Source organism: Streptomyces scabiei 87.22, from assembly GCF_000091305.1.
In the GTDB taxonomy this organism is placed as follows: domain Bacteria; phylum Actinomycetota; class Actinomycetes; order Streptomycetales; family Streptomycetaceae; genus Streptomyces; species Streptomyces scabiei.
In genome coordinates this window covers 3,913,888-4,029,230 of the sequence record NC_013929.1, presented here as the reverse complement: position 1 = coordinate 4,029,230, position 115,343 = coordinate 3,913,888, and the positions used below count along the sequence as shown (strand labels likewise).

The following is a 115,343-nucleotide window of genomic DNA, read 5'->3' as shown; positions in this document are numbered from 1 at the left end:
CGCCCGCCCCGGTGCGTACGACGGCGGTCCGTCCCCTCCCCCGAGCAAGGACGGACCGCCGTCGCGCTCCACATTCCCGCGTGGCGAACGCTTCGTTCAACACCTGTCAGCCCGCTGTGGCACGGAAGTGACCATTCCGCCAAGGTGTCCGCGCCCGGCGACGGTGACGGACCCGGAAGGAAGCGGAGACGCGGGGCGCGTTCACTGACGCACACGTTTAAGAATTCGGTACCAGAGCGTTCAGGAACAGGGGCGATGTGAGCATTTGAGGTGATCCGGGATGTCTCGTGTGCAGTCCTGTGATTCCGCCCGGAAATACGGGTGGCCGGTGGGACACTGGATCGCTGACGGTGCGGGGGCGCGCGCGGCGCGCGCTCCTGCCCGAAATGCTCCCGCGCGCCCCTTTCCTGGGAACTGACATCTCGACCGGGCGCATCCCAGTGGGTAGGCCAGAACGGGGCTCGTGGAGGGCCCCGGCCAGGTCCCGGACCAGGATTCAGCGAGGGCATCATGCGCGGCACGCGGGCAGCGGGCACGGGGGGAAAGTTCAGAGTCGTACGGAGATCCGTGCGGAGATCCGTACGGGGGGAAGAGGGGGGAAGAAATGCCTCGTTGGAGGGCCTTGCCCGATGAACTCGATCCACAGGTCAGGGAGTTCGCGGGTCAGCTGCGCCGGCTCGTCGACCGCGGTGGACTGAGCATCGCAGCGGTGGCCGACCGCACGGGCTACAGCAAGACGTCCTGGGAGCGCTATCTCAACGGAAGACTGCTCGCGCCGAAGGGCGCGATCGTCGCGCTGGCCGAGGTGACCGGAACGGATCCCGTCCACCTGGCCACCATGTGGGAGCTGGCCGAGCGGGCCTGGAGCCGCTCGGAGATGCGCCACGACATGACCATGGAGGCGATCCGCATCTCCCAGGCGCGTGCCGCCCTGGGCGAGACGGGTGGCCAGGCCATCGTCAAGGGCGGGGGCGGCGGCAGGGGAGGCCGGAGCGCGACCGCGACTCCGGGCGTGGCGGGCCCGGCGGGCGTCACGCCGTCGGTGCCGGTGCAGCCGCGTTCCTCGGCCGGCGACCGTGCCTCGCGCCCGCCCTACGGTGGGGGAGCGGCCTCCGCGGGCGCGTCGCGCATCAGTTGGGGTGCCACGCCCTCGACGTCGCCCTCGTCCCCGTCCTCGACGGCGTCCTCGCCTTCGCCCGCGAGCGCGTCGCGGGCCGGCGTGGCCGGGGGGCGGTCCTCGACGGCCTCCCCCGTCTCGGGGCCGGGTTCGGCCTCGGTGCCGTCGGCGTCACCGCTCCGCGGTGCGGGCGGTGCCGCGGTCGCCGGTGGGGCCTCGGCGCCGTCCGGTGTCTTCGGCCCACCGCCGGGCGGCGGCAGGCCCGACGCCGGCGATGCCCGGCCGAAGCGGCGCGTGCCCATGTTTATCGCGGGCGCCGTCGGAGGTCTCGTCCTGATCGCGGGGGCCTTCTACCTCATCAACGGTGGCGGGAAGGACCGGGCGGACGACAAGCCGCCCAGCTCCGCCTCGACCTCGGCCGGCACGAACCCCGACCTGCCGGCCGGCGTGAAGTGCAGCGGCAAGGACTGCGAGGGCAAGGACCCGGAGACCATGGGCTGCATCGGCGACCTCGTGCGGACCGCCGACGAGGCCACCGTGGGTACCGCGCGGGTCGAGGTCCGCTACAGCAAGACCTGCCAGGCCGCCTGGGCCCGCATCACCGGCGCGGCCCAGGGCGACGAGGTCCAGGTCGCGGCGGGCATGACCAGGCAGACCGCCGCCATCGAGGAGGCCGGCGACAACATCGCCTACACCCTGATGATCAACGTGGAGGACGCGGGCGACGCCACGGCCTGCGCGACGCTGGCGTCGGGCCAGAAGGGCTGCACGGGGTAGCGGGCAGCTGGACGGAGGAGCCGCGGCGAACCGGGCGGAGGGCCCGGTCGCCGCGGCCGACGGGGCGTGGTGGCCGAACGCAACACCCGGTCGCGAGTCGGCGGGGGCGCGGCGATCGGGCGAGGGATCGGTCGCGTGGTCTACGGGGTGTGGTGGCCGAACGCAGCACCCGGTCGCGAGTCGGCGGGGGCGCGGCGATCGGGCGAGGGCTCGGTCGCGTGGTCCACGGGGTGTGGTGGCCGAACGCAGCACCCGGTCGCGAGGCCGGCGGGGCGTGATCGCCGACCGGAGGGGTGCGTTGGTGAGGCGGGGGAACCTGTCCGCGCCCCCCGGCACCGGGCGGCTGAGCCGGGGTGGAGGGCGGCAGGATCTACCAGCCGCCGGGGGCATGACGCACCGTAGTCGTCTCTGCCCTGAAAGTAGTTTCGAGGTAAAGGGAATGCTCGCCGGACTCCGGGGCATGCGGACAGTACCCCCACGGGAGTCCGGTCCGTCCGGGAGAGGATCCCCCCATCCCTCCTGGCCCGGCGCCCCCACAAAGGCGGCCGTCTGGTCCCTCCCCCCGGACCGACGGCCGCCTTTTCATGCCACCCTCTCCGTGGTGCGGCAGCGCGGAAGGACTTGTGGGCTGGGCCACACGAACCCCGGCCGTCCGGGATCCCGGATGCGCGATAGCCTGACCACCGATCTCTCTTGACGCCAAGAGATCGATCATCTGTACGTCCCACCAGGGGCAGGGACGCCCCACCGCCAGCTGTCATACGGAGAACGCCATGACCCGCACTCCCGTGAACGTCACCGTCACCGGCGCGGCCGGCCAGATCGGTTACGCCCTGCTCTTCCGCATCGCCTCCGGCCAGCTGCTCGGCGCGGACGTGCCGGTCAAGCTCCGCCTGCTGGAGATCACCCCGGCGCTCAAGGCCGCCGAGGGCACCGCCATGGAGCTCGACGACTGCGCCTTCCCGCTCCTCCAGGGCATCGACATCACGGACGACCCGAACGTCGCCTTCGACGGCGCCAACGTGGGCCTGCTCGTGGGCGCCCGTCCCCGCACCAAGGGCATGGAGCGCGGCGACCTGCTGGAGGCCAACGGCGGCATCTTCAAGCCGCAGGGCAAGGCCATCAACGACAACGCCGCGGACGACATCAAGGTCCTCGTCGTCGGCAACCCGGCCAACACCAACGCCCTCATCGCCCAGGCCGCCGCGCCGGACGTCCCGGCGGAGCGCTTCACCGCGATGACCCGCCTGGACCACAACCGCGCGCTGACCCAGCTGTCGAAGAAGACCGGCGTCCCGGTCTCCGAGATCCAGCGGCTCACGATCTGGGGCAACCACTCGGCGACCCAGTACCCGGACATCTTCCACGCCACGGTCGCCGGCAAGAACGCCGCCGAGGTCGTGGGCGACGAGAAGTGGCTCGCCGAGGACTTCATCCCGACCGTCGCCAAGCGCGGCGCCGCGATCATCGAGGCCCGTGGCGCCTCGTCGGCCGCGTCCGCCGCCAACGCCGCCATCGACCACGTCCACACCTGGGTCAACGGCACCGCCGAGGGCGACTGGGCCTCCATGGGCATCCCGTCCGACGGTTCCTACGGTGTGGCCGAGGGCCTCATCTCCTCTTTCCCCGTCACCGTCAAGGACGGCACGTACGAGATCGTCCAGGGCCTGGAGATCAACGAGTTCTCCCGCACCCGTATCGACGCCTCGGTCCAGGAGCTGGCGGAGGAGCGCGAGGCGGTTCGCGCGCTCGGCCTCATCTGAGCCGACGCCTAATTCTGAGCCAACGCCTTATAGCGTGCCCTCGCAGGCCCTGTCCCGGTTTCGACCAGGACGGGGCCTGTTCGTCGTGTACGCCGCTATCGTCGGTGCACGCATGTCGTGAGAGCGTCGGCGGCCAGGGCCTCTCCTCACACTCCCGTCTGCCGCGCGAAGGTGACGACAGGACCGAGGGGGACAGCATGACGAGGTGGGATCCGCACCAGGGGCGCTGGGTGGACGACGGCCCCGGGCGCAGCGGTCCAGGGCCGCGGGTGGCCGTCGCCGTCGCCCTCGCGGCACTGCTCGGCGGCGGTATCGGTTTCGGGGTGTGGACCCTGTCCCGGGACGACGACGGCCCGAGCCGGTCCGCCTCCGCGAGCAGTTCGCCGTCCACGCCGCCGCCCTCCGCCTCGGCGGCCGGTCCGGAGGACGGCGAGAACGCCGGACCGGCCACACCGAAACAGTCGGACACGGACTCCGACACGGCCGGCACCCCGGACACCCCCGGCTATGTCCGTTCCGACGACCCGGCAGGCTTCACCGTCGAGGTCCCCTCCGGCTGGAAACGCACCGCGAAGACGCCGACGGACAAGCCCACCGTCGTGACCTACGACTCCCCGGACGGCACCCGGATCCTCCAGCTCTTCCTGGTCAGTGAGGGCGGCCCCGCCGAGTCCATGGACCTGGCGGAGAACGCGAACTACGGTTTCGCCCGCCTCCCCGGCTATCGCGCCCTCGACCGCTCGGCGGCCGACGACGACAGCTACTCCGAGGTCGTCTACCGCTTCGACGGCGAGGACGATCTGGGCCCCCGTCAGGTCATCGACCACCGCTTCCGCACAGCCGACGACAAGATCTACGGAGTCCGTCTCAGCGCCCCCGAGTCGACGCCCCTCGACGAACTCCGGGAACCGGTCGCCATGGTGACCACGTCCCTCTGCCCGACGGGCGCGACCTGCGTACGCGGCTGAGCCCGCACCGGGCCGCCGCCGGGCCCGGTTGGCCCCTTCGGCGATCCGATCACTAGTGTGAGCGCCGATAAAGCGCACATAAGAATGTGACCGGCCGTCGCGTACCGCATCGCGTACCGAAGGGCGAGCCGGTCGCGGCACAGCAGGGGCCACGGGCCCGACGGGGGAGCACACATGGGAGAGCAGCGCAGGCGACTGCGGTCCAGCACGGTCGTACTCGGCGGGATGGGGGTCGTCGCAGCGGCCCTGACCTCTTGCGGATCCGATCCGGACCGCCGTTGCGTGGACCGCGACAGCTACGACTACGCCAACGGCTACAAGATCGTCGCGGACCGGAACTGCAACTCGGGTTCCGGCTCGTCGTCCTACGGCAAGAACAGCAGGAGCAACAGCAGCGGCAACCGGAAGCAGGCCGGTTCGGCCGACGCCGCCTGGTACTACGACGCGGACGTCAGCCGCGGCCGGGCCGAGGACGGCACCTTCAGCCGCAGCGAGGCCGTCGACCGCGACGGCTTCGGCTGCTCGGGGGACGGCGACGGCTCCGGCTCCAGCGGCGGCTGACCCGGCGGACGAGACCGAACCATGGAACGCCGCACCATCGAACCCCGCCCGAACTGGCAGGAGACCGTCGAGGAACAGGGGCTCATCTACCCGCTGACCCGCCACCCCGACGGCTCCCTGCGCCCGTACTGGGACGAGAGCGCCTACTACGTCTTCTCGCTCCCCGAGGTCGAGGCCCTGGAGGAGGTCGTCGAGGAACTGCACGCCATGTGCCTGGCGGCGGCCGCGCACATCGTCGAGCACGACCGCTTCGCCGACCTCGGCATCACCGACCCGCGCGTCGTCGGCCTCGTCGCCGAGGCATGGCGCCGCCGGGCCGAACTGCCCTCCGTGTACGGCCGCTTCGACCTCCGCCACGACGGGACCGGTCCCGCCAAGCTGCTGGAGTACAACGCCGACACGCCGACCTCGCTCGTCGAGGCGGCCAGTCCCCAGTGGTTCTGGATGGAGGAACGCTTCCCGGGCGCCGACCAGTGGAACTCCCTCCACGAACGCCTCGTCGACGCCTGGAAGAAGCAGTCCCGCCTCCTTCCGCCGGGCAGCCCCCTGTACTTCGCGCACTCCGCCGGCGACGAACTGGGCGAGGACCTGATGACGGTCGCCTATCTGAAGGAGACCGCCGAACAGGCCGGCCTGGACACCGACTGGATCTCCATGGAGGACATCGGCTGGGACCACCTCGCGGACCGCTTCGTCGACAAGAAGCTCCGCTTCATCCGCAGCATCTTCAAGCTCTATCCCTGGGAGTGGCTCACCACCGACCGGTTCGCCCCCCACGTCCTCGCCACCCTCGACAACGGCGGCGGCACCGGGACCACGATGTGGATCGAGCCCGCCTGGAAGATGCTCCTCAGCAACAAGGCCCTCCTCGCCGTCCTGTGGGAGCTGTACCCCGGCCATCCGAATCTCCTCCCCGCCTATCTCGACGGCCCCCGTGAACTGGCCGCCACCACCGGCTACGTCGCGAAACCCCTCCTGGGCCGCGAGGGCGCCGGCGTCACCGTCCACGCGGCGGGCAGCGCCCCCGCCCTCCGCGAAGAGCCCTGCTGCTACCAGGAGCTGGCGCCGCTGCCGGACTTCGACGGCAACCATGTCGTCCTCGGCGCCTGGGTCGTCGAGGACGAGTCGGCGGGCCTCGGCATCCGCGAGTCCTCGGGGCTGGTCACCGACGAGTACGCCCGTTTTCTGCCCCATGTGATCCTCTGACGTCCGCGTTCCCCTTCGCCCTCCGCCGTCGTTCGTATGGTGGACGCCCGGACCCGGGCGTCCACCCTGCCCGATAGGGTGACCGGCGGGCCGTGACTGGCGCGCTGGGATGGGACGGACCATCGGGGAGCGGCCCGGGCAGGATGAGTGCCGTGCGCCTGGGCCGTACCGTGAACGCTGAACGCAACGTCCGGAGGTCCCCATGTCGTCCGAGCCCCTCTCCCACGAATCCACCGCCTTCCGTGCCGCCCTCGACGTGATCCGCGCCGTCGAGCCGCGCGTGGCCGACGCCATCGGCCAGGAGGTCGGCGACCAGCGCGAGATGCTCAAGCTGATCGCCTCCGAGAACTACGCCTCCCCGGCCACCCTCCTGGCCATGGGCAACTGGTTCAGCGACAAGTACGCCGAGGGCACCGTCGGCCGCCGCTTCTACGCCGGCTGCCGCAACGTCGACACCGTCGAGTCCCTCGCCGCCGAGCACGCCAGGGAACTCTTCGGCGCCCGCCACGCCTACGTCCAGCCGCACTCCGGCATCGACGCCAACCTCGTGGCCTTCTGGGCCGTCCTCGCCGACCGTGTCGAGGCCCCCTTCCTGGAGAAGACCGGCGCCCGCCAGGTCAACGACCTCTCCGAGGCCGACTGGGCCGAACTCCGCCAGGCCTTCGGCAACCAGCGCATGCTCGGTATGTCCCTGGACGCCGGCGGCCACCTCACCCACGGCTTCCGCCCCAACATCTCCGGCAAGATGTTCGACCAGCGCTCCTACGGCACCGACCCCGCCACGGGCCTCATCGACTACGAGGCCCTGCGCGCCTCCGCCCGTGACTTCAAGCCGATGATCATCGTCGCCGGCTACTCCGCCTACCCCCGTCTCGTGAACTTCCGGATCATGCGCGAGATCGCCGACGAGGTCGGCGCCACGCTGATGGTGGACATGGCGCACTTCGCGGGCCTCGTCGCCGGCAAGGTCCTCACCGGCGACTTCGATCCGGTCCCGCACGCCCAGATCGTCACCACGACCACCCACAAGTCGCTGCGCGGCCCGCGCGGCGGCATGGTCCTGTGCGACGACTCCCTCAAGGACCAGGTCGACCGCGGCTGCCCGATGGTCCTCGGCGGCCCCCTCCCGCACGTCATGGCCGCCAAGGCCGTCGCCCTCGCCGAGGCCCGCCGGCCCGCCTTCCAGGACTACGCCCAGCGCATCGTCGACAACGCCCGCGCCCTCGCCGAGGGCCTGACGCGCCGAGGCGCCACCCTGGTCACCGGCGGCACCGACAACCACCTCAACCTGATCGACGTCACCACCTCCTACGGTCTCACCGGCCGCCAGGCCGAGGCCGCGCTGCTCGACTCCGGCATCGTCACCAACCGCAACGCCATCCCGGCCGACCCGAACGGCGCCTGGTACACCTCCGGCATCCGCATCGGCACGCCCGCGCTGACCACGCGTGGTCTGGGCACCGCCGAGATGGACGAGGTCGCCGGCCTCATCGACCGTGTCCTGACCACCACGGAGCCGGGCACCACCAAGTCGGGCGCCCCCTCCAAGGCCCAGCACGTCCTCGACGCGAAGGTCGCCGACGAGATCTCCCGCCGCGCCACCGACCTCGTCGCCGGCTTCCCGCTGTACCCGGAGATCGACCTCGGCTGACCCCCTGCCGCGTGAACGGTCAGGCGTCCAGCAGCTCCTGACGCCGCGGTGGTCCGGACCCGTGCCGGGCCGCCGCGCGGCGCAGCAGGAGCGTGGCGCCCCCGGAGCCGAGGACCAGTCCCAGGACGAGGGCGGATATCGCCCAGCGGGCCTGCGCGGCCGGCTCGGGTGCGTCCGCCGCGGCCCGTGCACCGGTGACCTTCTCGTCGGGGTCGGACCCGACCCCGATCAGCTCCTCGGCCGAGTTCGTGCCCCGGCCCGCGCCGCCCGGGGTCTCGCGCAGGACCCCGAAACCTCGCAGCAGCGCCCGCAGCTCCTCCGACTTCTTCGCCTTGTGCCAGACACCGTCGCCCGACGCGGCGGTGTCCTGTGTCGTCTCCACGTCCGTGTGGATCCAGACGTCCTTGGTGTCGGGAGTCGACAGATACAGCCGGTCCACCCGCCAGGGCCTTTCATGGCTCAGCCACATCACGGTGACCATGTCGCCGACCTGATCTCCCCAGGTGTCCTCCGGCCCCCAGTCCGGAGCCTTCTCCCGGCTTCCGTCGAGTGCCGAGCCGACCGGGGCGAGAAGCCGCTCCAGAAGGTCGTACCGCTTCTCCGTCTCGTACAGCGAAGCCGTCCGCTGACTGGCCGGTGAGACCAGCAGCACGCTGGACGGTCCGCCCGCCTCCGCGGGCGGCGCCCCCAGCAGGAGCAGGGCCAGAGCGGTCAGTAACGCGCCCGCCGCCGTCAGCCGTCGCAGTCCATGCATCCGACACCCCCGATCGATCCCGGTGCGGTCCGTCCGCACACGCGGTGTCACTCCTGGTACACCGCTCGAACCGCCGGGGTTCCCATGCCGACGTGACGGATCGGTCCGGCTCCGACGGGATCGCGGGGCCGGCCCCGACGGGATCGCGGGGTCCAGCCTCGACGTATCGCGGTTTCATCCCCGTCGAAGCCGATCAGTCCAGCGACTCCGCTATCTCCCGCGCCCGGTCCTTGGACGCCACGCCCTCCAGCCGCAGCGTGTACGCGTCGCCGTGCACCCACAGCAGGGTGGGACCCGCCGTGCGCTCGGAACGGGTGAAGCGGGAGCCGTCCTCGGAGGTCATCCAGAAGCGCAGGAGGTGGGGGTCCGGGAACCACAGGGCGTCGTAGGAGCCCTGGCCCAGCCGGACCCACTCGACGGCCCGCTCGCCCGCCACGGTCTTGCCGTACTCCGGTGCCAGCCGGGCCGCGTACTCGTCGAGCCGGACGGTGCTGCCCCGCTCCTCCCAGCAGAGGCTGATCACGAAGCGGCCCTTCGGCGCACGCGTCACGGACACCGCGTCCGGGTCGCCCAGCGCACCCGGCACCAGCGGGGCGAACCCCGCCCGCCGCCCTGCCTCGGCGAGCGTGACCGGATCGGGGCAGCCCGGCGGCCCCGCCCCCGGTGCGGGCGTCGACGACGGGTCGTACCGCACCTCGACCCCGCCGAAGCCGAACCAGTCACCCACCGCCGCCCGCACCGGAGGGGTGAGGACGAGCACGGTGAGCAGCCCGCACAGCGCGGCCGTCAGCGCGCGTCGGCGTGCCCCGGCCCACCGCCGCACCGCCCGCAGCCGCTCACCGGCGCCCGGCGGCTCGACCACCGGTGCCGGCACCTGCTCGGCGAGTATCTGCCGCAGCACCCGCTCGACCATGGTCTCGTCCCCGTCGGCCCCCGGCCGGTCCAGCGCCCTGCCGAGCGCCCGCAACTCCTCGGGCAGCCGGACGTCACGCCCCTCACCGTCCGCGCCACCGCCACGCCGCACGCCACCGCCGCTCTCCGCGCCACCGCCCCCACGCTCCCGGTCCTCGCTCCGGGACGGCCGGTCCGGCTCACCCATGTCCCCCACCCCCTCCCGCCTTGCCCAGGGCCTCGCCCGGCTCGAACTCCGGCAGCAGACGGCCCAGCCTGCGCAGCGCCCGGCTCAGACGGGACTTCACCGTGCCCCGGGGCCAGCCGAGGGCCGCCGCCGTCTCCGGCTCGTCCATCTCCAGCAGATAGCGGTAGGTGACGACCAGCCGGTGTTCCTCGCTCAGCTGCTCCAGGGCGCCCAGCAGTGCCATGCGGCGCTCTATCGCCAGCGCGGCCACCGCCGGATCGGCCGAGGCCGGTATCAGCGGCTCGGCCTCGGCGTACGTCGCCTCGCGGTCGGCCAGGGACCGCTGGCGCCCCGCTGTCCGCACTGTGTTCCTCGTCTCATTGGCCACGATCGACAGCAGCCACGGCCGGAACGCGGAGCCGTCCCGGAAGCGGCCCAGTGAGCAGTACGCCTTGAAGAACGCCTGCTGCACCACGTCCTCCGCGTCCGCACCGGCACCGAGCGCCCGGGCCGCCCGCAGCGCGATGCCCGTATGGGCGCGCACCAGCTCCGCATACGCCTCCGGCTCCCCGGCGCGTACGCGTGCGATCACCGCGGCCTCATCGACGATGCGGCCCCCCTCCCGCGTTCTCACATCATGGGTACACCGCCCGGACCGGATCGGTTCCCACCCGTGTCACATCTGTTTCCGGTCGGTTCCGGAACGCCCCCCGACACCTGAGAGAATGGGCACATGGCCTCTGACCGACTCCGCGTGCTCTCCGGGATCCAGCCCACCGCCGGCTCGTTCCACCTCGGCAACTACCTCGGCGCCGTGCGCCAGTGGGTGGCCCTGCAGGAGTCCCACGACGCGTTCTACATGGTCGTCGACCTGCACGCGATCACCATCGCCCAGGACCCCGCGGACCTGCGCGCCAACACCCGGCTCGCCGTCGCGCAGCTGCTCGCCGCCGGCCTCGACCCGGAGCGCTGCACCCTCTTCGTCCAGAGCCACGTGCCCGAGCACGCCCAGCTCGCCTGGGTCATGAACTGCCTGACCGGCTTCGGTGAGGCCTCCCGCATGACCCAGTTCAAGGACAAGTCCGCCAAGCAGGGCGCCGACCGCGCGAGCGTCGGCCTCTTCACGTACCCGATCCTCCAGGTCGCGGACATCCTGCTGTACCAGGCGAACGAGGTGCCGGTCGGCGAGGACCAGCGCCAGCACATCGAGCTCACCCGCGACCTCGCCGAGCGCTTCAACGGCCGCTTCGGCGAGACCTTCACGATCCCGAAGCCGTACATCCTGAAGGAGACGGCGAAGATCTACGACCTTCAGGACCCGGCGATCAAGATGAGCAAGTCGGCGTCGACCCCCAAGGGGCTGATCAACCTGCTCGACGACCCGAAGGCCACCGCCAAGAAGGTCAAGAGCGCGGTCACCGACACCGACACCGTGATCCGCTACGACGCCGCCGAGAAGCCGGGCGTCAGCAACCTGCTCAGCATCTACTCGACCCTCACCGGGGCGGGTATCGCGGAACTGGAGCAGAAGTACGCCGGGAAGGGCTACGGTGCGCTCAAGACGGACCTCGCCGAGGTCATGGTCGAGTTCGTGACACCCTTCCGGGAGCGCACCCAGCAGTATCTGGACGACCCGGAGACGCTCGACTCGATCCTGGCCAAGGGGGCCGAGAAGGCGCGCGCGGTCGCCGCGGAGACGCTCGCCCAGGCGTACGACAGGGTCGGCTTCCTGCCCGCCAAGCACTGAGCCTCAGCACTGAGGCTCAGCATGAGCCGCACCACCTCGGCCCCGAGCGCCGACCGCACCACCCGTCGCACCACCGACAGCGCCGCACATCACTCCCGCTGCGCCTGCCCGGAACACCGCCGTGGCCGTACAGTCGATAGCCGGTGCGACGGAGTGCGCCCCGCAGGAACCCGACCACCCGCATGACACGACGACAGGAGACGACGTGGGGACCGTAACGATCGGTGTGTCGATCGCGGTCCCGGAGCCCCACGGCAGCCAGCTCCAGCAGCTGCGCGCGGGCTTCGGCGACGCCGCGGCTCACGGCATCCCCACGCATGTCACGCTGCTGCCGCCGACCGAGGTCGAGGCCGGCAGGCTGCCGGCGATCGAGACGCATCTCACCGAGGTCGCGGCGGCCGGCCGGCCCTTCCCGATGCGACTGTCGGGCACGGGGACGTTCCGGCCGCTGTCGCCCGTCGTCTTCGTGCGGATCGCCGAGGGAGCCGAAGCCTGCACCTGGCTGCAGAAGCAGGTCCGGGACGCCTCGGGGCCGGTGGCGCGCGAGCTGAACTTCCCGTACCACCCGCACGTCACCGTGGCGCACGGCATCGCCGAGGAGGCGATGGACCGGGCGTTCGAGGAGCTCGCCGGATACGAGGCGCAGTGGCCCTGCACCGGCTTCGCGCTCTACGAGCAGGGCTCCGACGGGGTCTGGCGCAAGCTGCGGGAGTTCACGTTCGGCGGGTCCGTCGTGCCCTCGCAGGCGGGGGCGCCGGTGGGGGACTCGGTGACGCTGCCGCTCGGAGGGCAGGGCTGCTCCTAGCCCGCGAGTCCGGGGCCGAGGAGGCTCGGCTCGGGCAGGGTCTACAGCGGCAGCCGGCGGAACACCGCCCTCGGCAGGTGCCGCAGGGCCGCCATCACCACCCGTAGCGAACCCGGGACCCACACCGTTTCCGAGCGTCGGCGCAGACCGAGTTCGATGGCGGTGGCGACCGCCTCCGGTGTCGTCGCGAGGGGGGACTCCGGACGGCCCGCCGTCATCCTCGTACGGACGAAACCGGGGCGCACGAGCATGACGTGGGCGCCGGTGCCGTGCAGGGCGTCGCCGAGGCCCTGGGTGAAGGTGTCCAGGCCGGCCTTGCTGGAGCCGTAGATGAAGTTGGAGCGGCGGGGGCGCTCGGCGGCGACGGACGACAGGACGACCAGGGAGCCGTGGCCCTGCGCCTGGAGCGCCCGCCCGCACACCAGCGCGGACGAGACGGCGCCCGTGTAGTTGGTCTGGGCGACCCGCGCGGCGGCCACCGGGTCGCGTTCGTCGTCGGCCTGGTCGCCGAGCACGCCGAAGGCGAGGAGGACCATGTCGATGTCGCCCTCGGCGAAGACCTTACCGAGGACCGCCTCGTGGGACTCGGGGTCGAGGGCGTCGAAGGTGACGGTGTGCGTCCGCGCGCCGAGTCCCCGCAGGTGGGCGGCCGCGTTCTCCAGGTCCGGGGAGGGGCGTCCCGCCAGCCACACCGTGCGGGTGCGGCGGGCGATCAGCCGGCGTGCCGTGGCGAGCGCGATGTCCGACGTGCCGCCGAGGATCAGCAGGGACTGGGGGGTGCCGAAGGCGTCCTTCATGACAGCTCCTGGGTGTGTGGGGGGACAGGGGGTTCCACGGCGTCCTCGGCGCTCACAGACCCAGGCGGCGGGCCAGATCCGAGACGAAGACCCCGTCCGGGTCCAACTCCCGGCGCAGTGCGCGGAATTCGGGGAGCCGGGGGTACATGGCGGCCAGCAGTTCGGGGCGCAGCCGGGCGTCCTTGGCCAGGTAGACGCGGCCGCCGGCGGCCGCGACCTCCTCGTCGAGGGTGTCCAGGAAGGTGCCGAGGCCGGGCAGGCCCGCCGGGATGTCCAGGGCCAGGGTCCAGCCGGGCATCGGGAAGGACAGCCAGCCGGGGTCGCCCTCGCCGAACCGCTTCAGCACGGCGAGGAAGGAGGAGCAGCGGCGCGCCGAGATCCGGCGCACGATCCGGCGCAGGGCCTCCTCCTGGCCGTGTCCGACGACGAACTGGTACTGCACGAAGCCGGACCTGCCGTAGAGCCGGTTCCAGTGCGGGACCCCGTCGAGGGGGTGGAAGAAGGTGGAGACGCGCTGGAGTTCACCGGTGCGGGAGCGCGGGGCCCGGCGGTACCAGAGGTCGTTGAACAGGCTCACCGCCGTACGCCCGAGGAGTCCGTCCGGAACATGGGCGGGGGCCGCCGGGAGCCGGCGGGGCCGGAACTCCAGCGGACCGGTGGACGCGTCCGGCCGGAAGGCACCCCCGCCGGGGAGGAATCCGGTACGCGCGCGCGGGGCCGACAGCCGTCCGGCACGCGCGCGCGGGGACCACGGCCCCGGCTGTTCCAGCGCCGCCAGGGGCGCGTGGTCGCCGCGGGTGAGGACCGCGCGCCCCGTGGAGGCGCCCCGGGCGAGCAGGTCGATCCAGGCCACGGAGTAGCGGTGGCGGTGGTCGCCGGCGGTCAGGCGGGAGAGGAGGTCGTCGAGGTCGCGGGCGCGTTCGGTGTCGACGGACATCCAGGACGTCTCGACGGGCAGGAGCCGTACGGTCGCGGTCAGGATGACGCCGGTCAGGCCCATGCCGCCGGCCGTGGCGTCGAAGAGAGGGGTGCCGGGGACGGCCGTGCGGATCCCCCCGTCCGCCGTCAGCAGTTCCAGGGACAGGACGTGCCGGGCGAACGACCCCGAGACGTGGTGGTTCTTGCCGTGGATGTCGGCCGCGATGGCGCCGCCGACGGTCACCTGGCGGGTCCCGGGGGTCACCGGCACGAACCAGCCCAGCGGGAGCAACACCTCCATCAGCCGGTGCAGCGAGACGCCCGCGTCGCACAGGACCGTGCCGCCGTCCGCGTCGACGGCGTGGACCCGGTCGAGTCCGGTCATGTCGAGGACGGTCCCGCCCGCGTTCTGCGCCGCGTCCCCGTACGCCCGCCCCAGCCCCCGGGCGATCCCCCCGCGCGCCCCGCACGCCCGTACGGCGGCTGCGGCCTCCTCGTACGTACGCGGGCGGACCAGGCGGGCGACGGTCGGGGCGGTGCGGCCCCAGCCGGTGACGGGGACGGTGCGGCCGGGGCTGGGGGGCGGGGGAGCCGGAGGGGCCCCGGTGGCGTCGGCTGGCATGCCCGCGACCGTATCGCCGTGTACGCGGAGGAACCGGGCGCGTCGGCGGGGCCGCTCTGCCGCCTCACCGAAATGGGTGATTAATGGGATGTCGTTCTAGATTGCCGCAGCTCCGGGACGGCCACCTAGAAGAGTGGTCTCGCATGGATGAAGTTGACGTCGTCGACGGCGTGCGCGGCCTGGACCGGCGGTTGCTCTCCGGGCTGCACGCCCGGGGCGCGGACCCGCGCGTCGCGGCCGCCACGCGCGGACTGTCCCGGGCCGGGGAACACGGCCTGCTCTGGCTCGCGGGCGGGCTGGCGGGCGCCGCCGTCGACCGGGAGCGGCGCGGGGTGTGGCTGCGCGGCACGGCGCTGACCGCCGGGGCGCACCTGGCCAGCATGGGGGTCAAGAGAGTCGTGCGACGGCCCCGCCCCGCGCGGGTGCGGCCCCTGGTCCGCACGGCGGGACGGCACTCCTTCCCCAGCTCGCATGCCAGTTCGGCGGCAGCGGCGGTCGCCGTCGTCGTCCACGGGGCCCCGGGAGCCCGGCTCGTGCTGGCCGCCGCGGCCCCGCTCGCCGCCGCGATGTGCCTCTCCCGGCTGGTGGCCGGTGTGCACTACCCGTCGGACGTGGCGGCGGGCGTGGCCCTCGGGGCGCTCACCGCGCGACTGGGCGCACGCTGGGTGGTGCACGGCCGTGGCTGAGCGCACCGTGCTGCTCGAACAGCGGACGGCACCCGGGCGGCTGCCTCCCAGGACGGGTCTCGCCCTCGGTCTCCTGCGCACGGCCCGCCCCCGCCAATGGATCAAGAACCTCCTGGTCGTCGCCGCGCCCGCGGCCGCCGGGGAACTGTTCACCCCGCGCGCGCTCACCAGGCTCCCGCTCGTCTTCGTCCTCTTCACGGCCTGTGCCGCCGCCGTGTACCTGATCAACGACGCGCGGGACGCCGAGGCCGACCGCGCGCACCCGGTCAAGCGCCACCGCCCGGTTGCCGCCGGACAGGTGCCCGTACCGGTCGCGTACGCCGTCGGCGGCGCCCTGGCCGTCCTCGCGCCCCCGGCCGCCGCGTGGCTCTGCTCTCCGTACACCTGTGCGCTGCTGAGCGCGTACCTCGTCCTCCAACTCGCCTACTGCCTCAGCCTCAAGCACGTCCTGGTCGTCGATCTGGCGGTCGTCACGACCGGGTTCCTGATGCGGGCGATGGCCGGCGGGCCGGCGCTGGGCATCCCGCTGTCGCGCTGGTTCCTGATCACCACCGGGTTCGGCGCGCTGTTCATGGTCGCGGCCAAGCGCTACTCGGAGGCCGTGCAGATGGCCGACCGGCCCGGCGCCACCCGGGCGCTGCTCACCGAGTACACGGCCGGATACCTGCGCTTCGTCTGGCAGTTGGCCGCCGGGGTCGCCGTGCTCGGCTACTGCCTGTGGGCCATGGAGGAGGGCGGCGTCCCGAACGCCGGCGTCCTGCCCTGGCGTCAGCTGTCCATGGTCGCCTTCGTCCTGGCCGTCCTGCGCTACGCCGTCTTCGCCGACCGGGGCACCGCCGGTGAGCCCGAGGACGTCGTCCTGCACGACCGCGCCCTCACCCTCATCGCGGCGGCGTGGCTCACCATGTACGGCCTGGCGGTGGCGGACTGGTGACGCGACCGCCTCTGCCCCGCGATCGCGTCGACGGCGCAGGGGGCAGGGGCGGCCGGAGCGGCTGAGCGGGCCGGTACGGGGGTACCCGGCATCGGTCGGCGGCGAGTGGGGCAGAGTTCGGATCATGGACTGGCTGAAAAAGCTTCCCGGGGTGGGCCCTCTGGCGGAGCGTCTGATGACCACGCACGCGTGGCGGTCGTACGAGCGGCTGGACCGGGTGAAGTGGACCCGGCTGGCCGCCGCGATGACCTTCATCAGTTTCCTGGCGCTCTTCCCGCTGCTGACCGTGGTCGCCGCCATCGCCGCGGCGACCCTCGGCAAGGACCGGCAGCAGGACCTGGAGGACCGGCTCGCCGAGCAGGTGCCCGGCATCTCCGACCAGCTCGACATCGCCGGCCTTGTCGAGAACGCCGGCACGGTCGGGATCATCGCCGGCGCGCTGCTGCTGTTCACCGGCATCGGCTGGGTCGGCGAGATGCGCGGCTGTCTGCGCGCGGTCTGGGAGAAGCCGGACGCCGACGAGAACCCCGTCCTCGCCAAGGCCAAGGACACGGGGGTCCTGGTCGGGCTCGGCGGCGCGGTCCTCGTCTCCCTGGCCGCCTCCACCGCCGCCTCCTGGGCCGTCGGGCGGTTCGCCGACGAGCTCGGCATCGACCGCGACGGCTGGGGCGGCATCCTCCTGCGGGTCGCCGCGTTCGCCGTCGCCGTCCTCGCCGACTTCCTGCTCCTCCTCTACGTCCTCACCCTGCTCCCCGGCGTCCACCCGCCCCGGCGCCGCCTCGTCGTGGCCGCCCTCATAGGAGCCGTGGGCTTCGAACTCCTGAAGCTGCTGCTCAGCGGCTATATGCAGGGCATCGCCTCGAAGAGCATGTACGGCGCCTTCGGCGTCCCCATCGCCCTGCTGCTCTGGATCAACTTCACCACCAAGCTCCTGCTGTACTGCGCGGCCTGGACGGCGGAGAGCGGCGAGGAGGCGGTGGAGCCGGCCGACTGAGGGGCGCGGAGGGCGTGGGGCGCGGGTTCGCTGGCGCCGGATGCGCCGGATGCGCCGGATGCGCCGGATGCGCCGGAGCGGGGGGCGCGTGCCTTCCCCGAGCCCGTCCTCAGCGCACTCGTCCTCAGCGCACCCGCGCCCGCGTACCGCGTCCCGCCCGCTCTACTTCCGCCCCCGCAGAGGCCACTTCCGGTTCACCAGGAACACCGCACCGGCCACCAGCACCAGCACACCGCCCGTGATCCCGAGAGCGACCCCGATGCCGCCGCCCCCGCCGGAGGCGCTCGCCGCCACGGACTTGCCGCCCGCACCGCCGGAGGCGGACGTCGGGGCCGTGGTCCCGGGCCCGGCGGTCGGCTCGGCACTCCCACCCGAGGTCTCCGCGCTCTTGGGCGGCACCAGTTCCCCCACCGGTGTCACCTTGCCCGAGGCCTTGAACCCCCAGTCGAGGAGGCTCGCGGTCTCCTTGTAGACCTGGTTGTGCTCGTTCTTCTCCGGGTGCATGACGGTGACCAGGAGAACCCGGCCGTCCCGCTCGGCGACCCCGGTGAACGTGGCACCCGCGTTGGTGGTGTTGCCGTTCTTCACACCCGCGATGCCCTGGTAGGAATCGAGCCCGCTGTCCCCGGTGAGCAGCCGGTTGGTGTTCTGGATCTCGAAGGACGACCGGCTCTTCTTGCCGTTCTTGCCCTTCTTCGTCTCGCCCGGGAATTTCGCCCGCACGGTCGAGCAGTACTCCCGGAAGTCCTTCTTCTGCAGCCCCGACCTGGCGAACAGGGTCAGGTCGTACGCCGAGGAGACCTGCCCCTTGGCGTCGTAGCCGTCGGGACTGACGGCGTGCGTGTCGAGGGCCTGGAGCTCCTCGGCATGCTCGTTCATGTCGGCGACGGTCTGCTTCACACCGCCGTTCATCGCCGACAGGACATGGACCGCGTCATTGCCGGAGCGAAGGAAGACACCGAGCCACAGATCGTGGACGGTGTACTTCTCGTCCTCCTTTATCCCGACCATGCTGGAGCCCGCGCCGATGCCCGCGAGGTCGGCGGGGAGCACCTTGTGCTCGTCGTCCTTGTTGAACTTCGGCAGCAGCGTGTCCGCGAACAGCATCTTCAGCGTGCTCGCGGGGGCCAGCCGCCAGTGCGCGTTGTGCGCGGCCAGCACGTCGCCCGACTCGGCGTCCGCGACGATCCAGGAGCGGGCGCTGATGCCCTTGGGCAGCACCGGCGCGTCACTGCCGAGGGCCGCCCGGGTGCCCGGCCTGCCCAACTGCTCGCCACCGACGGTCGACATGGTCGCCGGGGGAGTCGCGGACGGCGAGGCGCTCGAACTCGGGGACGGCTTCGCCGCGAAGGCCGGGGCAGCCGTCAGTGTCAGCGAGGAGAGGGAGAGGGACAGCAGGGTGGCTGAGGTGACCAGCAGGGGGCGCCTGGCGGTCTTCTGGGAGGCGGGCACGATCGAGAAAGTACATGGCTCCGACCGGTAAATCCCACCGCAGCGCGCCGTGGCTCGTTCTCGCCGACTCGCGCCCCGGCTCGCACCCCGGCGCGAAGACCCCGCGGTCGGCGGCGATACTGAACGCATGAAGCTCAGCCGCCCCCTCTCCTGGTTCCTGCTCGCCTTCGGGGTGTGGAGCTGGGTCATCTGGATCACTTTCATCAAGAACCTGTGGAAGGACGGCAGCGGGCTCGCGTTCGACGACGCGGGCGATCCGACGGCGTACTTCTGGGTGCATCTGACGCTCGCCGTCGTCTCCTTTGCTCTTGGGACGGCCATCGGGGTCATCGGGTTGCGTGGCGTGCGCGCCCTTCGCCGGACCGCGTGACCGGGAGTACGACGTGATGATCATTGTCTTCGTCCTTGTCGCCCTGCTGGTGCTGAGCGCCTTCGGGGCCCTGCACTGGTACGCCTGGCGCCGCCTGGTGCGCGACACGACCCGGGGGCCGGGCCTCGCCAGACGGGTGGGCACGGTGGTGTTCGTCGTCGGACCGGTGCTGATGTTCGCGGGGTTCGCGGCCGAGCGGGCGCACGCCCCCTTCTGGCTGCAGCGGACACTGACCTGGCCGGGCTTCATGTGGCTCGCCCTCTCCCTGTACCTGCTGCTGGCCCTGCTGGCGGGGGAGCTGCTCCGGCCCCTGGTGAGCCGTCTGGTGGCGCGGCGCGCTCCGGCGCCCGCGCCGCGGCCCGAGCCGGCGGAACGTGAGCCCGAGTTCCAGCCGGTGCCGGCGGGGGCGCAGCCCACGGCGGCACCGGAGACCGCGACCGCGCACGCCACGACCGCCACGCCCCCGGGCAACGCGCACGCCACGCCCGCCGCGCCCACGCCCGCCTCCGCCGAGTCCGCCTCCGCCGAGCCCGGGCAGCCGACGCCGCCCTCCGCGACGGAGCCCCCGCCCGTCGCCCCGTCCGCTGCCGACCCGTCCCGCCGCCTCTTCGTCTCCCGGGTCGTCGGCGGGGCCGTCGCCGCGGCGGCCGTCGGCACGGTCGGCTACGGCACCTACGGGGTCGTCCGCGGCCCCAGGCTCAAGCGGGTCACCGTACCGCTGGCGAAACTGCCGCGCGCGGCCCACGGGTTCCGGATCGCGGTGGTCAGCGACATCCACCTCTCGCCGATGCTGGGCCGGGGCTTCGCGCAGAAGATCGTCGACACCATCAACTCGACCCAGCCCGACCTGATCGCGGTGGTCGGCGACCTGGTCGACGGTGACGTGGCCGACCTCGGCCCGGCCGCGGCACCGCTCGCCGGACTGAAGGCGCGGCACGGCAGCTACTTCGTCACGGGCAACCACGAGTACATCTCCGGGGCCGGACAGTGGGTCGAGGAGGTGCGCCGGCTGGGCCTCACCCCGCTGGAGAACGCCCGCCGCGAGCTGCCGTACCTCGATCTCGCCGGGGTGAACGACATCGCGGGCGAGGACGAGGGCCAGGGCCCGGACTTCGCCAAGGCGCTCGGCGACCGGGACACCTCGCGGGCCGTCGTGCTCATGGCGCACCAGCCCGTCCAGATCCACGACGCCGTCGACCACGGGGTCGACCTGCAGCTCTCCGGTCACACGCACGGGGGGCAGCTGTGGCCGATGACGTACGTCGCCCAGGCGGCCAATCCCACGCTCGCCGGCCTGGAGCGCTACGGCGACACCCAGCTCTACGTGAGCCGGGGCGCGGGCGCGTGGGGGCCGCCGGTCAGAGTCGGGGCGCCGTCGGACATCACGGTGGTGCAATTGGCGTCGAAGCAGGCGTGACGGGGCGTCAGGAGCCTTTCCGTACCTGTTCGGAAGGCTTTTCGGCGCGCGTGGGCGCTGCACTTACCGAGTTCTTTCGCAACTCAACAAAACCTGCCTTCCGTCAACACAGCCGACTGTGGTTAGGTGATCCGCGCCACCGCGAAACCACTGTGCGCAGTGGGCCGGGTGGGGTTCTTGGGAGGGGCGCCGGATGCGGTCGGTTCGCTTGAGGATTCTCGCGTCGCTGCTGGTGCTGGCGGTCGCGGCGATCGGTGGCTGGCAGCTGCTGCCGGCAGGGCTGGACGAGAACAGGACGATCACGGTCGGCACGACCGACACGGTCACCTCGCTCGACCCGGCCGGCGCCTACGACGCCGGCTCCTGGGCCATGTACAGCAACGTGTTCCAGTCGCTGCTGACCTTCGAGCCGGGCGGCGCCATACCGGTGCCGGACGCCGCGCGGAGCTGCGCCTTCGTCGGCAACGCCCTCCTCGTCTACCGCTGCACCCTGCGCCCGGACCTGAAGTTCCCCAGCGGCCGCCAGGTCACCGGCAAGGACGTCAAGTACTCCTTCGACCGGGTCAAGCGCATCAACGCGGAGGTCGGCCCCGCCACCCTGCTCGACACCCTGCGGTCGGTCACCGCGAACGGGCTGACCGTCGACTTCCGCCTCTCCTCGCCGGACGCCACCTTCCCGTTCAAGGTGGCCACCGGCGCCGGGTCGATCGTCGACCGCACCAAGTACCCGACGAACAGGCTGCGCACCGAGGCCGGCGTCGACGGCACCGGCCCCTACTCCCTGGTCTCGATCAGCGCCGAGCAGGCCCGCCTCACCCCCAACCGCGCTTACCGGGGCGTCGCCCCGCTCACCGGCAGCCCCGTCCTCATGCGCTACTACCCCAACTCGGCCACGCTGCAGAAGGCGTGGACGGCACGACGGGTCGACGTCGTCACCCGCACGCTGCCGTCGCGGACGCTCGCCGCGCTGTCCCCCAGCGATCCCGACCAGCGGGTCACCGAGGCCGACAGCACCGAGACCCGCAACCTCGTGCTCGACGTGCGGGACGACTCACCCCTGCACGACCGCCGGGTACGGCAGGCGATGGCCGCGCTGATCAACCGCGAGAAGCTGGTCGCCGACGTCTACCAGGGCACCACCGACCCGCTCTACTCGCTCATCCCGGCCGGTATCACGGGGCACACCACCTCTTTCTTCGACGCCAACCCCCAGCCCGATCCGCAGCGTGCCCGCCGCCTCCTCGACGAGGCGGGAGTCAGCATGCCGGTGCGCTTCACCTACGGCTACGCCGAGGGCCGGGGCTCGGCCGCCGCCGAGGCCGCCGAACTGAAGGAGCAGCTGGAGGCGAGCGGCCTGTTCTACGTGACGACCAAGGCGTACGAGTGGACCGCCTTCCAGAAGCGGTACGCCGAGGGCAAGCTGGACGCGTACGGGGTGGGCTGGGTCGCCGACTACCCCGACCCCGACACCTTCGGCGGGCCGCTCGTCGGCACCGGCAACTCACTGAGCAACGGGTACAGCAGTGAGCAGGCCGACCGCCTCGTCAAGGACAGCCAGCGCTACGCGGACCGCAGCCGGGCCGTGGCCGACTTCAAGGAACTGCAGGAGGTCGTGGCCCAGGACGTTCCGCTGATCCCGCTGTGGCAGCGCAAGGAGTACGTGCTCAGCAGCGAGGACGTCGGCGGGGCGCAGTATCTGTCGGACGACACCGGCGTCTTCCGGCTGTGGCGGCTGGAATGGATATGACAGACGCCGCGTGACAGGTGACGTGATCTCGTGGGCCTGGGGCGCGCGGGAGTGACACGGCGCACCCGACCCGCGCATCTTCTGTGTCGGGGGCGGGTTCGGGGTGAGGAGCGAACGTGCTGAGACGCCACTCCTTCCGGCTGCCCCGCCATCCCGCGTCCGTGGGCCTCGTCCGGCGGCGCGTGCGGGAACACCTGACCGACTGGGGGCACGGGGAAGGCTCCCCGGACCTGGACGACATCGTGCTGGTCGCCTCCGAGCTCGCCAGCAACGTCGTACGCCACGGCCCCCTGCTGGAGCGGGAGTTCGAGGTCGCGGTGACCGCCCTGGCGGACGGGTCCTGCTTCATCGAGGTGTCGGACGAGGGGACGGCCGTGCCCCGGCTCCAGGAGGTCGGGGAGTGGGACGAGACGGGGCGGGGGCTGCGGCTGGTGGATCACATCGCGGCGGCGTGGGGGGTGTGGAGCCGGGGGCGGCACGGGAAGACCGTCTGGGCCCTGGTGGGGTGACCGGGCCGCGCTCGTGTCCGCCCCCCGGCACGACGGCGTGACCGTCGCCTCCCAGCCCGGCACGGCGGCGTGACCTTCGCTTCCCGGCCCGGAACGGCGGCGGGACCGTCGCTGCCCGGTCCGCCACGACGGCGTGACCGTCGCTTTCCAGCCATCCCGATCAGTCCTTCCGCCCTGCCGCCCCCGGATCGGGCAGTACCTTCGTCATGCCCGGCAGGAAGTCCGTGAACAGCTCGTGGACCTCGCGGACCAGGGGGCGCAGCGCGCGGAACCGGGCCAGGGAGACACCCCGGGTCGTCAGCCGGGCGCCGCGCTCGGCGAGCCGGTAGCTGCGGGCGCGCCCCTCGCTCCGGTCGAAGACCCAGTACAGGACGAGCCCCATGAGGGAGAGCCACATCAACTCCGGCAGGATCTCCCGGAGTTCGTCCGGGACCTTGGCCCTGGACCCGGCCAGCACCTCGCGGTGGATGGCGATGGACTCCTCGCGCGGCCCCTCCGACTCGGGGGAGAACGGGCTGAGCGGGCTCTGCGGATCGGCCGCGTTCTTGAAGAACTGCGCCGCGAACTCGTGGTACGGCTCCGCCACGTCCAGCCACGCCGTGAGCACCCCGGCGATCCGCGCCTCCAGGTCCTTCTCCCGCTCCAGCACGGGCCGCACCGCCACCAGGTGCTCGGCACCGATCCGGTCGTAGAACCCCTGGATCAGGTGTTCCTTGCCGGCGAAGTAGTAGTACGCGTTCCCTACGGAGACCCCGGCCTCCTTCGCGATGGCCCGCATCGTCGTCTTGTCGTACCCGCGCTCCTGGAAGAGCCGCAGCGCGGTCTCCAGGATCAGCGCGCGGGTCTGCTCGGACTTCGCGGAGCCCTTGGGGCCGGACTGTTCCGTGCCGCCCCCGGGGCCGCCGGGCTCCGCGTCGAGCCGGTCGTCGATGGGCTCTGGGCTGGGGATGTCGTTCGCTGCGGGCACGGGCAGAGCCTAACGAGTCGGGCAGGTACCGGTGTCACAGTCACCGGGAGACCGGTACACCCAGCCGTACCGCCGGTCGTACACCCACCCGGTCAGCTCGGCCCCGCCGCTCCCGCAGCCCGAGCCGGGCTGCCGGTGCGCGCCCCGCCACTTCGCGGCGGCGAGGACGGCGGTGCGCGCCAGCCGGGCCCCCGCCGGGCTGCTCAGCCGGTGCGCGAGCGGCCGGTGCTCGCGCAGCGCCCACAGGCACACGATCCAGGCGGCGGACCCCCGGTACACCTGCCCGCCGTCCCCCACGATCGTGATCTCCTCCAGCGACGCCCCGTGGTCGAGCGACGGAAACAGCCGCCGCGCCTCCTCGGACCCCGCCGCCACGAACGTCAGCGGAACCAACTGCCGCTGTCTGCCCAGCCATTCCCGCAGAAAGGCGCAGAGCCCGCACCCGGCGTCGAACAGCACGGTGAGCCCGTGGACCGGGACGCGCTCGGCGCCCCGGTCCACGGTGGCCGGCCCGGCCGCGGCGCTCACGCGTGCCCCGTCGGAGCGACCCAGCCCTGCGGCGGGACCGGCGGCAGCTGCTCCCGCTCCATGACGCCCCGCCGCCGGAACCTGTTCAGCACGAACACGTTCCCCAGGTGCAGCGCCCCGAGCACGAGCAGCACCACGCCGAGCTTCGCCGACACCGCCTCGAACACCTCGCGCGGACTGGTGATGGCGCCGTCGGCGTTCAGGTACAGCGCCACGAAGCCCAGGTTCACGAGATAGAACCCGACCACCAGCAGGTGGTTCACCGCGTCGGCGAGCTTCTCGTTCCCCTGCAGGACGTCCGAGAGGAAGATCCGCCCGTTCCTGCTCAACGTCCGTGCGACCCACACCGTCAGCCCCACGCTGACCAGCGAATAGACGACATACGCGACGACCGTGAGATCCATGTCCCCACCCCTCAGCAACATTCTTGAACGCGTTCAAAGCGTCCTGGGGGAGACTCTAGACCTCTTTTTGAACACGTTCAAGCGGTCATCCGGTGCGCGCCAGCTCCGGCCGCTTGCTGTAGTCCGTGAGTCCGATGACGTTCCCCCAGGGATCCGCGAACTCGACGGTCCATCCGGTGGCGACGGAGAACGGGGCGTCGAGCGGCGGGACCCCCGCCGCCGTGAGAGCCCGTGCGGCGGCCCGCGCATCGGGCACCTCCAGCCACACCCGCGCGGAGGCCCACACGGGCGGCCGCTGCGGCAGCTCCTCCTCCACCCGCAGCAGCAGCCCGGGCGTCTCCTTGCCCACCTTCAGCCCTGCGATCCCCGCCTCGTCCAGCCGGAACCCGACCTCGAAGCCGGCCCGCTCGTAGAAGGAGACGGCCTGGCCGAGGTCGCCGACGGGGAGGAGGACGTTGTCGAACCCGAGCAGCCCGCACGCCTCGTGGGACGCGCGCGACTCGTGCGACATGTATGACCCATGTGACTCTTTGTCTGACATGTCGTCAGATTAGAGCCTCGGCCCTGACGACCGCGGGAGCGACAGCACGGGCCCGCACGGTCGGCGGACGCCGGGCTGCGGGGCATGCGGAAGGGGCCGGTCGTGGTGTCCCACGGCCGGCCCCACTCCCGCGCTCGTTCCGGTCAGCCGATGGCGATCCGGGTCTTCCAGTAGCTCGCGGGCGCGATGACCTCCGTACCCGAGCCGGACAGGACGGTCTTGCCTCCGGCGTAGAAGCGGACCGAACCGTCCGCACGCACGGCCCAGATGTCGGGGACGCCGTCCCCGTTGGCGTCCGGCGTCCCGATGAGCAGCGGGACGTTGGCGACGGACCAGCCGGCGGAGCCGTACTCGAGATCGGTACCGCCGGAGGAGTCGGCGCCGGACGACAAGGAGTCCAGGTCGGTGCCGCCGCCGCTCGCCGCCTTGCCCTTGCGGAGCATCAGCTGGGCGTGCTCGTCCGTGCGGTACACCATGTCCGTCACCCCGTCGCCGGTGATGTCCAGGACGGTGACGATGTCGCGCTCGGTCCAGGCGGAGCCCGACAGACGGATCGCCTGGTCGATGGTGGCCCCGTGGTAGCCGGTGAGAGCCCAGAGTTCGTCGCCCGCGGTGGCGAGGAAGTCGGTACGGCCGTCGCCGGTGGCGTCACCCGTGGACACGATCTGCGTCAGCGAGGCCGGGCTGGGAGCCCCCTCGGGCAGCAGGATCTCCACACGCCTGTCGATGTCGACGGCACCGTAGCCGTCGCCGGGATACACCCACAGTCTGCCGCCGACACGCACCACCAGGTCCTGGAGGCCGTCACCGCCGTAGATGTCCCCGTTGTGGGTGATCAGAGCGCCCTTGAAGTGCCCGGAGGGCGCGCCGACGTACGGCGGCAGGTCGTCGCCGTTCGGATCCTTGTCGGGGTTGGCCCGGTAGGCGCCGGCCATCGAGTAGTCCAGGTCACCGGAGCCCTTGGCGAGGTCGTTGGTGGCCTGGGAGGGGTAGAGGGACAGGTTCCCGGCCTCGGTGACGGCCATCAGGTCCGGGAGCTTGTCCCCGGTGAAGTCGCCGGGCGAGTCGGCCTGGTCGCGCGGGGAGACGTAGAAGAAGTACTTGGCCGGCTGTGACACGTTGCCGGCGCCGTCCACGGTCCGCACGTACAGCACGTTGGGCCCGGCGGTGGGCGGCTTGGCATTGGTCAGGGTGGCGCTGACGGAGGTCGCGGTGCCGGCCTTCCGGTCCAGGTGGAAGGGGTAGCTGGGCGAGTTGAAGCCGTACTCGTACCGCACGACGTCCGTGTTGAGGGCGCGCACGCCGAAGGTGCCCGCCGTGCCGAACTTCTTCGTGCTCCACTTCGAGTCGTTGGCTCCGCTGCCGAAGCCGTTCTCGTCGGTGTCGGCGTTGGGGAAGTCGGTGGAACCGACCTTGGGCAACTTCGGCGCGGCCGTGTCGAGGACGAAGCGGCACGGCGTCTTGGCCGGGGAGAACCGGGAGTACGAACCCGCGTCGTCCCGGGCCCGCACTCGCCAGGAGTAGAGGGTGCCGTTGGTCAGTTTGCCGGTGGGGAACGCGTCGGTCGTCTCCAGCGCGGTGCCGTTGTCGTCGTCATGCGCGTTCACTTTGCCGGTCTTGCCGAGAAGGTCGCCCGTCTTCGCCCATTTGCCGTGCGGCCACAGGTCGAAGTCGAAGTAGTCGAGATTCTTGTCCTTGTCGGACGCCTTCGCGGTGAAGGTCAGACTTCCCGATCCCATCCGGACGTACGGCTGAGTGGTGGTGCATTTGGCGTCGGGGCCGAGGTCGAGGGAGGTGGGAGCGGTGGGCTTGCGGTTGTAGACCAGGTCGAGCACGGGCGGGTTCTCCCCGTTGGCCTGGAATTTCTTCCACGCGTACTGCGAGTTCTCGTCCCGGGCGCGCATTCCGAACGTGATGGTGTCCCGGCCTTCGTCGGCCTTCTTCTGGGCGGCCGCACGGACGTTGAAGCCTTCCCAGGCGTCCCGGCAACCGGACTTGTAACCGTGCGCGAAACTCTTGCTGGTGATCTTGTTTCCGTCGTGCAGCCTGGGCGCGTTCCTCCAGTTGGTGCGCCCGCTGACCTTGCCGGTGAGATGCACGCTCATCGAGCGGGCGCTGCACGACCAGGAGTACGTCTCCAGCATGTACAGCTTCGCCGACGTGATCTTCGTGCCCTTGAGGTCCTTGTCGAAGCCGATGTTGAAGTAGGAGCGCGAGGTGCCCCAGGTGTCCGACTCGAAGCCGACCCGGGCCTCGTGCGTACCGCCCTTGTTGAAGCCCTTGCCGTTGTAGAACGTGGCGTTGGGGTGCCTGCTGTACGCGGTGGTCCAGTTCTGGACGTGCTTCTTGACCGACGGGTCGACGAAGACCGGGTACGTGGTGGCCGGATCGCGGAGGAAGTCCTGGTCGGGAGTGAGGAGCCAGTTCCCTCCGGAGAGGTCGGTCTCGACCAACTCGCCGCGGGAGTCGGGGGAGGGGCCGTCGAGACCGGGCAGGCCGAGCGTGGCCGCCGAGCCGGACTGCGAGGGCTCGGGCGTCGGCTCGGCGGGCGCGGACGGTGGCGGGGAGTCCGACGGAGTGGGCGCGGGGTCGTCGTCCGAGGGCACCGGGAGCTCCTCGGGGTCCGGGTCGACCTGTTCGTCCGTCTCGACGAGTTCTTCCTCGGTGGGGCTCGCGCCGTCGTCCGGCGTGGGCGTGGACGAGTCGACGGGGTCGGGGCTCTCCACGTCGGTGGGCTGGGCGGAGGCGCCGACCGAGCCGTCGGTGACCGCCGGGGCGCCGCTGCTGTCCCACATCAGCGGCGTCGGCGACAGCGCGACCTCTTCGCCGTCGGCGTCCTCGGCGGCGAGGACGCCGGTGACCGGGTTCAGCCGGAACGACAGGTCCGGCGAGGTGATGCCGTAGGTGAGCTGCTTGGCGCGCGGGTCCGCCGCGGCCTGCCGGTTCTTCAGGACCAGCAGCTGCGCGAAGCCGTCGTCGTCGGCCGTCAGCACCAGGTCGGCACCGGGGAAGATCTCCGGGTACAGGGCGCGCGAGCCGTCCACGATCGGGGCGGGGACCGGGCCGGGCCAGGTGAGGTGGATGTCGTGGCCGTCGACGGTGAGGGTGACGAGGGTGCTCGCGTCGTCGGCGGCCGTCCTGAGGCTCTTGAGCAGGGAGACCCGCTGCGCGGCGGACCGGGAGGCGCGCCGCTCGTCGTCACGCTTCCTGTCACGGGTCGCCCCGGAGCCGGCCGAGAACACCATCCTGGCGTTGGTGGCCTTCGGCTCCCAGCCCTTCCCCGTGCGGTGGAGGTCGTAGTCGATGTCCTTCCACTCGCCGCCCACCTTGGCCCGGACCGGGGAGGAGTAGAGCTTCTTGGCCATCCTGCCGTCCGGCCGCGCCCAGGTGGTGGACCGCGCCGTACGCAGCGCCGTGACCTCGACGGGCTTCCCGGTTCTCGCCGCGCGCGCGAGCGCGGCGGCGTCCGTGACCGGCTTCGCCCTCCGGTCGCCGCTCGACCTGTCGTGCGAACCCGGCTCGTCCAGGCCGAGGCCGATGAAAGTGATGCCGGTGGCAGCGAGCGCCGCGGTGAGTACGGCGGCGGTGGTCCGTCCGCCGGGCACGCGACGCCCGTCGCGCTCCTTGCGCGTCATCGGGCGAGTTCCCCTTCCCCCGTGTGTAACCGGCGCGGGACAGGGCTCGGCCGGGCCAGCCGATGATGGCTCACGAGAGCGTTGCCGTCACGCTTCGCGAAATACGAGGGCCGAATGAGTCGGGCAACGGGGGGAACCGTAAAGAGAGTTGTGAGCAGCCTTCGACAACTACCCCCGGGGTGCATCATCTTGGGGCGAAAGGTTGCAGACCGGCCGTCAACTGCCTTGATTTCGTGGGCGTTCGCGGAAGGCCGTGCTGAAATGCGTATTTGATCGCGGACCAGTCACCGCTTCCGGTAAAGCACAGGTAAATGCACTTTAAAGCTTTACCGACCGTTACCCCATGTTACGCACCGTGGCGATCATCACATCCCCACAGTTGATCTGGCGGAACTCCACAGAGGCGACACAGAATCTGCACCATCTGATACGCCATCACGCGTGGTCCCTTCTCGGTCCCGCCTCGAATGGTCCGGGGGGACCTCGCCGTGTTCGGTCGCTTCTTGCCTGTCCGCTCGCGTCGGCTGCGCCGGGTGCGCGCGGCCGTCGTGCCCACACTCGGGGCGGCGCTGCTCGTGGGGTTGCTGCCCGCGCAGTCGTTCGCGCTGCCGCCCGACCCGGCCGCGGCCGAGAAGGGCCGCGAGACCCTCAAGCTCGAGACACTCGACGAGGACGAGACCGTCGCCGGAGCGGTCGCCGAACCCGACCTGGAGACACTGAAGGTCGACGTCCCTCCGGACCGGCAGCAGGCCCCGACGGGCACGGTCACCACACCGGCGTCCGGCACGGAGCCCGTCGACTTCGGCTCGGGCGCGAGCACCGGTCCCGCATCGGCGCGGACGACCGCGACCGCGCGCCAGGCCGACATGACCCCCGCCGGAAGTCTCCCCGTCAGTCTCGGTCGGGCCCCGGACCAGGCCGCGCCCACCGGGACCTGGCAGGTCCAGCTCTACGACCGTGCCACCGCTGTGTCCCAGGGCGTCGACGGCACCGTCGTGAAGGTCCAGGCTCCCGCGACCGGCTCCGTGCCCATCGCGGTCAAGCTCGACTACGCGAAGTTCAAGAACCTCTACGGCGCCGACTGGGCCTCCCGCCTGCGCTTCGTCCAGTTCCCCGAGTGCTACCTGACCAGGCCCGACGACGAGGCCTGCCAGGAGTACGAGGAGCTGGAGACCACCAACGACGTCCAGACCCAGTCGATCACCGCCACCGTCGACACGGCGGCGGACGGAACCGTCACGCCCGCCTCTGCCCGGAAGGCCCCCTCCGGCGGGCCGTCGATCGCCCAGGCGTCCTACCGCACGTCGGCCACCGGGGTCACCCCGGTCGCCGCCACCGGTGACACGGCCGTCGTCGGCGCGGTCGACTCCGGCGGCGGCGCCGGCGGCACGTTCAAGGCCACACCGCTGGCCTCCAGCGGCAAATGGTCGGCCGGCGGCTCGTCCGGCGCGTTCACCTGGTCGTATCCGCTGACGGTCCCGGCCGCCCCCGCGGGCCCCGCCCCCAACGTCGAGTTCAGCTACAACTCCCAGACCGTGGACGGCCGGACAGCCGTCGCCTCTCCCCAGTCCTCCTGGATCGGCGAGGGCTGGGACTACGACGCCGGTCACATCGAGCGCCGTTACCGCGCCTGCCAGGACGACCGCAAGAAGATGAGGTCCGGCACCGCCAACAACACGGCCAAGAAGGACAAGACGTCCGACCTGTGCTGGGTGTCGCACAACGCGGTGATGTCCCTGGGCGGCAGGACGACGGAACTCGTGCGGGACGCCGCTTCCGGCAGCGACCCCGAGAAGGACACCGAGACCTACCGCCCCGAGAGCGACGACGGTACCCGCGTCGAGCACCGTGTCGGCGGCACCAACGGCGACAACAACGGCGAGTACTGGATCGTCACCACCACGGACGGCACCAAGTACTACTACGGGCTCAACCAGGTCGGCGGCGGTCACGCCGACACCGACTCCGTCTCCACCGTCCCCGTCTTCGGCAACCACCCCGGTGAGCCCTGCCACGCCTCGGCCTTCGCCGACTCCCGCTGCGGCTCCGGCAAGAAGCAGGCCTGGCGCTGGGGTCTGGACAAGGTCGTCGACGTACACGGCAACACCCTGGTCGTCACCTGGAAGCAGGAGACGAACCACTACGCGGTGAAGAAGAAGTTCAAGTCCCCCGAGCAGTACGACCGTTTCGCCTACCCGAAGACCATCGAGTACGGCATGCGCGGGGACCTGACCAAGCCCTCCGCGACCGTCGAGTTCGGTGTGGCACAGCGCTGCCTGAAGTCGGCGACGGCCTGTGACGCGGCGAACTTCGCCAAGACCTCCGACCCGGGCGCCTACCGCCCCTGGTGGGACACCCCCGGCAACCTCAACTGCAAGTCGACGTCGAAGCTCTGCCCCGCCTTCCCCTCCTTCTGGACGCAGATGCGCCTGGACTCGGTGACGACGAAGGCGGCCCGCGCCGGCCAGACCGGCCTGGGCAAGGTGGACACGTACGAACTCCACCAGTCCTTCCCCGAGGACTGGTACTACACGTCCCCCGGCCTCTGGCTGAACTCGATCACCCGCCGCGGCTTCGCCCCGGGCGACACCACCGGCACGCTCCAGCACAAGGACGGTGTCAGTTTCGGCGAGTACACGGTCGGCTCCTCCTCCGAGCTGAAGGGGCGCCTGAGGGACCGCCAGCTCCCCAACCTGGTGTCGAGCGGCCCGAAGGACCAGCGTCCGCCCTTCACCCGCCCCCGCATCGGCACGGTGGCCACCGAGCACGGCGGCGACATCGAGGTCGAGTACAAGGGCGGCTGCGCGAGCGAGCCGTCGGAGGACAAGGGCAGGGACAACGGCACCTGCTACCCGGTCCGCTGGTCGCCGGACGGCGACGAGAAGAAGCCCGCGAAGTCCTGGTTCAACAAGTACGTCGTGCACTCCGTGACCGAGAACGACAAGGTCACCTCGCGGGGCAAGCCGATCTACACCCGGTACGACTACACGGACCCGGCCTGGGCGAAGACCGACGACGAGTTCACCCGCCCGTCCCTGCGCACGCACAGCGTCTGGCGCGGCTACCGCCAGGTGGCGGTCACCAAGGGCAGCAGGACCACCACCTCCGCGGGAGCGCCGCAGGCGCAGTCGTACTCCGAGACGCGCTACTTCCAGGGCGTCGGTGGCAAGGTCGAGGACTCCACGGGCACGTACACGCTCGTCGCCGACGACGAGCCGCAGTACGCGGGCATGGCGGCGGAGACCCTCACCTACCTCGACTCGGACAAGGGCACGCCGAAGAAGCGCACCCTCACCTACCCCTGGTCGAAGCAGACCGCGTCCCGGTTCCGTGAGGCCGAGGACGGCGCGGACATGGATCCGCTGGCGGCCCACCGCAGTGGTGTGAAGCGTACGGACGAGATCCAGAAGGTCGGTGACAGCTGGCGGGCCGTCCGCACCCTGACGACCGTCGACGACACCTACGGCATCCCGGTCCAGGTCGAGACGGCGGTGGTCGAGCCGGACGGCTCCGGCGAGAAGTTCTCCGACCGGATCTGCACCAGGACGTCGTACGTGCACAACACGTCGGCCTGGCTCATCGGCCTGCCCAAGCAGCAGCGCACCACGGGCACCACCTGCGCGGATCACGACAGTGCCGACCCCGCCACGCAGCTGATCAGCGCGAGCCGCACCACCTACGACAACCAGTCCTACGGCGATGCCCCGACGAAGGGTCTGGTCACGGCCGCCGCCGGGGTGAACGGCGCAGGAACCTCGTACTCGGTCGTCACGAGGACGACGTACGACCCGCTGGGCCGGGTCCGTACCGTCGCCAAGCCGGGCGCCGGCACGACGGAGATGCGGTACACCCCGGGCGACACCGGTGGTCCCGTCACCTCGGTGGAGGCGATCAACGCCAAGGGACACACGGTCACCACGACCTTCGATCCGGGCCGCAGCCTGGCGCTGACGGTCAAGGACGCCAACGGCCGGGTCATCCGCAGCGAGTACGACGCGCTCGGCCGTTTCGTGAAGGGCTGGTCCCCGTCCCGATCCTCGGGAGGCAAGTCGCCGAACGTCGAGATCGAGTACCAGCCGGCGATCGCCACCTCGAAGGAGTCCCGGCCCGCCGCCGTCACGACCAGGTCGCTGAAGGACGACGGCACGTACAGCCGTCAGGTGACCATCTACGACGGCCTGATGCGCCAGGTCCAGACCCAGTCGCAGGCACACGGCCCCGGCCGCGTCGTCACGGACACCACCTACAACGACCACGGCCTGGCCGACGAGCAGACCAGCGCCTACCTCGCGAAGAACGAGCCGGCCGCCGAACTCTTCTCGCCCAGGTCGAAGTCGCTCGTCCCGGCCTGGGTCAAGCACCGCTACGACGGTCTGGAGCGGCCGGTCAGCCAGTCGACGTACCACGACCAGAAGGCGGTGTACGCGGCCAGGACGGAGTACGGCGACACCAGCACCTCCGTGGACCCGCCCGGCTCGACGTCGCCGCGCGTCCGGACCGTCACGGACGCGCTCGGCCGGGTCACCTCGGTCGTCCACCACAAGGACGACAGCACGAGCGCCGGACGCGCGACCACGTACGGGTACGACGACCGCGGCCTGCGCACCAGCGTCAACGACCCCGCCGGCAACAAGTGGACGTACACGTACGACGCCCGGGGCCGGGTCACCTCCACGACCGACCCGGACGTCGGCAAGACGGACACCTGGTACGACGAGGCCGACCGGCCGTACAAGGTCACGGACGCCGAGAAGCGGACGACGTACACGGAGTACGACGAGCTGGGCCGGGTCAGGTTCGTCCGTGAGGGCTCCGAGACGAGCAACCCCGTCAAGTCGTTCACCTACGACTCACTGTCGGGGGCCCTCGGCCGGCCGGTCGCCTCCACCCGTCACACCGCGAACGGCGACTACATCAGCCGCGTCACTGGCTACGACACCGAGTACCGGCCTACGGGCACCGAGACGGTGATCCCCGCCAACACCATGACGACGGGTGTCGCGGGCACGTACCCGTACAAGTACACGTACACGCAGACCGGAAAGCCGCAGACGGTCACGCTGCCCTCGGTGGGCGGCCTGGCCCAGGAGAAGGTCGTCACCCGCTACAACAGCGACGGCCTGACCGAGTCGACCTCGGGTCTGGCCTGGTACACCTCCGGCGTCACCTACTCGCCGTACGGCGAACCCCTGCGGACGGTGTCCGGCTCCCAGCCGAACCGTGTGTGGACGACCAACTTCGTCGACCCCCATACCGGTCGTCTCCAGCGCACGGTCGCGGACCGCGAGACCGCCGGCCCGCACCGCCTCTCGGACAGCTCGTACTCGTACGACAAGTCCGGCGTCATCACGTCGAACGCCCGCCAGCTGTCGGACGCCTCCGGTGACACCTGGGACATGCAGTGCTTCACGTACGACGTGATGGGGGAGCTGGCCAACGCCTGGACGTCGAACATCGCTCCCGCGGGCAAGGGCACGGGCTGCAAGGCGGCGAACGGTACGACGTGGGGACCGCGTACGGACTACGCGGCCTCGTCGGGCCCGGTCGCCGACGCGCCGGACACGGCGAGCGACGCCGCCGCCCCGGACGCCTCCCTGAAGTCGAGCCTGGCGGCCACGGCCCCGGCCACCGCGACGGTCTCCACGGGCGCCACCGCCTACCACCAGTCCTTCACCTTCGACTGGCTGGGCAACCGGGCCACCCTGACCGAGGCCGACCCGGCGGACGCGACCAAGAACGTCACCTACACGTACGGCTACAACACCTCCAAGCAGCCGCACACGATGACGTCGATCGCGTCCAGCCCGGCGGGGCAGGGCAGTACGTACACGTACGACGCGGTGGGCAACACGAAACTCCGTGATCTGCCGGCCGGGGCGCAGGACCTGAAGTGGACCTCGGAGAACAAGCTCGACACGATCACGGTCGGCAGCAAGAAGACGACGTACGTCTACGACGCCGCCGGCAACCGCCTCCTGGAGAACTCACCCTCTGGCTCGACGCTGTACCTGGGCGAGACGGAGGTGACGACGGGCAGCGCCGGCGCGATCACCCGCGCATCCCGGTCCTACTCCCAGCCGGGCGCCCCGATGGTGACCCGCACCACGACCAGCGGCGCGACGACGGGGCACCAGCTCTCGGCCCTCCTCGCGGACCACCTGGGCACGGCGAACACGGCGGTCGCCCTGGCGAGCGGCCAGGCGGTCACCCGCCGAGCCGCCAAGCCGTTCGGCGAACTCCGCGGCCCGAAGCCGGCGTCGTGGCCCAACAAGCGCGGCTACATCGGCGTCGGCATCGAGGACACGACCACCGGCCTGACCCACATCGGCGCCCGCGAGTACGACCAGAACACGGGCCGCTTCATCTCGGCGGACCCGATCATCGACATCGCGGACCCGCTGCAGATGAACGGGTACGCGTACTCCAACAACGGCCCGGTCTCGAATTCCGACCCGACGGGTCTGTGCCTGACCTGCGGCGAGGGCCTGCCGATCGGAGGAACGGGCCACAACGGAACCGAAAAGCGCTATGTGGGCGCCCGTCAGGGGGCTTCTCAGGGAGGGGGCGGGGTCGGCGAGCCGAGCCGCACTCCGGAGGCTCAATGGGTGACGGCCCATACTTCGGGATCGAACGACGCGCGGCGCGTGGCCGGTCAGTACTACCTCAATGGAAGCAACAAGTTCCTCAACACCGCGAGCGGCTACTGGTACCCCCAGACCAACGTGTTCGGTACGCCGGAGACAGTCTGCTTCGGGCGCCTGGGCTGCAACAAGGCGTATGCCTACTCTCTCGACCATCCGGATGATGTGGACGGCGCGAAGGAAATCGCCGCCAACTACTGCGTCGACAATTTCGCGAAATGCCAGGCTGACGCCCGCGTCTGGGGGCGGACGATGGAGCTCGGGGAAGAGTTCGTCGAGGCCCTGAGCATGGGCCAAGGTCGCCTCTTCCTGGGCGGCAGCCGGCTGCTCGGAGGGTGCACGAAGTGTTTCCTCGCAGGAACCGACGTCCTCATGGCCGACGGCACCACCAAGAACATCGAGGACGTCGAACTCGGTGACAAGGTCCAGGCCACTGACCCGGAGACCGGCGAATCGGGTGCACGCGTAGTCACCCGCCTCATCGTCACGGAGGACGACAAGCACTTCAACGAACTCTCCATCGCCACGGAAGACGGTATCGAAAAGCTCACGGCGACCTATGAGCACCCCTTCTGGTCACCGTCAGAGGACAAGTGGACCGAGGCCGGCGACCTTGAGCCGGGCATGACCCTGCTCACGGACGAGGGCAACACGGTCATCGTCACCGGGAACCGGGCCTACACGCAGCATGCACGGACGTACAACCTCACTGTCGACGACCTGCACACGTACTATGTGCTGGCGGGGGCCACGCCGGTCCTCGTGCACAATTCGGGCGGGCTGTGTGGGCCGGGGTTCAGAACTGCATCACAAGCCGGGATCAGCCCGAACGATGCGCTGCGTATCCAAAATGCTGCCGATAAGGCCGGCCAGCCGGTCATTGTGGTCGGAAGCCGCGCGAACGGCAGCGCTAACCCGGCATCGGACTGGGATTACATTTTGTCTGGCCCGTCGAGGTCTCGGCATAGTCAGCAGAGCTCCTTGCCACGGGGAACCGGAGATGGTGAAGGAAGCGGCCGAGGGCGCGACTTCTGGCAGAACTACAATCCAAGTCGGCCAGACTATGCAGAATTGGACCCGAGTAAACCCTATGTCATATTCGAGCCCCGGAGTCGGTGATCAATTGAAAGCGTCGGAACGAATCATCAACGAGATTGCCCAGGGGCTCCTTGGCTGGGAGGAGGGGGTGAGCTGGTTCTCCTCCCTGGAGCAGGTCGAGCAAAAGGCGGTACTGCATGAGGTGGTTCGCCACTCCATGCAGGCCCACGCAACGGCGGAGGACGGCCGAGAGGGCGTTTTGCGATCCGGAGTGAAGCCGACAGCGAATCCTGCTGTTCTGATTGTCAAGGAACCGCTACTCCAGCAAATGGGAAAGATTATCAATCTCCCTGAAGCTGAGTACGTGAAGGCGTTTCGTGTTCTTCTTTCCACCTTCGTCGTGGCGGATACGCGGCGGAGGGAGCTAGAGTGTCGAGGAAGTTGCAGCCATGCTTGGCATAACTTGACATAGGAGTGATCGGCGGTCCTTTTGGCCTCTCGGCAGTGCCATCAAGTACCGGTCACCACGACTACCTGAATTCGGTTCGGCGTACAAAATGGGAGCCCCCACCAGGCGCGTGCTTGGTGGGGGCTCCCGGCCGTTTGACGGCAACGGTGACGGCAACGGTGACGGCAACGTCAGCGGACAGTTGCCGTGGAGGGCGGGTCTTCTCGGTCGTCGTTGCCCGTGCCGAGTAGGTCGTTGAGGGTGTTGATGGCCTGGCGCTGGAGGCGGAGGCGTACGTGGGCGTAGACGCCGGCGGTGACGCCTATGTGGGCGTGGCCGAGGAGTTCCTTGATGACGACGAGGTCGATGCCCTGTTCCAGGAGCAGGGTGGCGGTCGAGTGTCGGAGGTCGTGGAAGCGGATGGTCCGGAGTCCGGAGCTGTGGAGGAGGCGGCGGAAGCGGCGGGTGAGGTTGGTGGGGTCGAGTGGCTTGCCCTTCGGGGTGGTGAAGACGAGGCCGTTGTCCGCCCAGTTCGTTCCGGCCGCCTGACGCTCTTCCTGCTGCTGTTCCTGGTGGATCTTGAGGGAGCTGAGGCATTCGGTGGGGAGCGCGATGCGCCGCTCGGAGGCCAGGGTCTTGGTGTTCAGCACGGTCAGCCCCTGGCTGCGGGTCCGCTGGAGGGAGCGGTGGATGGTGGCGGTGCCGCCGTCGAGGTCGACGTCTTCCCAGTGGAGGCCGAGGAGTTCGCCCTTGCGGAGTCCGGTGCGCAGGGCGAGTTCGTACAGGGCGTGAAGCCGGTCGCCGTTGGCCGCCTGGAGGAGTTGCCGGGCTTCGGTGGCGGTGAGGGGCTGGAAGCGTCTGGGGCGGGGTGCGGTCGTCTTGATGTTCCGGGCGACGTTGCGCGGCAGTTCGTCCTCATGGACGGCGTGTTCCAGGGCGGACTTGAGGACCGCGTGGACGTACGTCACGGTCAGCGGTGACAGCCGCTTCTCACAGCACTGGCCGATGGCGCAGCAGGACCGCCGGTCCGTGTCCCGTCCCTGGGCACAGCACTGGCAGGTGGTACGGAGTCCGTCGAGGAAGGTGCGGACGTCGCGGGTGGTGAGCCGGGCAAGCTTCTTCGCGCCGAGCCCGGGGTTGAGGTGGAGGCGGATGGAGGCGGCGTAGCGGGTGTGGGTGTTCTCCCGCAGGTGGTGAACGGCGACGCCTTCCAGCCAGTACACGAGGTAGGCGCTCACGGTGCTGTCGGCCGTCGCGACAGGGAGGCCGCGGTTGCTGGCGGCGATCTTCTCGGTGAGCTTGGTCAGCGCGTCCTTGTGGGTGTTGCCAGGTGCGAGGACGTAGTGGTCATCCACCCCGGTCACGACCTTCGCCTCGGTCAACTCCCTGGTCACCGTGTCGACGAGCATCCACCGCCGACAATGTCCATCTGCCACAAGTGCATCGCACGGTCCCGCTACCAGCGCTTGTAATCCGACCGCTTCCGGCGCCGGACCCCCGGCTTTACCAGCCCATGCCGCACCAGGATCCGATACACCGTCATCCGCGACGGCACCGGCGCCACCGCACCGGACCGCTCCAGCGCATGAGCGATCCGCCGCGGACCCCAGCGAGGGTGCTTGCGCCGCAGCTCGCACACGGCCGTCTCCACCTCGGCGGAGGCCTGATGCGGACACGAGGCCGGCCTGCGTGACCGGTCCGCCAGCCCCGCCAGGCCGGAGACCGCATACCGGGACTTCCACCCGCTCACCGTCTGCCGCGACACCCCCAGCGACGCGGCGATCTCCGTCACCGTCGCACCCGCCAGCACTGCCAACACAGCCCGGTATCTCTGCTCGACAACCGACAACTCCACCAGAGCCAATCCCGGCCTCCCGCCACACGCCGCAACGACGTGCACAGAAAAGCCGATCACGGCCACCGTCAACCATCAGCTGGGATCGAACTGTCAAGCATCACCCGGGACCGGACACACTCGCCGCCCGGCGTGTGCGTTCAGATTTTCTGTACGAGGTTCAAGGCGGGCCTCGCCCGCGGAGGCTGGCCGTCGTCGCCGACAAACCCGCCGTTCAATCGGGAGGCCGACTACGCCGCAGGTGGCGAGCCGCCCCGGCAGTCGGGGGTGATCGGGGGCTGCCGGAGCGGCAACCTGCCTGGTCACCGGGCTGACCGTAACGGAGTTCTTGGCGGAGCAAGTTGTCGCCCACGACCGTCCTACGGCCGGATCGCAGGCACAGGGCCGACCAGGGGGCCGACCCTCACGCCCGCCGCCAGGCTCACCGAGGGCGGTAGCCGATGTTGCCTCTGGCAGGGGAGCGTGAAGCTCCCGGCCACTCGCCGTCAGCCGGACCGCCTTCCGTCACGATCCCCGTGCTGCCGGACTGCCTGACGCCAGGCCCGCCGCACGCCGACCGACGGCCGCCCCGGAAGTCGAGCGCCGAGCCGCTCAAAGACCCCGTACCGCCCACTTGCCCGGGGCGGGGCCCTGGATCGGGCAGGCCACCGGCCCAAGGGCGCGCCAACACCCGCGCGGATCGTGGCTGCGGCAGGTGGACAGGAGGTGAAAGGCGATCAGTCGGTGGCTTTCGGGTGTCCGGTGCCGGCATAGGTGATCCAGGCGGTGCGGTTGGCGTCGTCGACCAGGTACCAGATGCGGCCGCCGCCGGTGACCTCGTACTGCCAGCGCTCCAGCGTCTGTCCCTTCCAGACCGTAGCGCCGAGCTTGCCCTTGAGGCGGTGGTGGCGCTCGGGGTCGGCGGCGGCCCGCGGGGCGGATCGGATCTTGTCGAAGGCGCGGCGGAGGTTGCCTGCGGCGTGGCGGGAGAGGTGGTCCCAGCCGTTGGCCGCTTCGGTGTTGGCGAAGCGCAGGTCGAATTCGTCACCGATCGGGGGTGGGGCCGCGCGGTCACCGCGCTTGGGGCTCACTCGGCGGTCTCGCCTTCGGGTACGGGGACAGGGCCGAGGTCGCCGTCGGGCTCGCGGGTGAGCAAGTCGTGCAGGGCCGGGTCGGCGTAGATCTCGGCACTGTGCCGCCACTGGGCCAGCAGCAGCGCGATGGGAGTCAAGTTCTCCAGCGCGGCAGCCCCACGGGCAGTGTCCACCAGCTCGGCGAGCATCGCCTCGACGTCGTCCTCCGGGAGGAAGACCGACCAGGGCAGGGCATCAGGCAGGGCCTGTCGCAGTGCGGCGGTGTTCTCGGTGCGGACCAGCCCGGCGAGCAGGCGAGCGGTGAAGTCGACCACGGTGGAGTCCTGCGCCAGCTGGTCGGCGCGAATGAGCGCCAGGTCGCCCGCGTCGCGTCGGCGCAGGCGTAGTGCGCGGACCGCGTCCAGGCGCCGGGCGGTGGCAGCGGGGTGGTGGAGCAGCTCGCTGAAGGGTACGTCCTCGTAGGCCGTCGTCATGACATCCACAGTAGCTCGGATGTCCTGGCTCGGGTAGCGGGTAGCGGTCCGGGCGCTGCTTGGTCATGGCCACGCTGCTCTACAGGTGACCAGGAACGGACTGTCGGCGCGTCGCCTCTGACCGGGAGCGAAGCCTGCCCCTCCGAGCGGCACACCCGCCCCGTCCCGGCCTGCGCTGCCGAACCGGCGGACGGCCGATCCGCCGTGGGGCTCCAACCCTGCCTGAGGGGTCAAGATCCTTGAGGCAGTAGTGACGGCAACAATCACGAACAATCCCGGCCGAACCCGCACCTCAGCGGACCGCCGAATATGTCTTGACCTGCGAAAACGCAGGTAGAGAGAGGTTGCGCAGCACACGTGCTATGTGCTGGCGGGCGAGGCGCCGGTACTGGTTCACAACAGTGGAAGGTGTATTCCGGCCCTCCGGGGTTGGAGCAGCCAACGCTTCCAGTTCGGGAATCAGGACTTCCTTCTGGACAAGAAGGGAATGGAGCACATCCTCACTCGTCATCATCCGAAAATATGGGATGGTTCGGTAAAGGGCTCAGCAGTCTTTCTTCGGCCCCAAGTTGAGGGTTGCTGATGTTCAGGGCGTAATCGGGCAGGTCATGCGCCAGAACAGGGTCTTGCTCGTTCAGTGAGGAAGTAGGGGTATGTATCAGATTCAGGGAAACGTCAACGGAGTTGACTATGTTCTCGGCATGAATAAAGGCCGAGTCGGTCAATTCTGCCCTGTTACTCCCTGACATGAGGGATCGCGGCGTGATCGAGATCGAGACGTACCTGAGGGATTCGGGCGGAAAGTTCGTGCAGGTCGATTCCTGCACCGCCCGCCCAGTTGATGCCGACTACGTCGAGGGTGCGGTGCGAATCGCCATCCACGGAGTTGAGATCATCGGGATCAGTGAATGGGACTACGTTGACCAGTTGTAGGCATACGTGGCCAGCATGGTCCCGCAACTCTCGGCCGCAGGGTATGCGTCGACTTATTTCCCGGATCAGCCGATTGAGCTCTCTTTCCGGCAGCAAGGTTCTCGTTTCGGCGAAATCGGGGAACGGCGCGAAGAGGGTGAGCGTTTCAACGTCTGATTTTGTGGCGGCGCTGAGGGGTGCGGGAGCGGCGTTCTTCGGCAAGATTTCGGAGCTTCTGCCGGAGAACGCGGACTCCTACTTGGATTCTCGTCGCGCATTGTTGTCGTGAATTGACTCGACGCTGAGAGGCCCCGCCCAGACCCGACTCTGGGCGGGGCCTCTCGCCCTCTTGACGGCAGTAGCTGACGGCAACGTCAGCGGACAAGCGCGTTGCAGGACGGCGTGGACGCGGACCTGTCGGTGCGCCAGGCGCGGCGGGCGCCGCGTAGCGGGCCCAGGGTGGCCGAGTAGCGAGGGACTTGGCGGACTGCGAGCTGAGCGGCTTTCGAGCGCCGACGGCTGCGGCTGAGCGTTCTGGACAGCAGCCCATCTCTGCCGCAAAGAAAGGGGGGCGGGACCGTCGCTCGACGCCGAAAGCTGGCGGGCGCTGGGGCTGTTGTGGGCCAGCGCCGAAGAATGGGGCAGTGCCCCTTCGTCTGCGGGCGACGTGGGCGCTGTCCAGGCGAAGCGGCGAGCGGGCCGCCCGTCGTGGAGAACGGGCGGCCCCCTTGGGAGCTACAGCTGTGGATCAGGGAGGAGGTCTGCGCTCGGTTCCTCCCTCAGGCCCCGCAACCCCCCACCCGTCGGCTGCTCACCGCGATGTCGTCCATCCGCATCTCGAAGGCCGACGGGGACGGGTTCCCCTGGTACAGCTGCCAGCCCAGCTTCAGTTTGTCGAAGGTGGGGAAGGTGAAGTCGTCCGGTGTGCCGCCGTGGTTCTTCGTGGAGACGGTCAGGTCGGGCTGGGGCACGCCGTTCAGGTAGACCGTGACGCGGTTGTCCGTGGCGTCCAGGTGGAACTCCGCGCACTGCCACTTGCCGGCCACCGCCGGCGCCGAGGTCTTCCAGTTGGTCCAGTCGCCCGTCGGGCCCAGGTCGGAGCCCACGCCCCAGAAGTTGCCCTTGTCCGTGGGGGCGTACTGGCCGCCGAGGGGGCGGACCACGGTGGGGGAGTCGGTGCCGGAGGCCTCCGCGAGGGTCCAGTGCGCCCAGTCGGGGGCCGTGGGGAACTCGGTCACCCGCAGCCGCATCCGGGCCCAGAGGCTGTTGCCGGGCGGGGCGAGGTCGGGCAGCACCATGAAGGCGCGTCCGTTGCCCTCGGTGCGCAGGCGCAGCTCCCGGCCGTGGCCGCGCGTGCCGGGGACGACGGTCAGTGTGCCGTCGGAAGCGTCGGTGGTCCAGCCCTGGCCCTTGGTCACCGGGCCGAGCGGGAGGCGGTCGAAGTTCTCCCGGACGAGCGTGCCGCCGTACGGGGCGTCGTGGACGGGCGTCGCCGAGGCTGTGGGGGGTATCGCGATCACGATCGCGGCCGCGGCCGACAGGGCGGCCGCGGCTTTCCTCAGGATGGTCATGGGGTCAGTGTGTGATCAACCGCCCCATCCGTCACAGGAGTTGGATGCGATCCGGCCAAGTGGTCATCGCCCGCGAAGCCGGCGCTACTGCGGGAAGGCCGGCTTCAGGCTCAGCTCCGTCATGCCGTCCGTCGTGATGCCGGACTCGTCCGCCCGGAAGAACAGGGACGTCTCACGGTTCATGCTGCCGACGAGGAGGTCCTTGTCGCCGTCGCCGTCGAGGTCACGCAGGCGAAGGGCGGAGCCGAACTCCTCGTACTCCCTGGGGTCCTTGAGAACTCCCGCCGTCGCCCGGCTGAACCACTCGGAGCCCGTGCCGGACAGCCCCCGCCTGCCGCCGTGCAGGAGGTGGAAGCCGCCCGCGTCCTTCACCGACCCGACCTTCTCGCCGGGGACGCCGACCGCGAGGTCCGGGTAGCCGTCGCGGTTCGTGTCGCCGGCGGAGAGTTCGTACCCGAAGCCGTCGCCTTTCGTCGCGGCCGTGGCGACGCCCGAAGTCGTCTGGGTGATCCGGTACTTGGCGGCCGGGCCGCTCCTGCCGCCGCGCACGACGACCACCGAGCCCGCGCCCTTGTCGTACGACGTGTCGCTGACCGCCAGGTCTCCGTGGCCGTCCTTGTCGAAGTCGGCGATGACGCCGGTCGGGTCGGAGTCCGGCTCCTTGCTGTTGATCACCACCAGATTGCTGCTCCACTTGACCGTCCTGCCACCGCGCAGCAACCAGGCGTCCTGGGTCATCCTGTCCTTGCGGTAGCCCTGGCCGAGGACGTACAGGTCGGTGGCCTTGTCCTTGGTCACCTTTCCCGCGACCAGCCCCGTGGGTTCGAAGGTGCGGGAGTGGTTCGAGCGGGTGTGCCTGGTGACCTTCCCCGTCCTGCCGGCCTGCGTGAAGCCGCCCCTGTACACGGAGACGGTGTCGATGCCGTCGGCGACCGCGAGGTCCGCCCTGCCGTCACCGTCGAAGTCTCCGGTTTCGAGTTCGTTCCCGAAGCCGCGGAGGTACGTGGCCTTGACGGGGAGCCGGGTCGCCTTGGTGCCGAGACCGGACTTGGCGCCCCACATGATGGTGACCGCGCCCGCGCCGGCCTTCCCGCTCACCTTCTCGGAGCGGTCGGCGACGGCCAGGTCGGCGTAGCCGTCACGGTTGAGGTCGGCGGCGGCGAGATCATCGCCGAAGTCGTCGCCGAGGCCGCCCGCGTCACCGGCCTTCCCGGGGACGCCGGCACTGTTCTGTGTGAACGTCCTGCTCCTGTTGCCGGGTCCCGTGGCGGTCCCGTACGTCACGGTGAACTCGCCGTAGCCGGGGACCGCGTAGTCCCGGTATCCGTCGCCGTTGAAGTCGTCGGCGTGCCGGGCGGGGGCGGCACTCGCGGCGCCGGTCGAGAGGGTGAGCAGTCCGCCGGTCAGCGACACGGCCATGGCCGTCGCGAGAACCAGGCGGGTGTTCCTGGACGTCAACATGCGTCTCATGCGGGGTGTGTGTCTCCTGCGATGTGTGTGCGGGCTCGCCCGGGAGAGCCCGCACGGGATGGCTGCCTCACCGGCTGTCGCGAGCATCCGTGGACAGATGCTCGCCCCTGCGCCGGCCGTTCGCGGTCGATCTCGTTCTCGCGCCGAACAGGCTTACGGGAAAGGCGGGTTGAGGGACGTAAGGGTCGCACGGCCCGGGGCTGGGTTTTTCGCCGTGCGAGGGGGGCTTGGTGCGTCGTACAGTACGCGGACATGCCAACGCCGCCGGGGGAATTCCGAGGTGCGGGGCGAATTCTGGAGGGGAACTGCGCGGCTGGGATCCGGGCCCCTCGTCAACGGGGAGGGGCGTTCGCGGTGAGGTACGGGCGGAGAAGACGGACGGCGGTCGTGGTGGCCGTCGCGCTGGGGCTGTTGGTCGCGGGATGCGGGCAGCGCGCCAACCGGGATGAGCCGAGGGTCGCGTACAAGGAACTGCGGGACGTGCCCGAGGCGCTCGACGAGGACGGCACGACGATCCGCGTGGGGGACCCCGAGGCACCGGTCACCGTTCATCTGTACGAGGACCCGCGCTGCCCCTACTGCGAGGAGTTCGAGCAGACCGGAGGCGGTCCGGCCGCGCGTGAACGGACGCTGGGGCGCACGGTCGTGACCGAGTACACCCTCGCCTCCTTCCTGGACGGCAAGCTGGGCGGCAGCGGCTCCGAGAGGGCCGTCAACGCGCTGCGCGCCGCACTGGAGAAGGGCAAGTTCGCCGAGTACCACGCCGTCCTTTACGACAACCAGCCGGAGGAGGCGGTCGACGGCTTCACCGACGCGTATCTGCTGAAGCTCGCCGACGAGGTGGACGGGCTGCGTGGACCGGCCTTCGACTCCGCCGTCAGAACCATGAAGTACCGCGACTTCGTGAGCAGGTCGGAGAAGGCCTACGAGCGGGCCGGTGGCTCCGAGAACCCGGGAGGTCCCGGCACCCCCACGGCCGCCATCAATGGACGGCGGATCGTCGAGATGTACGGCGCGGTCCTGTACGACCGGTCCATGTTCGACCGGTTGCTGAAGACCGTGGAGCAGGACCCCATGGCCTGGGACGACGACAGGTCGATCTCACAGGACATGGGCTGACCCGGACGCACCGGTCCCGATGCGGACCGTCGCCCACGGGAACGGAACCCCGCAGACCGGCTGTCCCCTCCATCAGGGCGACCGTATGCTCGATGGCAACCTCAGCAAGGCGATGCTGCTCGCCGGGGGCACGGGGGTCATGTCCGCGGGATGTGACTCCGCCCACACGCGGGAGCGGGCCGGGGGTCCGGTCGAGGGGACAACTTCTCTCCGGGCCCTTCCCTCCTGCAATATGACGGACAGCCCATAGTCAGCCGTTCAGCCGTTCAGCAATTCAGTCATTGAGCCGCTCCGGCCGCTCAAGCAAACGACACGCAGGAGTCAGTACCGTGACCGAGCAGCCTCAGCAGCCCGCTCAGCCCCCGCAGCCGCCGCAGCCCGGATACGGGTACCCGGGCGCGGCCCCCGGCCAGCCGGGCGCCAACCCCTACGGGGCTCCGCAGGCCGGCGACCCGTACGGGGCTCCGGGCGGTTACCCGCAGCCGGGCGCGGGACAGCCCGGCTACGGCTATCCGCAGCAGGGCGGTTACCCCCAGGGCGGCGGCTACCAGGTGCCTCCCACGCCGGGCGGCGCGTACACCGGCGACCCCAACGCCCCGTACGGCTACGACCCCTACGGGCGCCCGTACTCGGACAAGTCGAAGATCGTCGCCGGCATCCTCTCGCTGTTCCTGGGCTCCTTCGGCGTCGGCCGCTTCTACATCGGTCACGTCGGCCTCGGCCTCGCGCAGCTGTTCACCTGCGGCGGCCTCGGCATCTGGGCGCTGGTCGACGGCATCATCCTGCTCACCGGCAGCAACACCACGGACTCCAACGGACGTGTCCTGCGTGGCTGAGCGCGGCCTCACCGCCCTCCGGCATCCGGCGGCGGCCCCCCTCGCGGTGGCCGCCGCCGGGCTGGCGGGCGCCGCGTATTTGTACGGCACCAACCCGCACGAGCCCGGCCACGTACTGCCCCAGTGCCCGTTCCGCTATGTCACGGGGCTCCTCTGCCCCGCCTGCGGCGGCACCCGCATGGTGTACGACCTGATGCACGGCCGCTTCGAAGCCGCCTGGCACGACAACCGGGTCCTGCTGCTCGCCGCGCCCTTCGCGCTCGCCCTGCTCGGCCGATGGGCCGTCGAGGGCCTGCGCGGCCGCCGCTGGCGCCCCGAACTGAAGCCCCGCACCCAGGCCCTGATCCTGGGTGTCGCGGTGACGTGGACGATCGTCCGCAACGTGCGCTGAGCGGCGCCGGCACGAACGGGCCGAACCGTGTCGCGTTCCCGCTCCGGACTCTCGTAAATCCCTTACGCCCGCTTTATGTTGCCCAGGTGTCGCAAGTTGGCTGGAATCGGATCACGGAATCGGAACGATCGCTGTAATCCCCTCCCGTCCGTCCCTTGCGTCTCACTACGCTGCAACCGCGACAGGGGGGATGACGGGGGACTACGTCGTGCTCATTCGTTGGCCGGTATCTGCCGTGCCCGATTGCTGCCGGTATTTTGCCGCGCCTTCTCTCCTGCGATTCCCCCCGGAGCAATCCGCTTCGGTTGTTTGAGTCAGTACATCCAGGAGTATTTCCATGACCGTCCCCACCCCTGACGCTCCCTTCGGCCACGACCCGCAGGGGCGCCCGTACTCGGACAAGTCGAAGATCGTCGCCGGCGTTCTGCAGCTCTTCCTCGGCACGCTCGGCATCGGCCGCTTCTACGTCGGTTCCGTCGGCGTGGGCGTCGCCCAGCTCCTCACCTGCGGTGGCCTGGGCTTCTGGTCGCTGATCGACGGCATCCTGTTCCTCACGAGCAACGACCGCACCGACGCCCAGGGCCGTGTCCTGCGCGGCTGATCGCGCTGCGGATCACCGCTCGGGTGATCGACCGAAGGGCCTCGTCCGCCCCGGAGCTTCCCTCTGAGCTCCGCGCGGGGACGGGGCCCTCGTGCGTGGGCCGCGCGAACGCCGCCGCCGGACACACGGAGGGCCCGCAGGTGAACCTGCGGGCCCTCCGTCATGTGCCGGGGCGGCGGATCAGAAGCGGCGCGTGATGAGCGCCCGCTTCACCTCCTGGATCGCCTTGGTGACCTCGATACCGCGCGGGCAGGCATCCGTGCAGTTGAACGTCGTACGGCAACGCCACACGCCGTCACGGTCGTTGAGGATCTCCAGCCGCTGCTCACCGGCCTCGTCGCGCGAGTCGAAGATGAAGCGGTGGGCGTTGACGATCGCGGCCGGACCGAAGTACTGGCCGTCGTTCCAGAACACCGGGCACGAGGACGTGCACGCGGCGCAGAGGATGCACTTCGTGGTGTCGTCGAAGCGCTCACGGTCCTCGGCGGTCTGGAAGCGCTCGCGCGTCGGCTCGTTGGTGTCCTTCGTGATCAGGAAGGGCATCACGTCCCGGTACGCCTGGAAGAACGGCTCCATGTCCACGACCAGGTCCTTGAGGACCGTGAGGCCCTTGATGGGCTCGATCGTGATCGGCTTCTCGGGGTTGATGTCCTTGATCAGCGTCTTGCAGGCCAGACGGTTCTTGCCGTTGATCCGCATGGCGTCCGACCCGCAGATGCCGTGGGCGCAGGAACGACGGAAGGTGAGGGTGCCGTCCTCGTCCCACTTGATCTTGTGCAGACCGTCGAGGACGCGCTCCTTGGGGTCGATCTCCAGGACGAAGTCCTGCCAGCTCGCCTCGGCCGCGACCTCGGGGTTGAACCGGCGCACGCGGAACGTGACCGTGATGTAGGGGGAGGCGGCGGACTCCGCCTCGACCTTGTCCAGAACAGGGGTAGCCATCAGTACTTACGCTCCATCGGCTGGTAGCGGGTCTGGACGACCGGCTTGTAGTCGAGGCGGACGGTCTCGGAGCCGTCGTCGCCGACCTCGCGGTACGCCATGGTGTGACGCATGAAGTTGACGTCGTCGCGGTTGGGGTAGTCCTCGCGGTAGTGACCGCCGCGGGACTCCTTCCGGGCGAGCGCCGACACGGCCATGACCTCGGCCAGGTCGAGCAGGTTGCCCAGCTCGATGGCCTCCAGGAGGTCGGTGTTGAACCGGCGGCCCTTGTCCTGGATCGCCACGTTCTTGTACCGCGCCCGCAGCTCGGCGATCTTCTCGACCGCCGTCTTGATCGTCTGCTCGGTGCGGAACACCATGACGTTGGCGTCCATGGTCTCCTGCAGCTCGCGCCGCAGCTCCGCCACACGCTCGTTGCCGGTGGCCGAACGCAGGCGCTCGATCTGCTCGACGACGAGCGACTCCGGGTTCTCGGGCAGCTCGACGAAGTCGGCCGTCCGGGAGGCGTAGTCGGCGGCGGCGATGCCCGCCCGCTTGCCGAACACGTTGATGTCCAGCAGCGAGTTGGTGCCGAGACGGTTGGCGCCGTGCACGGAGACGCAGGCGACCTCACCGGCGGCGTACAGGCCCGGGACGACGGTGGTGTTGTCGATCAGGACCTCACCCTCGACGTTCGTCGGGATGCCGCCCATGGCGTAGTGCGCGGTCGGCTGGATCGGGATCGGGTCCGTGTAGGGCTCGATGCCGAGGTAGGTCCGCGCGAACTCGGTGATGTCCGGGAGCTTGGCGTCCAGCTGCTCCGGCGGGAGGTGCGTGAGGTCGAGGTAGACGTGGTCGCCCTCGGGACCGCAGCCGCGGCCCTCGCGGATCTCCGTGTAGATGGAGCGGGAGACGACGTCACGGGACGCGAGGTCCTTCATGACGGGCGCGTACTTCTCCATGAAGCGCTCGCCGTCCTTGTTGCGGAGGATGCCGCCCTCACCGCGGGCGCCCTCCGTCAGCAGGATGCCCATGCGCCAGATGCCGGTCGGGTGGAACTGGAAGAACTCCATGTCCTCCAGCGGCAGACCCCGGCGGTACACGGCCGCCTGGCCGTCACCGGTGAGGGTGTGCGCGTTGGACGTCACCTTGAAGAACTTGCCGCAGCCGCCGGACGCGTAGATCACGGACTTCGCCTGGAAGACGTGGATCTCGCCGGTCGCCAGCTCGTAGGCCACGACACCGGCGGACTTCTTGACGCCGTCGACCTCGGTGATCAGCTGGTCCAGGACGTAGAACTCGTTGAAGAACTCCACGCCGTGCTTCACGCAGTTCTGGTACAGCGTCTGGAGGATCATGTGACCGGTGCGGTCGGCCGCGTAGCAGGAGCGGCGGACCGGGGCCTCGCCGTGGTTCCGGCTGTGACCGCCGAAGCGGCGCTGGTCGATCGTGCCGTTCGGGGTCCGGTTGAACGGCAGGCCCATCTTCTCCAGGTCGAGGACGGAGTCGATGGCCTCCTTCGCCAGGATCTCGGCGGCGTCCTGGTCGACCAGGTAGTCACCGCCCTTGACCGTGTCGAAGGTGTGCCACTCCCAGTTGTCCTCCTCCACGTTGGCGAGCGCGGCGGCCATGCCGCCCTGCGCGGCGCCCGTGTGGGAGCGGGTGGGGTACAGCTTGGTCAGCACGGCGGTACGGCTGCGCTGCGTCGACTCGATCGCCGCGCGCATTCCGGCGCCGCCGGCGCCGACGATGACGGTGTCGTACTTGTGGATCTTCATGATCGGTTACCTCAGCCCCGTGCCTAGCGGATGTTCGGGTCGAAGGTGAAGATCACCAGCGTGCCCAGCAGGATGGTGAACACCGTGGCGGTGTAGAGCAGGCCCTTCAGCCACAGGCGGGTGTTCGGGCGCTCCGCGTAGTCGTTGATGACCGTGCGCAGGCCGTTCGCGCCGTGCAGCATCGCGAGCCACAGCATCAGCAGGTCCCAGGTCTGCCAGAACGGGGACGCCCAGCGGCCCGCGACGAACGCGAAGCCGATCTTGGAGACGCCGCCGTCGAGGACGAGCTGGATGATCAGGTGGCCGATGACCAGGACGACCAGGACGACGCCGGACAGCCGCATGAAGAGCCAGGCGGCCATCTCGAAGTTGCCGCGGGTCGACTTCGGGGTCTTCTTGGTGCGCTTGCGGGGCGGCTCGATGAAGGGGGCCGGGTTGTCGGGGCTGTAGCCCGACAGCTCCCCGGCGCCCTCGACGGGGCCGATGCCGGATGCGGTGGTTTCAGTGGCGGACATCTGTCTCAGCTCCCGAAGACTTCACGGACGGCGTGGCCGAGAACGGGGTACAGGGCCCCGATCATCAGCACCAGCCAGATGCCGACGACGGACCACAGCATCGTCTTCTGGTGACGGGGGCCGTTCGACCAGAAGTCGACGGCGATGACCCGAAGACCGTTGAGCGCGTGGAAGAGGATGGCGGCGACGAGGCCGTACTCCAGCAGCGCGACGATCGGCGTCTTGTACGTGGCCACGACCTTGTCGTAGGCGTCGGGGGAGACACGGACGAGAGCGGTGTCCAGCACGTGTACGAACAGGAAGAAGAAGATGAGGACGCCGGTGACTCGATGAGCCACCCAGGACCACATTCCTTCCCGGCCGCGGTACAGCGTTCCAGCCGGCACGGAAGAACCCTCCGGGAGCGGGGATTGGGGCCGGCCGGCTTGCTTGTCGGTCTGACCCGGCCGGGTACGGTCCACCGGCCCCGGCCATGGTAGCGATGCCGTTGCGCTGGGATTGAGCCGGGAGGGTTGGTGTGATCAAACTGGCATACAAAGGTGCACGTAAGGGTGAGTAGGGGGCGGCATCCGGGGTGGGGGTGTCCGGGTGGTGCCGGGTGCGGGGTCGGTGGGGGCTTGTCGCGCAGTTCCCCGCGCCCCTGGAAGACGCACGGTTCCTCGCGCCCCTAGGGGGCCCTCGGCGCTTCGAGAGGGGTTCTTCGGGTGGTCACGTGGGTGGTGAGGCGTTCCCGTGCCAGGCGGCGCAGTTCCTCGGCGACCACTACCCGTTCCTCCTCCGGGTCGTTGGTCAGGCGGGAGCGGATGCCCTCCAGCGTGCGGTCGAGGAGTTCGTCCGGGCGGGCGGCGGCCTGGGAGATCACGAAGACATGGCCGAAGCGGGCCTCGTAGGCGGCGTGGGCGGCGTTCAGGGCGGTGTGGGCCACGCCGTAGGTGTCGTCGGGGAGGACCGGGAGGGTCTCGCCGGCCAGCGCCTCGGCCAGGTCGGCCGCCGTGAGGTCGTACGCCGCCTCGTCCGACGCGGCGAGCAGGGCGTCCAGGTCGGGGTAGGGGCGGTGGTCGGTGAGGCGGCGGGCCCAGCGGAGGCTGCGCAGGCAGGCGAGGAGGGCCTGGCGGACCGTGTCGGCGGGGGTGTGGTTGAACCACTCCAGGTCCGACGGGTCGGGCGTGCGGACCTGCTGCGGGAGGGCGACCTGGCCGGGGAGGTGGGGGAGACGGTGCGGAGGCAGCGTGGTTCCTCGGCGGTGCGTAGGGGCCGACGGGGCGGATGGGTCGGGTTGGGCAGGCTGTGCGAAAGGTGCCACCACGTTACCGAGGCGGGTCATGGGCTGTCCGTTCGATGCCCGAATTTCACCCGAACGGGAGAGTTTCGGAACCTGTGGTGGACGGATGGGGCGGTGGAACGTCGTAGGTTCGAGAGCAGGGCTCGCGAGAGAGCCGGGAAGTCGGACACGGCCGGGAGAGGGCCGGACGAGGAGCGGGGGACCGTGCGGGCGAGAGGTGCGTGAGATGTCGTGGATGCTGACCGGAACCGGGATCGGGACCGGGGGCGCGTCGTGAACCGAGGCCGGCGCAGGGCACCCCGCAGGAAGACGGCGATCACGTCGAAAGGGTTGCTCCTGGCCACGGGGGCCGTCCTGGCGGGCGGCGCGGTCGCGGTGGCCGTCACCGTGTGGCCGGGCGACGCGGCACGCACCCCCGGCGGCTCCGAGCCGTCGCGGGCAGGGTCGTCGGTGAACGCCGAGAAGGCCCCGGCCGCCTCCCCGTCGCCCTCGCGCTCCTACGCGCTGTCCCAGAAGCCGCGGACCATCCCCGCCGTACGGCAGCACGAGGCGGCCCGCGGCCCCGGCTGGAAGCCCGCCGCGGGCGGCCGGGTCGTCGTCCGGAACGCCGCGCTGGCCGACGAGGGGCGACTGACCGCCGGGGAGCTGGGGCTCTCCTACGCGGGGGAGGCACGGCCCCGGGACGGGGACGTGGAGCTGGCGCTGACCGGGGCGGACCGGCCGAGGTCGGAGGCGTACACGCTGACCGTGAAGAACCGGCGGGTACGTGTCGCCGCGCCCGCCGAGGCGGGCGTCTTCTACGGGACGCGCACCCTGAAGCAGGAGGTCCGCGGCGGCGGCACGGCACCGGAGGGCGTCGTCCGGGACGAGCCGGCCAAGCCGCAGCGCGGGTTCATGCTCGACATCGCGCGCAAGCACTTCACGGCGGGCTGGATCGAGGACCGCGTCCGTGAGCTGGGCGACCTGAAGTACAACCAGCTCGGGCTGCACTTCTCCGACGACCAGGGCTTCCGGATCGAGTCCACGAGCCACCCCGAGGTGGTGTCCCGGCAGCACCTCAGCAAGGCCCAGGTACGGAAGATCCTCGACCTCGCGGCGAGCCGGCACATCCAGGTCGTCCCCGAGATCGACTCCCCCGGTCACCTGGGGGCCGTGATCGCGGCCAATCCGTCGCTGCAGCTCAGGAACGCCCAGGGCGTGGCCGCGACCGGGGCCGTCGACATCGCGAACCCGAGGTCGGCCGTGGTGGTGGACGAGCTGCTGGACGAGTACGCCGGTCTGTTCAAGGGCGCGTACTGGCATCTCGGCGGGGACGAGTACCGGGCGCTGATGGCGTCGAACCCCGAGGCGTCCTACCCGCAGCTGGCCGCCGCCGCACGCCAGAAGTACGGTCCCGGCGCGACCGTCGCCGACCTCGCGACCGGCTGGCTCAACGACCGCGCCAAGCTGATGCGCGGCCACGGCCGGACCGTGCGGGCCTGGAACGACGGGTTCTTCCGGGGCGGCTCGGTCCAGGCGGACAAGTCGATCCAGGTCGCGTACTGGACGGGCAAGGAGATCGGGGCGCGCCCGCCCGTGGAGTACCTCAGTGCCGGGCGGCAGGTGATCAACTACAACGACGAGTACCTGTACTACGTCCTCGGCGAGCCCAACCAGTTCTTCTACCCGACCGGGCAGCGCATCTACGAGTCCTGGACGCCACGGGTGCTGCGCGGCACGACCGCCGTGCCGGCCCGGTACGACGCCCAGATCCTCGGCGGCTCGTTCGCGGTCTGGTGCGACCTCGCGAACAGGCAGACCGAGGCACAGGTCGCTGCGGGCGTGCGGATGCCGCTGCGGGCGCTGTCGCAGAAGCTGTGGGATCCGGGGAAGCCCGCGCTGAGCTGGGCGCAGTTCCGGGAGCTGGCGGGGAAGGTGAGCTGAGGCGGGCGGCGCGCCGGGGCCGTCGTGGGCGGCCCCGGCGCCGAGGGCGGTGGTCGGCGGGCTCGGGAGGCCGGTGGGCCGCCGAGGAACGCGTCGGGTAGAACCCGGTGGACGGGCGAGGCCGGTGAAACGTATGTTCCGCGTGTTCTGATCGCCGAGCGTGAGGGCCTGGGGAGGGCCGCGGTCGGCGCGTTTCGATCACACGGGGGCTTCACGATGAACTGCGCGCGCTGCGGGAACCAGGCGGCGGCACCCGGCGGAGAGCTGTGCCGGCCGTGCGAGGCGGCGGGTCCGTCCCGGGTCGCCGATTTGCGTAAGGCGGCTGATCCCCTGGGGACGGCTGATTCGCTCGGGACGGCCGATCCGCTGGGGACGGCCGATCCGCTGGGGACGGCCGATCCGCTGGGGACGGCCGATCCGCTAGGGACGGCTCCGTCGCCGGTGCACCCGGTCGCCCCGTACGCCGAGCCGCCCCTCCAGTCGCCCCACGGTCCCGCCTGGCTGCGGTCGCCGGTGGGCCTCGGGCGGACGGTGGCGATCCTGCTCGGGGCGGTCGCCGTCGCGGATGTGGTCGCGGTGTGGGCCGACCTCGCGCTCCTCGACGTGTCGGACCGGCTGGCCGGCGAGGACTGGAGCGCGGCCCTGGAGCACGACTCGGACCGGGCGGACGGGCTCGTCGCGCTCGCGGGCGTCCTCCAGACCGTCACCTACGTCGCCACGATCGTCGTCTTCCTCGTCTGGTTCCACCGGGTGCGGGTCAACGCCGAGGTGTTCGACCCCTTCGGGCACCGGAAGAAGCGGGGCTGGGCGATCGGCGGCTGGTTCGTGCCGGTGGCGAACCTGTGGTTCCCGCGCCGGATCGCGATCGACTGCTGGGACGCGAGCAGCCCGTGGGAGAAGCCGCGGTCCCACGCGCTCGTCAATACCTGGTGGACGCTGTGGCTGCTGAGCCTGTTCGCGGGAGAGGCCGGGGACAGGGCGTACCTCAGGGCCGAGGAGATCGAGGAGTACCGGCTGGCCGCCCGGCAGATGGTGTTCGCGGACTCCCTGGAGATCGTGGCGGCCGTGTTCGCCGCCCTCTTCGTCCTCGCGCTCACACGGATGCAGGACGACCGGGCGCGCCGCGGTCCGCGCGAACCGGAACCCGTCGCCGACTGAGCGGATTGCCCGATTCCGGGGGCGAACTGCCGTACATGTGTGGTCTATTCCCGGTATGGGGTACTGGGGGTACTACGTCGTGGGCAGGAGCGTTCGGCCCCTCGCCGAGCTGGACACGCTGGGCCGGGCCAAGGGGCTGACGCCGTGTGCGACGGCGGCCGGCGACTGGCAGGTGTGGGCGTACCCGACGGGCGCGCCCGGCGCCGCGACCGAGGGCGGGACCGCGAGCGCCGGTGACGTCGGGAACATGAACGCGCTGGCCCGGGAGACGGGGGCGCCCGCGCTGTTCGGCTACGTCATGGACAGCGACTGTGTGGTAGTCGAGGCCGCCGGGCCGGAGAGCGGGGCGTGGACCACGTGTCTCGCGCGGCGGGCCATGGCCGCGTATCTGGGCGACGCCGAGGGGCTCACCGTCGAGGACTACTTCCTCGAACCGGGTGACGCCGCCGAGCGTGCCGTCGCCTGGGCCGCGGAGGCCGGGCGGGCCGTCGACGCGCGAGCGCTGGCCGAGGTGTTGGCCTCAGAGCCTGGACCGGCGGACCCCTTGGCTGAAAACATTCTGTTCCGGTTGCTCGACCGGCTCGGGGTCGTCCCTCTGTGACACTCCCGCGCCGTCGCACGCAGTAAGGGGAAGTGCGAGCTCCGTATCACCGGAGTGTGGTCGAGCGGGATACAGGGGAGGCGTGATGAGCCTGGTGGAGCTGTTGGCCCAGGCCGACGAACGCGGTCTGGCGGCAAGCGGACTGGCTTGTCTTGACCGTTGCGTACCGCTTCTCGGGGGCGACGACGAAGTCCTGCGTCCGCTCTGGGCGGAGCTGGTGGACGGCGGCGAGGGGTGGGGGGCGAAGCTGGCGAAGGCACGGGGCGAACTCGCCCTGTCCGATGCCGATGCTGGTGGTGCCGGTGCCGGTGCCGGTGCCGGTGCCGATGTCGGCGCTGGTGCGCGTACCGCCGCCTCGGACGAGGAGGCGGTACTGCTGGCCCGTCGGATGCTCGACGCGGTTCCGGACGAGCGGTCCGGCGACGCGCTGCGTGCGTGGGCGGACATCTGCTCCGTCTCCGCGCTGAGGATCCATCAGCTGCTCGACCCGCTGGACGCCGGGGGCGACGACTCGGTGGCGGACTGCCGTGCGGGCCGTACCGAGGGGGCCTCCCATCTCGTCGCCGCCGAGCTGCGCCGACAGGCCGTCGTGCTCGAACTCCTCGCCCAGCACGGGGCGGCGGGGATGCGGCAGGCGCTGGGCGCGGCCACCGAGGGGCGGCGGGTGCTGCGGGCGGTCGTGTCACGGCGCGCGCGGGGGGCGCGGCGGTAAACCTCGGCTCCCTGGCGGGTCCTGTGGGTGTCCTGGGGGCGGGTGTGGCGGTCCTGCGCCGGTGTCGCGCACACGCCGAAATCGCGAAACGTCTCGTGCGGAGCGGGCGCTTTCCCGAGTGTGAGCGCACAGCAGACATTCAGTTCGGGCGGTGCCCCCGGCGTACCGGGGAGCCTCGGCACGCGGGCCGGCCACGACGGCCGGCCCGCGAACGCGGCGAAGCCCCTCCGGTGGGCGGCCGACGCGGTGGCGATGATGCGGGAAGGGGCGCGGGTGCGTCTCGACTACTCGACACAGAGTCTGTGGCGGGTGGACCGGATGATCGAGGAGATACGACGGGAGGGCGCGCCCTACGCCGCCGTGGAGCGGGTGTTGCGGGGGTTCGGGGCGTACGGCGGTGAGGTCGTGGTGCGGTGGGCCGGCGGCGAGTGGGTCCAGTCGGGCGGGGAGTTCTGGGTACGGACCCGGGACGGCCGCTACTGGGACCCGCTGGACGAGGCCCGGCGCTGTTTCGCCGGTGAGGGGTCGCTGCGGTTGCTGTGCCGCGACGCGATGTCGACCGGCGACGCGATGCCGACCGGCTGACGTGGGAAGGTTCGCCGCCGCGGGTGAGCGGGGCCTCGCGCGTGTCCCTCCGCGCCCCCGGACGGGTGCCGCGTGCCGCCGGAGGGTGCCCTGTGGCGGCGGTTGACGGTGTGACACTTCCGCCGAGCGCGACGCAGATGACCATGGGGGCTTGGCGGCGGCCGGGACGGTCCCCGCAACGCCATCCCGGCACCGACGCGGCACTGGCTCGGACAGCCTGCGGCCAGGGAGGGGAACCTCGGCGCGTGCAGGCGTACGACGGGGAACTCGGCGCAGCCGTCGCGCGGGCCCAGGCCGGGGACGAGGCCGCGTTCGCGGTGGCGTACCGGCTCGTGCATCCCGGGCTGCTGGGGTACCTGCGCGGGATCGTCGGCGACGACGCGGAGGACGTGGCCTCGGACGCCTGGCTGGAGATCGCGCGGGACCTCGGGCGGTTCAAGGGGGACGGCGCGGGCTTCCGGGGCTGGAGCGCGACCATCGCCCGGCACCGGGCCCTGGACCATCTGCGGCGCCAGAAGGTGCGCCCCCGGGCGACCGCCCTGGACAACGACCTGCTGGAACTGCCGGGCACGCACAGCACCCAGGACCAGGCCCTGGAGACCCTCTCCACCGAACAGGCGCTCGCCCTCGTCGCCCGGCTGCCGCGCGATCAGGCCGAGGCCGTACTGCTGCGTGTCGTCGTCGGCCTCGACGGCCCCGCCGCCGCCCGTGTCCTGGGCAAACGCCCCGGCGCGGTCCGTACGGCCACCCACCGGGGGCTGAAGCGCCTCGCCCAGCTGCTCCGGGCCGAGGGTGTGACGGATGACGGCTCCCGGACGCTGGGGGAGTCGAGATGACCGACAGCGACGAGGGCCCCGGCGGCGAGGACACCGACCACCGCGGCCTCCCGCACGCCGACAGGGAAGGGCACGAGATGCCGTCGCGGAGGGCGGATCCGACCGGCGCACGACGCACGGGCGAGGCAGGTGAGGGCGGAGGCGGCGAGCCCCCGGCCGACGGCTGCCGGGGCGTGAGCGACGCCGTCGGCGACGGCGACCCCGCCTCCGGCACCGCCGGCCCGGGGTCCCCCGGTACTGGTCCCACCCCCTTCGTCGACTCCCTCCTCGCCGCCGCCGTGCGCGGTGGTGCGGGGCCCGGCAGCGCGGGGGAGGCGCGGGCGGTGGCGGCCTTTCGGGCGATGTGGGAGAGAGGGGCGCGTACCGCTCGCACCCGGCGGCGCGACGACTGGCGGCCGAACGCGCGGCGTCGCCTGCAGCGCTCGATCCGCACCACCCTGGCCGCACTGCTGGCCACGCTCGCCCTCGGCGGGGTCGCCGTCGCGGCGATCGGCTCGGCCGCACGTGACGACGAGGGCGCGGGGCGCGAGCCCATGGTCGACCACGGCGGGGACCGGCGGCCCCGTTCGACGGACAACGCCCCCGCCCGTCCCGGTCCCGCCACGGCCGACCACCCCGACCGGGACCGGGGACCCACCGCGTCCCGGCAGCGCGACGGCGTCGACCCGTCGCACACCGGTGGCAAGGGCAACGACAAGGGCAAGGGCAACGGCAACGGCACGAGCGAGGGGGATGCGCGCAGGCCGTCCTCGCGTCCCGGCGCGGCGGGGGTGCCGGACGCGCCAGGTCCGCCGGACGGGGTACGGAAGCCGCCCGGCGCGGAACGCGGCCCGGCGGGTACGGGACGGAAGCCGCGCGGCGAGGTGCGGGCCCCGGAAACGAAGTGAGGCCGGCGTGCTCGCAAGACCCCCGTACTCGCAAGACACCCGGCCGACTCCGCCGATGGCAACGGCCGGGGCCGCCACCCCCCACAGGAGAGGCCCCGACCGTCGCGCGGCACGGGCCGCGCGGCGACCCGTACTACCTACAGCGCCGCCCCCGCGTTTTCTGTCACACCTCTCCGCATCACGAGTCAGTTGCATGTTCTACGGACATGGACGGTCAGCGGTTTCAGGCCGTAACGTGCCTTTCGCGCCGGATCGTGGATGGCGGAAGACCACCGCAACCACAGCGGTCCCGAGACCGCGACCATCGATCGAGGAAGGGGCGCGTGGGTGCTGGGGGACGACGCGGAGCTGACCGCCGCGGTGCTTGCGGCACAGGACGGGGACGAGACCGCGTTCCGGACTGTGTACCGCTCGGTGCACCCGCGGCTGCTCGGGTACGTGCGGACGCTGGTCGGCGACCCGGACGCGGAGGACGTCACCTCCGAGTCCTGGCTGCAGATAGCCCGTGACCTGGAGAGGTTCAGCGGAGACGCCGACCGGTTCCGCGGCTGGGCCGCGCGGATCGCCCGCAACCGGGCCCTCGACCACATACGCATGCGGGGCCGCAGGCCCGCGATAGGCGGCGACGAGGCCGAGCTGACCGCCAAGCCCGCCGAGTCCGACACGGCCGGCGAGGCGATGGAGGCCCTGGCGACCGGTCGTACGCTCTCGCTGATCGCCCAGCTGCCCCAGGACCAGGCGGAGGCGGTGGTCCTGCGCGTGGTGGTCGGCCTCGACGCGAAGACCGCCGCGGAGACCCTGGGCAAGCGCGCGGGCGCCGTACGGACGGCCGCGCACCGGGGGCTGAAACGGCTCGCCGAACTGATCGGGGAGAATCCGGAGACGGCTTCGGAGACCGACCCGGAATCCGGTGACCCGCTGGACGCCGTGCCCCGACCGAGAGCCGCGCGTGTGCGCGCGGCCACGTCCGCCGGTGTGACGCATACGCGTTCGCGGACGCAGAAGGATGTGTGATGGCCGACGAGCAGTACAGGTGGCTGAACCGCGACGCCGCGGAGCGGCTGCTGAGCGGGGAGCCGCTCGAAGCCGTCGACCCCTACGTCCGTGCTCGTGCCGACCGGCTCGCCGAGGCGCTCGGAGCCCTGGCCGCCGAGGCCGCGCCCGAGCCCGCGCGGGATCCCGAACTCCCGGGCGAGGAAGCCGCGTTGGCCGCCTTCCGGACCGTCCGGACCGCCCGTTCCGGCTCGGCGGCCCACTCCGGTGACGGCGGCGGGGCCGCGGAGCACGGTCGTGGCAGCCGCCCGCACACCACCGCCTCACCCGCGGCCGACGCGGGGCTCGTCCACCTCGGCCGCCCCCTGCGGACGCCTGCCGGACCCGGCGGCCGTCGGGGCCGCTGGGGCCGCCCCGTGCGGTTCGGGCTGGTCGCGGCGGTGGCGGCGGGGATGCTCGGCGGGGTCACGGTGGTGGCCGGCGGCGCGCTGAGCGGCTTCCACGTCGAGGAACCGGAACCCTCCGCCACCGTCTCCGCCGGCGGTTCGCCCGACCGGGGGCCGATGACACCGTCGCCGAACACCGGCAAGGGCGACGACAGGCGCGGGGCGTGGGGCGGGGCGACGCCCGACCCGTCCCCGGACGCCACTTCGAAGGGCGGCGCCCCCTCCGGCGACGGAACCGGCGGCACCGACGAGGACAAGGGGTCCGGTGCCGGCGGGCAGGGCGACGATTCCACCCGGCAGTGGCGGAAGAACCTGCTCTCCGCGTGCCGAGACGTCCGCGACGGCAAGGAGCTGGACGCCGACCGCCGGCGCGGTCTGGAGGACGCGGCGGGCGCCAGGGGCAAGGGGCAGCTGAAGCGGTACTGCGAAGGCGTCCTGGCCGGCGGCACGGGCAACCCCGGGTCCGGCAAGGCGAAGCGGTGGGGCGGCACGGGGGCGGGCGGGGGCACCGGGACCGGCACGTCGGACGGCGGGGGCGGGACGGGTGGCGGTGACAAGGCCGCGCGGACCGGCAACGGCTCCGACGATGACGACGACTCGCACCACGGCAAGGGCAACGGCCACCGTCACGGGAACGGCAACGGCAAGGGCCGGCACGGGAACGGGAACGGCAAGGGTGGCGGCAACAAGGGCCACCAGGGCGGCAAGGGAAACAAGGGCGGCAAGGGAAACAAGGGCGGCAACGGCGGCAAGGGCGGCGGCGGCGGTGGCAGCCACCGCGGTCAGTTCGCGGCGGTGACCCCGATCGGCTTCGCAGTGGCCCCCGCCCTCACCCGGGCGACCCGCACACACCCTTCCTGACCTGCGGTTTCATATCCGCCACGAATTCTTTCGCGGAACGGGTAACACTTTTGGCCGCCCCGGCGCAGTAATGAGTGAGCCGACTGGTCATCGGCCGTCGCACAGAGCCGGGGTTCCCCCCGTACCTACGGCTCGTGCACCTCGGCGCGGGCGGGACACGTTCCCCCGGTCCCGCCCGCGCCTCATTACCCCCGTGATTCCCCGTGTTCCCCCGTACTTCTCCTGACGCGTGGGACACCCTCCCGCTATGCGTCCTGTGACGCACGTCACTCCAGTGGCTGCCGTCACCAGTACACGACGACCTTGTCGCCGTTTCTGACCTGCGCGAACAGCTGAGCGATCGCCGCCTTGTCCCGGACGTTGACGCAGCCGTGCGAGGCCCCGTAGTAGCCGCGGGCCGCGAAGTCGGCGGAGTAGTGGACCGCCTGGCCGCCGCTGAAGAACATCGCGTAGGGCATCGGGGTGTCGTACAGGGTCGACCAGTGGTCACGGGACTTGAAGTAGACGTGGAAGAGGCCCTCGCGGGTCGGTGTGTACGCCGAGCCGAAGCGGACCTCGACCGTCGTCAGGGTCCGGCCGTCCACCATCCAGCGCAACGTGCGGCTCGTCTTGCTGATGCACAGCGCCCGCCCGGTCAGACAGCGCGGGTCGGGCGACGCGGCCGGCTGTCCGCCGTACGCGTACAGGTCCCACTTGCCGGGCTCCCGGGTCATGCTCAGCAGCCGGGCCCAGGTGACGCTGTCCGTCTTTCCGGTCCGGGGCAGTCCGCGCTTGCCCTGGAAACCGCTGACGGCCTGGACGGTCAGGTCGTCGTACGTCCCCGTGGGCCCGGTGAAGAGCCACGCGATCTGCCGCAGCCGTGCCTGCAACTCCCGTACGTCCAGTCCCTCGTCGCCCTGGGCCCAGAGCACCGTGGGGGCGACGGTCGGGGTGGGGGAGGGGGACGCCCTCGGCGGCGGGGTCTGTCCCCGTCCCCCCTTGTCGTCGGTGCCACCGTCGGCGTCACGGTCACCGCCGCCGTCCCCGTCGACCGTGCCGCCGCCCGCGGTGGCCGTCTCGCCGGAGCCCTGCCTCGGGGTGCCGCTCGGTGTGCCCGTCACGTCGACGCGTACGGGCCCGCGCTGGTCGCCGTGCACCTCGATCCCCGTGGCCGTGCAGGCGCCGGCCAGGGCGAGTGCCGCGAGCGCGGCCATCGATCTCCGCATGTCCTTGGTACGCATCGAGGCCCCCGTCGTCTCATGATCGGCCGCGTCCGGTCACTCTCCCGGACAGGTTTCCCGGACGTGACCCGCCGCGAACAAAAGGGCATGGTGGTGAGCAAGGTCCCAGCCGGGCGCACTCCACCGCGTGCTGACGCGCCGCTGTGCCCGCCGGGGATCAGCCCAGGCGAGTAACGGGCGAGGGTCCGAACCGGCGACAAGACGGAGGCACACCATGGCGCGCGAGTCGGAGTCCGGACTGCCCATCGAGCCGGTGTACGGGCCCGAGGCGCTGCGGGACTGGGATCCGGCGGACCGTCTCGGTGAACCGGGCGGCTACCCCTTCACGCGGGGCGTGTACCCGTCGATGTACACCGGCCGTCCCTGGACCATGCGCCAGTACGCCGGTTTCGGCACGGCCGTGGAGTCCAACGCCCGCTACCGGCAGCTGATCGCCCACGGCACCACGGGCCTGTCGGTCGCCTTCGACCTGCCCACCCAGATGGGCCACGACTCCGACGCCCCGATCGCGCACGGCGAGGTCGGCAAGGTCGGCGTGGCGATCGACTCGGTCGAGGACATGCGGGTGCTGTTCGACGGCATTCCGCTGGACGAGGTCTCGACGTCGATGACGATCAACGCGCCCGCCGCCCTGTTGCTGCTGATGTACCAGCTGGTCGGCGAGGAGCAGGGGGTCCCGGCCGAGCGGCTCACGGGCACGATCCAGAACGACGTGCTGAAGGAGTACATCGCGCGCGGGACGTACATCTTCCCGCCCGGGCCCTCCCTGCGGCTGATCGCGGACACCTTCCGGTACTGCAGGGCCGAGATCCCGCAGTGGAACACCATCTCGATCTCCGGCTACCACATGGCCGAGGCGGGCGCCTCCCCCGTGCAGGAGATCGCGTTCACCCTGGCCGACGCCGTCGCGTACGTGCGCACGGCGGTCGCGGCGGGGATGGACGTCGACGACTTCGCCCCCCGCCTCTCGTTCTTCTTCGTCGCCCGCACGACGATCCTGGAGGAGGTCGCCAAATTCCGTGCGGCGCGCAGGATCTGGGCCCGGGTGATGCGCGAGGAGTTCGGCGCGCGGAACCCGAAGTCGCTGATGCTCCGCTTCCACACCCAGACGGCCGGGGTGCAGCTGACCGCCCAGCAGCCCGAGGTGAACCTCGTCCGGGTGGCCGTCCAGGGCCTCGCGGCCGTGCTGGGCGGCACCCAGTCCCTGCACACCAACTCCTTCGACGAGGCCATCGCCCTGCCGACCGACAAGAGCGCGCGCCTCGCGCTGCGGACGCAGCAGGTGCTGGCCCACGAGACGGACGTGACGGCGACGGTGGACCCCTTCGCCGGCTCGTACGTCATGGAGCGGATGACCGACGACGTGGAGGCGGCCGCCGTCGAGCTGATGCGGAAGGTCGAGGAGCTGGGCGGCGCGGTCGCCGCCATCGAGCAGGGCTTCCAGAAGGGCGAGATCGAACGCTCCGCCTACCGGATCGCCCAGGAGACCGACTCCGGCGAACGGGTCGTGGTCGGCGTCAACCGGTTCCGGCTCGACGCGGAGGAGCCCTACGAGCCGCTGCGGGTGGACCCGGTCATCGAGGTCCAGCAGGCGGAGCGGCTGGCGAGGCTGCGTGCCGAGCGGGACCGCGCGGCCGTCGACGCCGCGCTCGCCGCCCTGAAGAAGGCCGCCGAGGGAGAGGACAACGTCCTCTACCCGATGCGGGCGGCCCTCAAGGCCCGCGCCACCGTGGGCGAGGTGTGCGACGCGCTGCGGGAGGTCTGGGGCACCCACGTCCCCGGTGACGCGTTCTGACTTTCCTGCGCCCGGCCTCACGTCCCCTGGGGCAGGGTGCGAGTGCCGCCCGTCTGGGAGGGCAGCGCTTGCGGTTCGGGACCGGCGCCCACGGCGTGTGCGCCCTGCCGATAGAACCCTGCATGCTCCTGGCACAGCCAATAGGTCGGCCCTTCCGGAGTGGTGACCTTGTTCAGGCCCGCCCAACGTTCCTCCGGGTCGAGCCGCTTGAGCAGGGCGTACATCTGCCGATACTCGGCGTGGTCCTTCGCCACGAACATGGAGCGTGACTCCCGGTCGTCGAGTTGCCTGCGTGCTTCCGGGGGAAGGCCGTCAAGCAGCGCTTTCATCAGCTCCAGGTCGTCCTTCATCACCTTGCTCAGGTCCTCGGACGCTGCACCGAGAGCCGCGCCGAAGACGGGCACGACGTACTTGAGCACCTTGAGCGTCTGATGCACGTATGGCAGCACGACGTTCGTGAACTCCGAGTTCGCGGGCACCTCGTACGGCTCGGCGCCGTCCAGCAGGTGGAACTTGCCGGGTGCTTCGCAGCACAGGTGCAGTTGGAAGACCTCACCGGGCCGCAGCCGGTGCCCGGCCTCGCGGCGTGAGACGCGCCGTACCCAGACCACACTCGGGCAGATCGACTCCTGCTGGCTCTGCTCGCGGCGCCGCAGTTCCAGAAAGCCCCGCTGCTGTTCGGCCACCATGGCGGACAACTCGGCCCGGGCCTGCTCGATCCCGCCACGTACCTCCTCGTGCCGCCGTTGCCCGATGATCTCCAGCCGGTCGAGCTTCTCCATGACCTGGCGGGTCATCTGCTCGGATCGGGCGTGAGCCGGACGCTCAATGCCCTGGAGCAGGTCGGATACCTTCATGTCCTCCAAGTGCTCGGGGCACTCGATGCTTTCCAGCGGAGGGTTGCGGGCGACCCGGGCCCGCAGCTGCTCGTGCCGGAACTCATGCCGGCATGCACTGCCGTCCGGGTTGCGGTGCGGGCAGGGTACGAAACGGGTGACGTCGAGGCCGGGGTAGCGCTGCAGAGTCTGTTCGAACCCGTCCTTGATCACGGCGAAGAAGTCGTGCGGATACGAACCACGCACGCGCAGCTCGGCCGTCTTCGCGTGCCGGTCCACCGTCACCAGTGCGGCGTGCACTCCGTCGGGGTGCTTCACCAGGGCGCCGGAACGCCAGCGAACGGAGGTGGAGAAGCGGTGTTCGCGGGCGATGAACCAGGTGGGGATCCCCGGGGGAACCGTGTGCAGCCGATACTTGAGGCGTAGTTCACGCTGGGCGAGCCGCTCCGGGGAGTTCCACTCGTCCTGGTACGGGGGCGGGTTCCACGGCAGCAGTTCCACGACGAGGCTCGCGGTCTGGTCCTCGGTGCGGTACGAGAGGTCGAAGTTCTCCATCATGCGGCTGAGGTGACGCCGCATAGACCGCTCGACGTCCCTCCAGAGCGTGGCCCAGAGGGAGCGGTGGAACAGACCTCCCTCGTTGAGGACCTCCTCGGAGTCCAGCACCCGGCTGATGTAGGTCGTCAGCCACTGGGGGCGCAGGACGACGAGGTCGCACAACTCCTCGTCGTCCGGGTAGTAGAGGAGGTCGCCGAGGCTGTGCAGCGCTGCAATGAGTGAGGTCTGGTGCGAGGGCTCGCGTACACCGGCCGTCGCGAGCAGCTCGTTCAGTTTCTCCGGCGTGATGTGCTTGTCCTCGGCCGCCCGTACAGTGTCCGCGGCCCGAAGCCAGGCGCGGGGCCAGGTCACGCCCATCAGGGGCAGCCGGGCCACTTGCTGCTGGATGACCTCCCGCACCTGGTCGACACCGACTCCGCTCGCGCTGTCCGCGCTGAGGCTCTCGACGATCAGCCCCGGATAGGTCTCCTGAAGCTCGTCGAGAGGCAGGTCTGGGGGCCGCGGACCGAGGTGCGTGGCGACCAGCACCACGGGGGCCTGCGGTGCTCTCGCCTTGATCATGTCGAGCCAGTAGTGCAGCTTGCTGCCTTCCCAGCCGATCTGCGCGTCCCATAGCAGCAGGAAGAGTGAACGGTCGGTCAGGAAGAACTGGTGGGTGGCGTGATAGATCTCCTGGCCGCCGAAGTCCCAGGTGCTGAGCCGCATGGTGACGTCCTCCCCGGACGGGGGACGCGGGTGCGGCATGTCCAGGGTGCCGACGGTGAGGCCGTGGGTGCTGTCCTCATTGGGGTTGTGGGATTCGCAGCGGAGAGCCCGGAGGAGGGAGGTCTTTCCCACACGGCCTTCGCCGACCACGACGACCTTGGACGACCACTGGCGGACGGGGTCGCTCTGGGCTTCGGCGAGGAAGGCGACGGTGGCTTCGGTGCCGGCGGCAACCACCTCGGGGGGCGGGCTGGTCAGAGGATTGGCGCCGATCCCGAGTCTGATGAGTCCCTGGAGGGAGCCCAGGCTCTTGGGCAGCTCGACGAGGAGATTCCCCCCATTTCGAGGATCTCGAGTCGGGTTAGGGCTCCGAAGCTGTCGGGGAGGGTGGTCAGTACGTTGTCGGTCAACCACAACGTTTCGAGCTCGGTGAGCTCGCCGAGCCATTCGGGTACCGATGCCAGCCGGTTCTCGCCGAGTGCGAGGAAAGTGAGCCTGGTGAGTTTGCGCAGGGTGGGGGGCAGCTCGGTGAGCTTGTTGCCGTAGAGCATGAGCTGGGTCATCCGGGTCAGGTCACCTAGGCAGGCCGGAATGGCAGTCAGCTCGTTGAAGTCCAGGTTCAGCTCGACGAGTCGGGTGAGCCTGCCGATGGACTCTGGGATACCGGTGAGCCCGTTTCGCATGGCCAGGAGCCGCTCGAGGGCGACGAGCTCGCCGATCCACTCGGGCAACTCTCCGAGCTGGTTCTCGCCGAGTGAGAGAAAGGTGAGCCTGGTGAGTTTGCGCAGGGTGGGGGGCAGCTCGGTGAGCTCGTTGCCATCGAGCATGAGCCGGGTCAGCCCGGTCAGGTCACCAACATAGGGCGGCACAGAAGCCAGCTCGTTGTGGTAGAGGTTCAGCTCGGTGAGTCGGGTGAGCCTACCGATGGACTCTGGGAGGCTGGTCAAACTGTTTTCCTGGACCGAGAGGCTCTTGAGGGCGCCGAGATCGCCTATCCACTCGGGTAACGCATCAAGGTTGTTCTGGTTGAGATCGAGCCCGGTGAGGTGTCTCAGCTCCCTTACCGCCGCCGGTACTTCCGTCAGCTCGAGGCCACTGAGGTCGAGTGATTCAGCGCCCGTCGTCCGGCATGCGTGAATCCGCGCGCCCACCGTGGTGTCGTTGTCGACCACGTCCATCTACCGATTCCGCCCCTGTCTCCGGCCATGGGACCCGCGCCCCTGAAACCCAATGTAGGGATCGCGTCACTTCTGGTCAGGGCATTCCGGAAACCCGCGAGCATCGCACGCTTTCATGCAACACTCCATCCATGTTCGGCGTCATCGACCTTCCCACCTATCTGGCAGGACTCGTCCTGATCGTCCTCCTGCCCGGCCCCAACTCCCTCTACGTGCTGTCCGTGGCGGCCCGTCGTGGGATACGGACCGGGTACCGTGCCGCCGCCGGTGTGTGGGTCGGCGACGCCGTCCTGATGACCCTGTCGGCTGCGGGGGTGGCCTCGCTGCTGCAGGCCAACGCCGTGCTGTTCGGCATCGTGAAGTACGCGGGCGCCGGATATCTGTCGTGGCTGGCGGTGGGGATGCTGCGGGCCGCGTGGGGGATGTGGCGCGGCCGCCACGAGCCGTCGGCCGGGGAGACGGGGACCGAGGCCGTCGAGGGGGAACGGCCGTTCCGGCGGGCGATGATCACCAGTCTGCTCAACCCCAAGGCGATCCTGTTCTTCGTCGCCTTCTTCGTGCAGTTCGTGGACCCCGCGTACGCCTACCCGGCCCTCTCCTTCGTCGTGCTCGGCGCGCTCGCCCAGATCGCCAGCTTCCTCTACCTGAGCGCGCTGATATTCAGCGGCACCAGGCTCGCCGCCACTTTCCGCCGGCGCAGGGCACTGTCGGCGGGCGCCACCTCGGCGGCGGGGGCGATGTTCCTCGGCTTCGCGGTCAAGCTGTCGCTGGCGAGCAGCGCCTAGTGAGCTGGTTCGGAGATGCGTGAGCAGTAGCGGCAGATTCGGTCGAGGATCTGGTCGGCGGTCTTGGTCCATTTGAAGGGTCTGGCCTGGTCGTTCCAGACCTTGATCCAGTCCTCGAGTGCGGCCTTGAGGTCGTCGAGGGAGCAGAACACCCCGCGTTCGAGGCAGCGCCGTTCCAACTCGGCGAACCACCGCTCGACCTGATTGATCCATGACGAGTAGGTGGGCGTGAAGTGGAGGTGGAAGCGGGGATGCGTGAGCAGCCACCTGTGCACCACCGGCGCCTTGTGGGCGGAGAGGTTGTCGCAGATCACGTGGACTGCCAGGCCGGGCTCGGTCTGGCGGTCGATCTCGTCGAGGAAGTCACGGAAGTCCACGGCCCGGTGCTGCGCGGACAGCTTCGAGATCACCTTGCCCGTCGCGGTGTTCAGGGCGGCGAACAGATCGACGGTGCCGTGCCGGACGTAGTCGAAGCTGCGCCGTTCGGGCACTCCGGGCAGCATCGGCAGGACCGGCGCGGTTCGTTCCAGGGCCTGGATCTGCGGTTTCTCGTCCACCGCGAACACCGCGGCGTTGGCCGGCGGGGCGAGGTAGAGGCCGACGACATCGCGGATCTTGTCGATCAGGAGCGGGTCCGGAGAGATCTTGAAGGTCTCGGTCCGCCATGGCTGCAGGCCGAAGGCGTGCCAGATACGCAGCACGCTCGCCGGGGAGATCCCCACGACCTTGGCCAGCTCCCGCTTCGACCAGTGCGTCCCACCCGGAGGCGTCTGCTCCAGCGTGCGCACCACCACCTCTTCGACCTGGGCATCGGTGATGGTTCGTGGCACTCCCGGGCGCGGTTCGTCGCTGAGCCCGTCCAGCCGGGCGCGCAGGAATCCCGCCCGCCACTTGGTCACGGTGCCCCGGTTGACGCCCAGCCGCGCGGCGACCGCGATATTGCTGCCGCCGTCCGCGCAGGCCAGCACGATCCGTGCCCGTAACGCCAGGCCCTGCGCGGTCGTCCGGCGCCGGGCCCATCCCCGCAACGTCCGCCGCTCGGTATCGGATAACACCAACGGCGCAAGCCTGCTGTCGCCCATCCCCACAGCAGACCGCAAACCACCAGCCCCGTCACCACCCAAGCCGCGATCCGAAACGGAACACGACTCAAGTGGCGACGGAAGAACTCAAAACCGGCTCACTAGGTGACACCCGCCGCGCCGCCTCGGGTGAGACCCGCCGCGGCCGCGTACGCGGTGAGGCCGGCCGGGGTCTCGCCCGCCCAGCCGACATGTCCGTCGGGGCGGACGAGGAAGACGCCGGTGCCGTAGGGCTCGTAGGGCGGGATGTGGACCCGGCGTACGTTCCTCAGCGGTGGCTGTTCCGCCGGGAGCGACCGGTCCGCCGGGCCGTCCGCGCCGACGGTGAGCAGGGTCCAGTGCGGCCCGCGGAAGATGTCGAAGAGGCGTACGCCGCCGCGCCGGCCGTCGGGCGCGCGGTCGCCGGCGCGCAGGGCGCCCGGGGGCAGGTTCTCGCGGGTGTCGACGCTGAGCGAGGCACCCCGGTAGCCGAGGCCGAGCTGCTGGGTGGCCCGGCCCCGGCGCTGCTCGCCCCGGTGCACCCGGGTGGAGAGGCCGAGCATGGCCGCGGCCATCGGACGCCGCTCCTCCTCGTACGTGTCCAGCAGGGCGTCCCGCGCCTCGCCGCGTACCACCGCGCCCAGCTTCCAGCCCAGGTTGTACGCGTCCTGGACGCTGGTGTTGAGGCCCTGGCCCCCGGCGGGCGAGTGCACGTGCGCCGCGTCCCCGGCGAGGAACACGCGCCCCGCGCGGAAGCGGTCGGCGAGCGCCGCCCGCGGCCGGAAGTCCGAGGCCCAGCCCACCTCGGTCACGTCCTCGGGTGCGAGGTGGGAGCGGGCGGCGACGAGTGTGCGGATGCCGTCCGGGGAGAGATCGACCGCCGTGCCGGGGTCCGGGAAGTTGGCTGCGAGCTGGAAGTCCTCGGTGCCCGGGAGCGGGCAGAGCGCCATGAAGCCGTGCTCGCCCGACGGCGGGAACAGGTGCCAGTTGTCGCGGTCGAGCGCCGGGACGCGGAGGTCGGCGACCAGGGTCGGACTCGGGTCGACGGTCTCGCCGGTCATTCCGATGCCGAGGAGGCGCCGCACGGTGGAGCGGCCCCCGTCGGCGGCCACGGCGTAGCGGGCGCGGACCACGGGGCCGGCGGTGAAGGAGGCGGTCACGCCGTCCGCGTCCTGGGTCAGGTCCGTCAGCTCGCGGCCGAAGGCGACGTCGCCGCCCAGGTCCCGCAGGCGGGACAGCAGGATCCGTTGGGTCCGCCACTGGGGGATCAGCCACGGGCCCTGGTACGGCTCCGCCTCCGTCGGCTCCGACACGTCGAACATCCGGTGCTCGCCCTGTCGGCCGCCCTCGCTCCAGACCATGCCGACGGGGGCGGGGGCGCCTGCGGCGCGGACCGCGTCGAGCACGCCGAGGTCGTCGAGGACCTCCAGGGTGCGCGGCTGCATCCCCTTGCCCCGTGAGCCCGGGAACAGCGCGTCGGCCCGTTCCACGAGCAGGGCGCCCACGCCGCGCCGGGCCAGATCGACGGCTAGGGCGAGGCCGGTGGGGCCGGCGCCGACGATCAGGACGTCCGTCGTGTGCGGGGTCGGGGCAGGGGCGGAGGCAGGGGTGGTTCCGCTCATGGGTTCCGATCTCCTTAACGCCGTTAAGTAGCTGCGGGCAGCAGCATGCGCTTAACGCCGTTAAGCTGTCAACGTGGTTCCCAGGAAATCCCCGAAGCTGGACAAGGCCCAGGTCGCCGAGGCGGCCCTGCGGCTGCTGAACGACGTCGGTCTGGAAGGGCTGAGCCTCCGGCTGATCGCCAAGGAGCTGGACGTCCAGGCGCCCGCGCTCTACTGGCACTTCGAGAACAAGCAGGATCTGCTCGACGAGATGGCGACCGAGATGGTCCGGCGCATGGCGGCGGACTGGGCCGCCATGCCGTCGGGGCCGGACGACGGCGTCGACTGGCAGGCGGCCCTGCGGGCGCGGATGCGGGGGCTGCGCGCGCATCTGCTGCGGTACCGCGACGGCGCGAAGGTGTACAGCGGGACGCGCTTCACGGACCTGTCGTACGCGGAGCCGATGGAGGCGAACCTGCGCGTGCTGACGGCCGCGGGCTTCTCACCGGCGGGGGCCGCGCGGGCCTGGTTCACGGCGTACAGCTACACCATCGGGTACGTCATCGAGGAGCAGTCGATGGGGGTGGATCCGGCCGGGGGCGGCGAAGGGTACGACCTCGCCGCACGCGCCGAGCGGTTGGCGGGGTACCCGCTGGCCGTGGAGGCGGGCCGGGAGATGTTCCGGGACCACGAGCGGGGGTTCGAGGTGGGGCTGGAGGCGGTGGTGGTGGGGATCGCCGTGGCGCTGCGGGGCGACGAGGCGGCGCGCAGAGGGTGGTGAGCGGCGCGGCGCGGCGGGGTGGCGGGCGGTTCGTGGGCGGCCGACGGCTGGGTGTGGTTGCTCGCGCAGTTCCCCGCGCGCGTGACGGGGCGCGGGCCCGTGGCGGGGCGGGCTCCCCGCACGTCACCGCTCACGCCTCCCCTGCAGCTCACCCTCCCTCACCCGGTGCGCCCGGACGGACAGCGCCTCAGCTCGTTCGCCTTCCTGCCGCCCTCGCCTTTCTGATCGTCCTCGTCAGCAGCGGTGGCAGGAGGTCCCGGGCGAGGGCGAGGGCGCGGGCGGGGCTCCGGGGCGGGCGCGGCCGGGTCGGGGGCGTGCGGGCCGGCGTCGGGGGGTCGGGGGGTGTCCAGTGGCGGGACTTCGGGAAGGCCGGGGCCTTCATGCCCTTGGACTTGAGGCGGATGATGCGGTGGCCGGCCGCCCGCTGGTTGCTGAGGTGGCAGTCGTTGCGTCGCGTGACCATCTCCAGCAGGGCCTCCTGGACGGGTTCCGGGTCGCCCCACGTGCCGTAGAGCTTCTGCGTGCTGAGGCAGACCGGGTTGAGGCCCCGGTTGAGGACGGCCTCCCACACGGCGACGGAGACACCGGGCGTGTGCTCCGAGCGGAAGTCGTCCAGGACGACCAGACCGCCGGGGAGGAGCAGGTGCCGGGCTGCGGTGATGTCGGCCTCGACGTGCTCGTACAGGTGCGAGGCGTCGATGTGCACGAAGCGGCAGGAGCCCGGCTCGACCTCGCCCGGGACGATCGAGCTGGGGCCCTGCAGGACGCGGGGCAGCTCGTCGTGGAAGGAGAGGTAGTTCGCCTCGAAGGCCCGGCGGGTGAGCGTACTGCGGTACGACTTGGTGGCCTCCGCCGCGTTGGCGTCGTCCGGCGCGTCGCTCTCGAAGAGGTCGCAGACCGTGTAGGACTCGCCCTCCCGGAGGTGCCGGCCGAGGAAGACGGCGCTCTTGCCCATGTAGACGCCGACCTCCAGGAGATCGCCTTTCTCGCCCGCTTCCTCCTGTCGGTCGAGAAGCCAGTCGAAAAGCATTTGGTCGAGCACCGGAAACCAGCCGGGAACGTCGTCGAGTTCACGGGGGAGCCGGATCGTGCCGTGTTCGGATGTCGTTCCGGAGGGCGTTCCGGATGTCGTTCCGGAGGGTGTTGTCGGGGTCATTCCGGGAGTCGTTTCAGAGGCCATGAGGACAGAAGACTCTCTCGCGTCGACGAGGTGACCGTGGACCGTTCAAGGATGCTGCGGAGCCTTACCGGAAAGACGGTGCCGAATCCTCGGGCCGGATGAACAGTCGGCCAATTCCGCGTTCAGGGACGGTTCAGCGCCGGCGGCCCCCGAGTGAATCGCGCAGCCAGGGCTGCAACGGACGTTCGACCCAGCGGTGCAGCAGCCAGGCCGGCGCCAGCATCAGCGCCACCGTGAGCGCGACGGTCACCGACGACGTGACGCCCAGCCCCTGGTGCAGGGCCCGGACCACGGGCCAGCCCAGGTGCTCGTGCACCAGGTAGAACGGATACGTCAGGGCGCCCGCGGTGGCCATCCAGGGCCGGTCGAAGCGCCGCAGCAGCCCCAGCGCGACCGCCGCCACGGCCACGAAACCGGCGCCGACGGCGAGGGCGATGCCCAGCTGGGAGCGGTAGGAGAAGAACTCCGGGTCCGGGGCGTGCCACAGGTCCTCGACCGTCCGGTACTGGCTCAGCAGCAGGCTGAACACCACGACCAGCCAGGCCGCGGCGTCCCGGCGGTCACGGTGCACCAGATACAGGCCCAGGCCGCCGATGAACAGCGACGCGTACTGCGGCATCAGGACGACGTCCAGCAACGGCTCGTTCGCGGCCGTGGCCAGCACCGAGGCCAGCGTCCACCCGCCGCAGAACCACAGGACCCGTCCGCGGGTCACTCCGGGTACCACCACGCACAGCGCGAACAGGACGTAGAAGCGGACCTCCGCCCACAGCGTCCAGCACACGCCCAGGACCCGGTCGGCGCCCAGCGGCATCTGCAGCATCGTGAGGTTGACCAGGAACTCGCTGACGGACACCCGCGCGAAACCGGTGACGGGGAGGGCGAAGACGGCGGCGACGAGGATCACCGCCGCCCAGTAGGCCGGCAGCAGACGGGCCGCGCGGGAGGCCAGGAACGACCGGGGCGAACGCCCCCAGCCGCTGGCGCAGATCACGAACCCGCTGATCACGAAGAACGCCTGGACCCCGGCCCAGCCGTACGCGAAGAAGCCGTGGGCGCTGGGGAACTGCGCGGCGGGCGAGGTCCCCCACGCCTTCCCGATCTCCCCGTCGCGCCCGCCGTAGTGATAGGCGGCGACGGAGAGGGCGGCGACCAGCCGCAGCCCGTCGAGCGCGAACAGCCGGGGCCGGGCCGTCCCCGAACCCCGGCCGGGGTCCGGGGAACTGCGCGACCGGCCCCCGTCCACCCGTGCCCGGGACCCGGCACGCTCGTCCGTCCTCGTCGCGGACGTCACCCCGGGGCTCACCCCAGGGCCGCTCGCTTGAGGGACCGGGCCCGTCGCGCGACTCTTCGCACGGTGGCGTTGCGCGGGATGAACGCGAGCTGGACGGGGATGCCGCCGGGCAGCCCCAGCGAGGTCAGCCGGCGCCGCTTGAAGTACCGCAGGACGTGCGCGTCCAGATGCCGCGTCAGATACGCCTCGGCCTCGCCGCGCAGCGACGGGTAGATCTTCGGCTGCATCGCGAACCCGACCGCGCGGACCAGGCCGTCGAGGTCGGCGACGGCCGTGCCCGGCCGCTGCGAGGCGACCGCGTCCCGGTCGCCCAGCTCCGGCAGCAGCGCGTCCACGATCGTGACGGGCACCCGGTTGCTGTTCTCGTACGGGGCGAGGCGGTCCAGCAGCGTGCCGGTGCCGACGCGGGCGACCGGCAGGCCGTACAGCGCGGAGGCGGTGAGCAGGGCCGTGGAGAAGCAGCCGACGACGAGGGCCGGACGCATGCGCTGGTAGAGCACCTCGGCGAGGACCGGCGTGTCCAGCACGGTCAGGTCGGCGCCGAGCCGCTCCGCCTCCTTCTCCAGACCGCGCGACCAGCGCGCCGGGGCACTGGGGTGCGGCTTGAACACGACCTTGGTGTGTCCGAGCGCGACCGCGCCGGCCAGCATCCGCACATGGAGGTTCTCCTCCTCCTCGGCCGTGAGGATGCCGAGCGCGGAGAGGTACTGGCCGAGCAGCAGCGCGGGCTCCTCGACTGCGGGCAGGCCGTCACCGGTGTCGGCGAGTTCCGCCAGCACCTTCACGAAGGCGTCCGTCGGCACGATCTCCGGCTCGACCCCGAACTCGGTGAGCAGCAGGGGCTTGAGGTCCGGGACGAGGTCCAGGTGGAGGAGACGGTCGACGCGGGTGCCGACCAGCGGGTCGATCTTGTTGCGGGTGGGGCCGTAGCTCATCAGGCCGTCCGCGTACACGGTCACGGGGGCGCCGGTGAAGATCTGGGTGAAGCCGAGTGCCGGGTGCACCTGGATGGACTCCACGGCCAGTTCGACGTCGTCGTCCCCCAGGTTCCACAGGAGCCGCAGATGCCGTTCCCACAGCGGTACGTCGTCCTGGCGCGGGGACCAGCCGCCGGGGTGGAAGGGGGAGATGGTCTCGTTCCAGGAGATCACCTCGTCGAAGCGGCCGCTCAGCCGTGCGAAGCCGGGCATCTCGTCCAGGCCGGTGGCCGTCTCCGGCGTCGCCGCGTTGTCGGAGATCAGCAGGATGCGCCGGGCGGCGGGGCGGAAGCACTCGGTGTCCAGGGCGGCGGCCAGCGTGGCCGTGCCGTACAGCGTGGACGCCATGAAGATCTGCGTGGTCATGCGGCGACCCCCGTGGCGGCGGGACGGCGGCGCAGCCGGCGCAGCCGGGTGGCGCGCTGGACGTCCATGGAGTCGAGCGCCTCGTCGAGCACGTCCTGCGGCATACGGCGCAGCGCGACGGCGCTCATCGACTTCAGTTTCCGTGCCACCGCCGGCTCGAACCTTTCGATGGATCCCAAATGGTGGGAGATGATCGCGCAATAGGTGCGCACGGCCTTGGGGAGAAGCCTGTCCGCGTCCCGGTCCTTCGCGGTCTCCGCGATGACCTGGTCGAACGCGCGGATGAAGTCCAGCTGCCGTACGTCGCCGATCTGGGTCAGGGAGGACGCCACTCCGCGTCGGTAGAAGACGCCCAGCAGCCCCACCGTGGCGAAGGACTCGGCCTCCCGGTGGAGCTTCCAGATCCACGGCCGGTCCTCGGCCGTACGCAGCCCGTGGGTGAAGTGCAGGACGCCCTTGTCGACCAGTCGGCGGTGGTAGATGCCCGCCCAGGCGAACGCGTAGTCGACGGAGGTGGAGCGGTCGGCGGGCAGGATCGCGTCCCGTGGGTTCATCACCACGCCCCGGCGCCCGTTGGGCACCCGGTGGACGGAGCGGGCCCGCCCGGTGCACTGGACGTGGTCCGTGCGCACGAAGTCGCAGCCCAGGTCCTCGATGGCGGCCAGCAGCCGGGGGAAGTAGCCGTGGGCGAGCCAGTCGTCCCCGTCCAGGAAGGTCAGGTATTCACCGCGGGCGTTGTCGATGCCCGTGTTGCGCGCGGTCGCCAGTCCTCCGTTCTCTTCATGTCTGACATACACCGCCCCCGGCAACTCGCGCTCCGCGCGCGCGAGAATGTCCGGTGTCTCGTCGCGCGAGCAGTCGTCGACGAGAATGAATTCGAAGTCCTCACGAGCATTTGCTCCGAGGCTCTTCAGGGTGTCGGGCGCGTATTGCTGCACGTTGTAGAACGGCACGATGACGGAGAGCTTGACCACCCCCGTGACGTTAGGTGGCCCTCCGGCATTCGTCTTGACCACCCGCTTGATGTCAGGTGAACGACGCGTGGCGGAACCGTGAACCAGGCGCATTCCGCCGTCGTTCGCGTCCCGATTCGCCGTTCGGCGGCGTGCTGTTAACCCTTTGTTGTATTCGGGTTGGGCCGTTCAACGGAATCGCTTCCTAGCGTCTTCGATGTGCCAGCAAGTGCTACGAACACCCTGCGAGTCGCCGTACTCGCGGATTCCGACACCCGGTGGAAATGGGGCGCGCTCACCGCGCACCGGCTCGCTCCGGAGGCGTCGGAGGTCCGCCTGGACGGCTTCCTCCTGCGCGGCCGGGCCACTCCCACGGCCCGTCAGCTGCGGGAGGTCGGCGTCCGCGCCGACTCCCTGCGCGAGGTGACCGGCCTCGAATTCCTGCGCGCCATGAAGGAGGCCGCGTACGACATCGTCCTGCTCTCCCTCGTCGGCGGGGGTGTCCAGGCGATGCTGCACGGCCTGCGCCGGGCCTGGGACGGGCGTACGAAGCGGCCGGTGGTCGTCACCGGGTACGTCGGCGTCGTCTACGAGAAGCTCGCCGACGGTCTGCTGCTGCGGCACGGAGCGGACCTCGTCCTCGCCAACTCCCGTCAGGACGCGGACCGGTTCACGGCGGTGTACGAAGGCGTGGGCGCGGACGCCTCCTCGGTCACCGAGGTCGCGCTGCCCTTCCTGGGCGGCACACCCCACCCGGGCGTCGGGGACCCGTCCGCGGAGCGGGGGCGCGGGCCCTACACGGTCGTCTTCGCCGTACAGCCCTCCGTCCCCGACAACCGCAGGGACCGTACGTACCTGCTGAACCGGCTGATCGGGCACGCCCGGCTGCACCCCGACCGCGAGGTGCTGCTGAAGCTGCGCTCCAAGCCGGGCGAGCACACCACGCACATCGAGGAACTGCCCTACCAGAAGCTGGCGGAGAAGCTGCCCGGCGGTCTGCCGGCCAACTTCCGTCTCGCCTACGGGAACATGGGCGAGGTCCTCGACACCACCGACCTGCTGGTCACCGTCAGCTCCACGGCGGCCCTGGAGTCGCTGCACCGCCGGATCCCCACCGTCGTCCTCACCGACCTCGGCATCCGCGAGACCCTCGGCAACCACCACTTCGTGGGCTCCGGCTGCCTCGCCTCCTGGGACCAGCTGGACGCCGGGTACGAGCCGGCGCCGGACCCGCGCTGGGTCGCCCGGCAGGGCGTGATGGCCGGGGGCGGCTCCGGCACGGACTCCGGGGCGGGCTCGTACGCCACCGCCTTCGACGCGGCCCGCGCCCGCGTCGCGAAGCTGGTCGCCGCGCCCGGACTGCCGCCGCTCGCGCCGTACTACACACCCGTCACCGCGCCCGGCTACCTCCCCGGCATCCTCGCCCGCCACCACCTCGGCCCCGACGGCACACCGCTGCCCGGGGCACCCGCCGCCGACCGGCAGGCCGGGCCCGTACGGCAGATCGTGCGCCGGGCGGCGCGCGGCGCCTACCGCCACGGAGTGCAGCGCGTGGCGCCCGTCATCCGCCGGATGGGAGAGCTGTGAGCCGCCACCCGTCCACTGCGCAAGGAGTACAGCCCATGCCCCACCCGGAAGCGGACCGAGCGGCCACCGCCCGCCGCGTCCTCGCCGTGATCCCCGCGCGCGGCGGCTCCAAGGGCGTCCCCGCGAAGAACCTCGCCCCCGTCGGCGGCGTTCCGCTGGTGACCCGCGCGGTCCGCGAGTGCCTCGCCGCCCGGCTGGTGACCCACGTCGTCGTCTCCACCGACGACCACGCCATCGCCGCCGCCGCCCGTGAGTCCGGCGCCGAGGTCGTGCTCCGCCCCGCCGCCATCGCCGGCGACACCGCCACCTCCGAGGCCGCCGTCCTGCACGCCCTGGACGCCCACGAGGCCCTGCACGGCGCCACGGTCGACGTGGTCCTCCTCGTCCAGTGCACGAGCCCCTTCATCCTCCGCGAGGACATCGACGGCGTGGCCCGCGCCCTCGTCGAGCACGGCGCGGACACCGCCCTCACGGTCGCCCCGTTCCACGGCTTCGTCTGGCGCGAGACGACGGACGAGCCGGCGGACGAGCCGGCGGACGGCGCGCACGGGTACGCGGAGCCCGCGACGGCTCAGCACGAGCCCCTGGCGGCCTCCGGCGGCGTGCCCACCACCGCCGGAGGCCACGGCGTCAACCACGACAAGTCCTTCCGCCCCCGCCGCCAGGACCGCCCGCAGGACCTGCTGGAGACCGGCGCCGCCTACGCCATGGACGCGGCGGGGCTGCGCAAGTACCAGCACCGGTTCTTCGGCCGCACCGAACTCGTGCGCACCGACCCCGCGCGGGTCCTGGAGATCGACGACCCGCACGACCTCGCCCGCGCCCAGGCCCTCGCGCCGCTCTTCGACGCGCACCGGCCCGGCGCCCTCCCCACCCACGACGACATCGACGCCGTGGTCCTCGACTTCGACGGCACCCAGACCGACGACCGGGTGCTGATCGACTCCGACGGACGGGAGTTCGTCTCCGTGCATCGCGGCGACGGACTCGGCATCGCGGCCCTCCGCAGGAGCGGCCTGCGGATGCTGATCCTGTCCTCGGAACAGAACCCGGTCGTCGCCGCCCGGGCCCGGAAGCTCAAGCTCCCGGTCCTGCACGGCATCGACCGCAAAGACCTCGCACTGAAGCAGTGGTGCGAGGAGCAGGGCATCGCGCCGGAGCGCGTGCTCTACGTCGGCAACGACGTCAACGACCTCCCGTGCTTCGCCCTCGTGGGCTGGCCCGTGGCGGTCGGCAGCGCCCACGACGTCGTGCGCGGCGCCGCACGCGCGGTCACCACCGTCCCCGGCGGTGAAGGCGCGATCCGGGAGATCGCCGGCTGGATCCTCGGCCCCTCCCTCGACTCTCTCGACTCCCTCACCAAGTAAGGAACCCTCCGTCATGAGCACCAACTCCCGTCTGCGCACCTTCGGTTCGAAGACCGCCGGCCCCGGCCACCCCGTCTACGTCGTCGGTGAGATCGGCATCAACCACAACGGCGAGCTGGAGAACGCGTTCAAGCTGATCGACGCCGCCGCCGAGGCCGGCTGCGACGCCGTCAAGTTCCAGAAGCGCACCCCCGAGATCTGCACCCCGCGCGACCAGTGGGACATCGAGCGCGACACCCCCTGGGGCCGCATGACCTACATCGACTACCGCCACCGCGTGGAGTTCGGTGAGGACGAGTACCGCCAGATCGACGAGTACTCCAAGGAGAAGGGCATCGACTGGTTCGCCTCCCCGTGGGACACCGAGGCCGTCGCCTTCCTGGAGAAGTTCGACGTCCCGGCCCACAAGGTGGCCTCCGCCTCCCTGACCGACGACGAGCTGCTGCGCGCCCTGCGCTCCACCAACCGCACGGTCATCCTCTCCACCGGCATGTCGACCCCGCGGCAGATCCGCCACGCCGTCGAGGTCCTCGGCAGCGACAACATCCTGCTCTGCCACGCCACCTCGACCTACCCGGCCAAGGCGGAGGAGCTCAACCTCCGCGTCATCAACACCCTCCAGGCCGAGTACCCCAACGTCCCGATCGGCTACTCCGGCCACGAGACGGGCCTGCAGACCACCCTCGCGGCCGTCGCCCTCGGCGCCACCTTCGTCGAGCGCCACATCACCCTCGACCGCGCGATGTGGGGCTCCGACCAGGCCGCCTCCGTCGAGCCGGGCGGCCTCACCCGCCTCGTCCGCGACATCCGCACCATCGAGGCCTCCCTCGGCGACGGCGTCAAGAAGGTCTACGACTCCGAGCTGGGCCCCATGAAGAAGCTGCGCCGTGTCTCCGGCGTCGTCGCCGAGGCGGAGATCGCGGCGGCGGCGGGCGAGCCGGTCGCGGTCTGAGCCTCCCTCCATCCCTGGACCACGGGTCTCCCTCACTACGGGACGGTCGTACGTCGATGAGCCCCCGCGCCGGAACCGCCGGCCCCCACACTCTCGCCTTCGTCGAGAGCCCGGTACAGCTGCTCAACGTGCTGGAGTGGGCGCACGCCCACGCCCTCGGCACACCCGAGGACCCCGGCGCGGGGCCCTTTCGAAAGGGCGGCGCGGGACTCACCGTCGTGGTGCTGTCGCCCAACGACCCCATGACCCGCGGCCAGCTGCGCCGGATGGCGGAGCTGGCCCGGGACGAGGGCCACCACGTGCGCTGGGAGGAGGCGCGCGGCGGCACCGCCGCCCCCTTCCGCACCATCGGCGGCCTCGCGCCGCTGCTGCGTGCCGCGAGCCGCATCGTCCTGGGCGACCCCTTCTCCCGGTACGTGCAGCTGCTGCTGACCATCACCCGGGCCCGGGACGTCGTCGTCGTCGACGACGGCACCGCGACCATGGAGTTCGTCTCCCAGCTGGCCCGGGGCGAGCGCCTCGTGCGCTGGCACCGCAAGGGCGGCCGCCCCGGCCCCCGCGACCTGATCTTCGCCCCGGTCTCCTCCCGGGCCCGCAAGCGCCTCACCCCGACCGCCGGCAGACGCGTCGAGGTCTTCTCCTCCATGCCGATCGACGAGACCCCCGAGGGCGTCTTCGTCACCGCCAACGACTTCGCCTGGACCCGGTCCCGCTTCGGCCCGCCCCGCATCACCAAGGGCGCCGACCTCGTGGGCACGTCCCTCGTGGAGACCGGGGTGGTGGACGGCGAGCGCTACCTCGAAGCCGTCCGCTCCCTCGCCACCGCCCACGGCGCCACCCGCTACTTCGCCCACCGCCGCGAGAGCGCCGAGAAACTCCACACCCTCGCCGCCGCGACCGGCCTGGAGATCGTCCGCCCCGACCTCCCCCTCGAACTCATCGCCCGCCGGGGCCCCATCGGCCGCACGATCCTCAGCTTCCCCTCGACGGTGGTCCACACCCTGCCGCTCGCACTCGCCGGCACGGACGTACGCGTGGCGGTCTGCGACATCGACCCGAGCTGGCTGACGGAGAACGCCTCCCCGCGCGCCCAGGGCTTCCTGTCCGGCGTCACGGGCACGGCACGGGACGTCCACCGGCTGTCGTCGGTCGTACCGGTCTGACCCGCCCCCCGGCACCCCCCGGACCGAGTGCCCCGGACCGAGTGCCCCGGACCGTGTTCGCTCCGGGGGTATCCGGAGCCGTCGCTTCCCCGGCCGGTCCCCGCCTATCGTGCCGCCTGACCGGGGAGGCGAAGCGCCCTCCCCGAAAGGGGGAGTGGTGACGACACACGGCGAACGCGCGCGGCTCACGCCGACGGCGGACGGACACCGGGTCACGCCCGCCGAACTCTTCTTCGATCTCGTGTTCGTCTACGCCATCACCCAGGTCACGGCCCTGATGGCCGCCGATCCCACCGCCCTGAGCCTGCTCGGCGGCATGGTCGTCCTGGCCCTCCTGTGGTGGTGCTGGTGCTGCTTCGCCTGGCTCGGCAACGTCGTACGCGCCGACTCGGGCGCCATGTCCGGAGTGCTGGTGGCGGTGATGACGGTCGTCCTGATCGTCTCCCTGACGGTCCCCAAGGTGTACGAGGACGACCCGGCCGGCCTGTACGCCCCCTTGCTGTTCGTCGCCTGCTACGGCGCCGTCCGCGTCCTGCACCTGGTGACCTACTGGCTCTCCGACCCCGCCGACACGGCCCTGCGCGCCACCCTGCGCCGTACGGCCCTGCTCTCGGTGCTCCCGCCCTTCACCCTGCTGCTCGTGGGCTCGGCCTTCGACGGCGTGACGCGGATCCTGATCTGGCTGGCCGCGGTGGTCATCGACTACGCGGGCATCTTCGTCACCGGCCGGTCCGGCTGGCGCGTGGCGTCCCCCGCCCACTTCTCCGAACGCCACGGCCTGATCGTCATCATCGCGCTGGGCGAGTCCATCGTCGCGATCGGCGTCGGTGTCACCGGCTACGCGGTCACCGCCCCCGTCGTGGCCGCGGCGGCCCTCGGTCTGCTGGTCTCCGCCGCCCTCTGGCGCCTGTACTTCCACGGCGTCAGCGAGCCGGCCGAACACCGCCTGGCCGAACGGACCGGCGACGACCGCACGGTCCTGGCCCGCGACGCGTACACCTTCCTGCACCTGCCGCTGGTGGCCGGTGTCGTCATCACCGCCCTCGGCATGAAGACGACCCTGCACCAGGTCGCCGACACGGGCCACTACGCCCTGTCCGAGCCCCTCCACGGCATGCCCGCCTGGGCGCTGGCCGGCGGTACGGGCCTGTTCCTGCTCGGCTCCGCCGCGATCCTGCTGCGCACCACGGGCCGCCGCGCCCCGGCCCTGCTCATCGGCGGCACCCTCTGCCTTGCGGCAGGCCCCCTGACCGCCCTCGTCCCGGCCCTGGCCGCCCTGACGGCCCTGACCGCGACACTGGCCGCGGTCCTGGTCCTCCACGCCCGCACCACCCGGCCGACGGGCGCCGCGGACACGGCTCGACGAGGCTGAGAAGCCCGGGGCCGCCCCGGCTTCTCGGATGGCGCGGGGATGGCGCGGGGGGACCGCGTGACCGTCCGAGGGCGGGCGCCCCGCCGCGCGGCGCGAGCCGGGCCCGCCGATCACCCGCCGGGTCGCCCTCCCGTCGACCTCGCGCCCCGCGTCACCCTCGTGATCCCTGTCACCCCCACCGGCCCCGCACGACCCGGCCGCGCACCACGGTCCCGGCCCCCCGATTCACCCCCGCAGCCGCAGGCCACCGCCCTGTCGTGGTCCCACCGCGCCGCCTCCCCATGCACCCTGTCGCACACACGGCGTAGCGGAATCGTCACGCGGTGGTGAGGGTTCCGGGACGGTGCGCTGGGCCGGACGTGGTATCCGTGGAGTGTGGGAATCGTCCGGACACCCCCGGACGTTTGAACGATGGGATTCGCGGGCAACCCCGGCGCTCCCTTCTCCGAGGTCAGCCCGCCCGCGAAGAGGCGGCCGGGTATACCCATCCCTGCCAATACGTATGCGTCGTGCGACCGGAAATCTTCCCCTCACGGGCTGATTTTTTGTTGATCGAGGGTGAGAAGGTCGCCCGATCGCCCTACCCTTCAGAGGGTGAACCAACTGATGTCCCGAGAGTCCGAGGCAGATCTGCCGGGGGAAGCCGAAACATCGCTCCCCGGCACGTTGCCGGAAGCCCTGCGTGCCGAACTCGTCGCCTTCCGCCGCGACTTGCACATGCACCCGGAGCTCGGCAACCAGGAGTTCCGCACGACCGCCGCGATCAAGGCCCGCCTGGAGAAGGCCGGCCTCAGCCCGCGCGTGCTCGACAGCGGCACCGGACTCATCTGTGACATCGGCGACTGGAACGGCACCGACAGCTCCGCGCTCGCCCTGCGCGCCGACATCGACGCCCTCCCCATCCCGGACACCAAGGTGGACTGCGACTACCGCTCCACCGTTCCCGACCGCGCCCACGCCTGCGGCCACGACGTGCACACCACCGTCGTCCTCGGCGCCGGCCTCGTCCTCGCCGACCTGCACCGCAGGGGCCAGCTGCCCCGCCCCGTCCGGCTGATCTTCCAGCCCGCCGAGGAGGTCCTGCCCGGCGGCGCCGCCGACGTCATCAGGACCGGCGCGCTCGACGGCGTCGGCCGCATCATCGCCGTGCACTGCGACCCGAGGGTCGACGCCGGCCTCATCGGCCTGCGCCACGGCCCCATCACCTCCGCCTGCGACCGGCTGGAGCTGTCCCTCGACGGGCCGGGCGGCCACACCGCGCGCCCCCACCTCACCACCGACCTCGTCACCGCCGCCGCCCGGGTCGTCACCGACGTCCCCGCGCTGGTCGCCCGCCGGTTCGACGCCCGCGCCGGGCTCGTCGTGACCTGGGGCCGCATCGAGTCGGGCCACGCGCCGAACGTCATCCCGCAGCACGCGGAGCTCTCCGGCACCGTCCGCTGCCTGGACATCAACGCCTGGCGGCAGGCCCCCGACCTGATCCACGAGGCGGTCCAGGAGGTCGCGGTCATGCACCGCGCCAAGCCCGAGATCAACTACATCCGGGGCGTCCCGCCGGTCGTCAACGACCCCGTCGTCACCGAACTGCTGCACGACTCGATGGTCGCCCGCCGCGGTGCCAAGTCCGTCGAGGACACCGAGCAGAGCCTCGGCGGCGAGGACTTCTCCTGGTACCTGGAGCACGTCCCCGGCGCTATGGCCCGTCTGGGTGTCCGCCGTCCGGGCGACCTCACCGTCCGCGACCTCCACCAGGGCGACTTCGACGCCGACGAGCACGCCATCACCGTGGGCGTGGAGCTCTTCACCGCGGCCGCCCTCCTGGACGCCCGCATGCGCGCCCTGGACCCCGCCGGTCTCTAGGCACCCCCTCCGCGACCCCTCCGGTTGCGCCCGGCCCACCCTCGCGGCAGCCTGGTGCGCGTGTCCGTGCGATCACCGTGCGGAGCGCGCACCTTCACGCTGACGTCACCCCTCGTACACGCACAGCGAGGGGCGGGAGAGGCACTGTGTCCGTGAGATCCCTTTCGATCCCATGGTTCACGAGGACGTAACGGCCACCGGCACGAATGGATAACGGCCAGTCGAAACCCCGTTCCCAGGAGGGTCTACGCGCGTTAATGTGCGCCGAACTGAGCACCCGGTCGCGGGGCTTTGCAGAAGATGGGGAACTTCAAGATGCGTCGGATTTCCAAACTGACCCGCGTCGCGGTGGGGGTCGCGTCGCTGGCGCTCGCCGCCACGGCCTGTGGTGGTACCAGCAGCGAGGGCAGCAACAGCGGCGGCGAGACCAGCAAGGGCGAAAAGGGTCTCGCGATCGCGTACGACATCGGTGGCAAGGGCGACCAGTCCTTCAACGACGCCGCCTTCGCGGGCCTGGAGAAGGCTCAGAAGGAATTCGGGTACAAGACCGCGGACATCGAGCCCACCGAGGGCGAGACGGACGCCGACAAGCAGCAGCGTCTGGAGTCCCTGGCCAAGCAGGGCTACAACCCCGTCGTCGGTGTCGGCTTCGCCTACGGCCCCGCCATGGAGGCCGCGTCCAAGAAGTTCCCGAAGACGACCTTCGGCATCGTCGACTCGGTCGTCGAGGGTGACAACGTGGCGTCCCTCGTCTTCGCCGAGCAGGAGGCCTCGTACCTCGCCGGCGTCGCGGCGGCCAAGGCCACCAAGACCAACACCGTGGGCTTCGTGGGCGGCGTGGACATCCCGCTCATCCACAAGTTCGAGGCCGGCTACAAGCAGGGCGTCGCGGACACCAACCCGAAGGTCAAGGTCCTCTCGCAGTACCTGACCCAGACGGCCGAAGAGGGCGGCTTCTCCAGCCCCGACAAGGGCAAGGCCGCCGCCGAGGGCCAGATCGAGAAGAAGGCGGACGTGCTCTACGCGGCCGCCGGTCTCTCCGGCCAGGGTGTCATCGAGGCCGCCGCCAAGGCGAAGGTCTGGGCGATCGGCGTCGACTCCGACCAGTACAACCAGGAAGCCCTCGCCAAGTACAAGGACTACATCCTCACCTCCGCCCTGAAGGACGTCGGCGGCGCGGTCTACACGCTCGCCAAGTCCGTCGAGGACGGCAAGCCGCTCACCGGTGTCCAGACCTTCGACCTCAAGGTGGACGGCGTCGGCCTGGCCGACTCCAACCCGAAGATGGCGGAGATCGCCGGCCTGACCGACGCGGTCGCCAAGGCCAAGGAAGGCATCATCGACGGCTCGATCAAGGTGAAGACCGAATAGGTCCGGATCCGCGACGAACGCCGACAGCGGGCGGGTGCTTCTGCACCCGCCCGCTGTCGCGTGTCCCGGCGCACCGGTCGGGCCGTACCGATCGGGGCTCCGCCGCGTGGGCGCGACCAGCCACGATGCACCCGCACCCGACACTCCGCCCCCAACACCCCCACGCCGCCCCGGACACCCTTGCAACACGGCCCCATAACAACGTGGTCCACCAGGCTTCACCCGAGGGGTCTACGCGCGTTACTCTGCGGCGAAAGCCATATAAGGCGCCGATGCTGTGAAGCACCACTGAGCAGTACCCCCCGGCGCTGTACGACAGGAGCACCACACATGCGCCGGGTTTCCCGCCTCGCGGTCGCAGGCGCAGCGACCGCCTCCCTCGCCCTCGCCCTCTCCGCCTGCGGCGGTACGTCGACGGACGCCTCGTCCTCCGCCGACGCCAAGGGCGACAAGGGCCTCGCGATCGCGTACGACGTCGGCGGCAAGGGCGACCAGTCCTTCAACGACGCCGCGTTCGCCGGCCTGGAGAAGGCGAAGAAGGAGTTCGGGTACGACACCCAGGACATCGAGCCCACCGAGGGTGAGACGGACGCGGACAAGGAGCAGCGCCTGGCCTCCCTGGCCAAGCAGGGCTACAACCCGGTCGTCGGTGTGGGCTACGCGTACGCCACCGCCGTGAAGGCCGCCGCCGAGCAGTTCCCGGACACCACCTTCGGCATCGTCGACGACTCCACGGTCCAGCTGGACAACGTCGCGGACCTGGTCTTCTCCGAGGAGCAGGCCTCGTACCTCGCCGGCGTCGCGGCGGCCAGGTCCACGAAGACGAAGACCGTCGGCTTCGTGGGCGGTGTGGACATCCCGCTGATCCACAAGTTCCAGGCGGGCTTCGCGCAGGGGGTCGAGGACACCGACCCCAAGGTCAAGGTGCTGACCCAGTACCTGACCCAGACGGCCGAGGAGGGCGGCTTCTCCAGCCCCGACAAGGGCAAGACGGCCGCCGAGGGTCAGATCGAGAAGAAGGCCGACGTCGTCTACGCGGCGGCCGGTCTGTCCGGCCAGGGGGTGATCGAGGCCGCCGCCGCGAACAAGGTCTGGGCGATCGGTGTCGACTCCGACCAGTACCGGCAGGAGGCCCTCGCGAAGTACAAGGACTCCATCCTGACCTCGGCGACGAAGGACGTCGCCAAGGCGGTGTACAACCTGGCGAAGTCGGTCGAGGACGGCAAGCCCGGGACCGGTATCGTCAGGGGCGATCTGAAGACCGGTGAGGTCGGCCTCGCCGACTCCCACCCGAAGTTCAAGAGCGACACCAAGCTCCAGGAGGCCATCACCACGGCCAAGGAGAAGATCATCAGCGGCGAGATCAAGGTCAAGACCGGCTGATCCAGCTGTACCACGAGCAGTCGCGCGACCCCGGGGTGTTCAGGCACCTCCGGAGTCGCCGGTAACCGCGGGGTTACGCGCGCTCAACGGGGTACGGGGAGTATCGCTCCCTGTACCCCGTTGTCTAAGCGGCCCCGGGGGAGCCGGGGTGTCGCCCCGGGTCTCCCGGCACCGCTTGGGCGTGTCGCCCGCTTCCGATGCCGTAGGGGCGCTACGCGCGTAGACGACCCCCTTTCCCAGGAGAGTGCGCCATCAACGCGTCCAGCAGCCCTCCGGCCGACGCCGCGGTCAACGAATCGGTGACCGCCGTCGAACTCGCCGGGATCACCAAGCGATTCCCCGGCGTCGTGGCCAACCACGACATCCACCTCACCGTGCGCAAGGGCACCGTCCACGCCCTCGTCGGGGAGAACGGGGCCGGCAAGTCCACCCTGATGAAGATCCTCTACGGCATGCAGAAGCCGGACGAGGGCACCATCGCGGTCGACGGCGAGCAGGTCTCGTTCTCGTCCCCGGCCGACGCCATCGTCCGTGGCATCGGCATGGTCCACCAGCACTTCATGCTCGCCGACAACCTCACGGTCCTGGAGAACGTGGTCCTCGGCAGCGAGAAGCTCCACGGCATCGGCGCCAAGGCCCGTCGCAAGATCAAGGAGATCTCCGAGCGCTACGGCTTCGGCGTGCGCCCGGACGTCCTGGTCGAGGAGCTGGGTGTCGCCGAGCGCCAGCGCGTGGAGATCCTCAAGGTCCTCTACCGCGGCGCCCGCACCCTGATCCTGGACGAGCCCACCGCCGTCCTGGTGCCCCAGGAGGTCGACTCCCTCTTCGCCAACCTGCGCGAACTCAAGGCGCAGGGCCTGGCGGTCATCTTCATCTCGCACAAGCTGGGCGAGGTGCTCTCCGTCGCCGACGAGATCACCGTCATCCGGCGCGGTACGACCGTCGGTACGGCCGTCCCCGCCGAGACCACCCCGCGTCAGCTCGCCGAGCTGATGGTCGGCAGCGAGCTGCCCACCCCCGAGACGGCCGAGTCCACGGTCACCGACCGTCCCGTCCTCACCGTCAAGGACCTCCGTCTGGAGGCCGTCGGCGGCAAGGCCCTGCTCGACGACATCACCTTCACCATCCACGCGGGCGAGGTCCTCGGCCTCGCCGGTGTCGAGGGCAACGGCCAGACCGAACTGGTGGACGCGCTGATCGGCCTGAAGTCCGCCGACTCGGGCACGATCTCGCTCGCCGACGACGAGATCACCTCCTGGCCCACCCGCAGGCGCCGTGAGCAGGGCGTCGGCTACATCCCCGAGGACCGCCACCGGCACGGTCTGCTGCTGGAGGCCCCCCTCTGGGAGAACCGTATCCTCGGCCATGTGACCGAGCGGCCCAACGCCAAGGGCGTCTGGCTCGACCCCAAGGCCGCCCAGGAGGACACCCGCCGGATCGTCACCGAGTACGACGTCCGCACCCCCGGCATCGACGTCACCGCCGCCTCCCTCTCCGGCGGCAACCAGCAGAAGCTGATCGTCGGCCGCGAGATGAGCCACAAGCCGCGCTTCCTGATCGCCGCCCACCCCACCCGCGGTGTGGACGTCGGCGCGCAGGCCCAGATCTGGGACCAGATCCGCGAGGCCCGCCGCGAGGGCCTGGCCGTCCTGCTGATCTCCGCCGACCTGGACGAGCTGATCGGCCTGTCCGACACGCTCCGGGTGATCTACAACGGCAAGCTGGTCGCCGACGCCGACCCCGCCACCATCACCCCCGAGGAGCTGGGCTCGGCCATGACCGGTGCCGCCACCGGCCACCTCGCATCCGAAGAGACCCCCGAGACCTCGGCGGACACGTCCGAGTCCGAGGAAGACGAGGCCCGCTGATGAAGAAGTTCGACAAGGAGCGCGTGCTCCTCGCGGTGGCCGGACCGGTCCTCGCGCTGGCCGTGGCCTTCGTGCTGACCGCGATCGTGCTGCTGGCCTCCGGCAAGAACCCGGTCGAGCCGTTCACGATCATGTTCGAGCAGGCCACGTTCTCCGACATCCAGGTCCGGATCATCAACCAGGCCTCGCTGTACTACGTCGCGGCCCTCGCGGTGGCCATCGGCTTCCGGATGAACCTGTTCAACATCGGTGTCGACGGCCAGTACCTGCTCGGCGCCATGATGGCCGCGATCGTCGGCGCGCACGTCGACCTGCCCGCGGTCCTGCAGATCCCGCTGCTGATGCTCACGGCGATCCTCACCGGCGCCTTCTGGGCCGGCATCGTCGGCGTCCTCAAGGTCACCCGCGGCGTCAGCGAGGTCGTCGCGTCGATCATGCTGAACGCGATCGCCACCTCCGTCATCGGCTACCTCTGGCTGCCGAACGTCTTCGGCGTCAAGGTCGGCAACAACAACACCACCGGCGAGATGGCCGAGTCCGGCTGGGTCCCCGGCATCGACATGGGCGAGGCCGGCGAGATCTACGGCCTGGTGCTGCTCGCCATCCTGCTCGGCGTCGGCTACTGGATCGTCATCAACCGCACCCGCTTCGGCTTCGACCTGCGCGCCTCCGGCGCCTCGGAGTCCGCCGCCGCGGCCAGCGGTGTCGACCCCAAGCGCATGGTCCTCACCGCCATGCTGATCTCCGGCGGTGTCGCGGGCCTCGCGGGCCTGCCGATCCTGCTCGGCGACACCCACACGTACAGCCTGAACTTCCCCACCGGGATCGGTTTCCTGGGCATCGGCATCGCCCTGCTCGGCCGGAACAGCCCCGTCGGCATCGCCTTCGCCGCCCTGCTGTGGGCCTGGCTCGACAAGGCGTCCCCGGAGCTGGACTTCCACGGCTACGACAAGGAGATCGCGGTCATCATGCAGGGCCTGATCGTGCTCTCGGTCGTCGTCTCCTACGAGACCGTGCGCGAGTGGGGCCTGCGCCGCCAGCAGCGCCGGGTCGGCGCCGAACTGGCCGCGGGCCACGTCCTCGGCGGTCCCGACGCGGACGCCTCCGACAACCACAACGTCAAGAAGGAGGTGTCGGGCCGATGACCACGAGCACCACCGCGACCGACCTCAACCAGCCCTCGCTGGAGCCGACCGCCCCCACCGGGCGCAAGATGTCGCTGCCCGTGCTGCTGCTGGTCATCGCCGGCGTCCTGGCACTCACCTCGATCGTCCGCATCATCACCGGCGCCGACGGCATCACCAACGTCAGCCAGATGTCCACCGCGCTGGAGCTGGCCGTCCCGATCGGCCTCGCCGGTCTCGGCGGCCTGTGGGCCGAGCGCGCGGGCGTCGTCAACATCGGCCTCGAAGGCATGATGATCCTCGGCACCTGGTTCGGCGCCTGGGCCGGCTTCCAGTGGGGCCCGTGGACCGGTGTCCTGGTCGGCATCATCGGCGGCTGCGTCGGCGGTCTGCTGCACGCCTTCGTCACCGTCACCTTCAACGTCAACCACATCGTCTCCGGTGTGGCCATCAACATCCTCGCCCTCGGCGCCACCCGCTACCTCGCGCCCCTCGCCTTCGAGGGCCACCAGGGCGGCTCCGCCAAGCAGTCCCCGCCGGTCGACGCACTCGGCGACTTCACGGTGCCAGGACTCTCCGACGCGCTCCAGACCCTCAACGAGAAGGGCTGGTTCTTCGTCTCCGACCTCGCCGGCCTGCTCGGCGGCCTCGTCACCAACGTCTCCTGGCTGACCCTGCTCGCCGTCGCGCTGATCCCCGCCACCTGGTGGATCCTGTGGCGCAGCGCCTTCGGTCTGCGTCTGCGCTCCTGCGGCGAGAACCCGATCGCCGCCGAGTCCCTCGGCGTCAACGTCTACAAGTACAAGTACCTCGCCGTGATCATCTCCGGCGGTCTGGCCGGCCTCGGCGGAGCCTTCCTCTCCATCGTCGCCAACCCGTTCTACCTGGAGGGCCAGACCAGCGGCCGCGGTTACATCGGTCTCGCCGCGATGATCTTCGGCAACTGGATGCCGGGCGGCCTCGCCCTCGGCGCCGGCCTCTTCGGCTACACCGACAGCCTCAACCTGCGCGGCGGCTCCGAGAACGTCCACGCCCTGCTGCTGCTCGGCGCGCTGCTCCTGGTCATCGGCGCGATCTGGCAGGCCGTCCGCAAGAAGTACGTCCCGGCCGCCATCACCTTCGTCATCGGCGCCCTGGTCTTCACCTGGTACGCGACCACCAACGAGGTCCCGAACCAGGTCGTCGCCGCCACGCCGTACGTCATCACCCTGATCGTCCTCGCGCTCTCGGCCCAGCGGCTGCGGATGCCGAAGGCGGACGGCCTGCCGTACCGGAAGGGACAGGGCAAGTGACCGCCGTCGACTGGGCCCGGCTGCGCACGGTGGCCCGGGACGCCATGTCCCGGGCGTACGCCCCGTACTCCGGCTACCCGGTCGGTGTGGCCGCCCTCGTCGACGACGGCCGGATCGTCTCCGGCTGCAACGTCGAGAACGCCAGTTACGGCCTCGGCCTGTGCGCGGAGTGCGGCCTGGTCTCCGAGCTGCAGAACAGCGGCGGCGGCCGTCTCACCCACTTCACCTGTGTGGACGGCAAGGGCGACATCCTCGTCCCGTGCGGCCGCTGCCGGCAGCTGCTCTACGAGTTCGGCGGCGCGGACCTGCTGCTGGAGACCCCGGCGGGCATCCTGCCGCTCTCGGAGATGCTGCCCCAGGCCTTCGGCCCGGACCATCTCACCAAGTAACTCCTGTGCGGCCCCCCTGAGTTGCTCAGGGGGGCCGCACCTTTTCAGCAGAACCTCGGAAGGAAAGCCATGACGAAGCCGACCACGATGTCGATGGACGCCATCTCGGTCATCCGCACCAAGCGGGACCGCGGCGAACTCAGCGACGAGCAGATCGACTGGGTCATCGACGCGTACACCCGCGGCGAGGTCGCCGACTACCAGATGGCCGCCCTCAACATGGCGATCCTCCTCAACGGCATGGACCGCCGGGAGATCGCCCGCTGGACTGCCGCGATGATCGCCTCCGGTGAGCGCATGGACTTCTCGTCCCTGTCCCGTCCCACCGCCGACAAGCACTCCACGGGCGGCGTCGGAGACAAGATCACCCTCCCGCTCGCCCCCCTGGTGGCGGCCTGCGGCGCGGCCGTCCCCCAGCTCTCGGGCCGCGGCCTCGGCCACACCGGCGGCACCCTCGACAAGCTGGAGTCCATCCCCGGCTGGCGCGCCCTGCTCTCCAACGAGGAGATGCTGAACGTCCTGGACGAGGTCGGCGCGGTCATCTGCGCCGCGGGCGACGGTCTGGCCCCGGCGGACAAGAAGCTCTACGCGCTCCGCGACGTCACCGGCACGGTCGAGGCCATCCCGCTGATCGCCTCCTCCATCATGTCCAAGAAGATCGCCGAGGGCACCGGCTCGCTGGTCCTGGACGTGAAGGTCGGCAGCGGTGCCTTCATGAAGACCCTGGAGGACGCGCGCGAACTGGCGTCCACGATGGTCGGCCTGGGCACGGACCACGGCGTGAAGACGGTCGCCCTCCTCACGGACATGTCGACCCCCCTCGGCCTCACCGCCGGCAACGCCCTGGAGGTCCGCGAGTCGGTCGAGGTCCTGGCGGGCGGCGGCCCGGCGGATGTCGTGGAGCTGACGATCGCCCTGGCCCGAGAGATGCTCGACGCGGCCGGTGTGAAGGACGCCGACCCGGCGAAGGCGCTGGCCGACGGCTCGGCGATGGACGCGTGGCGCCGCATGATCGCGGCCCAGGGCGGCGACCCCGACGCCCCGCTCCCGACCTCGCGCGAGCAGCACGTGGTGAAGGCGGCCGCCTCCGGCGTCCTGACCCGCCTCGACGCCTACGACATCGGCATCGCCGCCTGGCGTCTCGGCGCCGGACGCGCCCGCAAGGAGGACCCGGTGCAGGCCGCCGCGGGCGTCGAGCTGCACGCCAAGCCCGGCGACACGGTCACCGAGGGCCAGCCCCTGCTGACCCTGCACACCGACACCCCCGAGCGTTTCGACTATGCCCTGGAGGCCGTCGCGGGCTCGTACGACATCGGCGCCCCCGGCACCGCGTACGAGCCGACGCCGATCGTGCTGGACCGCATCGCCTGAGACGGCCGCACCACGGATCAGGGCGGGCCACGGCGGGTGTGGTCGCCTCCGCGATGAGTTCCGGGACTCTTCCCGGTCTACCGGTCGTGGACGCGACGACACCCGCCGTACTCGTACTGCCAGGCCCTCTCACCCGGGACGAGGTACCTCGGCTCTGTGCCGAGGTACGCGCGCGACTGGAGACGACCGGGGGCGGGACCGTGGTGTGCGACGTCGCCGGTATCGGCCCGCCGGGCCTGGCCGCCGTCGACGCCCTGGCCCGGTTGCAGCTCACCGCACGGCGGGCCGGGGGCCGGATACGGCTGCGGGACCCCGCCCCCGCGCTGGGCGCGCTACTGCGGCTGGTCGGGCTTGCCTTCGAGGTGGAGGGGCAGGCCGAAGAGGGGGAACCAGCGGGCGGTGTCCAGGAAGCAGTGGAATCCGGCGATCCGGCCCTCTGAGATCTCCAGCGCCTGCACCGCCCACGCGGTGAACCCGCCGCTGTCGGGGTCCGGCTTGTACTGCGCGAAGCCCGGCAGGCCGTTGACCTCGACGGGCACCAGGTGCGAGCCGGCGCAGGCCGCGCCGAGCGTCGTCATGAACCCGGTGATGTCGCCCGTGCCGGTCAGCCAGAGGTCGAACGGCGGCATCGTCATGACCGCGTCCTCGTGCAGCAGGGCCGTCAGCGCCGCCATGTCGTATCCCTCGAAGGCGGCCACATAGCGGTCGAGCAGCTTGCGCTGCTCCTCGTCGAGCGGGTCGGAGACATCGGCGGCGGCCTGCCCGCCCTCGGCGAGGGTCGCGCGGGCCCGCTGCAGGGCGCTGTTCACCGAGGCGACGGAGGTGTCGAGCAGCTCGGCGACCTCGCTCGCCTTCCAGGCCAGCACCTCACGCAGGATGAGCACGGCCCGCTGCTTCGACGGCAGCTTCTGCAGCGCGGCGACGAACGCCAGCCGCACCGACTCCTTCGCGACGGCGGCCTCCGCCGGGTCGTCGGTCGTCGGCAGCACCCGGGCGTCCGGCACGGGCTCCAGCCAGGTGTTGTCGGGGCGGGGGGAGAGGGCGGCCCGGGCCAGGGGCGTGGAGTCGGTGAGATCCATGGGCCGGGCCCTCTTGTTCCCCGCGGTCAGCATGTCCAGGCACACGTTGGTGGCGATCCGGTACAGCCAGGACCGCAGGGACGAGCGGCCCTCGAACTTCTCGTGGCTGCGCCAGGCGCGGATCATCGTGTCCTGCACGGCGTCCTCCGCCTCGAAGGACGAGCCCAGCATCCGATAGCAGTACCCGGTCAGCTCGACCCGGTGCTTCTCCAACCGGACATCGAGCTCCGCCGTCGCCGTCGCCGTACCGTCACCCATGGCCAACCCACCCCTGTGGCATCCCTGTGCGTACCAACACCTCGGAAGCTACCGCAGCCCACTGACAATGGCCTGGGGAAGGGAGGAAGGGGCAGGTCACAGGGGTGCGGGGCCGTTCACGAGGGTCCGCGCGGACGCGTCGCGCGGACCCGTCGGATCAGCAGGCCGGGGTCAGCGCGCGCCGGGCGCGGGCCGCGCGGGTGCCCGCCACCGTGATGCCCACGACCCCCAGCACCGCCAGCAGGCCCAGGGCGACCGTCCCGCCCCAGCCCCCCGCGTGGAAGGCGATGGCCCCCAGCGTGCTGCCCGCGCTGGAGCCCACGTAGTACGCGGACTGGTACAGCGCCGATGCCTGGGCGCGGCCCTCCTTCGCGGTGTGGCTGACCGCCGACGACGCGGCGGCGTGACCGGCGAAGAATCCGGCGGTGATGAGGACCAGGCCCAGCAGCACCACCGGGAGGGAGTCGGACAGCGAGACCAGCAGCCCGGCGGCCGTCGTGGCGCCCGCCAGGTACAGGGTGCCGCGCCGGCCGAGACGGCCGACCAGCTTCCCGGCGGTCGACGCCGACACCGTGCCCACCAGGTAGACCAGGAAGATCGAGCCGATGACGCCCTGGGGCAGCGAGAAGGGGTCCCCGGCGAGGCGGTAGCCGATGACCGTGTAGACGCCGCCGAAGACCGTCATGAACAGGGCACCGATGGCGTACAGCCGCCGCAGCAGCGGGTTCGCGAGGTGGGCGCGGACCGTGCGGGCCAGCACCGCCGGGCGCAGCGACCCGGCCACGAAGTGCTTCGGCGCGGGAAGCAGCAGCCGGAAGGCGACCGCGCAGCCGACGGCGATCACCCCGAGCACGCCGAGCGCGACCCGCCAGCCCCACTCCTGCGCGACCCAGCCCGTGACGACACGGCCGCTCATTCCGCCGACGCTGTTGCCGGCGACGAAGAGACCGATCGCCGTGATGAGGGCCTTGGGGCGGACCTCCTCGGCGAGGTACGCGGTCGCGGAGGCCGGCACCCCGGCCAGCGCCGCGCCCTGCACGGCCCGCAGCACCACCAGGGCGCCGAGCGAGGGCGCGAAGGGGATCAGCAGCCCGACCGTCACCGCGACCACCAGCGAGGCCGTCATCACCGTGCGCCGCCCGAACCGCTCGGACAGCGCGCTCATCGGCAGCACGAACAGGGCCAGCGCCCCGGTCGCCGCCGACACCGTCCAGCTCGCCGCGCTCGCCGTGCTCGCGAAGCCGTCCGAGATCAGCGGCAGCAGGGCCTGCGTGGAGTACAGCAGGGCGAAGGTCGCGACGCCCGCGAGGAACAGCGCCAGGCTCATCCGGCGGTAGCCGGGCCCGCCCGGGGCCACTCGGGTGTCGACGGCGGACGGGGAGGAGGCGGCGGGGGCTACGGCTGGGACGGCGCCCACGGTGGTGGACGCCCCGGTACTTGCGGAAGGCATGCCTCGAAACTACGGACGCCGCCGTTCATCCGTCCAATGCATGGAACCCCCATAATCGTTCCCGTGATGCATCAGCAGAGGTCAGAGCCGCGCCTGTCACCGTCCGGTGACACAGAAGACATCGAGAGCATCGAGGACATCGTCCTGCGGCTCGCCCCCCGTCTCGCCTACTTCGCCGGAGTCGCCCGCACCGAGCACGTCACCAGGGCCGCGCGCGAGATGCGTGTCCCGCAGTCGACGCTGTCGCGGGCGATGGTCCGCCTCGAACAGGACCTGGGCGTCGACCTGTTCGCCCGCCGGGGGCGCACGGTCTCCCTCACCCACGCCGGCCGCACCTTCCACGCCTCCGTCGAGCGCGCCCTCGCCGAGATCGAGCGCGCCGCCGACGAGGTCCGCGCAGACGCCGACCCCGCCACCGGCAAGGTCGCCTTCGGCTTTCTGCACACCATGGGCGCCGAGACCGTCCCCGGTCTGCTGCAGGCATTCCGCGCCGAGCACCCCCGGGTCCGCTTCAGCCTCGTCCAGAACTACGGCGAGGCCATGCTCGAACGCCTGCGCGCGGGCGAACTCGATCTCTGTCTCACGTCCCCCGTCCCGGACGCCCCCGACTTGGTGGCCCGCCGCCTCGACGAACAGAAGCTCCGGCTCGTCGTCCCGGCCGACCACCGCCTCGCCGCCCGCAAACGCGTCCGCCTCTCCGAGGCCGCCGACGAAACCTTCGTCACCCTGGAGCCCGGCTACGGCATGCGCCGCATCACCGACGACCTCTGCGAGGCGGCCGGCTTCAAACCGCGCATCGCCTTCGAGGGGGAGGAGGCGGAGACCCTGCGGGGCCTGGTGGCGGCGGGGCTGGGCGTGGCGCTCCTGCCCCCTCCGGCCGTTCCCCGGCCGGGAGTGGTGGAACTGACGGTGACGGCCCCGCGCGCGGCCAGGGAGATCGGTGTCGCCTGGCTCGACGGCCACCCGGACACGCCCCCGGTGGCGGCCTTCAAGAAGTTCCTGCTCTCCAGGCGGGGCCGCCTGCTCCACGACTGACGCGGCCCGCAGGGCCGTCGTCTCCAGGGGCGCGGGGCTGTATCGAGATGCGGCTCCGCCGCGTGGGCGCGAGAAGCCCCACCGGACCTGCAGCCGCGAGACACCCTTCAACCACCCCTCTGCGAGCGAGCCCCCCCGAAGCCGGAGGCAAGCGGCATCCGCAGCCCCAGCGGCGGCGGAGCGGCGAGCGCGTCCTCCACCGGGCGGGCGAACGCCCGCCCGAACAGCACCCCCATCACAAAGTCCGCGGCCAGCGCATGCACCTCGTCCCGGTACTGGGTCAACCCGTGCCGGTCCGCGTGCACTTCGAACCGGCAGATGTCGGGGTTCGTCTTCTTCGCCCGCGCCGCGAACCGGAACGACAGCTCGGGATCCACCCGCTCGTCGTTCGTCCCGTGCACGATCAGCACCCGCCGCCCCGACAGCTGCTTCACCGGTTCGGGCGGTGCCGCCACGTCCTCCTCGGGCAGCCAGGGGGCGATGGCCAGCACCGAGTTGACGGCCTCGTGCCCGCCCGCGTGCAGTGCCGCCCGCGCCCCCATGTGGAGCCCGGCCAGACACACCGGCACGTCCCCGTACCGCCGCACCACCTCGTCCACCGCCCACTCGGCATCCCGCGCGAGCCGCGCCTCCGTACCGTTCCAGCCCCGGTGGCGGTAGTGCACGACATGGGCCGCCAGCCCCTCCGTACGGCCCGCGCGGGCGAGCCGGCGGCCGAGGGCACGCACGGAGGCCGCGGCCAGTACGGGGGAGGGTCTGCGGGTGGATGCCTCGTCACCGGCCGGGAGAAGAAGGACCACCCCGCCGACCGTGCTCGGCTCCGGGCCGATCGTCCGCCCAAGTCGGGGCATACGGACCGGCATTGCTTGCTGCGCCATGACAGAACAGTGTCAGAAGAGAGGGTGTACGCCACCCGTCCTGTGGGTCACCGTTACGTATCGACGCGATCATCCGACAGGCGCTCTACGCGCGTAGGAGGTATCGTACGAAAATGACGAACCAGAACGACCCGACCGGTACCACCCCGGATCCGGACCAGATCCGCCGGGCGCCCAAGGTTCTGCTGCACGACCACCTCGACGGCGGCCTGCGCCCCGGAACCATCGTCGAACTCGCCCGCGACAGCGGGTACTCCCACCTCCCCGAGACCGACGCCGACCGGCTCGGCGCCTGGTTCCGTGAGGCCGCCGACTCCGGCTCGCTGGAGCGGTACCTGGAGACCTTCTCCCACACCGTCGGCGTCATGCAGACCCGTGACGCGCTGGTCCGGGTCGCCGCCGAGTGCGCGGAGGACCTCGCGGCCGACGGCGTCGTCTACGCCGAGGTCCGCTACGCCCCCGAGCAGCACCTCGACGGCGGGCTCGGTCTCGAAGAGGTCGTCGAGGCCGTCAACGAGGGCTTCCGCGAGGGCGAGCGCCGGGCCCGGACCGACGGCCGGCGCATCCGGGTCGGCGCGCTGCTCACCGCCATGCGCCACGCGGCCCGCTCCCTGGAGATCGCCGAACTCGCCAACCGCTACCGCGACCTCGGTGTGGTCGGCTTCGACATCGCGGGCGCCGAGGCCGGCTACCCGCCCACCCGGCACCTCGACGCCTTCGAGTACCTCAAGCGCGAGAACAACCACTTCACGATCCACGCCGGTGAGGCGTTCGGGCTGCCCTCCATCTGGCAGGCGTTGCAGTGGTGCGGCGCCGACCGGCTCGGTCACGGCGTCCGCATCATCGACGACATCCAGGTCCACGAGGACGGCTCCGTGAAGCTCGGGCGCCTCGCCTCCTACGTCCGTGACAAGCGCATCCCGCTGGAGCTGTGCCCCAGTTCCAACCTCCAGACCGGCGCCGCCCGTTCGTACGCCGAGCACCCCATCGGGCTGCTGCGGCGCCTGCACTTCCGGGCCACCGTGAACACGGACAACCGCCTGATGTCGTTCACGAGCATGAGCCGTGAATTCGAGCACCTTGTCGACGCATTCGGTTACACGCTCGACGACATGCAGTGGTTCTCGGTCAATGCTATGAAGTCAGCATTCATTCCTTTCGATGAACGACTGGCCATGATCAATGACGTGATCAAGCCCGGGTACGCCGAGTTGAAATCCGAATGGCTGTTCCGTCAGACGGCCTCCACCAGTGGTTCTGTCGAAGAACGGGACTGATCGGCGACTCCGGGGAGCGGCCGTGTCCACGGCGACGCGGCCGTTTTCCGATGTTTGCCTCCGGCGGGACTTTGGTGTTTACGTTTCGGCACCGCTCACCACCCGTCAAACGCATTCCAAGGACGCATTCAACATGAAGCAGTCTGCTGCCAAGACCCTCGGTGTCGCCGTCGTCGGTGCCGCCATCGCCGCTGCGGGCGCGGGTGCCGCGAACGCCGCCCCGAGCGCGCCGGTCGCCCCCGAGGCCTCCCAGGCCCTCGGCACCGTCACCCAGGCGCTGCCCGTGGAGAACGTCACGAAGGCGCTGCCGACCGCCGCCGGTGCTCTCGCCCAGGGTCAGAGCGCGCTCGGCGCCGGCCTGGAGGCGGCCCAGCCCGCCGCCGCCAACGTCCTGGCCGAGGGCCCCACCGCCCCCGTCGCCGGACTGCTCGGCGGTCTCCCCGTCGGCAAGACCCTCCCCACCAAGGGCCTCGGCGTCAACGGCCTGCCCCTCGGCGGCGCCTGAGCCGCACCACGGCACCGGTACGGGGCGCATCCCTGCGGGGTGCGCCCCGTCGGCGCACGCGGCACCGGCCCGGCGCGTCACGGCCCGGCGCGTCATGGGCCGTGGGCCTCACGGCCGTACCCGTCACCAGGCCGCGCGCGCCTTGCCCTCTGCGGGGAAGAGCACCCACAGGGCTATGTACAGCAGGAACTGCGGGCCCGGAAGCAGGCACGACAGCAGGAAGATCACGCGCATCGTGGTCGCGGAGACGCCGTAGCGCCGTGCCAGCGCGGCACAGACTCCGCCGATCATCCGGCCTTCGGTGGGACGGGCAAGGCGGCTCATGAGGGCTCCTTCGTCGGTGTAGGACACCGGCCCTCGGGCCGGCGGTGGGACGGGGCCTCCAGCGGCCACCGCTCTCTTTTCCACACCTTCGACGCTACGGTGACGAAGCGGACGAAGCGTCCCTCTACGGAGCCATCCCGACCCTGGGAATCGTCGGGGTCCGACCCTGAGGCATCTCCTCGGGGCGCGGCCGCGCCTCGCCCAGCCGGGTCCGTGCCCTGCGCCGCAGCGCCGACCTGAGCACCGGAACCACCGCGAGATGGGCGAGACCGACGCCGACCGAGTTCAGCAGGATCGAGTCGATGTCGACGACCTGCCCCGGCACCCCGGTCTGCAGCAACTCGATGGCCAGCGACAACAGTGCCCCGGCCGCCACCGACCGGGCCAGCGACGCCAGCGGCGACCCGGCCAGCCTGCCGTGCGCCAGCGGCAGCAGGACGCCCAGGGGAGCGAGGAGTGCCAGCCCTTCACCGATCCGGTGGGCCGCCTCCGGCCACCCGAGGGCCAGATCCGCTCTGATCCCGGCGAACGGCCGCAGATTCGCGGGACTCATCCAGGTGACGTCCAGCGGACGCAGTGTGATCCAGGCAACGACCGCGAGATGCACGGCGAGGAGAACACCCCCCGCCGCACGGACACGGATCCCGGCGCTACCGCCGTTCGTACCTTGAGGCTGCACGCCCCCCAAGACGCGGCCCCCGGCACGATCGGTTGCAGGATCTTTCGCGAGGGGCTCAGGAACCCCCGACCTCCGTCGACGGCGGGTTGCCGTCCCCCGGCGCCGACTGGGTCTCCGCAGCGCACTCGTAGCGGCGCAGCGTCTCGGCGCTGGTGCTGCCGAGGACCACCGAACCGTTGTCGCCGGCGGCCGCCGAGTCCGCGAACGTGCAGACGATCTGGGCGAGGGCGAACCGGGGGAGGGCGTCGGGCGCGGTGGACAGCCGCAGGGCGTCCTCGGGGTCCCCCGGCGCGGGCCCCGACACCGTGAGACCGGGCGGGACGGCGGTGCTGTAGCCGGCCTCGTCCTCTATGACGCTCGGGTCGGCGGACAGGGCGTCCAGCAGGCCCTGGGCGACGACGGCGCGCCGCCGGGCCTCCTCGGTGCCCTCGGCGACCTCCACCGAGCGGTTGACCCGCACGAGCGCCCCGGAGCACAGGAGGAACACCTCGACCGGCAGACCGGAGGGCGTCGACTGGGTGGTGATGTCCGTCGCCGACAGCTCGCACGGCACCATCGAGGGTGCCGGGCCGAAGTCCGTCGGCACCTGGGTGGCCCGGATGCCGCAGCCGGCCAGCAGCCCGGCCAGCGCTCCGGCGGCGGCCAGGACCCGTACGCCGCGCGCGCGTGCGGCCCCTCCCCGTACCTCTGGCACTCGCACGCCCCGCGTTCCCCCGTCCTCCCGTCGCCGGGTCGTTCGTATCGTCACCGACCTGCCCCCTCGGGGCCGCCGTCGGCCCGGCCGCCGTCCAGCTCGTCCGCGAGCAGCGAGGACGCGTCGCGGGGCAGGCGCAGGGTGAAGACCGCGCCGCCCTCCGGGGAGTTCGCCGCGGTGATGTCGCCGCCGTGGATGTGGGCGTTCTCCAGGGCGATGGACAGGCCGAGGCCGCTGCCCTCGGAGCGGGGGCGGGAGGCGCTCGCCTTGTAGAAGCGGTCGAAGACGTGCGGGAGGACGTCCTCGGGGATGCCCGGGCCGTGGTCCCGTACCTCGATCAGCAGGTCCGCGTCGTTCGCGTCGCCCTCGCGGACCCGGACGCGCACCGGCGAGCCGCCGTGCTTGAGCGCGTTGCCGATCAGGTTCGCCAGGATCACGTCCAGGCGGCGCGGGTCGAGCTTGATGATGATGCCGCGCTCGGCGTCGAGGTCCACCGCGTCCAGCCAGGCGCGGGCGTCGATGCAGGCGGTGATCTGGTCGGCGATGTCGACGTCGTCGAGGACGAGACGGGCCGTGCCCGCGTCGAAGCGGGTGACCTCCATCAGGTTCTCCACCAGGGTGTTGAGACGCTGGGTCTCGCTGACGACGAGCCGTACCGCCGGTTCGATCATGGGGTCCAGGCTGCCCGTGTCGGCGTCCAGCTCCTCCTCCAGCACCTCCGTGACGGCGGTGATCGCCGTCAGTGGTGTGCGCAGTTCGTGGGACATGTCGGCGACGAAGCGTCGGGACGCCTCCTCGCGGGCGCTCATGTCGTCGACCTTCTTCTCCAGCGACTCCGCCGCGAGGTTGAACGTGCGGGAGAGGTCGGCCAGTTCGTCCGTGCCGGAGACCCGCAGCCGGGTGTCCAGCTTGCCCTCGCCGAGCCGCCGGGCGGCGACGCCGAGGCGCTGCACCGGCTTCAGCACGGTCGTCGCGGCGGCCTGCGCGAGCAGCGCCGAACCGATCAGCGACAGACCCGTGGCGATCCCGAGCGACCAGGCCAGCGAGTTGAGGTCCTTCGCCTCCTCCGCGAGCGACTTGCGCATGTACCCCGTCGGCCCGCCGCCGATCATCTTCGCGCCGCCCACCAGATAAGGGGTGTCGCCGTCGATGACCCGCTGCCAGTACACGTGGTACGCGTGCTTGTTGCCGGAGGTGATCTTCTGCCGCTTGTCGACGGCCTTGCGCAGGGACGCCGGCACGTCCTCCAGCGAGAAGCCGGTGAGCGCGTTGTCGGTCGAGGCCCCGGTCACCGTCCGCCCGCCCGCGTCCTCGGCGACCAGCAGCACGCTGGAACGCTCGCCGCCGTCCGCCATCTTCCTCGCCGCGAGGCGCAGCTGGTCCTGCGTCGGATTCGGGCGCAGCGTGCTCACATGGCTCTGCATCTCCCGCTCGAAGTCGTTGAGCGCCGCGTCCTGCGCGCGCGTCTGCACGGCCTCGCGGTTGAGCCAGTACGCGATGCCGGACGCCGACACGGCGGCCGTGAGCGCCACCAGACCGAAGACGACCACCAGGCGCAGCCGCAGACTGGTGAACCGGATCCGGGACTGCATCTTCCTGCGAGCCGCGGCCCAGCCGCGGATCCCCCCCGAAGCCTTCGTCACTGAGGAGTGTCCAACCGGTAGCCCACGCCGCGCACGGTACGGATCAGCGTCGGCGAGGACGGCACGTCCTCGACCTTGGCGCGCAGCCGCTGCACACACGCGTCCACCAGGCGCGAGTCGCCCAGGTAGTCGTGCTCCCACACCAGACGCAGCAACTGCTGCCGGGACAGCGCCTGTCCGGGGCGGCGGCTCAGCTCCAACAGCAGCCGCAGCTCGGTGGGTGTCAGCTGGAGGTCCTCGCCGTTCTTCGTCACGGTCATCGCCGCGCGGTCGATCACGAGGGAGCCGAAGGTCGCCGCGTCGTTGGCCTCGCGCTCGCCGCGCCGCAGCACCGCGCGGATACGGGCGTCCAGCACCCGCCCCTGCACGGGCTTGACCACGTAGTCGTCCGCGCCCGACTCCAGGCCCACCACGACGTCGATGTCGTCGCTGCGCGCCGTGAGCAGGATGATCGGCAGCTGGTCGGTGCGCCGGATGCGCCGGCACACCTCGAAGCCGTCGATCCCAGGCAGCATCACGTCCAAAACGATCAGATCAGGCCGCTGTTCGCGCAGCAGCTTGAGGCCATCCTCGCCGGTGGCGGCGGTGGCGACACGGTGCCCCTGGCGCGTCAGTGAGAGCTCCAGGGCCGTGCGGATGGCGTCGTCGTCCTCGATCAGCAACAGGGAAGGCACGGGCTCATTCTGGCCCATGGCATGGCGCCGAATCGACCGTTGGAGCGCTCCCACCCGACACCCGCACACGATCGTGCCGTTCGCGTAGCCGTACGACTCTTTTCTGTGATCGACCTGTCCCCTGACTGGGCCCGGCCCCTGTGACAGCTCTGTGACAGTCGGCGGACACGGCGATGAAGGTGGACGGGCAATCTTTTCGGCACAGGCAAGGAAACGCCGCCCGGCAGCACGAGGGGCGGAGCCGGGGAGTACGAAGAAGCACCACGGCACAGCATCACAACCGGAAGTCCACGACGGGGGGCGCGAGATGAACACGCTGCACAGCACCAGCACTAGCGCAGTTGTCACGCGGCTCCACGACGTCGTCCGGAACACGGAGAAGTCCGGTGCGGTGAGCGGGCGGGGGTGCGCTCGCGGCACCGGGCGTCAGCACACCACGTTCATGTCGGTGGTTGACGCGCACGTGGGGGGAAGCACCACGGGGGTCCACGGGGGAACGGGGACCGCGTACGGGGAGGGCACGGGGGAGCGCCGGTCTGTGTCGGAGGCGGAGTTCACCGCCTACGTCCAGGAGCGTCGTGCCTCCCTGTACGCAACCGCCTACCACCTGACCGGCGACCGGTTCGAGGCCGAGGACCTGCTGCAGAGCGCGCTGTTCTCGACCTACCGGGCCTGGGACCGGATCAGTGACAAGGCCGCGGTCGGGGGATACCTCCGCCGCACCATGACCAATCTGCACATCAGCGCGTGGCGCCGCCGCAAGCTGAACGAGTACCCGACCGAGGAACTGCCGGAGACCGCCGGTGACACGGACGCGATGCGCGGCACCGAACTGCGCGCCGTCCTGTGGCAGGCGCTCGCCCGGCTCCCCGAACTCCAGCGGACGATGCTGGTCCTGCGCTACTACGAGGGCCGCACCGACCCGGAGATCGCGGAGATCCTCGACATCAGTGTCGGCACGGTGAAGTCGAGCATCTGGCGGTCGCTCCGCCGGCTGCGCGAGGACGAGGTCCTCAGCTTCGGCCGTGACGAGGAGGAGTCCTTCGGGGAGCTTGTCGCCTGAAGGTCAGCGGGGGGAGTGGGTAACGGGGGAAAAGCGGGGGGAGCACGGGGGAGACGGGACGTCACGGAGGCGCGGGGGAGCGCCGACGTGACGGCCGGGGGGTGACCGGCGGGGTCCGGGGGGACCACGACGGTGCAACGGGGGAAGCACGGGGGATACGGGGGAAGGCGGGACTGGAGGGCCGGGGGGTCCGTCCAGTCCCGTTTTCACGTGTGCCCGCTGCCCGATGCTCACTGCCCACTGCTCGTGCCCACCGTCCCGGCGACGCCGTCCGTGGGCCGGGTCTCAGGCCGGGGCCGCCGCGCTGCGGCCCGCGGCGGCCGCCGCCAGACGCCCCAGCGCCTCGTCCCGGTCACAGGCATGGGCGCCCAACTCCGTCTGCCGGGCCACGATCGAGCGCTCCAGACGCATCAGCCGCCAGCCGCGCCGCAACAGGAACGGCACCGACTTGCGGCCCTCGCGCAGATCGCGCAGGAAGCGGCGACGGAACGTCTTCACCGCGCCGCGGGACAGGCACAGCGCGTCCGCCAGCAGGCCCAGTTCACGGCAGCGCCCGACGATCTCGGCGGCGAAGATGCCCTCGGCGATGAACACCGGCGTGGGCCCGATGCTCAGCGCCTCCGCGCCGGTCCGCGCGCTGAGCGAGATGTCGTACGCCGGCACGGTCGTACGGCCCGTGCGGCACAGTTCCTCGATCGCGGCGACGGCGGTGTCCGCGTCCCACGACAGCGGGTGGTCCCAGTCGATGTCCGTACTGCCCGCCACCTGCGGCAGCGTCGGGTCGTCACCCTCCTTGTAGAAGTCGTCCAGCCGCAGCACGGGCAGGCCGGAGCGGGCGGCGAGGAGGGACTTGCCTGAGCCGGACGGACCGGTCAGCAGGACGACCCGGGACGGTATCGGAGGATGCGAACTCACGAGAGTCCAGTGTGAGGCATCGCGCGGCTCCCGCCGAGTCGGCGGGTCGCCCTTGGAGCGCACATCACACCTCAACTACCGTTCGTGTCTCTATGATTACTTTCCGAAACGGAAACGCACAGGACAAGGTGGCACCGCTGATGGCTCGACTCTCGGCTCCCCAGACCCCCGACGCCCGGCGCCTGCTGCTGGCCGTCACCACCGCGGGGCTCGCGCTCGGCGCGGGCGCCGGCACGGCCGCGGCGGCGGACGGCGCCGCACCGGTCGTCGACGTGCTGCGCACCCGGCCCACCTCGCTCGGCCAGGTCGACCCGCAGGCGGGCCTGCAGGCCCTCACCGGCACCGTCGGTTACGTCACCGGCCCGGTCGCGGGCCTCAAGCCCAACCCGCTGGCGGGCACGGGCGTCGACCCGCTCGACAACGGGGTGGGCACGCAGCTGGCCGACTTCCAGCCGCTGACGTCCACCGCCCTGACCGGGCCGGTGGCGCAGGCGCCGTCGATCGGCAGCATCCCGGTGCTCGGGCAGGTGGTGGGCGGGCTGCGCTGAGCACCCCTTGAACGCCCCGTGACGAGCGCGGGGAACCGCGGGGCCCGACCGGACGGTTCGCGCCGTCCCGAGGCTCCCGCGGTTCCCCGCGTCCCGGATCAGTAGGCGGAGCCCGAGGCGCCCAGCGACCCCGTCGGGTGCCAGACCGTCTTGGTCTCCAGGAACGCCGTGATGCGGTCCAGGCCGGGCGTGGCCGCCCAGTCGTCCACAGGCTGTGGACGCAGGACGCGCTTGAGGTTGTCGGCCGCCGCGATCTCCAGTTCCTTCGCCAGCACCTCGTCCGCGCCGGCCAGGTCGATCGCGTTGACGTCCTGGTGGGCGGCGAGGGGCGCCGCGATCTCCGCCGTGCGGCCGGAGAGGACGTTGACGACACCGCCGGGGACGTCGGAGGTGGCCAGCACCTCGCCGAGCGACAGCGCCGGGAGGGGGGACCGCTCGCTCGCGACGACGACCGCCGTGTTGCCGGTCGCGATCACCGGGGCCAGGACGGAGACCAGGCCCAGGAAGCTCGACTCCTGCGGGGCCAGGACCGTCACCACGCCCGTCGGTTCGGGCGAGGAGAGGTTGAAGTACGGGCCCGCCACCGGGTTTCCGCCGCTGACCACCTGGGCGATCTTGTCGGTCCAGCCCGCGTACCAGACCCAGCGGTCGATCGTCGCCTCCACCAGAGCGGCGGCCTTCGACTTCGACAGGCCCTCGGCGTCGGCGACCTCGTGCACGAACTGGCCCTTGCGGCCCTCCAGCATCTCGGCGACACGGTAGAGGACCTGGCCCCGGTTGTACGCCGTCGCGCCCGACCAGCCGCCGAACGCCTTGCGGGCGGCGACCACCGCGTCACGGGCGTCCTTGCGGGAGGAGAGGGGCGCGTTCGCCAGCCACTTGCCCTTTGCGTCGGTCACCTCGTACACCCGGCCGCTCTCGGAACGCGGGAACTTCCCGCCGACGTACAGCTTGTAGGTCTTGAAAACAGACAGGCGGTCAGACATCGAGGTACGCCTCCAGGCCGTGGCGGCCGCCCTCGCGGCCGAAGCCCGACTCCTTGTAGCCGCCGAACGGCGACGTCGGGTCGAACTTGTTGAACGTGTTGGACCAGACGACGCCCGCGCGCAGCTTGTTCGCGACGGCCAGGATCCGGGAGCCCTTCTCGGTCCAGATGCCCGCCGAGAGGCCGTACTGGGTGTTGTTGGCCTTGGCGACGGCCTCGTCCGGGGTGCGGAAGGTGAGGACGGACAGGACCGGGCCGAAGATCTCGTCCCGCGCGATGGTGTGCGCCTGGGCGACGTTCGTGAACAGCGTCGGGGCGAACCAGTAGCCCGCGGACGGCAGTTCGCAGGCCGGGGACCAGCGCTCGGCGCCCTCGGCCTCGCCGCGCTCGACGAGCGAGGTGATCCGGGTGAGCTGCTCCTCGGAGTTGATCGCCCCGATGTCCGTGTTCTTGTCGAGGGGGTCGCCGAGGCGCAGCGTCGACAGACGGCGCTTGAGGGAGTCGAGCAGCTCGTCCTGGATCGACTCCTGGACCAGCAGGCGGCTGCCCGCGCAGCAGACCTGGCCCTGGTTGAAGAAGATGCCGGTCACGATGCCCTCGACGGCCTGGTCGATCGGGGCGTCGTCGAAGACGATGTTCGCGCCCTTGCCGCCCAGTTCGAGCGTGACCTTCTTGCGGGTGCCCGCGACCGTCCGCGCGATCTGCTTGCCGACCGCCGTGGAGCCGGTGAAGGCGACCTTGTTCACGTCCGGGTGAGCGACCAGGGCCGCGCCCGTGTCGCCGTAGCCGGGGAGGATGTTGACGACACCCTTCGGCAGGCCCGCCTGGCGGCAGATGTCCGCGAAGAACAGCGCCGACAGGGGGGTCGTCTCGGCGGGCTTCAGGACCACCGTGTTGCCGGTGGCCAGCGCCGGGGCGATCTTCCACGCCAGCATCAGCAGCGGGAAGTTCCAGGGGATGACCTGGCCCGCCACGCCCAGCGGGCGGGGGTTCGCGCCGTAACCGGCGTGGTCCAGCTTGTCGGCCCAGCCCGCGTAGTAGAAGAAGTGCGCGGCGACCAGGGGGAGGTCGGCGTCCCTCGTCTCCTTGATGGGCTTGCCGTTGTCCAGGGTCTCCAGGACGGCCAGTTCGCGGCTGCGCTCCTGGATGATGCGGGCGATGCGGAAGAGGTACTTCGCGCGCTCCGCGCCGGGCAGCGCGGACCACTTCTCGAACGCCTTGCGGGCCGCCGCCACCGCGCGGTCCACGTCCGCCTCGCCCGCCCGGGCGATCTCGGAGAGGACCTCCTCGGAGGAGGGGCTGACCGTCTTGAAGACCTTGCCGTCGGCGGCCTCGGTGAACTCGCCGTCGATGAACAGGCCGTACGAGGGGGCGATGTCGACGACCGCCCGGGACTCGGGGGCCGGTGCGTACTCGAATGCGGAAGCCATGGGGATCAGTCCACCGTCACGTAGTCGGGGCCGGAGTAGCGGCCGGTGGCCAGCTTCTGGCGCTGCATCAGCAGGTCGTTGAGGAGCGAGGACGCGCCGAAGCGGAACCAGTGGTTGTCCAGCCAGTCCTCGCCCGCGGTCTCGTTGACCAGGACGAGGAACTTGATCGCGTCCTTGGTGGTGCGGATGCCGCCTGCGGGCTTCACGCCGACCTGGACGCCGGTCTGGGCGCGGAAGTCGCGGACGGCCTCCAGCATGAGGAGGGTGTTGGCCGGGGTGGCGTTCACCGCGACCTTGCCGGTCGAGGTCTTGATGAAGTCCGCGCCCGCGAGCATGCCGAGCCAGCTGGCGCGGCGGATGTTGTCGTAGGTCGAGAGCTCGCCGGTCTCGAAGATGACCTTGAGCCGGGCCGAGGAGCCGCAGGCCTCCTTCACGGCGGTGATCTCGTCGTGGACCTTGAGGTAGTTCCCGGCGAGGAACGCGCCCCGGTCGATGACCATGTCGATCTCGTCGGCCCCGGCGGAGACGGCGTCGTGGACGTCGGCCAGCTTCACGGCGAGCGCGGCGCGACCGGCCGGGAACGCGGTGGCGACGGAGGCGACCTTGACGGTGGAGCCGGCGACGGCCGCCTTGGCCGTGGGCACCATGTCCGGATAGACGCAGACGGCGGCCGTGGCGGGGGCCGTGCGGTCGCCCGGGTCGGGGAGGACCGCCTTGGCGCCGAGGGACCGGACCTTGCCCGGGGTGTCCGCGCCTTCCAGGGTCGTCAGATCGACCATGGAGATGGCCAGGTCGATGGCGTACGCCTTGGCGGTCGTCTTGATGGAACGGGTGCCGAGGGAGGCGGCACGCGCCTCCAGGCCGACCGGGTCGACGCCGGGCAGCCCGTGGAGGAAGCGGCGCAGCGTGCTGTCGGACGCGGTGACGTCGGCGAGAGCGTGGGGTGCAGCTGTGGACATGGTCACCAGACGAGCATATCTACGCGCGTAGCAGGTGTACAGCCCCCGAATTGATTGCCGGTGCCCCGGGACCCCGGGCGACCGCCGTCCGTACCGGGTGGCGAAGCCCGGTACGCACGGCGGCCGCCCGGTCGCGCGCTGCTCCGTGCTCCCGCGCACGCCCGCGCCCTCCCGCGCGGCACGGGCCGGGTGGGCTGCGAACAGTTCCGGAGCGTCGGGCAGAATCGGACGTATGAGCACCTCGGATCAATCGTCGCCCGAGCCGGAACACACCTCGGCGGCTCGTGAGCGCGCGGAGACCGGCACGGCTTCGGAGACCCCGAAGGCCGAGCAGGCTCCGGCCACAGCGGCGGCCCCCGCCTCGAAGCCCGCCAAGCCCGTGTACCGGGACCGGGTCTACCGCTCGCCCGCCGGACTGACGGGCGGGGTGTTGCTGCTCGGGCTGATGGCCTGGCTCGGCGGGGACGCGGTGGTGTCGGGGGAGGGGCGTACGCCCTGGCTGGCGCTGGCGTCCATGCTGGTGGCCGTCCCCCTGGTGGTCGCGTTCTCGGTGCGGCCCGCCGTGTTCGCCAACGACGACCGGCTGCGGGTGCGCAACCCGTTCCGGGTGATCGAGCTGCCGTGGGCGAGTGTCGTGTCCCTGCGCTCCGGCTACACCAACGAGGTGGTCGACACGAGCGGCGCCAAGTACCAGCTCTGGGCGATCCCCGTCTCGCTGCGCGGCCGCAAGAAGGCCGCCCGGCACCAGGCCCGGGAGGCGCACCGGGCGGCCAAGGGCGGGGCCAGGGGCGGGAGCGCGGGCGGCGACGCGGGGCGCACCGCCCCGGCCGGGCGCCCCGTGCGGGCGGAGACCGACCAGGTCATGGCCGATCTGCGGGAGCTGTGCGAGGCGCGGGCCAAGGCGCCCGGGTCCCAGGGCGAGCCGAGCGCGCGGTGGGCCTGGGAGGTCGTGGGCCCCGCGGTGGCGGGTGCCGTGCTGCTGCTGGTGCTGATCGCGGTCGGGTGACGGCGCTGGACGGCCGGCCTTTCGGCTGTCGCTGACGACAACGGCGACGGCAACGGCGACTGTGGGCCGGGGCCGGTGGTCGCGGACCGGGGTGGGCGGCGACGTCCTCGGCCCCGGAGGCGGGGCTCGGCGCACCCGTCCCGGAGGGGTTGCTGCTGGTGCTGATCGCGGTCGGGTGACGGGACCGGGCGGTCGGCCTTCCGGTCGTCGCTGATGGCAACGGCGCCTGCGGGCCGGGGCTGGTGGTTGCGGGCCAGGGCGTACGGCCGTGTCGTCGGTCCCGGGGCGCCGGAGGGTGCGCGCGTCTCGGATGGGGCCTGCGAAGCGTGGCAGGCGTGCGGGCCAGGGTGTACGGCGACGTCGTCCGCCCCGGGGGCGGGGCTCGGCGTGCTCGTCCCGGAAGGGGCTCGCGGGGTGTGGAGGGTGTCCGGGGCGGGCGGTTGCCGGATCAGGCCCAGACATCTGTTCTATGGTGGCTGGAAACGCGCCGGACCAGACGTCCGGGAAGCATGCGACGGCCAACACCCGGCGGATCCGGGTGTGTTGGTCCGGAACATGCCCGTGCGTCCCGCCTTCACAGCTCTGTCCGCTTGGATCGCGTCGGATCGCGCGCGGCGAACGGCGTATCGACGACGGCGGCGGAGTGTCCACGAGACGATGACCACGAACCTTGACCCCCGGCCGCAGGCCGGGCCCGCAGTGCCGCGTGCGCTGCCCGTGACCGCCGTGCCCGAGGACTGTGTCGCCTGGAGCGGGGACAAGCTGCAGGCATGGGCACGGACCCGGCCGCCCGTGTGGGTGCCGGCCAGGACCCGCCCCCTGCACCTGCTCGCCGTGGTCCCGGGCGGTCTCGTCGTCGGCTTCTGGCTGGCGAACTTCGCGGAGGTGCCCGCCGCCCTCGCCGTGCTGGTGCCGCTGCAACTGGTGTGGACCCTGGTCAGGCCCGAGGTCGTACGGGTCTCGGCGCCCCTGCTCATGCTCCTGTTGGCCTGGAACGGGGAGACGCACGACGTGCCGACCCTGCTGGGCCTCATCGCCCTGACCTTCACCTGGGCCGCGGCCGAGATCCGGCTGAGCAAGGGGCGGCTGCAGCGGCAGTGGGCCCTGGCCGCGGCCGCGGGAGCGACCGCCACCGTGCCGGACGGGGCGGGGCCGGTGCGCCGCGGCCGGTTCCTCACGTGGTTCGGGCTCGTGCTGGCCCTCCTGGGCGCGGGGCTGCTCGCGCTCGCCTCCGGCCGGGAGGCCCTCACCGACCGGGGCGCCGTCACGCTCGTCGGCTGGTTCGTCGTCGGCTGGGGGCTCACCTCGCTGCTCTCCGGCCGGCTGGGGCGCCGCCGGGCCGCCGCGCTGCGGGGCACCCCCGTGCCGGTGCTGCGGGTGCTGGTGCGCGACGGCGCCGACGGGGACGCCGAGGTCTTCGCCGCCGACGACGTGCAGGCGCTGCGCCCGCTGTTCACCGTCGCCACCGAGGAGTGGTACGACGACGGTGACGAGGAGCCCGACGAATCCGAGGGTGCGGAGGAATCCGAGGGGTCCGAGGAGCGCGTCGGGCGCGAGGCGCGGGACGAACTCCTCGACGCGATCGACGACGTCGACGATGACGACGACGAGCCCGGAGTCCTGCGGGAGGCCGTGCTGTACGGGCCGCCCCACGACGGCGCCGAGATCGTGATCGTCAGCGCGGCGGAGAGGCCCGCCGCGCCGGAGCGGCCGGACGGGCCGCAGGAGCCGCCGGACCTGCGGAAGCCGGACGAGCGGGACGGCGGGGACGCGGCCACGGGCGGTTCGGCGGCGGAGCTGGTCGTCGAGTCCTCCAGTGGCCCGGTACGTCCGCTGACCGAGCGTGCCGTACGGCGCCGGGCCGCCGCGCAGCGGGCCGGGGAGAGGCGGCACGCGGTCCACGAGGAACTGCGCGCCGAGGCGGCCACCCGCGGCCTGGAGCGGCTGCGCGAGGAGCCGCGGCCGGTACGGCGCTGGCGCGCGGGGTGGGCCGACTGGACCACCGCACTCCTGACGGCCGTCGTGGTCGCCGCCGTCGGGCTGTACCCGGACGGAACGGCACGGTACGTCGTCGGCGGTCCGGTCGGCCTCGTCGGAGTCCTGACGCTGCCGCATCTGCTGGTCTGGCGCATCAGGGCCGACCGTGCGGGCCTGTGGCTGAGCGGCTGGCGCCGGACCCGGCACATCGCGTGGGACGACCTGGCGGCGGTCCGGTGCGCCGGGTCCGTGCTGACGGTCGACAGCCGTGAGGAGTCGTTCACGTCCTGGTCCGTCCGGTCGGAACGCTGGCGCCGGCTGGAGCGAGCACTGCGCGTGGTCCACCCCTACGAGCGGACCGCGGCCGAGCTCACCGCCATGTGGCGGGAGCCCGCGCTGCGGCCCGACGGGGAGTACCGGCGCCGGGGGACGCCGCTGTGGCCGCTGGGCCTGGTGCTGGCCGTGGCGTGGGCGGCGGTGCTGGTGCTGGTCCCGTAAAGGACCCGGGGCGTGCGGGGAGCGGTCAGATGCCTGCCGCCGCCGACAGGTCCCGCTTGATCCCGGCCAGCAGGTCCGTCGCCTTCGCGCGGGCCGCCGGGAGGCCGGCGTGGTCCGCCACCGGCACCACGACCTCCAGGTAGCACTTGAGCTTGGGCTCGGTGCCGCTCGGGCGGACGATCACGCGGGCGCCGTCGAGGGTGTAGCGCAGGCCGTCCGTGGGCGGGAGCCGGTCCGTGCCCCGGGTGAGGTCCTCGGCCGTGGTGACGGTGAGGCCCGCCAGGGCCGTCGGGGGCCGCTCACGGAGCCGCTCCATGGCGCGGGCGATGACCGACAGGTCCTCGACCCGGACCGAGAGCTGGTCGGTGGCGTGCAGGCCGTGCTCGACGGCGATGTCGTCCAGCAGGTCGAGGAGGGTGCGGCCCTCCTCCTTCAGCCGCGAGGCGAGCTCCGTGATGAGCAGGGCCGCCGTGATGCCGTCCTTGTCCCGGACGCCCTCGGGGTCGACGCAGTAGCCGAGGGCCTCCTCGTAGCCGTAGCGCAGGCCCTCGACGCGGGCGATCCACTTGAAGCCGGTGAGGGTCTCCTCGTAGGGGAGGCCCGCCTTCTCGGCGATCCGGCCGAGGAGCGAGGAGGAGACGATCGACTCGGCGAACGTGCCCTGGACGCCGCGCGCGACCAGGTGCGAGGCGAGCAGCGCGCCCACCTCGTCGCCGCGCAGCATCCGCCAGTCGGCGCCGTCCCGCACCGCCGCGGCGCAGCGGTCGGCGTCCGGGTCGTTCGCGACGATCAGGTCGGGGTCCGTCTCGCGGGCCTTCGCGAACGCGAGGTCCATCGCGCCGGGCTCCTCCGGATTGGGGAACGCGACCGTCGGGAAGTCCGGGTCCGGCTCCGCCTGCTCGGCGACGAGGACGGGCTCCGGGAAGCCGGCCCGGGCGAACGCCGCGAGCAGGGTGTCCTTGCCGACGCCGTGCATGGCCGTGTAGACCGTGCGGGCGGCGCGTGGGGAACCGGGCGAGAGGACCGCGTCCGTACGGGCCAGATAGGCGTCCAGGACGCTGTCGTCGAGGGTGTCCCAGCCCGCGTCGGGACGGGGGACGTCGTCGAGGGAGCGTACGGCGTCGATCTCGGCCGCGATCCCGGCGTCGGCCGGGGGCACGATCTGGGAGCCGTCGCCGAGGTAGACCTTGTAGCCGTTGTCGCGGGGCGGGTTGTGGCTGGCGGTGACCTCCACGCCCGCGACCGCGCCCAGGTGCCTTATGGCGAACGCCAGGACGGGCGTGGGCAGAGGGCGGGGGAGGACGGCCGCGCGCAGGCCCGCGCCGGTCATCACCGCGGCGGTGTCGCGGGCGAAGTCGGCGGACTTGTGGCGGGCGTCGTAGCCGATGACGACGAGGCCGCCGCCCGCGCCCTGCTGGTTCAGGTACGCGGCGAGGCCCGCGGCGGCGCGGATGACGACCGAGCGGTTCATGCGCATGGGGCCGGCGCCGAGTTCGCCGCGCAGGCCGGCGGTGCCGAACTGGAGGGTGCCGGAGAAATGGGCGGTCAGCTCCGCCGTGTCCGCCGCGTCGATCAGCGCGCCGAGCTCGGCCCGGGTCTCCGGGTCGGGGTCCTCGGCCAGCCACGCCTTGGCGCGGGCGATCAGGTCGTCGTGCACGGGGGTCAACCTCTCGTTCTCTGTTCGTGGATGCGTCGAGATGTGTCGAGGGGGGGCGGGGGTGCGTTGCCGGGTGCGGGCCCGGTGGGGCTTCTCGCGCAGTTTCCCGCGCCCCGGAAAGCACCGGCCCCCGCCCACCCGCACCCGGCCACGCCCCCCCGGCGGAGCCCTCCGCGCTACAGGCGGTTCAGGACCTGGGTCAGCAGCGCGCCCATGCGGGTCGCCGAGTCACGGCCCGCCTGGAGGACCTCCTCGTGGTTCAGGGGCTCACCCGTCATGCCGGCCGCCAGGTTGGTCACCAGGGAGATGCCCAGGATCTCGGCGCCCGCCTCGCGCGCGGCGATGGCCTCCAGGACCGTGGACATCCCGACCAGGTCCGCGCCGATCACACGGGCCATCCGGATCTCCGCCGGGGTCTCGTAGTGCGGGCCCGTGAACTGCGCGTAGACGCCCTCCTCCAGCGAGGGGTCGATCTCCTTGCACAGGGCGCGCAGGCGCGGGGAGTACAGATCCGTGAGGTCGACGAAGTTCGCGCCGACGATCGGA

98 protein-coding genes, 2 pseudogenes and 1 riboswitch (1 of these 101 running past the window's edge) are annotated in these 115,343 nt (G+C 71.2%); of the genes and pseudogenes, 55 read left to right on the top strand and 45 right to left on the bottom strand.

Annotation, left to right across the window (positions count from 1 at the left end; translation table 11 throughout):
- The first annotated feature begins 604 nt into the window (after positions 1–604).
- From SCAB_RS16915 to SCAB_RS16890, 6 genes are all read left to right on the top strand, one after another.
- On the top strand, positions 605–1,894 hold the full coding sequence (locus SCAB_RS16915) for a helix-turn-helix domain-containing protein (protein WP_013001310.1): 1,290 nt from the start codon (positions 605–607) through the stop codon (positions 1,892–1,894).
- 773 nt (positions 1,895–2,667) lie between these two features.
- Positions 2,668–3,657 (top strand): malate dehydrogenase, encoded by a 990-nt coding sequence (locus tag SCAB_RS16910; protein ID WP_013001309.1) that lies wholly within the window; start codon positions 2,668–2,670, stop codon positions 3,655–3,657.
- A 197-nt stretch (positions 3,658–3,854) separates the two neighbouring features.
- Entirely contained in the window at positions 3,855–4,625 is a 771-nt protein-coding gene (locus SCAB_RS16905; protein WP_046774030.1) for a hypothetical protein, read from the top strand.
- Between the two features lie 174 nt (positions 4,626–4,799).
- Positions 4,800–5,186, top strand: a complete 387-nt coding sequence (locus SCAB_RS16900; RefSeq protein ID WP_013001307.1) for a hypothetical protein — start codon at positions 4,800–4,802, stop codon at positions 5,184–5,186.
- Between the two features lie 21 nt (positions 5,187–5,207).
- Entirely contained in the window at positions 5,208–6,392 is a 1,185-nt protein-coding gene (locus tag SCAB_RS16895; RefSeq protein ID WP_013001306.1) for a glutathionylspermidine synthase family protein, read from the top strand.
- Between the two features lie 82 nt (positions 6,393–6,474).
- Positions 6,475–6,563, top strand: a riboswitch (ZMP/ZTP riboswitch).
- A gap of 31 nt (positions 6,564–6,594) precedes the next feature.
- Positions 6,595–8,043: a glycine hydroxymethyltransferase gene (locus SCAB_RS16890; protein WP_013001305.1), complete on the top strand. Its 1,449-nt coding sequence runs from the start codon at positions 6,595–6,597 to the stop codon at positions 8,041–8,043.
- 19 nt (positions 8,044–8,062) lie between these two features.
- Here SCAB_RS16890 and SCAB_RS16885 read toward each other — a convergent pair whose 3' ends face one another.
- From SCAB_RS16885 to SCAB_RS16875, 3 genes are all read right to left on the bottom strand, one after another.
- Positions 8,063–8,797 carry a hypothetical protein gene (locus tag SCAB_RS16885; RefSeq protein ID WP_013001304.1) on the bottom strand — a complete coding sequence of 245 codons (735 nt, stop codon included), beginning with the start codon at positions 8,795–8,797 and terminating at the stop codon, positions 8,063–8,065.
- A gap of 193 nt (positions 8,798–8,990) precedes the next feature.
- Complete coding sequence (locus tag SCAB_RS16880) at positions 8,991–9,896, bottom strand: hypothetical protein (RefSeq protein ID WP_013001303.1); 906 nt, start codon at positions 9,894–9,896, stop codon at positions 8,991–8,993.
- On the bottom strand, positions 9,889–10,509 hold the full coding sequence (locus SCAB_RS16875) for an RNA polymerase sigma factor (protein ID WP_078580125.1): 621 nt from the start codon (positions 10,507–10,509) through the stop codon (positions 9,889–9,891). The genes SCAB_RS16880 and SCAB_RS16875 overlap by 8 nt, the downstream gene beginning before the upstream one ends.
- 99 nt (positions 10,510–10,608) lie before the next feature.
- Between SCAB_RS16875 and trpS the strand changes: the two genes are divergently transcribed.
- Together trpS and SCAB_RS16865 are read left to right on the top strand one after the other, a co-directional pair.
- Positions 10,609–11,622: a tryptophan--tRNA ligase gene (trpS, locus tag SCAB_RS16870; RefSeq protein ID WP_013001301.1), complete on the top strand. Its 1,014-nt coding sequence runs from the start codon at positions 10,609–10,611 to the stop codon at positions 11,620–11,622.
- A 205-nt stretch (positions 11,623–11,827) separates the two neighbouring features.
- Positions 11,828–12,427, top strand: a complete 600-nt coding sequence (locus SCAB_RS16865) for a 2'-5' RNA ligase family protein (protein WP_037727206.1) — start codon at positions 11,828–11,830, stop codon at positions 12,425–12,427.
- Positions 12,428–12,468: 41 nt separating this feature from the next.
- Here the strand turns inward: SCAB_RS16865 and SCAB_RS16860 are convergent, their stop codons facing one another.
- Both SCAB_RS16860 and SCAB_RS16855 read right to left on the bottom strand, forming a co-directional pair.
- Positions 12,469–13,224, bottom strand: a complete 756-nt coding sequence (locus SCAB_RS16860) for a decaprenylphospho-beta-D-erythro-pentofuranosid-2-ulose 2-reductase (protein WP_013001299.1) — start codon at positions 13,222–13,224, stop codon at positions 12,469–12,471.
- A 52-nt stretch (positions 13,225–13,276) separates the two neighbouring features.
- The gene (locus tag SCAB_RS16855; RefSeq protein ID WP_013001298.1) at positions 13,277–14,764 is read right to left on the bottom strand and encodes an FAD-binding oxidoreductase; all 1,488 of its coding nucleotides are present in this window, start codon (positions 14,762–14,764) and stop codon (positions 13,277–13,279) included.
- Between the two features lie 143 nt (positions 14,765–14,907).
- Between SCAB_RS16855 and SCAB_RS16850 the strand changes: the two genes are divergently transcribed.
- From SCAB_RS16850 to SCAB_RS16840, 3 genes are all read left to right on the top strand, one after another.
- Positions 14,908–15,450, top strand: a complete 543-nt coding sequence (locus SCAB_RS16850) for a phosphatase PAP2 family protein (RefSeq protein ID WP_013001297.1) — start codon at positions 14,908–14,910, stop codon at positions 15,448–15,450.
- The gene (locus tag SCAB_RS16845) at positions 15,443–16,384 is read left to right on the top strand and encodes a decaprenyl-phosphate phosphoribosyltransferase (RefSeq protein ID WP_013001296.1); all 942 of its coding nucleotides are present in this window, start codon (positions 15,443–15,445) and stop codon (positions 16,382–16,384) included. The genes SCAB_RS16850 and SCAB_RS16845 overlap by 8 nt, the downstream gene beginning before the upstream one ends.
- Positions 16,385–16,508: 124 nt before the next feature.
- Entirely contained in the window at positions 16,509–17,378 is an 870-nt protein-coding gene (locus SCAB_RS16840) for a YihY/virulence factor BrkB family protein (protein WP_013001295.1), read from the top strand.
- Positions 17,379–17,540: 162 nt separating this feature from the next.
- Here SCAB_RS16840 and SCAB_RS16835 read toward each other — a convergent pair whose 3' ends face one another.
- Entirely contained in the window at positions 17,541–18,830 is a 1,290-nt protein-coding gene (locus SCAB_RS16835) for a D-alanyl-D-alanine carboxypeptidase family protein (protein WP_037727214.1), read from the bottom strand.
- A gap of 127 nt (positions 18,831–18,957) precedes the next feature.
- Here SCAB_RS16835 and SCAB_RS48490 point away from each other — a divergent pair, with 127 nt between their 5' ends.
- The 4 genes from SCAB_RS48490 to SCAB_RS16815 all read left to right on the top strand — a co-directional run bounded on the left by SCAB_RS48490 (position 18,958) and on the right by SCAB_RS16815 (position 22,873).
- Positions 18,958–19,200, top strand: a complete 243-nt coding sequence (locus SCAB_RS48490) for an SCO4848 family membrane protein (protein WP_013001293.1) — start codon at positions 18,958–18,960, stop codon at positions 19,198–19,200.
- Positions 19,201–19,216: 16 nt separating this feature from the next.
- A complete protein-coding gene (locus SCAB_RS16825; RefSeq protein ID WP_037727654.1) occupies positions 19,217–20,617 on the top strand; it encodes a metallophosphoesterase in 1,401 nt (466 codons plus the stop codon).
- A 193-nt stretch (positions 20,618–20,810) separates the two neighbouring features.
- A complete protein-coding gene (locus SCAB_RS16820) occupies positions 20,811–22,364 on the top strand; it encodes an ABC transporter substrate-binding protein (protein ID WP_037727216.1) in 1,554 nt (517 codons plus the stop codon).
- A 116-nt stretch (positions 22,365–22,480) separates the two neighbouring features.
- Positions 22,481–22,873: an ATP-binding protein gene (locus SCAB_RS16815; protein ID WP_037727218.1), complete on the top strand. Its 393-nt coding sequence runs from the start codon at positions 22,481–22,483 to the stop codon at positions 22,871–22,873.
- A 160-nt stretch (positions 22,874–23,033) separates the two neighbouring features.
- Here SCAB_RS16815 and SCAB_RS16810 read toward each other — a convergent pair whose 3' ends face one another.
- The 5 genes from SCAB_RS16810 to SCAB_RS16790 form a co-directional block, all read right to left on the bottom strand.
- Complete coding sequence (locus tag SCAB_RS16810) at positions 23,034–23,840, bottom strand: TetR family transcriptional regulator (RefSeq protein WP_013001289.1); 807 nt, start codon at positions 23,838–23,840, stop codon at positions 23,034–23,036.
- Between the two features lie 9 nt (positions 23,841–23,849).
- On the bottom strand, positions 23,850–24,368 hold the full coding sequence (locus SCAB_RS16805) for a thiol-disulfide oxidoreductase DCC family protein (protein WP_013001288.1): 519 nt from the start codon (positions 24,366–24,368) through the stop codon (positions 23,850–23,852).
- The gene (locus tag SCAB_RS16800) at positions 24,365–24,772 is read right to left on the bottom strand and encodes a hypothetical protein (protein ID WP_013001287.1); all 408 of its coding nucleotides are present in this window, start codon (positions 24,770–24,772) and stop codon (positions 24,365–24,367) included. The genes SCAB_RS16805 and SCAB_RS16800 overlap by 4 nt, the downstream gene beginning before the upstream one ends.
- A gap of 85 nt (positions 24,773–24,857) precedes the next feature.
- Complete coding sequence (locus SCAB_RS16795; protein ID WP_013001286.1) at positions 24,858–25,283, bottom strand: VOC family protein; 426 nt, start codon at positions 25,281–25,283, stop codon at positions 24,858–24,860.
- Positions 25,284–25,456: 173 nt separating this feature from the next.
- A complete protein-coding gene (locus SCAB_RS16790) occupies positions 25,457–28,948 on the bottom strand; it encodes a DNRLRE domain-containing protein (protein WP_013001285.1) in 3,492 nt (1,163 codons plus the stop codon).
- Positions 28,949–29,436: 488 nt separating this feature from the next.
- Between SCAB_RS16790 and SCAB_RS16785 the strand changes: the two genes are divergently transcribed.
- Both SCAB_RS16785 and SCAB_RS47325 read left to right on the top strand, forming a co-directional pair.
- Entirely contained in the window at positions 29,437–36,708 is a 7,272-nt protein-coding gene (locus SCAB_RS16785; RefSeq protein ID WP_013001284.1) for a polymorphic toxin-type HINT domain-containing protein, read from the top strand.
- Positions 36,590–37,099, top strand: coding sequence for a DUF5958 family protein (locus tag SCAB_RS47325; protein ID WP_319185300.1), 510 nt, complete (start codon positions 36,590–36,592; stop codon positions 37,097–37,099). Before SCAB_RS16785 ends, SCAB_RS47325 begins: the two co-directional genes overlap by 119 nt.
- Before the next feature lie 167 nt (positions 37,100–37,266).
- Here the strand turns inward: SCAB_RS47325 and SCAB_RS16780 are convergent.
- From SCAB_RS16780 to SCAB_RS16765, 4 genes and pseudogenes are all read right to left on the bottom strand, one after another.
- Positions 37,267–38,418: pseudogene (locus tag SCAB_RS16780) on the bottom strand (tyrosine-type recombinase/integrase); the annotation flags it as partial.
- Positions 38,419–38,924: pseudogene (locus SCAB_RS47550) on the bottom strand (helix-turn-helix domain-containing protein); the annotation flags it as partial.
- 722 nt (positions 38,925–39,646) lie between these two features.
- Entirely contained in the window at positions 39,647–40,000 is a 354-nt protein-coding gene (locus tag SCAB_RS16770) for a hypothetical protein (RefSeq protein ID WP_013001281.1), read from the bottom strand.
- Complete coding sequence (locus SCAB_RS16765) at positions 39,997–40,476, bottom strand: hypothetical protein (RefSeq protein ID WP_041669304.1); 480 nt, start codon at positions 40,474–40,476, stop codon at positions 39,997–39,999. Before SCAB_RS16765 ends, SCAB_RS16770 begins: the two co-directional genes overlap by 4 nt.
- Positions 40,477–41,238: 762 nt before the next feature.
- Between SCAB_RS16765 and SCAB_RS47320 the strand changes: the two genes are divergently transcribed.
- Positions 41,239–41,409, top strand: a complete 171-nt coding sequence (locus tag SCAB_RS47320) for a hypothetical protein (RefSeq protein ID WP_013001278.1) — start codon at positions 41,239–41,241, stop codon at positions 41,407–41,409.
- Between the two features lie 758 nt (positions 41,410–42,167).
- Here the strand turns inward: SCAB_RS47320 and SCAB_RS16760 are convergent.
- Positions 42,168–42,959, bottom strand: a complete 792-nt coding sequence (locus SCAB_RS16760) for a hypothetical protein (protein ID WP_013001277.1) — start codon at positions 42,957–42,959, stop codon at positions 42,168–42,170.
- 84 nt (positions 42,960–43,043) lie between these two features.
- Positions 43,044–44,429, bottom strand: a complete 1,386-nt coding sequence (locus tag SCAB_RS16755) for an FG-GAP and VCBS repeat-containing protein (protein WP_231885051.1) — start codon at positions 44,427–44,429, stop codon at positions 43,044–43,046.
- A 387-nt stretch (positions 44,430–44,816) separates the two neighbouring features.
- Between SCAB_RS16755 and SCAB_RS16750 the strand changes: the two genes are divergently transcribed.
- The 4 genes from SCAB_RS16750 to SCAB_RS16735 all read left to right on the top strand — a co-directional run bounded on the left by SCAB_RS16750 (position 44,817) and on the right by SCAB_RS16735 (position 47,376).
- Positions 44,817–45,548, top strand: coding sequence for a DsbA family protein (locus tag SCAB_RS16750; RefSeq protein ID WP_013001275.1), 732 nt, complete (start codon positions 44,817–44,819; stop codon positions 45,546–45,548).
- Positions 45,549–45,877: 329 nt separating this feature from the next.
- Positions 45,878–46,384 carry a TM2 domain-containing protein gene (locus SCAB_RS16745; protein WP_013001274.1) on the top strand — a complete coding sequence of 169 codons (507 nt, stop codon included), beginning with the start codon at positions 45,878–45,880 and terminating at the stop codon, positions 46,382–46,384.
- Positions 46,377–46,775: a DUF2752 domain-containing protein gene (locus SCAB_RS16740; RefSeq protein WP_013001273.1), complete on the top strand. Its 399-nt coding sequence runs from the start codon at positions 46,377–46,379 to the stop codon at positions 46,773–46,775. The genes SCAB_RS16745 and SCAB_RS16740 overlap by 8 nt, the downstream gene beginning before the upstream one ends.
- Positions 46,776–47,112: 337 nt before the next feature.
- Positions 47,113–47,376, top strand: coding sequence for a TM2 domain-containing protein (locus tag SCAB_RS16735; RefSeq protein ID WP_013001272.1), 264 nt, complete (start codon positions 47,113–47,115; stop codon positions 47,374–47,376).
- Between the two features lie 180 nt (positions 47,377–47,556).
- Here SCAB_RS16735 and SCAB_RS16730 read toward each other — a convergent pair whose 3' ends face one another.
- The 5 genes from SCAB_RS16730 to SCAB_RS16710 form a co-directional block, all read right to left on the bottom strand.
- On the bottom strand, positions 47,557–48,318 hold the full coding sequence (locus tag SCAB_RS16730; RefSeq protein WP_013001271.1) for a succinate dehydrogenase iron-sulfur subunit: 762 nt from the start codon (positions 48,316–48,318) through the stop codon (positions 47,557–47,559).
- Positions 48,318–50,075 carry a succinate dehydrogenase flavoprotein subunit gene (gene sdhA, locus SCAB_RS16725; protein WP_013001270.1) on the bottom strand — a complete coding sequence of 586 codons (1,758 nt, stop codon included), beginning with the start codon at positions 50,073–50,075 and terminating at the stop codon, positions 48,318–48,320. The genes SCAB_RS16730 and sdhA overlap by 1 nt, the downstream gene beginning before the upstream one ends.
- A 23-nt stretch (positions 50,076–50,098) precedes the next feature.
- Positions 50,099–50,590, bottom strand: coding sequence for a succinate dehydrogenase hydrophobic membrane anchor subunit (locus SCAB_RS16720; RefSeq protein ID WP_013001269.1), 492 nt, complete (start codon positions 50,588–50,590; stop codon positions 50,099–50,101).
- A gap of 5 nt (positions 50,591–50,595) precedes the next feature.
- On the bottom strand, positions 50,596–50,976 hold the full coding sequence (sdhC, locus tag SCAB_RS16715; RefSeq protein WP_078531457.1) for a succinate dehydrogenase, cytochrome b556 subunit: 381 nt from the start codon (positions 50,974–50,976) through the stop codon (positions 50,596–50,598).
- Between the two features lie 281 nt (positions 50,977–51,257).
- The gene (locus tag SCAB_RS16710; RefSeq protein ID WP_013001268.1) at positions 51,258–51,914 is read right to left on the bottom strand and encodes a 2-oxo-4-hydroxy-4-carboxy-5-ureidoimidazoline decarboxylase; all 657 of its coding nucleotides are present in this window, start codon (positions 51,912–51,914) and stop codon (positions 51,258–51,260) included.
- A 288-nt stretch (positions 51,915–52,202) separates the two neighbouring features.
- Between SCAB_RS16710 and SCAB_RS16705 the strand changes: the two genes are divergently transcribed.
- The 9 genes from SCAB_RS16705 to SCAB_RS16665 all read left to right on the top strand — a co-directional run bounded on the left by SCAB_RS16705 (position 52,203) and on the right by SCAB_RS16665 (position 60,874).
- Positions 52,203–53,795 (top strand): beta-N-acetylhexosaminidase, encoded by a 1,593-nt coding sequence (locus SCAB_RS16705; RefSeq protein WP_013001267.1) that lies wholly within the window; start codon positions 52,203–52,205, stop codon positions 53,793–53,795.
- Positions 53,796–54,236: 441 nt separating this feature from the next.
- On the top strand, positions 54,237–54,953 hold the full coding sequence (locus SCAB_RS16700; RefSeq protein WP_013001266.1) for a DUF4328 domain-containing protein: 717 nt from the start codon (positions 54,237–54,239) through the stop codon (positions 54,951–54,953).
- Positions 54,954–55,008: 55 nt separating this feature from the next.
- Positions 55,009–55,554 carry a hypothetical protein gene (locus SCAB_RS16695; protein WP_041669296.1) on the top strand — a complete coding sequence of 182 codons (546 nt, stop codon included), beginning with the start codon at positions 55,009–55,011 and terminating at the stop codon, positions 55,552–55,554.
- An 85-nt stretch (positions 55,555–55,639) separates the two neighbouring features.
- Entirely contained in the window at positions 55,640–56,266 is a 627-nt protein-coding gene (locus SCAB_RS16690) for a hypothetical protein (RefSeq protein WP_041669294.1), read from the top strand.
- A 120-nt stretch (positions 56,267–56,386) separates the two neighbouring features.
- Positions 56,387–56,851, top strand: coding sequence for a hypothetical protein (locus tag SCAB_RS16685; protein ID WP_013001263.1), 465 nt, complete (start codon positions 56,387–56,389; stop codon positions 56,849–56,851).
- Between the two features lie 245 nt (positions 56,852–57,096).
- A complete protein-coding gene (locus SCAB_RS16680) occupies positions 57,097–57,687 on the top strand; it encodes an RNA polymerase sigma factor (protein WP_037727235.1) in 591 nt (196 codons plus the stop codon).
- Positions 57,684–58,574, top strand: a complete 891-nt coding sequence (locus tag SCAB_RS43765) for a hypothetical protein (protein WP_013001261.1) — start codon at positions 57,684–57,686, stop codon at positions 58,572–58,574. Before SCAB_RS16680 ends, SCAB_RS43765 begins: the two co-directional genes overlap by 4 nt.
- 327 nt (positions 58,575–58,901) lie before the next feature.
- Entirely contained in the window at positions 58,902–59,588 is a 687-nt protein-coding gene (locus SCAB_RS16670) for an RNA polymerase sigma factor (protein ID WP_013001260.1), read from the top strand.
- Positions 59,588–60,874 carry a hypothetical protein gene (locus SCAB_RS16665; RefSeq protein ID WP_231885046.1) on the top strand — a complete coding sequence of 429 codons (1,287 nt, stop codon included), beginning with the start codon at positions 59,588–59,590 and terminating at the stop codon, positions 60,872–60,874. Before SCAB_RS16670 ends, SCAB_RS16665 begins: the two co-directional genes overlap by 1 nt.
- A gap of 284 nt (positions 60,875–61,158) precedes the next feature.
- Here the strand turns inward: SCAB_RS16665 and SCAB_RS16660 are convergent, their stop codons facing one another.
- A complete protein-coding gene (locus SCAB_RS16660) occupies positions 61,159–62,094 on the bottom strand; it encodes a L,D-transpeptidase family protein (protein ID WP_013001258.1) in 936 nt (311 codons plus the stop codon).
- A gap of 214 nt (positions 62,095–62,308) precedes the next feature.
- Here SCAB_RS16660 and SCAB_RS16655 point away from each other — a divergent pair, with 214 nt between their 5' ends.
- The gene (locus SCAB_RS16655; protein ID WP_013001257.1) at positions 62,309–63,889 is read left to right on the top strand and encodes an acyl-CoA mutase large subunit family protein; all 1,581 of its coding nucleotides are present in this window, start codon (positions 62,309–62,311) and stop codon (positions 63,887–63,889) included.
- 17 nt (positions 63,890–63,906) lie between these two features.
- Here SCAB_RS16655 and SCAB_RS43760 read toward each other — a convergent pair whose 3' ends face one another.
- Positions 63,907–66,225 carry a COR domain-containing protein gene (locus SCAB_RS43760; RefSeq protein WP_049875725.1) on the bottom strand — a complete coding sequence of 773 codons (2,319 nt, stop codon included), beginning with the start codon at positions 66,223–66,225 and terminating at the stop codon, positions 63,907–63,909.
- A 17-nt stretch (positions 66,226–66,242) separates the two neighbouring features.
- Entirely contained in the window at positions 66,243–67,166 is a 924-nt protein-coding gene (locus SCAB_RS16650; protein ID WP_013001255.1) for a leucine-rich repeat domain-containing protein, read from the bottom strand.
- 131 nt (positions 67,167–67,297) lie between these two features.
- Between SCAB_RS16650 and leuE the strand changes: the two genes are divergently transcribed.
- On the top strand, positions 67,298–67,951 hold the full coding sequence (gene leuE / locus SCAB_RS16645; protein ID WP_013001254.1) for a leucine efflux protein LeuE: 654 nt from the start codon (positions 67,298–67,300) through the stop codon (positions 67,949–67,951).
- Here the strand turns inward: leuE and SCAB_RS16640 are convergent.
- Both SCAB_RS16640 and SCAB_RS16635 read right to left on the bottom strand, forming a co-directional pair.
- Positions 67,948–69,033: an IS630 family transposase gene (locus SCAB_RS16640; RefSeq protein WP_041669291.1), complete on the bottom strand. Its 1,086-nt coding sequence runs from the start codon at positions 69,031–69,033 to the stop codon at positions 67,948–67,950. The two genes, leuE and SCAB_RS16640, sit on opposite strands and share 4 nt — an antisense overlap.
- A 101-nt stretch (positions 69,034–69,134) precedes the next feature.
- Positions 69,135–70,634, bottom strand: coding sequence for an FAD-dependent oxidoreductase (locus tag SCAB_RS16635; protein WP_013001252.1), 1,500 nt, complete (start codon positions 70,632–70,634; stop codon positions 69,135–69,137).
- A 73-nt stretch (positions 70,635–70,707) separates the two neighbouring features.
- On the opposite strand from SCAB_RS16635, the gene SCAB_RS16630 reads away from it, so the two are divergent.
- A complete protein-coding gene (locus SCAB_RS16630) occupies positions 70,708–71,394 on the top strand; it encodes a TetR/AcrR family transcriptional regulator C-terminal domain-containing protein (RefSeq protein WP_013001251.1) in 687 nt (228 codons plus the stop codon).
- A 187-nt stretch (positions 71,395–71,581) separates the two neighbouring features.
- Here the strand turns inward: SCAB_RS16630 and SCAB_RS16625 are convergent, their stop codons facing one another.
- The 4 genes from SCAB_RS16625 to SCAB_RS16610 all read right to left on the bottom strand — a co-directional run bounded on the left by SCAB_RS16625 (position 71,582) and on the right by SCAB_RS16610 (position 76,185).
- On the bottom strand, positions 71,582–72,424 hold the full coding sequence (locus SCAB_RS16625) for a class I SAM-dependent methyltransferase (RefSeq protein WP_231885044.1): 843 nt from the start codon (positions 72,422–72,424) through the stop codon (positions 71,582–71,584).
- A gap of 283 nt (positions 72,425–72,707) precedes the next feature.
- A complete protein-coding gene (locus SCAB_RS16620; protein ID WP_037723126.1) occupies positions 72,708–73,868 on the bottom strand; it encodes an acyltransferase family protein in 1,161 nt (386 codons plus the stop codon).
- Between the two features lie 8 nt (positions 73,869–73,876).
- Positions 73,877–75,211 carry an alpha-2,8-polysialyltransferase family protein gene (locus SCAB_RS16615; protein WP_013001248.1) on the bottom strand — a complete coding sequence of 445 codons (1,335 nt, stop codon included), beginning with the start codon at positions 75,209–75,211 and terminating at the stop codon, positions 73,877–73,879.
- Positions 75,208–76,185: a glycosyltransferase family 2 protein gene (locus tag SCAB_RS16610; RefSeq protein WP_013001247.1), complete on the bottom strand. Its 978-nt coding sequence runs from the start codon at positions 76,183–76,185 to the stop codon at positions 75,208–75,210. The genes SCAB_RS16615 and SCAB_RS16610 overlap by 4 nt, the downstream gene beginning before the upstream one ends.
- 198 nt (positions 76,186–76,383) lie before the next feature.
- On the opposite strand from SCAB_RS16610, the gene SCAB_RS16605 reads away from it, so the two are divergent.
- From SCAB_RS16605 to SCAB_RS44910, 14 genes are all read left to right on the top strand, one after another.
- Positions 76,384–77,751: a DUF6716 putative glycosyltransferase gene (locus SCAB_RS16605; protein ID WP_041669289.1), complete on the top strand. Its 1,368-nt coding sequence runs from the start codon at positions 76,384–76,386 to the stop codon at positions 77,749–77,751.
- A 35-nt stretch (positions 77,752–77,786) separates the two neighbouring features.
- Positions 77,787–79,118: an N-acylneuraminate cytidylyltransferase gene (locus SCAB_RS16600; protein WP_013001245.1), complete on the top strand. Its 1,332-nt coding sequence runs from the start codon at positions 77,787–77,789 to the stop codon at positions 79,116–79,118.
- A 13-nt stretch (positions 79,119–79,131) separates the two neighbouring features.
- Entirely contained in the window at positions 79,132–80,070 is a 939-nt protein-coding gene (locus SCAB_RS16595) for an N-acetylneuraminate synthase family protein (protein ID WP_013001244.1), read from the top strand.
- Positions 80,071–80,126: 56 nt separating this feature from the next.
- Entirely contained in the window at positions 80,127–81,233 is a 1,107-nt protein-coding gene (locus tag SCAB_RS16590; RefSeq protein WP_013001243.1) for a hypothetical protein, read from the top strand.
- 157 nt (positions 81,234–81,390) lie between these two features.
- A complete protein-coding gene (locus SCAB_RS16585; RefSeq protein ID WP_106437409.1) occupies positions 81,391–82,605 on the top strand; it encodes a low temperature requirement protein A in 1,215 nt (404 codons plus the stop codon).
- Positions 82,606–83,211: 606 nt separating this feature from the next.
- Positions 83,212–84,465, top strand: a complete 1,254-nt coding sequence (locus SCAB_RS16580) for an amidohydrolase (RefSeq protein WP_013001241.1) — start codon at positions 83,212–83,214, stop codon at positions 84,463–84,465.
- Between the two features lie 315 nt (positions 84,466–84,780).
- Positions 84,781–85,836 (top strand): BMP family lipoprotein, encoded by a 1,056-nt coding sequence (locus SCAB_RS16575; protein WP_037723153.1) that lies wholly within the window; start codon positions 84,781–84,783, stop codon positions 85,834–85,836.
- 330 nt (positions 85,837–86,166) lie between these two features.
- Entirely contained in the window at positions 86,167–87,219 is a 1,053-nt protein-coding gene (locus SCAB_RS16570) for a BMP family lipoprotein (RefSeq protein ID WP_013001239.1), read from the top strand.
- A 299-nt stretch (positions 87,220–87,518) separates the two neighbouring features.
- A complete protein-coding gene (locus SCAB_RS16565) occupies positions 87,519–89,087 on the top strand; it encodes an ABC transporter ATP-binding protein (protein ID WP_013001238.1) in 1,569 nt (522 codons plus the stop codon).
- Positions 89,087–90,232 carry an ABC transporter permease gene (locus SCAB_RS16560; protein ID WP_013001237.1) on the top strand — a complete coding sequence of 382 codons (1,146 nt, stop codon included), beginning with the start codon at positions 89,087–89,089 and terminating at the stop codon, positions 90,230–90,232. The genes SCAB_RS16565 and SCAB_RS16560 overlap by 1 nt, the downstream gene beginning before the upstream one ends.
- Positions 90,229–91,503 (top strand): ABC transporter permease, encoded by a 1,275-nt coding sequence (locus SCAB_RS16555; RefSeq protein ID WP_013001236.1) that lies wholly within the window; start codon positions 90,229–90,231, stop codon positions 91,501–91,503. The genes SCAB_RS16560 and SCAB_RS16555 overlap by 4 nt, the downstream gene beginning before the upstream one ends.
- On the top strand, positions 91,500–91,892 hold the full coding sequence (locus SCAB_RS16550; RefSeq protein WP_013001235.1) for a cytidine deaminase: 393 nt from the start codon (positions 91,500–91,502) through the stop codon (positions 91,890–91,892). The genes SCAB_RS16555 and SCAB_RS16550 overlap by 4 nt, the downstream gene beginning before the upstream one ends.
- A gap of 87 nt (positions 91,893–91,979) precedes the next feature.
- Positions 91,980–93,263 carry a thymidine phosphorylase gene (locus tag SCAB_RS16545; RefSeq protein WP_037723154.1) on the top strand — a complete coding sequence of 428 codons (1,284 nt, stop codon included), beginning with the start codon at positions 91,980–91,982 and terminating at the stop codon, positions 93,261–93,263.
- Positions 93,264–93,316: 53 nt separating this feature from the next.
- A complete protein-coding gene (locus tag SCAB_RS44910) occupies positions 93,317–93,703 on the top strand; it encodes an STAS domain-containing protein (RefSeq protein ID WP_078580328.1) in 387 nt (128 codons plus the stop codon).
- Here SCAB_RS44910 and SCAB_RS16540 read toward each other — a convergent pair.
- Entirely contained in the window at positions 93,596–94,600 is a 1,005-nt protein-coding gene (locus SCAB_RS16540; protein ID WP_013001233.1) for a sigma-70 family RNA polymerase sigma factor, read from the bottom strand. The two genes, SCAB_RS44910 and SCAB_RS16540, sit on opposite strands and share 108 nt — an antisense overlap.
- A gap of 157 nt (positions 94,601–94,757) precedes the next feature.
- The gene (locus SCAB_RS16535) at positions 94,758–96,050 is read right to left on the bottom strand and encodes an MFS transporter (protein ID WP_041669286.1); all 1,293 of its coding nucleotides are present in this window, start codon (positions 96,048–96,050) and stop codon (positions 94,758–94,760) included.
- 63 nt (positions 96,051–96,113) lie between these two features.
- Here SCAB_RS16535 and SCAB_RS16530 point away from each other — a divergent pair, with 63 nt between their 5' ends.
- Positions 96,114–97,085 carry a LysR family transcriptional regulator gene (locus tag SCAB_RS16530; protein ID WP_013001231.1) on the top strand — a complete coding sequence of 324 codons (972 nt, stop codon included), beginning with the start codon at positions 96,114–96,116 and terminating at the stop codon, positions 97,083–97,085.
- A gap of 107 nt (positions 97,086–97,192) precedes the next feature.
- Here SCAB_RS16530 and SCAB_RS16525 read toward each other — a convergent pair whose 3' ends face one another.
- Positions 97,193–97,963: a prolyl oligopeptidase family serine peptidase gene (locus SCAB_RS16525; protein WP_037723136.1), complete on the bottom strand. Its 771-nt coding sequence runs from the start codon at positions 97,961–97,963 to the stop codon at positions 97,193–97,195.
- A gap of 113 nt (positions 97,964–98,076) precedes the next feature.
- On the opposite strand from SCAB_RS16525, the gene SCAB_RS16520 reads away from it, so the two are divergent.
- Complete coding sequence (locus SCAB_RS16520; RefSeq protein ID WP_013001229.1) at positions 98,077–99,240, top strand: adenosine deaminase; 1,164 nt, start codon at positions 98,077–98,079, stop codon at positions 99,238–99,240.
- A gap of 133 nt (positions 99,241–99,373) precedes the next feature.
- Entirely contained in the window at positions 99,374–99,745 is a 372-nt protein-coding gene (locus tag SCAB_RS16515) for a hypothetical protein (protein WP_013001228.1), read from the top strand.
- Between the two features lie 123 nt (positions 99,746–99,868).
- Here SCAB_RS16515 and SCAB_RS16510 read toward each other — a convergent pair whose 3' ends face one another.
- The 5 genes from SCAB_RS16510 to afsQ1 all read right to left on the bottom strand — a co-directional run bounded on the left by SCAB_RS16510 (position 99,869) and on the right by afsQ1 (position 103,759).
- The gene (locus SCAB_RS16510; RefSeq protein WP_013001227.1) at positions 99,869–100,069 is read right to left on the bottom strand and encodes a PspC domain-containing protein; all 201 of its coding nucleotides are present in this window, start codon (positions 100,067–100,069) and stop codon (positions 99,869–99,871) included.
- A gap of 124 nt (positions 100,070–100,193) precedes the next feature.
- On the bottom strand, positions 100,194–100,748 hold the full coding sequence (locus SCAB_RS16505; protein WP_173402885.1) for a VanZ family protein: 555 nt from the start codon (positions 100,746–100,748) through the stop codon (positions 100,194–100,196).
- A gap of 55 nt (positions 100,749–100,803) precedes the next feature.
- Positions 100,804–101,442, bottom strand: coding sequence for a hypothetical protein (locus tag SCAB_RS16500; RefSeq protein ID WP_013001225.1), 639 nt, complete (start codon positions 101,440–101,442; stop codon positions 100,804–100,806).
- Between the two features lie 50 nt (positions 101,443–101,492).
- On the bottom strand, positions 101,493–103,034 hold the full coding sequence (locus tag SCAB_RS16495; protein ID WP_013001224.1) for a sensor histidine kinase: 1,542 nt from the start codon (positions 103,032–103,034) through the stop codon (positions 101,493–101,495).
- A 47-nt stretch (positions 103,035–103,081) separates the two neighbouring features.
- Positions 103,082–103,759: a two-component system response regulator AfsQ1 gene (afsQ1, locus tag SCAB_RS16490; protein ID WP_013001223.1), complete on the bottom strand. Its 678-nt coding sequence runs from the start codon at positions 103,757–103,759 to the stop codon at positions 103,082–103,084.
- A 307-nt stretch (positions 103,760–104,066) separates the two neighbouring features.
- Between afsQ1 and SCAB_RS16485 the strand changes: the two genes are divergently transcribed.
- Complete coding sequence (locus tag SCAB_RS16485; RefSeq protein ID WP_013001222.1) at positions 104,067–104,822, top strand: SigE family RNA polymerase sigma factor; 756 nt, start codon at positions 104,067–104,069, stop codon at positions 104,820–104,822.
- A 285-nt stretch (positions 104,823–105,107) separates the two neighbouring features.
- Here SCAB_RS16485 and SCAB_RS16480 read toward each other — a convergent pair whose 3' ends face one another.
- Positions 105,108–105,737 carry a uridine kinase family protein gene (locus tag SCAB_RS16480; RefSeq protein ID WP_013001221.1) on the bottom strand — a complete coding sequence of 210 codons (630 nt, stop codon included), beginning with the start codon at positions 105,735–105,737 and terminating at the stop codon, positions 105,108–105,110.
- A 140-nt stretch (positions 105,738–105,877) separates the two neighbouring features.
- Between SCAB_RS16480 and SCAB_RS16475 the strand changes: the two genes are divergently transcribed.
- On the top strand, positions 105,878–106,285 hold the full coding sequence (locus SCAB_RS16475) for a hypothetical protein (RefSeq protein ID WP_037723140.1): 408 nt from the start codon (positions 105,878–105,880) through the stop codon (positions 106,283–106,285).
- Between the two features lie 98 nt (positions 106,286–106,383).
- Here the strand turns inward: SCAB_RS16475 and SCAB_RS16470 are convergent, their stop codons facing one another.
- From SCAB_RS16470 to deoC, 3 genes are read right to left on the bottom strand one after another with little or no spacing between them, the layout of a single operon-like run.
- Complete coding sequence (locus SCAB_RS16470) at positions 106,384–107,271, bottom strand: aldehyde dehydrogenase family protein (RefSeq protein ID WP_013001219.1); 888 nt, start codon at positions 107,269–107,271, stop codon at positions 106,384–106,386.
- Entirely contained in the window at positions 107,264–108,700 is a 1,437-nt protein-coding gene (locus tag SCAB_RS16465; protein ID WP_013001218.1) for an aldehyde dehydrogenase family protein, read from the bottom strand. Before SCAB_RS16465 ends, SCAB_RS16470 begins: the two co-directional genes overlap by 8 nt.
- A gap of 5 nt (positions 108,701–108,705) precedes the next feature.
- Positions 108,706–109,659: a deoxyribose-phosphate aldolase gene (gene deoC, locus SCAB_RS16460; RefSeq protein ID WP_086022868.1), complete on the bottom strand. Its 954-nt coding sequence runs from the start codon at positions 109,657–109,659 to the stop codon at positions 108,706–108,708.
- 232 nt (positions 109,660–109,891) lie between these two features.
- Between deoC and SCAB_RS16455 the strand changes: the two genes are divergently transcribed.
- Positions 109,892–110,665, top strand: a complete 774-nt coding sequence (locus tag SCAB_RS16455) for a PH domain-containing protein (RefSeq protein WP_231885040.1) — start codon at positions 109,892–109,894, stop codon at positions 110,663–110,665.
- Positions 110,666–111,322: 657 nt separating this feature from the next.
- Positions 111,323–113,140: a hypothetical protein gene (locus SCAB_RS16450; protein WP_041669281.1), complete on the top strand. Its 1,818-nt coding sequence runs from the start codon at positions 111,323–111,325 to the stop codon at positions 113,138–113,140.
- A 25-nt stretch (positions 113,141–113,165) separates the two neighbouring features.
- On the opposite strand, the gene SCAB_RS16445 is transcribed toward SCAB_RS16450, so the two are convergent.
- The gene (locus SCAB_RS16445; RefSeq protein ID WP_041669279.1) at positions 113,166–114,797 is read right to left on the bottom strand and encodes a phospho-sugar mutase; all 1,632 of its coding nucleotides are present in this window, start codon (positions 114,795–114,797) and stop codon (positions 113,166–113,168) included.
- A 176-nt stretch (positions 114,798–114,973) separates the two neighbouring features.
- Positions 114,974–115,343, bottom strand: partial view of a purine-nucleoside phosphorylase gene (locus SCAB_RS16440; protein ID WP_013001213.1) — the final stretch only. It continues 455 nt past the right edge of the window; only the last 370 of its 825 coding nucleotides appear in the window; the start codon falls outside the window, past its right edge; it ends in the stop codon at positions 114,974–114,976.

Bases quoted from the DNA above. Each gene is read 5' to 3' on its own strand.
- SCAB_RS16915 (WP_013001310.1), top strand. From the start codon at position 605: ATGCCTCGTTGGAGGGCCTTGCCCGATGAACTCGATCCACAGGTCAGG.
- SCAB_RS16910 (WP_013001309.1), top strand. From the start codon at position 2,668: ATGACCCGCACTCCCGTGAACGTCACCGTCACCGGCGCGGCCGGCCAG.
- SCAB_RS16905 (WP_046774030.1), top strand. From the start codon at position 3,855: ATGACGAGGTGGGATCCGCACCAGGGGCGCTGGGTGGACGACGGCCCC.
- SCAB_RS16900 (WP_013001307.1), top strand. From the start codon at position 4,800: ATGGGAGAGCAGCGCAGGCGACTGCGGTCCAGCACGGTCGTACTCGGC.
- SCAB_RS16895 (WP_013001306.1), top strand. From the start codon at position 5,208: ATGGAACGCCGCACCATCGAACCCCGCCCGAACTGGCAGGAGACCGTC.
- SCAB_RS16890 (WP_013001305.1), top strand. From the start codon at position 6,595: ATGTCGTCCGAGCCCCTCTCCCACGAATCCACCGCCTTCCGTGCCGCC.
- SCAB_RS16885 (WP_013001304.1), bottom strand. From the start codon at position 8,797: ATGCATGGACTGCGACGGCTGACGGCGGCGGGCGCGTTACTGACCGCT.
- SCAB_RS16880 (WP_013001303.1), bottom strand. From the start codon at position 9,896: ATGGGTGAGCCGGACCGGCCGTCCCGGAGCGAGGACCGGGAGCGTGGG.
- trpS (WP_013001301.1), top strand. From the start codon at position 10,609: ATGGCCTCTGACCGACTCCGCGTGCTCTCCGGGATCCAGCCCACCGCC.
- SCAB_RS16860 (WP_013001299.1), bottom strand. From the start codon at position 13,224: ATGAAGGACGCCTTCGGCACCCCCCAGTCCCTGCTGATCCTCGGCGGC.
- SCAB_RS16855 (WP_013001298.1), bottom strand. From the start codon at position 14,764: ATGCCAGCCGACGCCACCGGGGCCCCTCCGGCTCCCCCGCCCCCCAGC.
- SCAB_RS16850 (WP_013001297.1), top strand. From the start codon at position 14,908: ATGGATGAAGTTGACGTCGTCGACGGCGTGCGCGGCCTGGACCGGCGG.
- SCAB_RS16840 (WP_013001295.1), top strand. From the start codon at position 16,509: ATGGACTGGCTGAAAAAGCTTCCCGGGGTGGGCCCTCTGGCGGAGCGT.
- SCAB_RS48490 (WP_013001293.1), top strand. From the start codon at position 18,958: ATGAAGCTCAGCCGCCCCCTCTCCTGGTTCCTGCTCGCCTTCGGGGTG.
- SCAB_RS16825 (WP_037727654.1), top strand. From the start codon at position 19,217: ATGATCATTGTCTTCGTCCTTGTCGCCCTGCTGGTGCTGAGCGCCTTC.
- SCAB_RS16820 (WP_037727216.1), top strand. From the start codon at position 20,811: ATGCGGTCGGTTCGCTTGAGGATTCTCGCGTCGCTGCTGGTGCTGGCG.
- SCAB_RS16800 (WP_013001287.1), bottom strand. From the start codon at position 24,772: ATGGATCTCACGGTCGTCGCGTATGTCGTCTATTCGCTGGTCAGCGTG.
- SCAB_RS16795 (WP_013001286.1), bottom strand. From the start codon at position 25,283: ATGTCGCACGAGTCGCGCGCGTCCCACGAGGCGTGCGGGCTGCTCGGG.
- SCAB_RS16790 (WP_013001285.1), bottom strand. From the start codon at position 28,948: ATGACGCGCAAGGAGCGCGACGGGCGTCGCGTGCCCGGCGGACGGACC.
- SCAB_RS47325 (WP_319185300.1), top strand. From the start codon at position 36,590: ATGGTGAAGGAAGCGGCCGAGGGCGCGACTTCTGGCAGAACTACAATC.
- SCAB_RS16765 (WP_041669304.1), bottom strand. From the start codon at position 40,476: ATGACGACGGCCTACGAGGACGTACCCTTCAGCGAGCTGCTCCACCAC.
- SCAB_RS16760 (WP_013001277.1), bottom strand. From the start codon at position 42,959: ATGACCATCCTGAGGAAAGCCGCGGCCGCCCTGTCGGCCGCGGCCGCG.
- SCAB_RS16755 (WP_231885051.1), bottom strand. From the start codon at position 44,429: ATGAGACGCATGTTGACGTCCAGGAACACCCGCCTGGTTCTCGCGACG.
- SCAB_RS16735 (WP_013001272.1), top strand. From the start codon at position 47,113: ATGACCGTCCCCACCCCTGACGCTCCCTTCGGCCACGACCCGCAGGGG.
- SCAB_RS16730 (WP_013001271.1), bottom strand. From the start codon at position 48,318: ATGGCTACCCCTGTTCTGGACAAGGTCGAGGCGGAGTCCGCCGCCTCC.
- sdhA (WP_013001270.1), bottom strand. From the start codon at position 50,075: ATGAAGATCCACAAGTACGACACCGTCATCGTCGGCGCCGGCGGCGCC.
- SCAB_RS16720 (WP_013001269.1), bottom strand. From the start codon at position 50,590: ATGTCCGCCACTGAAACCACCGCATCCGGCATCGGCCCCGTCGAGGGC.
- SCAB_RS16710 (WP_013001268.1), bottom strand. From the start codon at position 51,914: ATGACCCGCCTCGGTAACGTGGTGGCACCTTTCGCACAGCCTGCCCAA.
- SCAB_RS16695 (WP_041669296.1), top strand. From the start codon at position 55,009: ATGGGGTACTGGGGGTACTACGTCGTGGGCAGGAGCGTTCGGCCCCTC.
- SCAB_RS16690 (WP_041669294.1), top strand. From the start codon at position 55,640: ATGAGCCTGGTGGAGCTGTTGGCCCAGGCCGACGAACGCGGTCTGGCG.
- SCAB_RS43765 (WP_013001261.1), top strand. From the start codon at position 57,684: ATGACCGACAGCGACGAGGGCCCCGGCGGCGAGGACACCGACCACCGC.
- SCAB_RS16665 (WP_231885046.1), top strand. From the start codon at position 59,588: ATGGCCGACGAGCAGTACAGGTGGCTGAACCGCGACGCCGCGGAGCGG.
- SCAB_RS16660 (WP_013001258.1), bottom strand. From the start codon at position 62,094: ATGCGTACCAAGGACATGCGGAGATCGATGGCCGCGCTCGCGGCACTC.
- SCAB_RS16655 (WP_013001257.1), top strand. From the start codon at position 62,309: ATGGCGCGCGAGTCGGAGTCCGGACTGCCCATCGAGCCGGTGTACGGG.
- SCAB_RS16650 (WP_013001255.1), bottom strand. From the start codon at position 67,166: ATGGACGTGGTCGACAACGACACCACGGTGGGCGCGCGGATTCACGCA.
- leuE (WP_013001254.1), top strand. From the start codon at position 67,298: ATGTTCGGCGTCATCGACCTTCCCACCTATCTGGCAGGACTCGTCCTG.
- SCAB_RS16640 (WP_041669291.1), bottom strand. From the start codon at position 69,033: ATGGGCGACAGCAGGCTTGCGCCGTTGGTGTTATCCGATACCGAGCGG.
- SCAB_RS16635 (WP_013001252.1), bottom strand. From the start codon at position 70,634: ATGAGCGGAACCACCCCTGCCTCCGCCCCTGCCCCGACCCCGCACACG.
- SCAB_RS16625 (WP_231885044.1), bottom strand. From the start codon at position 72,424: ATGCTTTTCGACTGGCTTCTCGACCGACAGGAGGAAGCGGGCGAGAAA.
- SCAB_RS16615 (WP_013001248.1), bottom strand. From the start codon at position 75,211: ATGACCACGCAGATCTTCATGGCGTCCACGCTGTACGGCACGGCCACG.
- SCAB_RS16600 (WP_013001245.1), top strand. From the start codon at position 77,787: ATGCCCCACCCGGAAGCGGACCGAGCGGCCACCGCCCGCCGCGTCCTC.
- SCAB_RS16595 (WP_013001244.1), top strand. From the start codon at position 79,132: ATGAGCACCAACTCCCGTCTGCGCACCTTCGGTTCGAAGACCGCCGGC.
- SCAB_RS16590 (WP_013001243.1), top strand. From the start codon at position 80,127: ATGAGCCCCCGCGCCGGAACCGCCGGCCCCCACACTCTCGCCTTCGTC.
- SCAB_RS16580 (WP_013001241.1), top strand. From the start codon at position 83,212: ATGTCCCGAGAGTCCGAGGCAGATCTGCCGGGGGAAGCCGAAACATCG.
- SCAB_RS16575 (WP_037723153.1), top strand. From the start codon at position 84,781: ATGCGTCGGATTTCCAAACTGACCCGCGTCGCGGTGGGGGTCGCGTCG.
- SCAB_RS16570 (WP_013001239.1), top strand. From the start codon at position 86,167: ATGCGCCGGGTTTCCCGCCTCGCGGTCGCAGGCGCAGCGACCGCCTCC.
- SCAB_RS16560 (WP_013001237.1), top strand. From the start codon at position 89,087: ATGAAGAAGTTCGACAAGGAGCGCGTGCTCCTCGCGGTGGCCGGACCG.
- SCAB_RS16555 (WP_013001236.1), top strand. From the start codon at position 90,229: ATGACCACGAGCACCACCGCGACCGACCTCAACCAGCCCTCGCTGGAG.
- SCAB_RS16545 (WP_037723154.1), top strand. From the start codon at position 91,980: ATGTCGATGGACGCCATCTCGGTCATCCGCACCAAGCGGGACCGCGGC.
- SCAB_RS44910 (WP_078580328.1), top strand. From the start codon at position 93,317: ATGAGTTCCGGGACTCTTCCCGGTCTACCGGTCGTGGACGCGACGACA.
- SCAB_RS16540 (WP_013001233.1), bottom strand. From the start codon at position 94,600: ATGGGTGACGGTACGGCGACGGCGACGGCGGAGCTCGATGTCCGGTTG.
- SCAB_RS16535 (WP_041669286.1), bottom strand. From the start codon at position 96,050: ATGCCTTCCGCAAGTACCGGGGCGTCCACCACCGTGGGCGCCGTCCCA.
- SCAB_RS16525 (WP_037723136.1), bottom strand. From the start codon at position 97,963: ATGGCGCAGCAAGCAATGCCGGTCCGTATGCCCCGACTTGGGCGGACG.
- SCAB_RS16520 (WP_013001229.1), top strand. From the start codon at position 98,077: ATGACGAACCAGAACGACCCGACCGGTACCACCCCGGATCCGGACCAG.
- SCAB_RS16515 (WP_013001228.1), top strand. From the start codon at position 99,374: ATGAAGCAGTCTGCTGCCAAGACCCTCGGTGTCGCCGTCGTCGGTGCC.
- SCAB_RS16510 (WP_013001227.1), bottom strand. From the start codon at position 100,069: ATGAGCCGCCTTGCCCGTCCCACCGAAGGCCGGATGATCGGCGGAGTC.
- SCAB_RS16495 (WP_013001224.1), bottom strand. From the start codon at position 103,034: ATGCAGTCCCGGATCCGGTTCACCAGTCTGCGGCTGCGCCTGGTGGTC.
- SCAB_RS16485 (WP_013001222.1), top strand. From the start codon at position 104,067: ATGAACACGCTGCACAGCACCAGCACTAGCGCAGTTGTCACGCGGCTC.
- SCAB_RS16475 (WP_037723140.1), top strand. From the start codon at position 105,878: ATGGCTCGACTCTCGGCTCCCCAGACCCCCGACGCCCGGCGCCTGCTG.
- SCAB_RS16470 (WP_013001219.1), bottom strand. From the start codon at position 107,271: ATGTCTGACCGCCTGTCTGTTTTCAAGACCTACAAGCTGTACGTCGGC.
- SCAB_RS16465 (WP_013001218.1), bottom strand. From the start codon at position 108,700: ATGGCTTCCGCATTCGAGTACGCACCGGCCCCCGAGTCCCGGGCGGTC.
- deoC (WP_086022868.1), bottom strand. From the start codon at position 109,659: ATGTCCACAGCTGCACCCCACGCTCTCGCCGACGTCACCGCGTCCGAC.
- SCAB_RS16455 (WP_231885040.1), top strand. From the start codon at position 109,892: ATGAGCACCTCGGATCAATCGTCGCCCGAGCCGGAACACACCTCGGCG.
- SCAB_RS16450 (WP_041669281.1), top strand. From the start codon at position 111,323: ATGACCACGAACCTTGACCCCCGGCCGCAGGCCGGGCCCGCAGTGCCG.